Origin of the sequence: Deinococcus deserti VCD115 (assembly GCF_000020685.1) — a bacterium.
GTDB classification, from domain to species: domain Bacteria; phylum Deinococcota; class Deinococci; order Deinococcales; family Deinococcaceae; genus Deinococcus; species Deinococcus deserti.
Map to the genome: position 1 here is coordinate 2,399,483 of NC_012526.1, position 90,518 is coordinate 2,490,000.

Here is a 90,518-nt window from a genome sequence, read left to right on the forward strand (position 1 = left end):
TGGTGGTCCCGACCTCGGGACGGGCCAGGGCCTGCGTGGCCAGCACAGCTTCGGCGGCAGCAGTAATGGCGCTGGCTCCCAGTTCGGGTTTGTTGCCTGCATGGCTGGCCACCCCGTGAAAGCGGAGTGTGAATGTGCCGGTGCCCTTGCGGCCCGTTTTCAGGTTGTGACTGTCAGCTACCGGCGGCTCGACCACCAGCACGACGCGGGCGTTCTCGGCGGCCGCCTCAATATGGGCGCGGCTGCTGGGACTGCCGATTTCCTCGTCGGGCGTCAGCAGTACCGTGACCCCGCCCACCGGCCACTGGCCGTTCATGGACCGCAGCACGTGGAACAGCCCGACGATTCCGGCCTTCATGTCGTAGGTTCCGGGGCCGTAGACCCGGTCATCCTCCTGGCGCCAGGGCATCTGCTCCAGGGTGCCGTGCGGCCAGACCGTATCGGCATGGGTCAGGACAAGCACGCCTCCACCTGCGTCACTGTCCCCGAAAGTAAACCTGCGGGTGCCGCCGGGCAGGGCGTGGGTCTCGGCACCCAGGGCGCGGGCCCAGTCTTCCACCACGTCCATCACCCGGGCCACAGCAACCGGATCACTGGATGGGGATTCGATGCTGACAAGGGTCTTCAGGTCGGCCAGCATGGCCTGCAGGTCAGGAAACATGGCCCGATGCTACCCCTTTGGCCGCAGTTGCCACAGACAGCAGGGCACCTCCTTCCACGAAGAGAGGAGGCGCCCTTGGATGGCAAAAGGCAGATTCAGGCCAGCATGGCCACCTGGCGGGCGTCGGCCTTCACCACTGCGCGGCCTTTCAGGTACAGGTCATTCAGGGCCTGCGGGCCAAAAATACGGGCCAGCCGGGTACTGGTTAGTTCAATAGTGCTGGTGCCGACTTTAAGTCGAACAATGTCCAGGGTGCCTGGTACCCACGTGCATGCAAGTTCCTGCATGAGATCTCCTCCAGGGATGTCGATCAGCCCGGACGCAGGGTCTCGGGGAACAAGGTCGAAAAGGCGAACACGCCGGATTTCCGGTGTCTTCAGCATAAAAGTGCGCCCATCAGAAAACGTGCGAAATCCCCTCAAGTCGTCTTCAGGAATCGATCATGAGCGTCCCGCAGGACCGAACTGCTGGCCCTGTTCCAGACAGCGGCGTGTGCTTGACTGTGGCATGACGTCACGACAGCCAGAGTCGGAAAGCGCCGCCACCCCGGAAAGCCTGCTCGATCTTGCCTTTCCCAGTGATCCGCAGATCTCCCCTGATGGCACCCGGGTGGCTTTCGTGCTGTCCCGGGTAGAGGAAGAAGACGTCCACAAGCCCGAGGCTGACTGGGCCCGCCCACGCTACAAATCCCAGATCTGGCTTTCCTCGGGTGAACAGGCCCAGGCCTTCACCCAGGGCGAGGCGCGTGACGCGGCGCCACGCTGGTCACCCGACGGCGCCACACTGGCCTTTGTGCGCGACAGCAACGGACGCAAGGGTCAGCTGCACCTGCTGCCGCTGAACGGGGGCGAGGCGCGGCGGGTGACCGACTTCCGGCAGCCGGTTCAGGACGTGCAGTGGAGCCCGGACGGACGCTTCATCTCGTTTCTGAGCACCGGCGACGACGAGGACAAACGCGACGAGCGCGGCGAGGCCCGCGTCATCACCCGCCCCCGCTACCGCTTCAACGGCCGTGACTGGCTGCCGGAACGGGCCGCCCGTCTGTGGCTGTACGACGTGGCACAGGACGATCTGACCGAGTGGCATGCGCCCGCCGTGGAAATCACCAGCGTGGCGTGGTTGCCGGGCAGCGACGGCGTGCTGTTCGTCTCCAGCGTGGATGAGTTCAGCGCCACGCAGTGGCAGAGTGAGGTCTACCGCCTGCCGCTGTCCGGCGAAGCGGCCCAGATCACGCACTGGAACGCCAGCATCTCGACCGTGATTCCACATCCGGACGGTGAGCGCTTCGCGCTGGTCGGCCGCCCTGAAGGTCAGGGCAACACCCAGCATGCTCACCTTTATCTGCTTCATCCGAATGGAGAATTCACGCGTCTGGATGAAGGGCATGATCATCCGGTCGGCAACCTGGTGGGCGGAGACTGCCACGTGGGTGCGCTGCCGGACCGCCCGGTGTGGCTGGACGCCAGCACCATTCTGTTCTCCAGTACCGTGCGCGGCAGCTGTGGGCTGTTTACCGCCACGCTTGGTGGGCAGGTTCAGGCCCACACGCACGACCCCGAGGCTGTCATTCCCGCCTTTACCGCACGTGGCGGCGGCGTGGCCGTGATCCGCGAAACTGCCACCCGCTTCCCGGAAGTAGAGCTGAGCGGTCAGCTGGTGACGGACCTGAACGCCCGGCTTGCCTTCCCGGCACGCGCCCCGCAGCGTGTGACCTTCCAGACCGACCTGGGCGAGGGCGAAGGCTGGGTGCTGCTGCCCGACGGCCACGCGCCGGCGCCAGCCCTGCTGAGCATTCACGGCGGCCCACACACCGATTACGGCCACGCGTTCACCCACGAGTTCCAGTTGCTGGCGGCGCGCGGATACGGCGTGTGCTACAGCAACCCGCGCGGCTCGGTGGGCTACGGACAGGCCTGGGTGGATGACATTCACGGCCGCTGGGGCACCGTGGACATGGCTGACCTGCTGGCCTTCTTCGACCGTTGCCTGGAAGCCCATCCTGTGCTTGACGCCAGCCGCACCGCTGTCATGGGCGGCAGCTACGGCGGCTTCATGACCAACTGGATCACGGCGCACACCGACCGCTTCCAGGCCGCTGTGACCGACCGCAGCATCTGTAACCTGATCAGCTTCGGCGGCACCTCGGACATCGGTCTGCGCTTCTGGGATGACGAGCTGGGCCTCAACTTTCACCGCCGCGCCGACGTGCCGAAACTGTGGGACATGAGCCCGCTGCAGTACGTGGAAAATGTCCGCACCCCCACCCTGATCGTCCACAGCGTGCTGGACCACCGCTGTCCTATCGAGCAGGCCGAGCAGTGGTACGCCGCACTGACGCTGCACGGCGTGCCCACCCGCTTCGTGCGCTTTCCGGGCGAGGATCATGAACTGAGCCGCTCGGGCCGCCCGGACCGGCGCCTGACCCGTCTGCACGAGTACCTGAACTGGCTTGACCGCTGGCTGGGCAAGGCGCCGGACGCAGCCGCAAGTCCTGAAGTTACCGCCGCGACAGCATAACCGCGCCCGCCAGCGCTATGCCAACGCCCAGCCACTGTGCTGGGCGTAACCGTTCGCGCAACAAAGCCACCGCCAGCAGCGTGGTCAGGGCCGGATACAGGCTGGTCAACAGGCCAGCCAGAGCCAGTCCGCCTCCCTGCGCCGAGAGCAGATAAAACAGATTGCCCAAGGTGTCACCAGGCGCCGAGGCCAGCGTCAACCCTGGCGCCTGCGGACGCAGACCAACCAGGCGCATGGCCAGCGGTACCACCACCAGGGAGCTGGCCACGCGAGCAGCGACCAGAGTCCACAGGACCCCGGGAGCCTGGGCCTGTCCAAGCAGCACAAAGAACAGCCCGAACCCCAGCCCGGCCAGCAGTCCCAGGGCCGGGCCCTGGGCTCCCTGAGCACCCCGTCCTGGCGTCAGGCTCAGCAGGCTGCACCCCAGCAGGGCCGCACCAGCTCCGGCCCAACCCAGTACTCCCAATCTTTCGCCAGCCAGCAAGCCGAACGCTACCGGGACAAGGGCCGACAGCGCGCCGGCACCGACCGACACGGTTCCCATCGGCCCCAGCGCCAGCGCCCGGTAAAAGGCCAGGACGGCGCCCAGACCTACAACACCGGCTGCAGTGCCCCACCACAGGTCAGAAGCAGGCGGAACCGGCTGGTCAAGCAACACAGCCAGAAAGGCCAGAGCCAGAACGCTCAGTGGATGGGTAAGAGCCACCACCCGCAGGGCTGGATCACGCCGGCTGGCCAGGCCAGACAGGAAGTCACCCACACCATAGGCACCTGCAGACATCAGGCCCCACAGCGCAGGATTCAGGACCGCTCCCTGTCAGACATGAGCCGGAGTGTAGCAACACCGGCGTGAAGACAAAAAAGCCGGGCGCATGGCCCGGCCTTCAGACAGATGTGAGGTTATTCCTCGTCGGTGCGCTTGTTGCCCCAGCCACGGTCAGCACGGGCGCGGGGACGGAAGCCGCCGTCGCCTGCACCGGCGTCGGTGTCGCGGGGACGGAACTCGCGGTCCTGGAAGCCGCCGCTTTGAGGAGCGGGACGGTCGCCACGATCATCACGGGGACGGAAGCCACCACGGTCGCCGCCGCCGCTGCGATCCTGGAAGCCGCCGCGGTCTTCGCGGGGACGGAAGCCACCGCCACCCTGACGGTCGCCGCCACCAAAGCCACGGTCGCCGCCGCCACGGTAGCCGCCACGGTCACCGCCGCCACTGCGGTCCTGGAAGCCGCCACGGTCTTCACGGGGACGGAAACCGCCGCCGCCCTGACGGTCGCCGCCACCAAAGCCACGGTCGCCGCCGCGGTCTTCGCGGGGACGGAAGCCGCCGCCACCCTGACGGTCACCGCCACTGAAGCCACGGTCGCCGCCGCCACGGTAGCCGCCACGGTCACCGCCGCCACTGCGGTCCTGGAAGCCGCCGCGGTCTTCACGGGGACGGAAGCCGCCGCCGCCCTGACGGTCGCCACCACTGGGGCCCCGGTCGCCACCCGAGCTGCGGTCGCCGCCACGGAAGCCGCCGCCCTGCCCCTGGGCTTCACGCATTTCGCGCATTTCACGGCGCAGGCCGCGGATTTCCTTGCCCTGGGCTTCAAGCATTTCTTTCATCTCGCTCAGCAGGGCGAGCAGATCATCGGCATCAATGAACTCGTCTTCGAGTTCTTCGCCGTCGTCTTCAGCGCCCACTGCGGCGCTGGCATCAGTCCCGGCCTCAGTGTCGGCTTCCTCAGCGTCAAGCACAGGATCCTCGTCGGGTTCACCCTGCAGCTGAGGAATAATGTCGCGCAGCTCTTCGGGCGTCTGCTCCGTCTGGGCGCGTTGTTCATGGTTGTCGGTCATGGTGCTCTCCTTTTCCGCGCATGGCGCGGGCGTACCCCGGAGTCTACCACCGACCTCATGAATCCGGCGGTCACGGATGGCTCATGGCATCCTCAGCGCCGGAACCAGGACACGAGCAGCCGCCGGGCAATGAACCACACCACCACACCAAGTACGGCGCCCAGCACGAGCCCCAGCAGCGCATGAAGAGACGCTCCAAGCCACAGCGCCACAAAGGTAAACACGCCCACCGCTGTGGCGATCAGCGTGGCAAGTCGGCGGGCATTGTCATCAGGGGTCCAGGAATCCAGATCCATAATGCCAGCCTTGCATGTTCAGGACCACGCATTTGGCCCTGTAGGTCACGGCACAGCAGTGGGCGTTCCTGGCCTGCCTGGGTGCTAGGCCGGCTGGCTTAGTGACCAGCGCCCTATTGGCCTGCTACCGTACATGCACACCAACGAAGGAGGTGCTGCGTATGACCGAAATCATCAACGTCCGTCTGACCGTGACCGCAAGAGGCTTCGAGAACGGCTCCAACAAGGAGAATGATTTTGCACCAGTCGCAGCGCCCACCTTCGGGCCTGATCCGAGTTTCACACCAGCACCCTGACCGGGGGATCTCTTGAGTGCCCGCTGGCTCGATGACGAGCAGTGGGACGGGGGCGGGCAGCGCCTCCGCCGCAAGAGGCACAAACCGCAGGGACGCCGCCGCCTGGCTGACCTGACCGCCCAGCCCAGCGCAGATCAGGGCGACGACATCATCCGCCGCCTGGTGCATCTGGGGCACCTGACGGAAGTGGTGGCCGAGCTCAAAAGCGGCAAGGAAGCCACCGCCTACGTTGCGCGGGGCCCCAGCGGCACCCTGCTGCTCAAGATCTACCGCGACCTCCAGGCACGCAGTTTCAAAGACGACAGCGTCTACCGCGAGGGTCAGGTGATCCTGGACCGGCGCGCTGCCAAGGCCATGCAGCAGCGGACCCGCCGTGGCCTGGACATGCTGCAGTCAGGCTGGGTTCTGGCCGAGTACGCCCATCTGTGGACCCTGTGGCATGCCGGGCTGAATGTTCCTGAACCGCTGGCCGGTCCCTTTCCGGTTGATTACGCCGAGACCGTCCCAGCTGTGCTGATGCGCCTGATCGGCACCGAGGACCACGTGGCCCCGCGCCTGAGCGACGTCAGGCTGAGCCCTGCGCAGGCGCAGTCAGCCTGGGCACAGGCCCTGAGCGGCATGGCCGACCTGCTGCGGCTGGGTTACGTGCACGGCGATTACAGCACCTACAACCTTCTCTGGTGGGAGGACACCGTGACCATCATCGATTTTCCGCAACTTGCCACCCGGCAGAACCCGAACTTCCAGGCGCTGCTGCGCCGCGACGCCGAAAGTCTGGCGACCAGCTTCCTCAAGCACGGCCTGCAGATCAGTGGTGATCAGACCCTGCGTGACGTGCAGCGCCGCGCCCTGGGCCCCGCACCCACTCCGCGGGTCACGCTGCCATGAACTGCCCGCACACCCACCGTTAGAGTGCGGAATGCTGCGCGCCCTGGAAACCTGCCTGTACGCCGACGACCTTGCCCTGGCCGAGCCCTTCTATACGGAGGTGCTCGGCCTTACGCTGCACAGCAAAGTTGCCGGGCGGCACCTCTTCTACCAGCTTGAGGGCAGCATGCTGCTGATTTTCAGTCCAGCAGGCCTTGCACAAACCAACGGTGTGCCGTCCCATTCCGGAAAAGCCGGGGGGCATGCCTGCCTGGCGATCGCCCGGGACCAGACCGACGGCTGGGAGGCCCGCCTGATATCGCACGGCCTTGAAGTCACCCGCTATGCGTGGGGAGACAGGGGCGAGAGCCTGTACTTTCATGATCCGGCCGGCAATGTGCTGGAACTGGCGCCGCCGAGCATTTGGGGAATACTGGACGCATGAGCCGCCCTCTGAAATTCTTCCTGGCGCTGCTGCCGTTCTTGCTTGTTTCCAGCGCTGCCCAGCGTCACAAGCCTCACCGCCAGACGGAGACCGGCAATGCGCACTAGGCCGCCGCGCTCCATGCTCTACGTGCCGGGCGATAAACCCCGCGCTATCGAAAAAGCGCTGACGCTGGGGGCCGACGCCGTGATCCTGGACCTAGAAGACGCCGTGGCGCCCGAAAAAAAGACCGAAGCCAGGTATAACGTCCGTGAAGCGCTGCGGGCCGACTGGGCCTGCCCGGTCCTGGTGCGGGTCAACGGCCACGGCTCCGAGTGGGAACACGACGACCGGGAGATGGCGCTCTATTCGGGCGTGGATGGACTGGTTCTTCCAAAAGTGGAGGACGCGCGGCAGCTTCATGCCCTGCAGGTGCACGTTCCCCTGTGGGCCATGATCGAGACACCCTGCGGGGTTCTTGCGGCACCCGAGATTGCCGCGGTGCCGGGTGTGGCCGGGTTGCTGGCCGGAGCCAATGACCTGGCCCGTGCGCTGCGCACCCGTATGCATCCGGACCGGCTGCCACTGCTGCACGCGCTGTCGGCCGTCGTGCTGGCCGCACGCGCCTGTGGGAAAGTGCCGGTAGACGCGGTCTACAACGATGTCCGGGACCTCCAGGGGTTTGAGCGGGAGTGCCTCCAGGGCCGCGCCCTGGGCTTTGCCGGCAAGACTGTGATTCACCCGGGACAGGTGGCGGCCGCCAACGAGGCTTACGGCGTGTCGGAGGCGGAAGCCCAGAGCGCCAGGGGTCTTCTGGCCGCGTGGTCGGCGGCGCGGGCCGAGGGGCGCAGCGTAGCCACCTATCAGGGCGCGCTGGTTGAGCAGATGCACGCCGATGACGCCCAGGAGCAGCTTGACCTCTGGGAAGCCTCGCGCGGCACCAGCTCTTCCGGCGACCCACTTGCTTAATTGCAGCAAAGAGGTTTATCCTGCTTAAGCAATGGCCCTGACTGACCGTGAGCAGGAACTCCTGAAGCTGATCCAGGCGTCTCCGCTGTCTACTCCCGAGGATCTGGCCCGCCAGCTGGGCACCTCCCGGGCAGCCGTGAACGTGCACGTCAGCAGTCTGGTCCGCAAAGGAGCCCTGCTCGGACGCGGCTACATCCTGCCTGACGCCCAGGAGGCTCCGCGCATCGTGGTGGTGGGCGGCGCCAACATGGACCTGAAAGCGCGCACGTCGCAGTCGTGTGTCCTGGCCACCAGCAACCCCGGGATGACCACCCAGACTCCCGGCGGAGTGGCCCGCAACGTTGCAGAAAACCTGGGCCGCCTGAGGGTTCCCGTCAGCCTCGTCTCGGCGGTGGGCCGCGATGTCCTGGGTGACGCCCTGCTGCGCGAAACTGAGGCCGCAGGCGTAGAGGTGCGCGGCGTCCTCCGGGTGCCTGACGAACCTACCGGCACCTATACCGCTGTGCTCGACGAGACCGGCGAACTTGTGGTGGCGGTGGCCGCCATGGGAGTCATGGACCGCCTCTCCCCTGCCGCCCTGCGTGAGCGGCGTGGTCTGCTGCGCGGCGCCTCCTGGATCGTCGCGGACGGCAACCTCCGGCAGGACACCCTGCTGCTGCTGCTGGAGTTGAGTGCAGAGGCCGGCGTGCAGGTGGCCTTCGAGCCCGTCAGCGTTCCCAAGGCGGCTCAGCTTCGCCCCGCCCTGAAGGCCAGGCGGGCTCCGGCCCTGATCACACCGAATGTCGCGGAACTGGCTGCCCTGCTGGAACGCACCGTCCCCGATACGCCCGGAGACCTGCGCACCGCCGCACTGGAATTGCACGACCAGGGTGTGGACCTGATCTGGATCCGCCGGGGTGCCCTGGGCAGTCTGGTGTCTACCCCTGACGGGGCCCAAACCTTGCCAGCCCTGCCTGCGGCCCTGCGTGACGTGACCGGCGCAGGAGACGCCATGCTGGCGGCGTTCCTGGCCGCGCTGGTTGCAGGCCTCTCCCCCACCGAGGCGGCCCGGCATGGGCATGCCGCTGCTGCCCTGACCATCGAAAGCCCCTTCACGGTCGTGCCGGACCTCAGCCCCGAAACGCTGCGGGCCCGGCTGACTTCTGCCTGAGCCCACCTTCTCCCCCGAAAGGACACCCTGACCATGACCCATGCTCCCCTCAGCCCTGACCTCGCCGCCCTGATGGACCTTCACCCTGATGTTGCCGCCGCCCTGCAAGCCAGACAGCCGGTGGTCGCCCTGGAAAGCACCATCATCAGCCATGGCATGCCCTTCCCGCAGAACGTGGACATGGCCCGCGGCGTCGAAGACGTGGTGCGGGAGCATGGCGCCACCCCTGCCACCATCGCGGTGCTGGGGGGGCGGCTGAAGGTAGGACTCACACCAGAGGAACTGCACCTGCTGGCCACGGACAGCAGCGTGCAGAAAATCAGCACCCGTGACCTGCCAGTGACAGTTGCCCTGGGCGGACACGGCGCCACGACGGTCGCCTCGACCATGCGAATCGCGGCGCTGGCAGGCATCCGGGTCTTTGCCACTGGCGGCACAGGCGGCGTTCACCGCGGCGCCGGGCAGACCATGGACATCAGTGCTGACCTGCTGGAACTGGCCCGTACCGATGTCTGCGTGGTCAGCGCCGGTGTCAAGAGCATCCTGGATATAGGGCTGACGTTGGAGGTCCTGGAAACGCAGGGAGTCCCGGCCATTACGCTGGGGAGCGAGGAATTCCCGGCCTTCTACTCCCGGTCCAGCGGCTTCAGATCACCCCTGACCGTGCGGAACGAAGCCCAGGTGGCCCGCGTGCTGAAGGCCAAATGGACCATGGGCCTGTCTGGCGGCGTTCTTCTGGCCAACCCGGTCCCCAAGGAAAGTGAGATTCCGGCAGCCGAGATCACGCCGCATATCGAGCAGGCTCTGGCAGACATGGACGCGTTGGGGCTGACTGGCAAAGACACCACGCCGTACCTGCTGGGCCGCATCGTGGAAATTACAGGGGGCCGGAGCCTGGAGACCAATATCGCCCTGGTGCGGCATAACGCGGCAGTGGCGGCGCGGGTCGCGGCTGAATACGCCCTGCTGTAAGGGACCCTGAGCAGGCAAAGCGGCTGGGTCTGAGGCGACAATCTCCAGACCCGGCGCTGCTTACTCCCATTTCGGAGACAGACAACCTCCTGAGGAGTACAGGCTCAGAGAGCAGGTCTTCTCCTCCGTAGCGTTCCAGCCACCTTGCTGGGCAGGTTGACGCCGCCGTACTGGATAGCCTCAGGCTCGGAGGTGGTCCTATGCCTTTCTTGTCTTGCTGGCGCAGGAATAGCTGCGCTCAGGCCCTCAACCCCGCATCAAAAAGTGCTCAATAATCGCGTGATGGTCCTCGAAAAACAGTTCGGGGGTGCTCATGGCGTCACTCAGGGAAAGCCACAGGGGCTCGGTGGCGTCGCTTCCTCTGCTCAGGCGGGGCAGCTGGCCAATGCCCAGGTCGAAGTAAAAGGCGTGTGTCACCGTGCGGCCTCGCTGGCTGCGGTCCGGGTAGTCGAACACTGCCTGTGACTTCAGGGCAGCAGAGAGATGCGTGCCTTCACCCACTCCGGTTTCCTCATGGACGTTGCGAACGCAGCATTCCAGCAGTGTCTCTTTCTGTTCCAGGAACCCACCTGGCATGGCCAGCCGGCCACGACCAGGCATCCCACCGCGGCGCACCAGCAGAACGTGTCCGCTCCGGGTAACGACCGCGTCCGTGGTCACGAACACCGGCGGAAAGGGAGCGTCCTTCCAGGCGGCCCGGTAGTCACGCAGATAGTCGTACTCGGCGCGCAGTTCGGCGTATTCGGAGGTCTGGCGGAACTGAACGAGGAAGGCGTGCACAGCCGGGGGCACCATGCCCGGCACGTCTTCTACCCGGTCTTCAAAGTAAGCCCGGCGGACGTCCGTGGCACTCAGGGCACTCACCACGTGCGTAGGAATGAATTCCCAGGCCGGAAAGGAACGCAGGTAGTAACTGCTTTCATCTTTCAGGTGACCGATCAGGGCCACATCCGTGCTGCCCCGGGTATGAGCCTGGACTCCGGCCTGTACCTCGGACAACCACAGGCTCTCGTTATAAAAGTAGTCACGCACATGCACGAACAGCACCCGGCTCCTTGGGACGCCGGCCTCCAGCAGCATGGCCGTGATCAGGTCCTGGCGTTCCTCGGCTGTGAAGGGATTTTTCGTGTTGCGCGCCGCACGTGCAGAACCGACAACAACAATAAGTTTCTGAACGCTCTGCAGCGCTTCGAGCATCACCAGCAGATGCGCCTGATGCGGCGGTTCGAACCGGCCGATATACACGCCGAAGGTGCGCTTGCGCCGGGAACCGCTGGACAAGGGGGCAGCCATGATCCTCACGATGGTGCAGTTTTACCCTGAAGATCATGAGGACTTCCCCTGCCTCAGCCCCGCGCTACCTCGAGGTTACATGAAATTGCTGGCGCGACAGACCGGGTAATGTGGTTAACATGAGAAGAACGCTGCTCCTGGGCGCCACATTGGGCCTGACCTGTCTCCCGCACGCCGTGGCAGGAGGCGCGGGGGGCAATCCAGCCGGTCGCCCTCTGCTGGCAGCGACTCCCGGTGCCGTGGCGGCCAGCCTGCAACGCGCTGGGTACCGCGTAATTCTGAACCCGGAGAAACCTGGCCGTGACCCTGGCATGACCGTGATGGCAGGTCCACGCGAACTGGATCTGTGGCTGAGCGGCTGCGTTCAGGGTGTATGCCTGCGGGTCACGGCCAGCGCCTCCTGGGACTATCACAAGCGCCTGGGTGCCCTGAACCCGGGATTGGTCAACAGCTGGAACAGCAACTATTACACCCAGGCATACATCTACCGCAATCGCTACTTCCTGGACTCCAGCCAGATGCTGCGCGGGGGCTTTACCGACACCGCCCTGCAGACCTGGATGAGCGAGTATCTGGCTGATCTGCAGGAATTTGAACAGCAGCTGCCCTGATCGAGCAGGCAGGCCCACTGCGTAAAGAGAAGGCGAACGCAACATGGAAATGCTGTGTGAGCGTCGGACGCACACTAAAGGATCATGGCAGACCTCAAGCAGACGGGAAAAAGAGTGGCGCACGGGGTTGAAGCGGGCATGCATAAGGCTGGGACCGAGGTCAGCGACGCGACGCACAAGGCAGCTCCCGGTCTGGAGGCCCTGGCCCGCTTCGGCTACGCCAGCAAGGGTCTGGTATACGGCATGGTGGGCATGCTGGCCCTGAGCGTCGCCCTGGGCCGCGGAGGCGCCACCACCGATTCGCAGGGCGCACTGATCCGTTTGCAGGACCTGCCGGGCGGGACAATTCTGATGTGGCTGCTTGTGCTGGGCCTGATCGGCTACGCGCTATGGCAGATGGTTCGTGCTTTTCTGGACCCCGAGCGGCAGGGCAAGGAAGCCAAGGGCATCGTCAAGCGAATTGGCTACTTTCTCAGCGGCCTGGTAAATCTGGGTCTGGCCTTGTTTGCCGCACGTCTAGCCATGCGGGGCAGCGCCTCACGCAACCAGCAGAGTGAGGCGCAGGCCGCTGGCGACGTCCTGGCGCTTCCTGGTGGACAGCTGTTGCTTGGGCTGGCAGGCCTGGTGCTCCTGGCAGTTGCGGGCAACCAGTTGTACAGTGCGGCCGGTGCAAAGTTTATGAAGCGCATGAAATTCAGTGGCTCGGCCGGGCACGGCGAGAAGCTCAAGCGAATCGGGCAAATTGGCATCGGAGCCCGGGGAATCACCCTGGGGATCATCGGAGTCTTCCTGCTGGTAGCCGCGTGGCGGAACAAAGCAGGCATGGTTCCTGGGGTTTCCGAGGTCCTGACCTGGCTGAACCAGCAACCAGCCGGCAACTTCCTGCTGGGCGTGCTGGCCCTGGGCACCCTGTGTTATGGGGTGTGGTGTGGCGTGCAGGCCCTGTACCGCCGCATCCGCGTGGAGGGCAGCGCCGCATGACTGGATCTTCGGTCAAACGGCAGGTGGCGCTGATTGCCCACGACAAGAAAAAGCTCGAACTGGCCATGTTTGCCCTGACGCACCGCGAAACGCTGGCGAACTTTCATCTGGTCGCCACTGGAACCACCGGCAGCGTGCTGCAAAAGCAGACCGGCCTGCAGGTAGAACGGGTCCTGTCCGGTCCGCTGGGTGGCGATCAGCAGATCGGCGCGCGCCTCGCAGACGAAGCTGTGCTGGCCGTGTTCTTTTTCCGTGACCCGCTGACTGCCCAGCCGCATGAGCCGGATGTCTCAGCGCTGGTACGTCTGTGCGACGTGCATGACATTCCCCTGGCAACCAATCCGGCCAGTGCGGAAGCGCTGATGCTGTGGCTTAAAACCCAGAGCGGGATTGGCAGCTGAGCGCAGCAGTCAGGTATGGTTTTCTGTGGTCCGCTGACAGCTTCAGACCTTCAGCAGAACAGGCGAAGTGCGTTTTCAAGAGATACCGGACAGACGGGGTTAGACCGGTCTGGATTGAACCTGATGGATATGTCGAGTTCCTGAGCCGGTAGCTTATATTGAACTCATGCGCGTTCCGGTAACGCCCGCTCTGAGCTTTGGTCTGTTGACAGACGTGGGGCGTCAGAGACAGGGCGGCGTAAATCAGGACGCGGCGCTGGCTTTAGACCTGCCACAAGGCGGCCTGTACGCTGTGGCTGATGGCATGGGCGGACATGCCGCCGGAGAACTGGCCGCCAATCTCGCTCTGGACGCCCTGGCACAACACTATGCCGAGGAGCGCGGAACGCCCCCAACGCGCCTGGTTGCAGCGGTACAGGCGGCCAATCTGGCTGTCCTGCACCACGCGGTCGGGGAGTACATGGGGATGGGCACCACGCTGCTGGCCGCCGTGATTGACCGGGGCGCCCTGCTGATTGCGCACGTGGGGGACTCGCGGGCGTATCTGCTGCGCGAAGGCACCCTGCACCGCCTCACTGAGGACCACTCCTGGGTGGCCGAACAGGTTCGTCTGGGACTGCTGACCGAGGAAGAGGCCCGCACCCATCAGTGGCGCAGTGTGGTCAGCAATGCCCTGGGCGGCGAAGAACGCGTTCGCCTGGAAATGTTTGGTGTACCGTTGCACGCCGGAGACCGTCTGCTGCTGTGCAGTGACGGCCTGAGCGGCGTGGTCAGCGAAGAGAATCTGATCATGCTGCTCAGTAGCGGTACCCCGCAGGACACGGTGCGGCAGCTGGTCAATGCGGCCAATGACGCCGGAGGACCGGACAACATCACAGCGCTGATCGTGGATGTGCTGCGCGAATCCCGTCTTCCCAATTACGAACTGCCCCCGCCGCGCACCGACGGGCCCGTCTACGCCGATATCCTGCTCAGTACCCATCGGGGCAACAGCCTGGTGACCTATGTGCTGCTGATGCTGGCCTATTTTACGCTGCTGAGTGTGATTCTGATCCCGGAGCACCGGTCACTGCTCGGGATCCTGGGGAGCGTGGTCATGCTTCTGATCATGGTTGGGCAACGTGTCACGCTGACGCGCCAGGCACAACGTTACCTTGAGCGTCCCCGCGCTGCCCTGAGCCGCGTCACCGGGCGGCGCGCATCTGATGTGAAATCCCACCGGTAGGAGACGTTCAGCAATCCGGCCTGTGGTTCACCTCGCTCCGGCGGGGGCATTCTGCATCTCTCTGGCTCCCGTCAGCCGGGCACAAGGAGCATGTCGGGACGGCTGCCCAGTCACGGAATGCAGGGGCCAGCAGCAGAACCGCTACAGTGCATTCATGAAAGACATTGTGCAGACGGACAGTGCGCCGGCCGCTATTGGTCCCTACAGCCAGGCAGTCAGCTTCGGCAATCTGGTCATTACCAGCGGGCAGATTCCCCTGACCCCCGCCGGGGATCTGGTTGCAGGCGGCATCACCGAGCAGACCGAACAGGTGATCGCCAACCTGAAAGCGGTGCTGGCGGCGGCCGGTACCGATCTGGCGCGGGTAGTCAAGACCACCGTGTTCCTGGCCGACATGAACGAGTTCGCAGCCATGAACGCGGTCTATGAGAAGCACTTTCCTGCTCCGTACCCAGCCCGCAGCACCGTTCAGGTGGCCCGGCTCCCACGTGACGTGCGAGTAGAGATCGAGGTCATAGCCGAGCGGCACTAAGCAGCCTGAATACTCCGGGGAATAACCCCGATTCCGGAGTGTTGCCCCCACCCCTGCAACGGGGCTGGGGGCGCTTTGTGTCATGGCTCTTGGCACGTGGTGGCCGGACGTGACATTGTGCAAAGCGTGTTTGTCCTGCCCATACGATTCGAGCGGAGTCCGCGCCTGCACCCGATGCTGAGCGAGGTCCCGCATGCGGTCGGGACAAAAGTGGTCGTGCAGGGCAAGCGCGGCCCGGAAGTTGCGACGGTACGCGGCGAGCCGGGCGAGCGCAAGGCCCAGGAGCGCTACGGCATGGTGCTGCGCGCTGCCACCCCTGAGGACCTGGCCCGGTGGGAAGACCTGCACCGTCAGGGCGAGGACCTGAAGTGGCTGCTGCGGGCCCGGGCGCGTGAGCGCTCATTGCCTGTGAAACTCGTTGCCGTGGAATTCACCCTCGACGAGAGCCTGGTGACCGTAAGTTATAGCGCCGACGAGCGTATTGAGCTGACCAGCCTGATCGGTGAAGTGCGGGCACATACCCGGGCACGCGTGAACTTCGCCGCCGTGGGTCCGCGTGAACAGGCTCAGATGATCGGGACGCTGGGGGCGTGCGGCCGCGAGAACTGCTCGAGCAACCACCTGCAGGACTTTGCACCGGTCAGCATCCGCATGGCGCGCGACCAGCAGTTGCCCCTGAACCCGGAAAAGCTCTCCGGACCCTGTGGACGGCTGCTGTGCTGCCTGCAGTTCGAGCACACCCAGTACCTGGAGCTGCTCAAGGACCTGCCGCGCAAGAACGCCAAGGTTTGTCACGAGGGCTCCGGGGCCTGCGGCAAGGTCACCAAACTGCATCCGCTGAGCGGCACAGTGGACGTGCATACCGATCAGGGCACGCTTCTGGGGGTGCCGGCCGCTGACCTGCGCCGCGCAACAGAGGAAGCTCGCATTCCATCCGAGAAGGGTGCCCGCCCGCCTCGCCGGGATCCCGGTACAGGCGCCAGCTGACCCGGCGCCATCTGCGGGCCGCTTCAGGCGCCTGGCCTCTAGACTCGGGGGCGATGACTCAACTTGAAGCAGTCGAACGCAAGCTGCAGGTGAGCGACACGCAGGGGCGTTGGGAGACCTACGCGCCCCGGTTTGTGGCTTTGCAGGAACAGAATCTCACAGCGGCCGCCGTGCCCGACTGGCTGGCGCGCTGGAGTGCCCTGAGCGCTGAATTGAACGACGTTGGCAGCAAGCTCTCGGTCCATGCGGATCTGCACACGGACGACGCGGCTGCGCAGATCCGCTACCAGGAATTCCTGGCGCAGGTGATGCCCTCGGCCCAGCGGGCGGGCCACGCCCTGATCCAGAAGCTGCTGTCGGTGCCGGACTACACGCCTCCAGCGGACTTTGCGCTCAACTACCGGCGGTTCCGTGACGCCGCAGCCCTGTTCCGCGAGGCGAACGTGGACCTGGGTGTGGTCCACGAGGCGCAGAAAAACCGCCATTCGGTACTGACGGGCAACCAGAAGGTCATGCTGGGAGGCCAGGAGCTGACCATTCCCCAGGCCAGGCAGCGCCTCGACAGCCCTGAACGCCGTGAACGCGAGGAAGCCTGGCACGCGCTGGCTGACAGCAACCTGAAGGTCGCCGTTGACCTTGACGCCGTGATGCTGGACCTGATCGCCACCCGGCGGCAGCTGGCGCGCAACGCTGACGAGACCAATTACCGGGACTTCCGCTGGAAGGAGCTCGACCGGGTGGACTACACCCCCGCCGACTGCCGGGCCTTTCATGAAGCGGTGCGCGACGAGGTGGTGCCCCTGACCACCGAGCTCATGGGCGCCATTGCCACCCAACTTGGTCTGGACCGCATCCGGCCCTGGGACTACAACCGCAACAACCTGCTCGACCCCCAAGGCCGCGAGAGCCTCAAGCCCTTCAAGACGGGCGTAGAGCTGGAAGAGCTGGCGCAGCGTGCCTTTGCAGGCCTGGATCAGGACCTCGCCGCACGTTTCCAGCAGATGCGCGAGACCGGGCTGCTGGACCTCGAATCCCGTCCCGGCAAGATGACCCACGCCTACTGTCAGTACTTCCCGACCACCAATGAGCCTTTCGTGCTGATGAACGTAGTGGGCACCGCCGAGGACGTGCGCGTGCTGTTTCATGAGGTCGGCCACGCCTTCCACGGCTTTTACAGCGGGGACGCGCAGCCTCTGGTGTGGAACCGCTGGAGCCCCATCGAGTTCGTGGAGATTCCCAGCATGGCCATGGAATTCCTGACCCTGGACCATCTGGGCCACGCGCTGAGCGGTGACGAACTGGCCCGCTACCGCGAGAAGCTGCTTCAGGGTGTGGTGGGCTTTCTGCCCTGGGCAGCTCAGATGGACGCCTTCCAGCACTGGCTGTACGCCGAGGCGCCAGAGAAGCTGACCGTGGCGGACCTGGACCATAAATGGCTGGAACTGGACCGGACCTTTCATCCCTTTGTCGAGTGGGAAGGCCTGAACGAAGGCATCCGGGCCAAGGGGTGGCAGTACTACCACATCTTCCAGGCACCTTTTTATTACATCGAATACGCCATGTGCTACCTCGCGGCGGTCGGCATCTGGCGCGAGGCCAGAAGTGACGCGGCCAGTGCGCTGGCACGCTATAAGGCCAGCCTGCGCCTGGGCAGCACCTCGCCGGTCCCGGAACTGTACCGGGCAACAGGCGTGGAGTTCCGCTTCGACCGCGACTATATCCGCGGGCTGATGGCATTTTTGAAAGAGCAGTTGCAGGCCTGACCACGGCTTCCCAACGTCACCGGGACACAAAACACCGCCCCTGGGTTTCCAGGGGCGGTGTTGCTGGCTCTTTGGAGCTCAGTAACGGTAGTTGGTGGTTTCGGTGACCTGAACAGTGAGGGTGCGGTTGGCGCCACGGGTCACGGTGACGGTCACGGTGCTGGCACCCTTGGACAGCGTGCTGACGTAGCCGGTGGTGGTGGTGCGGGTGCCCTGCACGGTGTAGCCCTCATTGCGCAGCTCAGTGACTTTCTGGTCCAGTGCGCTGCGGGCGGGGTCCTGCAGCTGGGTTCCGGTGATGGCGCCCAGCAGGCCGCCGACCAGGTCAAGGAAGGCGTTGCCGGTCGTGGCAGGAGCCTGAACCACGGCCTGAGGGGCTGGTGCAAGGTCCACGTTCAGGTTGGTGATGGTGCCCTGGCGGATGGTCACGGTGGTGGCGAAGTCGCTATAGCCGGGCGCCTGGATCCGCACAGGGTAGGTGCCGGCGCGCAGGTTGCTGTAGGTGACGTTGCTGCCGCCCAGACGCTGACCATTGAGGATCACCGTGGCGTTGACGTTGGTGCCGACAAACAGGCTACCGGTGGTTACGGGGTTCTGGGCCACCACCTGGTAGAACGCGGTGTCACTGACCCAGCTGTTCTGGGGCAGGGGGTTAACCACGATGCTCAGGGCCTGGGCCAGCCCGGCCTGTCCTTTGGCGTTCACGGTCGCGAACTGGTCCTGAGTGGTCTTGAAGCTGCTGATCTGGTCCAGGTTCAGCGGCGTCAGGCTGGCCAGGGCAAGCACCTTGTTCTGGCCCACGGGGCCACCGACGTCAAAGGTGAAGCTGTCGCCCGGGGCCGGGAAGGAACGCGTCGTGCCCGCCTTGACGAAGTTGTCGCCGCCCAGACGGTTGGGCAGGACCTGATCCACTTCGCCGCTGGGATCCACGTTGAAGAGGTAGACGTAGGCGTCGCGGTTGACGGTGGCACTCAGGGTGATCTTCTCGCCGATGCGGTAGGCGGGGTTCTGGTTGCCGCTGGCATCCTTGTCCACACGCACGCTGACGCTCAGGTCGGGCTGGGTGGGGTTGACGATGATGCTCTGGGCACTGATGCGTCCCTGAGCAGAAGCGGTACCGAGGGTGGTGGCCGTGGTCAGAGCCATAAGCGCAGTCAGGGTCTTTTTATTCATGCCGCGATTCTTGCGTGGAGGTATGACCCCTGACTGATGAATCCTGAAAATGCCTTCAGACTCCGCGTGGTCTCAAGAAAGCATAAAAAGCAGCTTTCGCCTGAGCCGGACGGCCAGGGGCAGCCTGCGCCATTGTGCCGATGCTCCCAGGTAGAGGCAGGAGCACACTGGTTCTATGACGACGTCCTTTGCTCCCCTGACCCACAATGTGGTGGCATTTATGCCAGACAGCGCCACGCCAGAGCAGCGCCTTGCCGTAGGTCTTCTTCTGGCTGAAAGTTATGCGTATGCCTACCCCGAGGACCCGGCCCTGCTGCCCGAGAAGGAAGCACTGAGCCTCACGCACCTGAGTCCTGATGAGAAAGCCGAGCATTTCGTAATCTGGGATCAGGAGCGGGCCCTGGGCTGGGGCATGCTGAGCTACGACCAGAAACAGAATCTGCACGCGGCCCATGCCCGATTGGTCGTCCATCCCGACGCCCGCCGCCAGGGGATGGGACGCTCCCTGGGGCACGCCCTTGAAGACGCTGCCCGGCGTGCAGGCCGGACGCTGATTACCTTCGGCACCACCAGCCGTGCTCCGGCGGGGGAAGCCTATGCCCGCACGCTGAACGCCGAACCTGCCCTGCCTATGCGCCAGAGCCGGCTGGACCTTACCGCGCTGAATCCGGCGCTGGTGGATCAGTGGCTGATCCGCCCTGAGGGTGATCCCTACCGCCTGCACACCTGGACCGTCATTCCCGACGAGTTCCTGGACCGCGCCGCCGACATGATGATGGTCATGAATACTGCGCCACGTGGCGACCTGGAAGTTGACGACTGGACCATCACTCCGGACATGATCCGTGCCTGGGACGCCATGATTGCCGAAGCTGGTGAGACGCGTTTCATGATGGCCGTGGAAGACACCCGTACCGGCCAGCTTGACGGCTACACCGAGGTGTTCTGGATGCCCGAACGGGCCTCGCTGGTCTACCAGGGCGCTACAGCCGTGCGTCCCGGTGCACGCGGGCTGGGGCTGGGCAAATGGCTCAAGGCAGCCATGCTACGCCACGTACAGCGCGAGTGCCCCGGAGCCCGATGGGTGCGGACCAACAATGCCAACGTGAACGAGGCCATGCTGGGCATCAACGTGGCGCTGGGCTTCGAGCCGTGGGCCAGCTTCACCGAGTGGCAACTCAAGCTCGCCTGAAAGGCCCCGCGCAGGGCTTATGCTCGGCGCATGACTGACCACCAGCCACATGCCCAGCCCCTGGACCCCCAGTACCCGATCGGTCCTCTGCCACAGCTGCCCGGCGACGCACGCGTCCCCGCCACCCTGGAGCAGATGGCCGTCAAGGCGAGGGCCGCGGTGGGGGCGTGGCGGGAGCTGCTGGAAAACCGCAGTGAAGCTGAACTGGCCCGGACCTACCGCCCTGGAGGCTGGACCCTGTATCAGCTGGCCCACCACACCGCCGACGCGCATCTGCATGGGCTGCACCGCCTGCGCATGGGCCTGACCATCCCGGACTACATGATCCAGCCGTTCGATCAGGATGCGGCCGTGACCCTGCCGGACTACACGCTGCCTGTCGAGGACGCCGTGGCGCTGATGGAGGTCATCAATACGCGCTGGGTTGCGCTGCTCCAGGGTGTGGACCCGGCGGCCCTGAGCCGTCAGGTGATGCACCCGAGCGAGGGACCACACGACCTGTGGCAGCTGATCAACAAGCACGACTGGCATCTGCGCCATCACCTGGCCCAGGCTCACCTGACACTGGAGCAGGACAACTCACCCAGGGACGCGTCCCATACCGGGATGAGTTAAGTCACGGCAGAAAACGGGCCTCCCGGGAAGACCAGTTCCCAGGCGGCCCGTCACAGCCTTTTCGCTGAGGTTCGGAGACAGCCTGCGCGCCGGGGGAACCCTTACCGGCGCGCGGGCCACGTGCCTACTGCTTGTTTTTAGCGGTATTGCACAGGGGCAGATATTTCGGCTGCCAGGCGCGGTCCCGGATGTTCGCCTCGATCTGCTCGTCGGTCAGGTTGCGCATGCGGCGGTCGGCACACACCCCGTCCGTGATCGCCTGCCGCGCCACTCGCGCGGCGATCTTGATGCTGATCTCGCGCAGGTCACCGATTGGCGGGTATACGCGCCCCTGCTCGGTAGGAGTGACCTCCACCAGAGTGTAGGCAGCGGCCATCACCATGTTGTCGGTGATTTCCCGCGCTCTCGTCGCCACCGCCCCGAAGCCCAGCCCCGGGAAGATAAAAGCGTTGTTGCCCTGGCCGATGGGATAGGCCTGCTGGCCATACTGAATATCGGCAAAGGGGCTGCCTGTGGCCACGATGGCCTGTCCGTCGGTCCACTCGATCAGGTCCGAGGGCTGCGCTTCTACATGACTGCTGGGATTGCTCAGCGGAAACACGATGGGGCGCGGGGTATGGGTCAGCATGGCTTCGATGCTCTCGCGCCGGAACAACCCCGGGACTCCGGTAAAGCCCAGCAGCGCCGTGGCCCGGCTGTTCACGATGACCTCGTGCAGGGTGGGCGCCTCTCCAGCGTAGGTCCAGCCGCTCAGGTCCTCGGGGCGGCGCACGAAGCTCATCTGCTGCGGCTCCAGGTCCGGCTGGCCTTCCATCAGCAGGCCGTAGCGGTCCACCACGAACACGCGCGCGCCGGCTTCCTCGAAGGTCAGTCCCTCGTGTATCAGGCCCTGACGGATGGCCATGGCCACGCCGATGCCCGCCGCTCCAGCGCCCACGATGACAAAGCTCTGTGCGGTCAGCTCTTCACCCTTGATGCGGCAGGCACTGAGCAGGCCCGACAGGGCCATAGCGCCGGTGCCCTGGATGTCATCGTTAAAGCTGGGCACGACCCGGCGGTAACGCTCCAGCACCCGGAAGGCGGTGCCGCGGCTGAAGTCCTCCCACTGGATGATGGCCTTGGGGTAGCGGGCGTGCGCAGCTTCCACGAACCTGTCCAGGAACTCGTCGTACTCGGCCCCCGTCATGCGCCGCTGGTGCAGACCCAGGTACAGCGGGTCGTCGATCAGGTCCTGACGGTTGGTGCCCACGTCCAGTTCGACTGGCAGGGCCTTGTCTGGGCCCACGCCGCCGGCTGCCGTGTACAGGCTGAGCTTGCCGATGCTGATGGCCATGCCGCCGAAGCCCTGATCCCCGATACCCAGAATGGCGCTGGAATCGGTCGCGACAATCATCCGGACATCATTGACCGGGACGTTTTCCAGCATCTCCTCTACCCGGTCAATGTCCTGGGCGCTGACCGTAAAGCCGCGCGGGTAACGGTAGTTGCTGGAAAACTGCTTGACCGCCTCGCCCACCGTGGGGGTGTAGATGATGGGAAGCATTTCCTCGAGGTGGTCTTCCAGAACCGCGTAGAACAGCACCTCGTTGCGGTCCTGCAGGGCACGCAGGTATTCATGTTTTTCCAGGTCGGTGGCCTGACGCAGGTAACGCAGGTAGGTCCGCTGCTTCTGTTCCTCGAAGGTACTGATGTGCGGGGGAATCAGGCCCTCGAGCCCCAGCTCTATGCGTTCCTGGGAGGTAAAGGCGGTCGTCTTGTTCAGCAGCGGATTTTGCAGCAGGGCCAGGCCGTTGACGTAGACGTCGATGTAGCGCTGGCCATGCTCATCGCGTTTTACGTCGTAATAGCGGGAGACCGGAGGCGTGTGGGGCATAACCGTAACAGGATACCTGCCGGAGAGCGAACAGGGTTCAGCCGCACTACAGAAGCCCGGTGAACCGCACGTCTCCCTGTTCAGATAGTGAACAGAACCCTTAGCGCTGGTGTGCCGCCCAGCGCTCGCGCAGCCGGTCGAAGTTCGCGTCGATCTTTTCCTGCGGCAGCACCATCTGCGTGGTCGTGCCGGTGCCGATCTCATCCCCGAGCTCGTTGACAGCACGCATCGAGGCCAAAATGCGCCGACCGTCCATACGCTCAAAGGTCGCCGTGACCGTCACGGTCATTCCGGGCAGCGCCGAGGCGGTATGGGTGACGTCCACCTGCGTGCCGATACCGCCCTCACCATCTTCGAGAAACGGAAGGATGATCTTCCGGCCGGCTTCCTCGAAATGGCGGGCCATCCAGTACGTGGCATAGACCGGATGCAACCGGCCCAGTTCACCAAAGTCAACAGTCATGTCCTCGGTCACGTTTACAGTCAGCGTCTGCGTGAAGCCAGCGGGAATGGGGCGCATTCAGCCAGGGTAAATCATTCATTGCCGTATTCCCGGACGGCCTACGCTGAAGCCATGCGTCTTTCAGGTACTGCGGTTCTGCTGAGCCTTTCTCTACTTGGTACTATGCTGGCAACGAACCCTGCGGCCTCAGCCCTGAGCCTGTCAGGGAGCGCCCGTATTCCCGGACACGCCGCCGGTACCTTTGGCGGACCTGGCGAACTCGGCGGTCCAGTGGGCGGGTTGGCCTGGGCCCCGGATGGTACCGCCTATACCCTGGATGGCGCGCGCGTGCTGTACCGCTGGAATGTCCGGACCGGTCAGCCCCTGTCCCGGCAGGAAGTCCGGGCCCCCGCCACCCTGCCGGACGCGGCTCGTGGCCATGGCCCCCGCCTCAGGCTGGGCGGTTACAGAGCCGACGGCCGCCTGCGCGGACCCTTCATCCGCGCCGAGGGGTATAAGGGGGAGCAGCCCTACCAGACGGCCTTTACCCTGCTGGAAAACGGCAGGAGAATTCTGGGTGATGTCTGCCAGAGCTCGCGCATACAACCAGCGGGGTGCAGCGGGCGCCATGCGGCCCGAGTCGAACGGATGCAGGCGGGGAGGGCAGTCGTGCAGGCGGGCGACCGTCAGGGGCAGCCCACGCGCGTGACCCTTCCAGCTGGACAGGTGGTGGCCCTCGAACCGAGCCTCGACGGACAGTTTGTCGCTGTGCTCAGGCTCGTGCAGAACACCGCCGGCTACGACCCGAATGCACAACTCTGGCTGGACCTGATCGACCTGAAAGGTGCCCAGCCTGAGGTCCGCTCCAGGCAACTCCCGGGCCGGGCCCAGACAGCCGACAGCCTCCCTGAGGTTCACTGGGCCGGCAAAGGCCGGGTGCTGACAGCCACCTCGGAGCTGAACACGGAGACGGGCGGTTCTACACCCCACGCCCTGCGGCTCTGGGATCTGGGCAGCCCACAGCCGCTGTGGACCGTGAATGCTACGCAAAACCTGCACTCCGCCGTGCCGTCACCAGACGGCAGATTCTTCCTGACGGTGCGTGGAGGAAGCGTGCCGGAAGTGCACCGGGTCAGTGACGGCCGTTTTGTGCGGGCTTTGGGAGCCGCCGTGACCGCCTTCACGCCTCTGAAAGGGCAGCGGGCGCTGGTGGCGCTGGACACTGGCTCGGGTCAGAGTGAACTGCGCGTCCTGTCCCCTGAAGGACAGGGGAACCGGCTGGGCGGCGTCCGGGAGGGCGGCGTTGTTCAGCTCGCAGCGGACGCCAACGAACGTCACTTCGTGGCAGGCCGGCCCCGGTCGGTGGATCTGCTGGACAGGGCAGGACGCACCCTCCACCGCTGGGTGGTGAGCAGTGCCCCTGAAGAGCTGGCGTTCACAGCTGACCAGCGCGTGGTCTTTGCCCGTCTGATTGACCACAGCCCGGTTGGTCTGTGGAAGGGCATGGCCTGGAACGTCCGGACCGGCACGCCTCTCCCGCTTCCTGCAGCCACCCGGCCCCTGCGGGCTGACCTGTGGGTTCAGGAACAGCGACAGAACTCCGCCAGGGGCTTTCCTTTCGTGCGGCTGCGGGGCCTGACTCCAGCAGGAAAGGTTCTGTGGCAGGAGCCCTGGCGACAGGACTGGTCGGCTTGGTTTCAGCCCAGCCCTGACGGCCGGAGTCTCCTGCGAATGATCACGCGGCCCATTGCTGGCGCCAGCGAGCAGAGGGGGGCCGGCCTCTACCGTCTGGACCCCGGCAACGGCACGGCCTCTCCTGGCGTGACCTTACGTCCTGCTCTGACTGGACCCTACCGGGGCCTGAGACCGCTGGCGTTTGCGCCGGACCGCCGCCATGTCCTGCTGGGTGAGGGCGAAGGTGACGGCTGCGGCGCAGAGTTCCATGGCCTGCGGCTGGCTGACCTGCACACCCGCACTGAAGTCCGGCTGCCGGGTGGCCTGACATCTGGCCTGCGCCGGTCGACGGGCTGTGGTTACCCTGTGCCGTTTCCGGAAGCCGCATTCACCCCTGGCACGCACGGCGCCCTGGGCCTGCTGGTCAGGGATGGGAATTCCCTCAACTGGTGGTTAGGGAAGCCGCGTGATACGGCCCGTACACTGCCAAGATGACCACTGTTCCCACCCGTCCCGGCTCCAGGCCCCGCCAGCAGGCCATGCGCCCGGCCGACCTGTTCACGGTGATCAAGGAGTCCACGCAGGCATTCGGGCAGGACAAAGCTCCCCGGCTGGCTGCGGCGATTGCCTACTACGCCATGTTCAGTGTGGCACCGCTGCTGCTGTTCGCGGTGGCCATCGCCGGGCGGTTTCTGACCAACGAGGAAGTGGCCAACCAGCTGTTCGGGCCGACCGGCATGCTCGCGCGCGAACTCGGCGCAGACGCCGCAAACTTCCTGCGCTCCCTCATCCCGCAGGAGGACGCCCTTCACAAGGGCACCCTGATTGCCAGCATTGTTGGTTTTCTGACCCTGTTCATGGGGGCCACCGGCCTGTTCGTGCAGCTGCAAGACGCCCTGAACAGCATGTGGGGCGCAGACCCCGGGCCTCCCAAGGGCCTCATGCATATGGTCCGCACACGGGTGATCTCATTTCTGATGATCGTGCTGATCGGTCTGCTGCTGTTCGTGTTCCTGGGGCTCAACACCTACCTGTCCGCCATCGCCAATGACCTGGGCGCCAGATTCGGGGCTGGCACGATCCTGGTCCGCCTGCTGACCTTTGGCCTGTCAGCCCTGTTTCTGACGCCAGTCTTTGCCGCCATCTACAAGTTTCTGCCCAGTGTGAAGCTGGAGTGGCACGAAGTGCTGGTGGGCGGAGCAATCACTGCGGCGCTGTTCACCTTGGGTCAGATTGTCATCGGTCTTTATTTCGGGCGCGCCGCCCCCGGCAGCGCCTTCGGAGCGGCTGGTGCGCTGGTGGCGCTGCTGCTCTGGATCTATTACAGCGGCATGATCTTCTTTTTCGGCGCTGAGGTGACGTGGGTGTACTCGCAGAAGTACGGCTCACATGCGGGAGGCGCAGCCAACACAGCCAAAAAGATGGCCCTGGTTCAGAAAGGTGCGAAGATCGATCCGACGCCCAGCCCGGAAGAGCAGGCCTCCGCTGCCAACGCCGACCAGCCTGTCCGTGATTCACGGGGCCGGGTGGTCGCCGCCGGAGGGAAGGGCCGGGCCGCCGCCAACGTGCCAGGGACTACCCGCTGGCCCTTTGCCCGCCGCATCAAGCACCGGAAGCCAGCCAGGGCCAGGACCTCCGGTCTGCTGCCCAGCATGGTAGGTGCCCTCTGGAACGCTATGAGTGCTCTGCTGGCCATCCCTACGGTGCTGGTGCTGCGCCTGGTGGGTCTTGACGGCAAACCCAAAAAGTAACAAACGGGTTCAGTCTCGGGGAGCCGCATCATTGCGGCTCCCCATTTTTTGGTTCTGGGTTGGTATCGGGTGTGGGAAGTCGACATGGCATCGCGGCAATGTGTTTTCCCTATCAGAACTGTAGGCCCTGTCTTGGGAGCTCCGGGTTCCTCTTCAACCTCCGAGGAGCAGGCTCTGGAACAGAGAGTTTCAGATGCGAAATACATTCTTCTGGTCTCTCCGAGGGGAGGTCAGTAATGCCGCAACTCCGGCCAGGGCAGGATCTGCCTGCGAATCCTGCAGATCAGATGGATGCCGCATACCTGGAGTTTTTACATCCGGCCTGGGTTAGCTTTCCAGAATCACCGGATACGCCAGCGTGCCTTCGTAGATTGCGCGGCCCACGATGGCGCCCTCGATCCGTTCTTCCTGCAAGAGGCGAACGTCATCCATGTTGGCCACGCCGCCGCCCACAATCAGGGTGTTGATCCACAGCTGCCGGACCTGACGCATCAGCTCGCGGTTCAGGCCCTTCAGGGTGCCGTCCCGGGTGACATCGGTGAAGATCAGGAGTTCCAGGCCAGCGTCGGCCAGCCCCGGTGTCAGTTCGGCCACGTTGACTCCACTGCCCTGAGCCCAGCCGTGCGTGGCGACTTCCAGGCCGCGAGCGTCCAGGCTGACCACCACACGTTCCGGGCCATGCGCGGCGATCAGGTCAGCCACCAGCTGCGGATTCCTGACCGCTGCAGTGCCGATCACCACGCGGTGGACTCCCGCACGCAGCAGGTCCTCGGCTGCCTCCCGGTCACGGATACCCCCGCCGACCTCGACCGGAACCCCAAGCTCGCTGGTAATTTGGCGAATCACTTCACGGTTCTCGCCACGGCCGGTGGCAGCGTCCAGATCCACCAGGTGCACCAGCCCGGCGCCGCGCTCCACCCAGTGCCGGGCGGCGTCAAGTGGAGAGTCGAAGTACACGGTCTCACGTTCGGGGTCACCCTCATACAGGCGCACGGCACGGCCGGACTGGATGTCCACGCAGGGAATGATCAGGGGGGCAGGGGGTACAGGAGCACTCATGCGCCGAGCATACCGGGCGGCCAACAGGTAGACCTCCCGCCCGGGGTAGACTGGGTTCATCGTGCGAGTCGGGATTGTCACCGCCACCTACCTGCCGTCCCGCAATGGCGTGGCGACCAGCACGGCGCTGTTCGCCCGGGGCCTGCGGGAACGCGGGCACGAGGTCCGCATTTTCGCGCCCCGCCACCCGCAGATGCCCCCACACGAGGAGGGCGTCTACCGCCTGAACAGTTCCTTTGCCGGAGCGCGCGCCCTGGGTGCCCCGGCCGACTACCCGGTCATGCTGGCTCCTGGACCACTGCTCACGTCGCGGCTCCCGCTGCGTGACCTTGACGTGCTGCATACCATGCACCCGTTTCTGGCCGGGCAGCTGGCGCGGACCTGGTCCCGGCTGAGTGGCGCGCCGGTGGTGTACACGGCGCACACCCAGTATGAGCAGTACCTGCACTACGCCCCGGTCCCCAAGCGGGTCAGCCGGGCAGTGGTGCGCCCCCATGTGGCCGCATTTGCCCGGCGGGTCGACGCCGTACTGGCGCCAGGCCGGGCCATGGTCGACATGCTGCGCGAATATGGCTATGGCGGGCACGTCGAACTGTTTCCCAACCCGGTGGACCTGGGAGCCTTCCGCGCCGCCCAGGGGCATGCTTTCCGAGCAGAATTCCACGTGGCGCCTGACGCGCCCCTGGTGATGTACCTGGGACGGCTGGCGCCCGAGAAGAACCTGAACACCATGCTGCGCGCCTTCGATCAGGCCCGGGCCAGTCGCCCGGAACTGCGTCTGCTGGTTGTGGGCGATGGCCCCAGCCGCGCGACAGCGCAGCTCACGGCACCGGAGGGCGTGACGTTTACCGGGCCGGTGCCCTACTCACGGGTTCCCGAAGCGCTGGCTGCCGCCGACGTGTTCCTGACTGCCAGCACCAGTGAGGTTCTACCGATGAGCATGATCGAGGCGCTGGCTGCCGGGGCGCCGCTGGTGGCCGCCCGCAGCCCCGCAGCCCTGGACCTGATCCAGGAAGGCGTCAACGGCACCGTACGCGACGCCACGCACAGTGACCTGGCCTCGGGCCTGCTACAGGCCCTGAGTCCCGAAGTGCTTCCGGTCTGGCAGACCCAGGCCCGCCACAGCGCCGCGCAGTATGACCTGCAGTCCCGTGCTGCCGACCTTGAAGCCGTGTACGAACGGGTCAGAGCCCGACCGATGCACCGAAACCCGGTGTCTTAAGCAGCCGCAAGAGACTTCGTTTCTTAGATGCCTGCAAACGACGAGCCCCCGCGGGACTTTGCTTTCTGAGAGCAAGGTCACGGTCGGGACGCAGAGCTGACAGCCAGTTCGCTGATGTCTGCAACCGGCTCTGCCCCGCAAGCTGAAACATTCACCATTGCAGCAGCTCTGCTTGCATCTCAGCATGAACATGGAAAAGCGAACTCCCCAGTCCTTTCAGACTGGGGAGTTCCCTGTGGTGCCGAGGATGGGATTTGAACCCACACACCTCGCGGCGCTAGTCCCTGAAACTAGTGCGTCTACCAATTCCGCCACCTCGGCACACTTTGGTAATTCCGCCCGCGCACGGGCGCGTTTCAGGCTCGCTTACTTTACTGGGGGGGACCGGAACTGTCAAGCGCGGGGGCTCGAGACTTCAGAGTCATGAAGGGCCTGCCCTCGATTTCCAGCAGCAGGAATGCGGCACTACAGTGAAAGGCGTCTTCTGCCCAGGGGGCCCAACCCACGATCAGTGAATTCTGGACCCGGCGGAAGAGTGTCGTGCGGTGGGAACGTGTAGTTCTGAAAGTCGTCTACGTGGTAGGGGTTCGTGACCTGGAACGTTCTTCGGGACAAGCTGATCTGGAAGCACAATGTTGACAGCCTGTCCTCAGAGTGACTGCGCTTCCGCGCCGGTCCTGATCGCATTCAACCTGCTGTTACCGAGAAGCAGCGCACCCGCGACGTATCCAGAATCACGCTGCCGACGATGAGCGGGAAAAGCACCGTCAACCAACGGACAGGTCGCAGTGTAATGGTGGCCAAAAACGCAGCCACAATCACACTGTTCACCGCACCGGGAAAACGCACCTGCACAGGTCTGGCGTCCCCGCCCTATCCCGAAGGCGGGGACATCTACCGTTGCTGGTAGAGCAGGGTCTTGTAGGGCCTGTACTCATGAAAAGAAGCGGGGTATCCCAGCAGCCCAAACAGGTCGGCTCGCTCCTCCTGCACTCAGCTTGACGTGGGCTGCGGCTTCAGATGATGTTCCAGAAAGGCCCAGATATCGGCGGCCTCCTCGATGACCAGCCGGGTGGGCTTCCCCGCCCCGTGGCCGGCGCGCGTCTGGATGCGCAGCAGGGCGGGAGCCGCTCCCGTCTGACAGCGCTGAAGCTGCGCACCGAACTTGAAGGAGTGTGCCGGCACCACGCGGTCGTCGTGATCGCCAGTGGTAATCAGGGTGGCGGGATAGGAAGCAGCACGCAGGTTGTGCAGCGGCGAGTAGGCCAGCAGGGTTCCGAGCATATCCGGATCGTCGCTGCGGCCGTAATCACTCGCCCAGGCCCAGCCGATGGTGAACAGGTGATAGCGCAGCATGTCCAGCACACCGACCTGTGGCACGACAGCAGCGAACAGGTCCGGACGCTGTGTCATGCAGGCGCCCACCAGCAGGCCGCCGTTACTGCCGCCCTGAATGCCCAGATGGGCCGGACTGGTGACCCCGGTGGAAATCAGGTGCTCGGCACAGGCGATAAAGTCGTCGAAAACATTCTGCTTCTCGCCCAGGGTCCCGGCCTGATGCCAGTCCTCCCCGTATTCGCCGCCCCCACGGAGGTTGGCCTGCACATACACGCCGCCGCGTTCCAGCCAGGCCAGCCGTGATGGGTTGAAAGCTGGCGTCAGGCTGATCCCGAAGCCTCCATAGCCGTACAGCAGCGTGGGATTGCCACCCTCGCGCTTCAGGCCACGGCGCGCCACGATAAACATGGGCACGCGCGTTCCGTCCCGGCTGACGGCAAATTCCTGACTGACCTCGAAGTCCGAGGCGTCAAACACAGGCGCCGTGTCCGAAAGAGACTCAAGCTGCCCGTCCGGCAGGATCAGGCGGTAGGGGGTGGCGGGGCTCAGGAACGATGTGAAGGCCAGGAACACTTCCGGATCGTCGGGCAGGGCATTGAGATTGACAATCGTGCCCAGCCCGGGAAGCGGCAGCTCGCGGTGGGCCTCTCCAGTTCGGGCATGCAGGGTCAGGCGGTGGCTGGCGTCGTGAAGGGCCACCGTCAGAAGGCCGCCGGGCACCAGCGCAGTGAAGTCCTCCTGCAGGGCGTCCGGGCCCTCTGGAATGATCTCGCGCTGCTCACCGGTCCCGACATGCCAGGTCAGAATCCGTCCGCGTGGGGCGTCGGCAGTGGTCTGCACGTACAACAGCGGACCATCGTTGCCGACCAGACGGTAGGAGGCGTGGAAGTCACTGACAAGTTCGGTGAATGGCTCGTCCGAGTGTAGTGGCCGCACCCACAGCAGATTTCTGGGATCGGTGCCCTTCCAGACATGCACCACCAGAAAGTGGCCGTCATGCGTGACTTCAGCACGGAAGCCCCAGTCAGGCTCGTCCGGGCGCTCGATCACCACCATGTCCTCCGCCTGGGCGGCCCCCAGTTTGTGCAGCATCAGGCGCTGATGCCGGTTCGTGCCGGTCAGCGCGCCACCGTCCTGCGGGGCGTCATAGGCGGCGTAGTAGAAGCCGCTGCCGTCGGGCAGCCAGGACGCCCCGCTGAACTTGCTCCACTCCAGCCGGTCGGGCAGGTCCTCGCCGCTGGCGACGTCCCGCACCTGCCACGTGATCCAGTCACTGCCTCCACTCTGTGTGCCGTAGGCCAGCACCCGGCCGTCACGGCTGACCGAGGCGCTGCTCAGGGCGACTGTGCCGTCACTGCTCAGGGCGTTGGGGTCCAGCAGGGTTCGCCATGGACCTGTGGCGCTGGCGGAGACCTCCAGAACCGGTTGGTTAAGCAGACCTGGGTTGAACTGGCGGAAGTAGGACTCTCCCCTTTTCCAGGGAGCGCTCTCACGTGGGTAGTTCCACAGCGCGGTCAGGCGGTCACGGTAAGCCCCACGGGCGGGCAGGGTATCCAGGAACGCTGCCGTCATGCGGTTCTGTTCTGAAACCCAGGCCCTTGTTTCGGGGCTGTCCGGGTCTTCGAGCCAGCGGTAGGGATCGGGCACCTGCACGGCCTCGCCGGCCGCGTTCTGGTAGACATCCACCTGATCGTCCCTGCGGGACTCCGGATAAGTTGTGATCACGTCCCGCATGCTGCCACAGGCCGCGGCTCAGGAGCGCACGCGCGGGCCGTCAGCTCATCCTTACTGCAGCAGTTCACGGGTGCGGGCCAGGACCTGGGTGGCCAGAGCTTCACCGCGCGCCCCGTAGAAATCTCGCTGTTCCTCCAGAGCCCGGCGCTGCTCCTCATCCAGGTGCCGCAGATTGATGTCCAGGGTCAGCAGGCTGGCGTGCAGGCTACCCAGCAGCAGGCCAGCGCCGGCGCCCACGTCACTCTGCACCTCAGGGTGGGTCTGCTCCAGCACTCCTCCGGCCAGGGTCAACCCCTCGACAGCCACCTGTGCCACACGCAGTGGAACATCCCGCGCCTGCTGGCCGGCGCGGTCCAGGGCTGCGCGCCGGGCCTGCTTGTCCTCGTCCGTGTCCCTGGGCAGCCGGCTGGCATCCACATACGCCCGGAACACCTGGACGTCCCGGTCGGCCAGCGTGCGCAGTTCGGCCTGGAGCCCCAGCAGGCTCTCCAGCGGCTCACGCAGGGCGCTGGCCTGCTCGGGCTGCTTGCGCCGGGTAATATTCAGGGCCATACATACCAGCCCCACCCCGAAGGCCCCACTCAGTGCAGCCACCGATCCGCCGCCCGGTGTGGGCTGGTGACTGGTGGTAGCCTCAAGCAGGTCCTGTGCTGTGCGGTTCCAGAGGGTCATACCGGCACTCTACCGGGCATTGGCCGGACTCATTGCGCGGCTGAGTGTGCTGAGGCCAGACCAGAAAGCCACCAGGTCAGGAAGGCCGGGAATCTTGCAGCCCAGGCGGCCTCATCGTGCCAGTGGCCCTCAGCGATGGTGACCTGCACCTGGGCCACCCGCGGCTGCAGCCCTGCGCCCAGCTCGTGGGTCAGGTGGACCACCTCGGCCGCCTCGGCCACGGTATGGGCCTCGTGGTCTCCCATATCCAGCCACACGCGCATGTGCGGCGCGGCGCGGCCCTCCATCCAGCGCAGCAGGGCAAAATCATCCGGCCAGATCGCCGGGCTGAACACCCCCAGCGTGCCGAAGACGTCCGGACGCCGCAGGCCACCGTACAGCGTGACCAGCCCCCCAAAGGAGGACCCGGCCAGGGCGCGGCACTCCGGGGGTACCGGGCCGAACGCGTCCTCCAGGGCCGGCAGCAGCCCAGTCTCGATCCAGTCGAGGTATTCGTCAGCTCCAGGCTTGAATTCGTTGAGTCTGAAGGCAAACGGCACGTAGCGGCGGCTGCGCTCGGCATTGACGCTCAGGGCCGCGATCAGGCAGGGATATCCAGCCTCAGCACGGGCCTGCGCCGCGTCTGCAGCCCTCCAGCTCTGCCCTGAGAAACTGGGAACCTCGTCAAATACATTCTGTCCGTCATGCATGACCAGCAGGGGCAGATCACGGCCATCATGGCCTTCCGGCCACCACAGGCGCACGGTCTGCTCACCCCAGGGCGCCGTCAGATTCCACTCCATGCGCGGCGGTCTGGACTGACTGGGCCTGCCCTTGCCCTCGCGGTCGTCCTGCCAACCTTCCAGGTTCAGGGTCACCACACCTCCCTGTTCCTGCACAGTCACAGTGTGCGCCGGGGCCCTCCCGCCCCAGGCGTCCCCTTCTTCCAGAATGTGGCCATCAGGAAGCTGCAGACGAACCTTGACGCTCAGCAGCGTCCCCGCAGCAAGCTCTGCGTCCAGCATTGCGCCCTCGCCGCTCTGGTCGAAGGTCCAGCCCTCAGGATTGCTGATCCAGCCGCGGTGTTCGCCGGTCAGGAACAGGGTACCCGGCGGCGTGCCGGGAGGCAGGGCCGGAATCAGAAACCGCAGGTGAGCCATGGCCCGATTCAAGCATGCAAAGAAAAAAAGGGGTGAGACCCGCAGGCCCCACCCCTTCTTCACCCTGAGTTGTCAGCTGATCAGGCCGAGCTTGCGGATCTCGTCGCGCTCTTCTTCGAGTTCGCGGGCGGTGGCGTCCATCTTGCCGCGGCTGAACTCGCTGATTTCCAGGCCCTGCACGATCTGGTACTTGCCGTCCTTGACGGTCACCGGGAAGCCGTAGATCAGGCCCTCGGGCACGCCGTAGCTGCCGTCGCTGGGAATGCCCATGCTGACCCACTCGCCTTCAGAAGTGCCCAGTGCCCAGTCGCGCATGTGGTCGATGGCTGCGCTGGCCGCACTGGCCGCGCTGCTGGCCCCGCGCGCCTCGATGATGGCGGCGCCGCGCTTGGCCACGGTGGGGATGTACTCCTGCTCGTACCAGGTGCGGTCGACCAGGTCCAGGGCTGGCCGGCCACCCACGGTCGCCTGACTGAGGTCGGGGTACTGGGTCGAGGAGTGATTGCCCCAGATGGTGATGTTCTTGATGGCGCTGACCGGCTGACCGGTCTTCTCGGCCAGCTGCGAGATGGCGCGGTTGTGGTCCAGGCGCACCATGGCGGTGAACTGCCTGGGGTCCAGGTCGGGGGCGTTCTGCTGCGCGATCAGGGCGTTGGTGTTGGCGGGGTTGCCCACGACCAGCACCTTGACGTCACGGCTGGCCACCTGATTCAGCGCCTGACCCTGGGGTTTGAAGATGCCGCCGTTGGCCCCCAGCAGGTCGCCGCGCTCCATGCCTGCCTTGCGGGGCATGGCGCCCACCAGCAGGGCGTAGTCGGCGTCCTTGAAGGCCACCAGGGGATCGTCGCTGGTCACCACGTCGGCCAGCAGCGGGTACGCACCGTCGCGAAGTTCCATCACGACGCCCTGCAGCGCCTTGAGCGCTGGGGTAATTTCCAGCAACTGCAGAATCACGGGCTGATCCTTGCCCAGCATGTCGCCGGCAGCAATGCGGAACAGCAGGCTGTAACCAATCTGACCGGCCGCACCAGTCACGGCCACACGAACGGGTTGCTTATTCGTCATGGGTATCCCTCCTGAGGATGCCATCTGTGTAATGGCTGTTCGCCTCACAATACTGCCCCTGCCTCCCAGCCGGCCGAGAGTTCCTGTCGGGGGAACAGGGGTGTCAGATCGGCGCGTCCGTCATGAAGTTCGGCGCGCGCTTCTCGCGCAGGCTCGACAGTCCTTCACGCACGTCGGGGCCGGTAAAGCCCAGGAATTCCAGGGCCAGGCTGGCGTCGAAGGTGGGACCCATGGCGCGCAGCCAGTTGTTCAGGGCGTATTTGGTCCAGCGCACGGCAGTGGGGCTTCCGGCAGCCAGCGTGCGGGCCACCTTCCAGGCCCGGTCGAGCAGCTGATCGTCCTCGACACAGAGGCTGACCAGCCCGATACGCTCGGCTTCCTCACCGCTGACCGGTTCACCGGTCATCAGGTGGTACTTGGCCTTGTTCAGGCCACACAGCAGCGGCCAGATGATTGCAGCGTGATCGCCAGCCGCCACGCCCAGACGCACATGGCCGTCCAGGATACGGGCCGTTTTTGCGGCCACGCTGACGTCGGAAAGCAGCGCCACCGCCAGTCCGGCACCCACGCAGGGCCCATGAATGGCGCTGACAATGGGTTTACCGCAGTTGATCACGTTGTAGACCAGGTCACGCGCCTCACGCCAGACACGGGCCAGCGCGGTGAAGTCCTGGCTCATCTCCTCGATCAGCTCGAAATCTCCACCAGAGGAAAAGCCGCGGCCCTCACCGCGGATCAGGACACAACGCACGCCCTGTGCCGCGTCGATGTCCCGCCAGATGTACGTCAGGGCGCGGTGTGCCTCGGCATTCACCGAGTTCAGGGTGCGCTCGTTGCGGATGACGATCTCCAGAATGCCGTCCTCGTGCAGCTCAAGGCTGAGGCCAGGGTAGCGGTCGGGAGACAGAAGTTCGGTGGCGTTCATAGTCTGAGGCTAACCTCCTTGTCCTGCACAGGTATTCACGTCGGTTTTAGGCGCGTCGCCAGCCGAGGGTGCGGCCAGTAGCAGACTGGCCGACAGGATTCAAAGGCCCGAGATGAATCTGACCCGTTCATGACCTTACATGGGGACCCATGCTTCTGACTCGCCTATAGTTTGCAGGTGCACGCTACCTCCAAGGCCAGACCAACTTCTGCCTTCTGGATCCGGCCCTGGCTGGCAGTCTTGCCAGTCCTTTATGTCATCTCCCCACTGGCCTTGCTGGCCCTGCCTCAGCTCAAACGCCTTCCTCGAATAATATGGTGGGTCTTAGGATTTTACGCAGTGAGCCAGCAAATCCCCGCACTTTTCGCCCCTGAGCCTCTGCTCGCCAGTGTTCTTGCGCTCGCCCGCACCCTGCTGATGTTCGGTCTAATAGGAGTCGGTGGCTCGCTAGGACAGGTGGCGGATCTGAGGCGGCTGGGCTGGGGTTTGCTGATCGTGTACGCGACCGCGCTGGCCTACAGTCTGCTGGGCAGCACAGACATCCTGATCAGCCGTCTGAACCATCCTTACATGACCCCAATCACCTTGGGGCTGACAGGCGCCTTCGGAGTATGGCTGACATTATTCGCACCAGGAAAACTAGTCTGGAGGGTCCCGCTCGGTGTGCTGGCGCTCAGCGTGCTGTTGCTTTCCGGAAGCCGCGGACCGCTGGCCGCCGCTTTGCTAGGAGCCGTGGCCGGGTTCATGATCCGGCAAGGGCGGCGGGTAGCGGCGGGAGTCGCAGCCGGGGTGGCACTGCTTGCAGGCAGCTTTTACCTGGGGCAACGTCTGGAGGTGAGCGCCATCACCCGGCTGGGCAGCGCAGATACCACCGGGCGCGACGTCATCTGGTTCAATACCTTGAGCGTGATCCGCAGCGAGCCCTGGAGCGGGGTGGGCAGCTACCGACTTGGCACCCGCTTGGCTTCCCCTGGCGGGAACTGCGAGCTCTTTGCGTCAGCGAGCGGCGAGGTGCAAGCCTGCCCCAACTGGGTCACTTCGCTCGGCAACCCCTGGCTGATCGCACACAACATTTCCTTACAACAGTTGGCCGAAACCGGTCCGCTGGGCCTCCTAGGCCTGTTCGTGCTCCTGGTCACTGTAGCAGCCGCCACACTCCAGAGGCGGGACCCACTAGCCGTCGCAGTGATCTCTGGGCTGCTGGTAGCCACAGCCAACGACAACACCCTGCTTGTGCCCAGCCCCTTCTTTGCAGAAGTGTTCTGGGTGGTGGCAGGGATGCAGTTGGTGCGTCTTCAGGGTGTGGGTTGGGGAACTGGAGTTCTGCCGGCAATGCTGCTGCTCCTGCTGTCTTTTCCCCTGCTGGTGTCTGCCCTTCCTGCGACTGCCCCACCCGTTACAAGGCTGACGCTACTCAATGCCCTAACCAACATTAAGCGATCAAGCGATTACACAGCGTTTGTTCAGTTCGGCGCGCCTCCAGGAAGATACCGCGCTGTCTTGCGAAGCTGCCTAGCAAGCTGCTCGACTATTTCCACAGCGGTCTTCAGCGTTGTGGACGAGACGTCCCCGGTGCTTCACTTGAGTGGCAATCTATACCCTGTGGCACGCCAGCGTCTGGAATTGTTGCTTTATCCTGGAAAGGCAGGTGCGCGCAGTCTGCCTATCGCAAAGCACACCTGGACTGTGCAGGTACAGCCTTGAATGGGTGGAAGGCCTTGACGGTGCTGCTGGCTCCGTCGTTAGCAGTGAGTATCTTTTTGTTCGGTTTGGCTCAGCGTCCCCAGCAGACGGCATCTCTTCAACTTGCTCTGCCTAACTTGAGCTGTACCCAACCGCCCAAATTCCGCGTCGGCTACCAGCGGGAAAGCAACGGCCTCCAGCCGCGGGACGGTGGGTTTTCGTTCCAGGGTCTCTCGTGGCTGGAGACGGACCTCTGTACCCCCGGTACCCTGATTCTGACCGCCGCTGGCGAGGTGGCCGGTGGAGAAGCCCCTATCCTCGACGTCGCGCTGAACTCCAAGATGCTGACCCGCGAGTCTTTTGACCGGCAACGCACTGTGAGGTTACGGGTGCCCGAAGCGGGCCGCCTGACCCTGGGTTACTTCAACGATTATTACCGCTCGGATGCCCGCGTTGCCACGCTGGAAAACTTCAGTATGAAAGGGGACACATGTCGTACTTTGCAGGCGGTTGATGTGCCCCCGGAAACCGGCGGCGACTGGTCGCCTAGTACAGCGACCGCCACGCTTGTTGCGGCTGTTCCCATGACTGTGATCCCCTGCGGTTCAGGTGAACTCACGCTGCGTGTTGTGGGCCGGGCTGGTGGCAAGGTCTTTCCAGTGCTCAAATTTCAGCAGGGAGGCCGCACACTCCTACAAATCCCGACCCGTGAGACCCGAAAGGCCGTATTGCTGAAAGTCACGCCGGAACCGTTGACAGTCACACTGATCAATCCATATTTCAAGCAGCTAGCAGACCGGAATCTGCATATCAGACGACTGGAATTCCGCCCAGAGTCGCCCAGTTTGCCCTGAGCGCTTGCCAACGGTCGGTATTCAAAGACACATCGGCGGGCAACGGTACCGTCACGTCTGCACGACGTCCCTCACGTACCGCAGGATTACGACGCCGGGCCAGATCAAACACGCTCTTACGCTCAGTTACGATATGCAGCACTGAATCAGGAATCTCCAGAGCGTGTAGCACAGCTTCCGCCACCAGCGGAGCGATAATATCCACGTAATCCTGGCCGGTATATACGTCGCTGAACGCTACTGGATACTGGAACTCTCGAGGTCGGAAGCTGGTTCGCACGATCAGATGTTGGCCGGCCGTACGGGCAGCCTCCTCAGCCACCAGCTTAGTCAGGGCGTAATAGTTGACGGGGGGACCGGGGATATCCGTCTCACGATAATCACCCTGCGCGCCGCTGAATACGTAGTCGGTGCTGATCTGCACAAGCTTCGCCCCGACCTCATTGGCTGCCTGGGCCATATGCCGGGTGCCTTCCACATTCACCCGCCAGCAGGTCTCCCGGTCCTCTTCGGCACCGCCAACGTTGGTGTAGGCCGCCGCGTGGACAATCACTTCAGGGCGTTTGCACCACACCATTTCCAGCACCTGAGCAGAATTGGTTACATCAAGTTCCCGGCTGGATGGCGCGACGATATTCGGCAAAAGTGCCTGCAGCTCAGTACCCAGGCGGCCTCCCCCACCAGTCAGCAGGATGCGTGGAGCAGTCACTGCACCCTCCCGAACTTGTTCTCAGGAATTAAACGGTTCAGCATCTGGCGAATCGCCATATAATCCCCCTGCTCGGCGTAGTTTTGCAGCGCCCGAACGTCACGCCCGATAGTATGCGGATTAACCAGTCCCAACTGCGCGCTGTAAATCTCACTGTGGGTGGTCGCGCCCACGCCCTCACCGCTGGTCAGCAGTTCCTCATAGAGCTTCTCACCGGGGCGAATACCGCTGTACACGACATCCACGTTACGGGCGCCGCTGAGGCGAATCACGTCATGTGCCAGGTCCGAGATCTTGACCGGATCGCCCATATTCAGCACGTAAACTTTGCCGTTCTCGGCCAGCCCCCCTGCCTGAAGCACGAGCCGCGCCGCTTCCGGTATGGTCATAAAGTAGCGCACCATTTCCGGGTGCGTCACGGTGATAGGACCGCCCGCACGAATCTGAGCCATAAAGGTTGGCACCACACTGCCCCGGCTGCCCAACACGTTGCCGAAGCGCACCGACACGAAAGCTTGGCCCTCGCGGGCGCGGGCGGCTCCAGCAGATACCACCATCTCGGCGACGCGCTTGGAGGCGCCCATGATGCTGGTCGGGTTGACTGCCTTGTCGGTTGATACATTGACAAGGCGTCCCACCCCAAACTCCAGACACAGTTCCACCACGTTCTGAGTCCCAATGACGTTGTTGAGAATGGCTTCAGAGGGTGTTTCTTCCATCAATGGCACGTGCTTATGGGCCGCTGCATGAAATATGACTTCAGGGCGATAGCGCTCAAACACGGCGCGCAGTCGGGCCTCATCACGGACGTCGCCGATCAGGCCCACCTGGTCGATATCCGGCCAGTTGCGAATCAACTCCTGCTGAATCCCAAAGATGCTGTTCTCGCCCCGCCCGAACAGCAGGATCTTGGCGGGGGTAAAGCTGACCAGTTGCCGCACAAGCTCGGAACCAATGCTGCCCCCTGCGCCGGTGACCAGCACCACCCGGCCACGCAGGTATCCTGCGATCTCGTTAGTATTGAGTTGCACAGGTGGACGTCGAAGAAGGTCTTCTAGGTTTACATCTCGAATTTGCTGAAGGTTAACGTCTCCTGACAAAATCTCAAAGACACCAGGAATGATGCGATACCGCAACTCCGCGTCGCGCGCGAGGTCGACCACGTGACGCACAAAGTCTCCGGTTGCCGAAGGCACGGCGATCAGGATCTCCTGCGCTTCCTCACGCTTGGCGACATCAACGAGGTCGTCTACTCGCCCAAACACCGGCAGCCCCAACAACCGTTTACGTATCTTGCCCGGTTCGTCATCCAGAAAGCCGATGGCATCCAGGCCCGCTTCAGGGTGGCGCTGCATCTCACGGGCGATTAGGGTCCCTGCCTCCCCAGCACCAACGATCAGGACCCGCTGGCGCTGAGGGGAGGACCGAAGCCGAGCTCGCTCATTGGTCAGTCGAGCGACCAACCGAACTCCACCCATCATCAAAAAGCCTAGCAGGCCAGCCAACACCGGCACACTGCGCGGCAGTTGCAGCCAGGTCTGAAACACGAAGCCGAGCGCGAACATCACCAGTGTGGCGAGCGCGACCGCCCGAGCCAGCAAGTTAAGGTCTAGCACGCCGACTCGCTGCCAGGTCTGCCGGTGCAGGCCGTAGCGGGCCTCAAGCGCCGCCATCACAAGAACGCTGAGCAGCAGATAACTCCAGACATTAACTGGAATTCCCGCAGTAATCAGGCCCGGCTTGCGAAATGCATAGGCGAGTACTCCCGACGATCCCCAGAGGACAAGGTCTAGCAGGAATTTGGAGACGGTCAGATTCATCAATATCTCATCTCCTACCAGTTAGCAAAAATGATCCAGCTTATCGCGTTGTGTAAAGGGACCTATATCAAAGTACGCTGTGACACCGCACCCAATATCTTAATACGCTCCATGCGCCTTAAAAACTCGACGTACAGTATATATCAACAGAATCAGGTCGGTTAAGAGCCCTTGGTGTCGCAGATAGAGGATATCTTGGCGAATCTTCTCAGCGTCAGATAGATCATCACGCCCGGTGATCTGCGCCAGACCAGTGATACCTGGACGCAGCCTGTGAACACCTGCACTTTCTCTGCCGCGTAATACGACACTTTGCGTTAGAAGAGCTGGGCGTGGCCCCACCAAGCTCATTTCGCCTCGCAGGACGTTAAGCAATTGGGGCAGCTCGTCAAGACTGGTCCGCCGCAGCATCGGCCCTAGGCGCGTGTAAGGACTGAGGCCTAAGCGGCGCATTTCTTCAGTCGAGACATTCGGAGTGTTGCGTTTCATGGTACGGAACTTGTAAATCGTGAAAGGTCGATGCCAACGCCCGGCGCGTTGCTGCCGGAAAATCACCGGACCGGGGTCATCCACGAAGATAGCCAGTGCGACCAGCACCATAATAGGCGACAGTACAACGAGGCCCAGCGCTGCAAGTACTTGATCCCCAGCGAGCTTGAACGGTTCGTAAAAGATTGCACGGATCTGGAGGTTCTGAGACTTCACAATAGACCCACTTGGCGCAGTCGCGCGACTTCCTGCGCAATACCAACGGTAAAGGGCCGGGGCGCGTACCCCAGCTCACGCTGCGAGGCGCTGATATCAAAAGCCTTGTCCTCCTGGAGACGAATCACCTGCTCCCGCTTAACCGGAAATTGCGGTATCCGCTCTAGCACCCCGGCCAGGGCGGCCACCGGGCCCTCTGGGATAAAGAGCATCGCTCCACGGCGTCCAACCGCCTGGAATGCCTCGTCAACGATCTGACGGTAAGGCAGGGGCCGCGGTCCAGCCAGATTGAATTCGCCCCGTGCGTCCCTCACGACCGCCTGAGCGATACCTTCTGCCAGATCGTCCACGTGCACCGGCTGCATTAAGGCGCGCCCGCTGCCGAAAACTGGGTACACCGGCACACGGGCGATGAACCGCAGCAGCTTGTGCATGTTGTGATCACGCTCGTTCCCGTAGATCATGCTGGGCCGTAGTAGTGTAACCTTCAGCGGACTACGCCGCATCTCGTCTTCGATTTCGCGGTAGAGCGCTGAGTACGAATGGTGCTTCGAGAACACGCCAGTCGTCGTGACGCAAAAAGCCCGGGTGATCCCTACTCCTGCCAGGGCAGGAAGCATTGAGCGGGCATGACGCAGATTGGCTGTCTCAAGCAGTACATCCGTGGGGCGCACTACATTCAGATAGGTCGCTGGAGTGTCCAGATCGCAGACGTGCCAGAGCACCCCTAAATCCGCCAGTGCCGCCGTATCGCTGCTAGCACGGACCAGCGCCATAATGGGCCGTTCAGGTTCAAGCTCTCGTAAGCGGTGCAGCGTCGCCAAGCCGGTATTGCCTGTCGCCCCAGTCATGAGCAATCTGAAAATCGGCGAGCCAACAGTCATAGCTCACTCGTTACATCAAGCTTCATAATTTTTAACATTTCACTATTGACAAGGTGAACGTCATATTTTAAGCGGGCTTTTAATAGACTTGCTTCTGCCATCTCCTGTAAGGGCGCAGCCAACGAAGTAAAACTTTCCATAGCCTCAGCAAGCGCCTGAGCATCACCTATAGGCACTAGCAAGCCATTGACGCCTGGCTCCACCGTCTCACGACAACCTGGCGCATCCGTTGTGATAACCGGTCGCCCAGTTGCGAGGGCCTCCAAGGTGCTCCGAGGCGTGCCCTCGCGATATGAAGGCAGAACAAAAACATGACTTTCGGCGAGCGCATCGCGAACATCTTGAAGTTCTCCAAGATATTGAATGTTGCCATCATCTACAAGCGTCTTCAACTCACTTGCCGATAAGGCAGATGGATTGTCATCCAGGGGTCCAGCGAGTTGAACCTTCACATTTATACCTTTCATTTTTAGAAGTGAAGCGGCCTGAACATACTCTCGTACACCTTTTTCTTTAATAAGGCGCGCAATCATCAAGAACTTAATAGGTGGACTTGCTGGGAGAGCACTGGCTTGATAGTGGTTCAAGTCGACACCACTCCCAGCCACCAGCGCCGTCTGTGCTATGGACACCATCTTGCGTTTCAGGAAAAGCTCACGGTCATCAGGGTTCTGAAATATCACCTTTTTTACCCCTGAAAAGGCAATTCGGTAGAGAACACTAGCAACTATTGCCATTGTCCGCTGCTTGTACGAATTTCCAGTAAACACATGTCCCAATCCAGTGACAAGAGCATAGATATTATCTACTCCAGCCCAACGGGCAGCCAACGCGCCGTAAATGTTCGGCTTAATGGCTGTAGTTAAGACATGCGTTGCTTTAGCATCTCGCAATAAATGATAAAGCTCTATGATTGTCCTGAGATCGCGACTTGGATTTAGGCCAGTGCGGTCCATAGAAAAGCTTTGATAGTCAACACCTATTTCGAGGAGTTGCATCCGTATTTCAGGATACTGACCAGGGGCCAATACTGTGACACGGCAACCTCCTGCTCTTATGGCCTTCAAGAGTGGAGCCCTAAAATTTATCAGCCAAGGAGCGTAGTGCGCTATCAAGACAACGTGAGGCCGACATGTAAACGGCGTCATACTCTAAAGTAGCCCCGGTACCATTCCACAAACCGTCCCACCCCGTCCTCGATACTCGTAGCCGGCTTAAATCCCACGTCTCGCACCAGATCGTCCACATTGGCGTAGGTAGCAGGAACGTCACCGTCCTGGAGAGGCAACATGTTCTTTTCGGCCTTTTTGCCCAGTTTTTCCTCAAGCACCTCAATCAGGTGTAGGAGCTGCACCGGATTATTGTTGCCGATGTTGTACAGGCGGTAGGGCGCGCTGCTGGTCCCTGGATCGGGCTGTGCACCATTCCACTGAGAGTTTTGCGTGGCGACCTGGTCGGTGACACGGACGACCCCCTCCACTATGTCATCGACATAGGTAAAATCGCGCTGCATCTGGCCATGATTGAAAACGTTGATCGGCTGGCCTTGCAAGATGGCGCGTGTAAACAGAAACATTGCCATATCTGGGCGGCCCCAGGGCCCATACACCGTGAAAAAACGCAGGCCGGTAGTGGGCAGGCCGTACAGATGACTGTAGGTGTGCGCCATCAGTTCGTTGGCCTTTTTGGTGGCGGCATACAGACTGAGCGGGTGATCCACATTGTCATGGACACTGAACGGCATGCTGGTATTCATGCCATACACGCTGCTGCTACTGGCATAGGCGAGGTGTTGCACGCCGTGATGTCGGCAGCCTTCTAGAATGTTCATGAACCCGACGATGTTCGCGTCGATATAGGCATGCGGATTTTCAAGGCTATAGCGGACCCCCGCCTGCGCGGCAAGGTTCACGACACGCTCTGGTCGGTGCTCTCGGAAAAGCCGATCAACAGCGGAACGGTCTTCCAGATTGCCCTCAATCAGGGTGAAGCCTGGTTTGACTGTTAGGCGCGCGGCCCGGTCGCGTTTGAGCTGTGGATCGTAATAAGGGTTGAAGTTGTCAAAACCAATGACCTCGTCGCCCCTCTCTAGAAAGCGGTGGCTGAGGGTTGAACCTATAAATCCGGCGGCGCCGGTAACGAGGACTTTCATGCTCAGAGACTCCAATAGCGGCCCGGCAGGTCGCTTTCCGAGAGGGCAGATTTTACGTCGACCAGCAAGCCCGTTCCGTTCACCATTCCGGTGAGCCGGGAGCGCGACATGTTCAGATAAGCTTGGTGAGGCACAGCCAAAATTAGGCCGTCCAGCTCTTGAAAGGCCTCCAGGTCACTCAGGGACAGGTTGTACTCGTGCATGGCCTCTGCTTGCTCCGCGTGTGGATCATGAATCAATGGCTCAATCCCGAATTGACGCAGTTCTGCAATGATATCCGGCACACGACTGTTGCGGAGATCAGGAACGTTTTCCTTGAAGGTCAACCCCAGCACCCCGACCCGCGCACCTTTGACCGGTCGGTCGGCGGCAATGAGCAGCTTCACCAGTTTCTGCGCTACAAAAGCGCCCATGCCGTCATTCACGCGGCGACCAGCCAGAATGACCTGCGGGTAGTATCCCACCTCCTGCGCCTTCTGGGTCAGGTAATAGGGGTCCACACCGATACAGTGCCCTCCCACCAGCCCGGGGCGGAACGGCAGGAAGTTCCACTTGGTCCCCGCTGCTTCCAACACGTCCAGAGTGCGGATGCCCAGTCGGTCGAAAATCAGTGCCAGTTCATTCATCAGCGCGATATTCAGATCACGCTGGGTATTCTCGATGACCTTAGCGGCCTCCGCGACCCGGATGCTGGGCGCGCGGTGAATTCCCGCTTCCACTACTGCCTCGTAGACGGCGGCCACCCGGTTCATGGTCTCGGAATCCTGACCAGACACGACCTTCGTGATCTTTTCCAGCGTATGCACCTTGTCGCCGGGGTTGATGCGCTCGGGACTGTAGCCCAACTTGAAATCCTCGTACTGCCGCAGACCCGAGACCCGTGCCAGCACCGGACCACACACTTCCTCAGTTACGCCGGGATACACCGTGGACTCGTAGACCACCACGTCTCCCGTTTTCAGGTACTGGCCGATCATCTCGCTGGCCCGGATCAGCGGCGTCAGGTCTGGGGTGTTGTGCGCGTCAATCGGTGTGGGCACTGTCACGATGAACAGGGTGCGGTCGGCCAAGTGCCCCGCCTCGTTGCTGCACCGCAGACGTGAAGAACGCAGCCGCCCATCATCGATTTCCCCTGTACGGTCGTGCCCCTGGCCCAACTCTGCGACACGGGCAGCGTTGATATCGAAACCCAGCACATCCCCGAATTTCTCGGCCAGAGCCACAGCGAGGGGGAGGCCCACGTATCCCAGGCCCAGCACGGCGATCTTCTCTTTACTCACGGCTTTTCTCCTCTTGCAACCATAACTCCAGCACCAGCAACGCGTACACGATGTATGCCCAGTTGCGGTCGGTCATCACTTCGCGGCGCAGCAATGCGTCGATAAAGGCTCCATCCACATAACCCCGGACCAGAGCCTCGGCGCCGCCCAGCGTATCCAGCAGGATAGGCCGCAGTTCTCCCTGCAACCACCTCACCAGCGGAATTTCAAAGCCCCGCTTGGCTCCACCGATCACCTCATCAGGGAGGCGGCTGCGGTAAGCGTCACGCAGCACGGCCTTGGGTGTTCCCCCCCGCACGCGGTAGGCGTCGGGAAGCCGCCAGGCGAACTCCGCCACCCGGTGGTCCAGCAAAGGGGAGCGACCTTCGAGAGAGTGAGCCATTGTGGCTATGTCCATCTTGACCAGCAGATCACTTAGCAGATTGATGCGGGCATCAGTGGCCAGTTGCCCATCGAGCGCCCCCAGTTCCGGGCGCTGAATCGCAGCGATTCGCTCCTCGGTTGGCAGCACCGGTCCTCCACGCCAGACCCGCTGTTTGTCTCCCTCGCGGAGCATATCGGTCGTCCAGGCGAGATAACGCTCGGCAGGTGACAGGGCCAAGCCTCGCGTAAAGCGTGCGGCGAACCCCAACGGGCTGCGCCGTGCCCCTGCGAATGGCGCCAGACCTGCCGCAAGTGTGCGCGCCACGCCCTTGGGCACAACATCCAGCGCCGCACTGCGGACCGCTGCCACGTACCGGCGGTAGCCAGCGAATACCTCATCACCACCGTCTCCATTAAGCACCACAGTTACGTGCTGCCGAGCCAATCTCGAGATTCCCAGACTGGGAATGGCACTGGAATCGCTGTAGGGCTGGTCGTATGCACGCACCATTTCCTGCAATCCCTCCAGCGGGCTTACCTCCAGTTTCAGGATGGTGTTTTTTACGCCGAGGTGAGCTGCTGTGCGCTGCGCGACAGGAGATTCGTCGAAGCCCTCGCCGGTCGCGACTGTGAAGGTCTGCAGCGTGCTGCCCAACTGCTGCGCCGCCTCGTACGCGATCACGCTGCTGTCAACCCCGCCCGATAGGAATACACCCAGCGGGACATCCGAGCGCAGACGAAGGCGCGTGGCCTCCCCAATTTCGGCCCGCGTACGTTCCTTAGCTTCATCGTAGCTCAGCGTCAGCTTTGGATGAAATTCCGGTTGCCAGTAGGCCTGAATCTCCAGGTGCTCTTCCCGAAAACGCATCCAACTTCCTGGCGGCAGGGCGTAGACACCCAGGTAAACCGTACTGGGCTGCGGCACCACGCCCAGCGACAGATAGTCATAGATGGCCTGGTCGTTGATCTGCCACCGCTCGCCTGCCGCGCGCGCCAGGGGCCGAAGCGCCTTGAGTTCTGAGGCGTACAGAAGACCGCCTGAGGCAGGCCGCGTGTAGTACAGCGGCTTCTTGCCGAAGCGGTCGCGGGCCAGAAAGAGGCTGCCATCGCGGGTGTCGTGGATGGAGAAGGCGAACATGCCGCGCAGGTCCTCCAGCATGCGCTCGCCCTTCTCCTCGTACAGGTGAACCAAGACTTCCGTGTCCGAGTCAGTGGCAAAGGTATGCCCACGCGATTTGAGTCCTGCCATCAACTCTCGGTAGTTGTAGATTTCCCCGTTGAATACAACGGCCACCGTCTCGTCCTCATTATAGATCGGCTGGTCTCCACCCTCCAGATCGATAATTGCCAAGCGCCGCATTCCCATGCACACTTGGCTCTGAAAATAGGTGCCCTGACCATCCGGGCCACGATGGGAGATGGCATCTAGTGACCTGTGTAGAGCTGTCTGAGGGGCATTCAGATGGGCTCCGACTGCACCACTAATTCCGCACATGTATCCTGCTTTCCGCCGCATCACGCAGCACGCGCTCCATCACATCCACCTGCGAGGAGAGACTGAACCGATCCTCAATTACCCGTCGGGCAGCCAAGCCGAGTGAACGCCCCAGGTCTGTGCGCGTTAGCAGATCGGCCAGGTACTGCTCGAACTCAGCTGCGTTCTTCGCCAGAAATCCTGTGTCTCCGTGCCGAATCACTTCGCTATTGGCTCCTATCTCCGACCCTACACTTGGGATTCCCACCGCACCGTATTCAATCAGCTTAAAAGCGCATTTGCCACGCACATACTCATCATCCAGGAGAGGCATGACGCCTATACAGAACTTCTGTAGCTCTTGAATCTCAGTCTCCAGACTCCAGGGGACAAAAATGGCTCCAGCCGCTTCAGTTCTTTCACGCACATCTGGACTGGCAATCACGCGGAACTCGGCCCCAAACTTGCGACACACCTCTACCAACCCTCTTAGGAACGGCAGGAGATAACGAGCAAATGTTGTCGATGTTCCAATCCAGCCCACCACTGCTTTAGTTTTCGGACCCTGCTGTGGTCGTACTGTGTATTTGTCTGTATCTACAACTGTTGGAACTACTGTGACTCGCGTCTGTGGCGAGATTCGCTGCACGTAGTCCGCCAAGTAAGCGTTGCCGACCGTTGCCCCGACGCTGCCACGCAGCAGGTTTTGAATGGGATACTGGGTAAACACGGCATCGTCCATGTCAAAGACAAAAGGTACACCCGACCTAAGGAACTTTCTGTCAAAGAATTTGTGCGCTGCTGGCGCTGTCTGACGATGTACGTAGATTAGATCGTAGCGCCCACGGGCTGTTTGAGCTTCGCGTAAGCGCTCCATAGTCGCCAATGCCACGCGTGCAAGGGCGAGTGGATGCTGAGGTGCCCCATTCATGCGAAGCTCAAAAGCTCGCGGTGTCAGGAAAGGCCGAATGTCCAATTCGATCCCTCGTGCTTGCAGCGGCTCCTGGAAAGCATACATGCGATAGCGGGCGCTAGGACCGAGGAGTGGATAGGGAGAGAGGGTAAGGACTCGGAGGCTCACGGGCGCATTCTCCTGGTCAGGATACTGGGCAGTGCACGGTAGAGCAGCCCAAAACCTTCACGCAGTTCGGGCAGTTCTCCCTTCCGGCCAGATAGCAGCAGGAAGGCAGCTCGCGACAAGGGTTCCAGTAAAAGCGTGTTGGCAAAATTGAGCAGGTTCTCGCCTGGCCCGTAATACTTCCGCCCGTACAGTAAACGACTTTGCAAAGAATAGAAGAGTCGTCGTCCCTTGATCTGTGAGGTCGTACCTTCCCCCTCGTGGAATGCCTGGACCCCACTCAGGTAGACACTCCTTAAACCCAACAGGTGCGCACGGTAAGCATAATCAACCTCCTCAAAGTACACAAAGAACCGCTCGTCGAATCCCCCCAGTCGCTCAAACAGTTCACGCCGGGTCAAAAAAAACGCTCCAATTACCTGATCAACCTCTTGGGTCTGGTCGTGCGCCCACTCCCTCATAGTATGACCCAGACGTGGTAAGAGCCGATCCAGGCCCAGATTTTGGGCCAGGAACATACTGGCTCTTGGGAAGCGCGCGCAACTGCGAGTTACCTGACCTTGCTCATCAAGTAGTTGGATGCCCACAATTCCTGTTGTAGCCTGTGCTGCATCTTCCATGAAGTCGACCACTCCCTGAAGCGCGCGCGCGCTGACCTGGGTGTCCGGATTCAGGAACAGAAGATAGGGCGCTGTCGCACGTCTTGCTCCAAGGTTGCAACCGCCTGCAAAGCCAAGATTGGTCGGCGAGCGAACAAGTTGCACCGCCTGACCTTCTTTAAGGATGATTTCGACTGACCCGTCCGTGGAAGCGTTATCCACTAAAATGAGTTCAATTTCCCAAGGGAGCCCCTGACGAGTCTCGATTAAGCTCGTAAGAAGCGCGGGGAGCATTTTTTGCCCATTCCAGTTTACTACTACTACAGAAATCATATTCCTATGCCCTCCACTGTCCTCACCAAACAATTCCTACTGGAACTACTTCCGATGGCAACAAAAGCTTTGTCCTAGCTCAAATGAAAATACTTGCTATGCGCGCGATACATCAGTTGCCGAAGAAGCTTTTGATGAGGATCTAAAAATGGTTAGGGAAAATAAAGATGAGAAGAAGGCATACTGAATCCAAGTAGACATCAAACTAAAATATCCATCTGTAAAGGGCTGAGTGAGGAGTGGAAATGAAAGAATAGCCAACCAGAACAACGCTACCGCTCCTCCTGTACGGCGAAAAGCGATAAATAACGTGGCATGTAGGATACCAAAAAGAAATTGAAATATAAATATACCCAGCCAACCGAAGTCTTTTAAATATGTCAAGTATATTGTATAAACGTTCGTCGGTTGAGGTATGTTTGTGAAGGCTTGAACCAGCGGAACTACAGTTGCATCAAATCCTAATGCACGACCTAAAGCGTGAATAGTTCTAAATGTGTTTACTCCTCCCTCATCGGTAACTAAAGTCGGCAACTGTACCGAGAGAGCAAGTATACCGCTGAGAAGGTATAGGGATATTGAAGAGAATAGGTCAGGGAAACTTTCTAGCAAGGAAGCGTTCTGATCAACCCCCTTCCCAAGTACACTAGCTCCTATGTAAAATATAGAGAGAAACATCAGGAGACCTAATAATACGAGGCGTAAACGAAGCCGTTTACTAGTCATAGCGTAAATAATACCCATTTCTATAATGAAGAATAGTATGATGCCCCGTCCAGTAGAAAATACAGACATAACTAAGGCACTGGCAACCGCCAGGAACAAGATGGGTAGAACCCTCTTATCTCGGTTGGCACGATAATAAATTAAACAGAATCCCGATAGCGTATTCAATATCGGTAGCGCATAAGAGGTTAAGCGCATTAGTGGAGGAACCTCGCCCCGCACACTGGTTAGGTATCTCAGATTTAAAGCTAAATCTTGTGTTGGTCCAGTTTGCGCGAACTGTGTAGCCGTCTGGATATACACCGCTGCACCAGCGATAGCGAGCAAGGTAAGGAAAAAGGCAAGCACTAGCCTTACGTCTGATAAATGCCGCATTCTCAGAAGTACTGTTTTCCTTGAGCCCAAAGACCTTCCTCCCAAACTGCTCAGTGTTAGGAAGCTCCCCGCCGAAAAGCCCAGCACACCTAGGAAAATTATAAGCATTACAGATTCGCTTAGCGAAACATATCTGTGGCGCTCAACCACATAGACAACTAAAGTGACGAGCCAAACTATGATCTGCAACACTGCTGGGTATCGCACGTCCCGGGAAAAAAAGAAGTTAAGCAGCAACAGAGTTGTTAAGGCGGCAATAAGTGTAGTTAATTCAAGCATTTGCCACCTCTAACCTGAGTAGGTATCGCAAATTTCGTAGAACCAACAGCATGAGCACGCCACTAATAACGACTTCTGCAGCTGAGATACCGAACGTGTAGAGCGGTAGATTCGTACGACCGGCCATAAATAGCACCCAACCCAGCGAAATCAGGGCATTCACTACCAGCAGGGCATTCGCGATTGCATCCCGCCGGGCAGGAAACACCCAGAAATTAAACAGGACCGTGTTGAACCCGATGAAAGGCATCAGCCAGACTGTGACTGCCATGATATCGGCCGCCGCTGCGTACTTTTCTCCAACAAGAAAAGCCACGGCAGGCTCTCGAAGTAGATACAGGACCACAGAACCAATCAGAAGAGCAGCAAAGACCTTAATGGCAGACAAAAAAATGCGCCGCACTCCCTGAGGCGTAGCATATGAGCCTGAAGTTACAATCCGGGGGTATAACGCCTGACAAAACGGCACTGTTAAGGTCGGCATGACCTTCGCCATACGGTCAGCAGTTAGAATTAGAGCGCTGCTTAGCGGAGGGACAACAGCAGCAAGGATCAGGGCTAGGGCAGAAGTATAGGAACTCCCAAGCAGCCTGAAGATGAACACTGCGAATCCCTCTCTGAGGTCATGCCCCACCTCTCTGAGTGGCACACCATGCCAGAGTTCAATGCCCAAGTCGCTGACGAGGCGACGGGTTAGCAGAGCCCAAGTTATGGCGACCCCACCCAACTGTATCCAAAGGACTGGCTCAGGACGAGCAAAACTTAGGGCAATAATGACCATTCCCAGACCTGCCAGCCCTTTGAAGGTCATATCGACACTGGCAGCCACGCGGGCCTGTTGTCGCCCCTGAAAGTACCAAGTCGGCAGGCTGCCTTGAAATAGACCAAACGCCACTCCACTTAGTATCAGCGATGCATTGAGAGGTCTATGGTTCCATCCCAGGGCAAAAGCCAGCCCGCAAAGGAATAGACAAGCACTTGCCAACAGCCCTTTACTGACATACACCAGTCGTACGATTTTTAGCATATCCACAGGCAAGGATGTAGCAGCTATCCGTCGTGTCGCGGTAATATTGTGACCATACTCGACGACGGTTGCTACAGCTATAGCTAGAGCCTGCGCTGCCAGTAAGCCCGCCCAACTGTCAGGAGTAAGAGCCCGTGCCAGCACGGGAAAGGTCAGCAGAGGAATAAGGAAGTTGCCTACCTGCAACCCATACAGAGCCAGAAAGTCCCAGGCCAGCGGCCCAATACGGCTTAGCATTCAATTTAGCCCCGATCTGTTTCCCACAACTCATCCCCGAACACATTCCAAGCAATACGTCCTTCATTAGGATCATCTAAATCGAACTGAGCGTCCATGCTGTAGAGCAGGGTAGCGCCCTCCTCCGATGCTTGGTATCCGTGAGCCACACCACTGGGAATATGCACCATCGTCGGTTGCTCGCCGCTCAGCACCAACTTGCGGCGCACGCCCAGGGTCGAACTGCCTGCTCGGCAATCTACCAACCATACCATCAACTGTCCTTGAATCACACACCAGATCTCGTTCTGCACAGTCTTGACGTGAATGTGAAAAGCATTAACACGGCCTGGTGCAGCCCATGACACGCTGATCTGTCGGGGAGACAAGGGGCCGGGAAGGCCTTGTATACCTTGTTCGTTTATACGCAGGTACTCCATGAATGCACCATTTTCGCTTCGATTTTTTCGAAGGGGCTGAATCCAGACCCCCTCAATTTGCGGGGCCGGGGGGTAGCTCTCGAACGTAAGAACGGCAGCATATTCAGGCGCGAGTTCGACCTTCACAGGACACGGCCCCTTTCATGGCTAAGCTTGAGGAGGTACTGACCGTAACGGTTTTTGGCCAATTTATTAGCCTGCTCACGTAGGTCATCAGTGCTTATCCAACTATTACGCCAGGCGATCTCCTCAGGAGAAGCGACCTTTATGCCCTGACGGTGCTCGATGGTTTGGATAAATGAACTGGCCTCCAACATGCTCTCGTGTGTACCAGTATCCAGCCAAGCAAAACCCCGACGCATGATCTGGACATCAAGCAGCCCTTCTCGCAAATAAGTGGTGTTCACGTCGGTGATTTCCAGTTCGCCGCGTTGGGAAGGCCGCAGACTACGGACGATGTCAACCACCTGACGGTCGTAGTAATACAAACCAGTGACCGCAAAGTCAGATCTAGGCTGCGCAGGTTTTTCCTCAATGGAAAGCACCCGGCCCAGGTTGTCGAAATCCACCACACCGTAGCGCTCAGGGTCGCTAACCTGATAAGCAAATACGCTGGCACCTTGGGCTCTGGCGTCAGCAGCTTGCATCAGATCCGAGAGGTCATTCCCGTAAAATATGTTATCACCCAGAATCAGGGCGCTGTCGTGACTTGCCACGAAGTCCTCGCCGATCAAAAAGGCCTGTGCTAGTCCTTCTGGTTTAGGCTGCACGGCGTACTCCAGCCGCAGGCCCCATTGCGAACCGTCACCCAACAACTGCCGGAACCGTGGCGTATCCTCGGGGGTCGAGATCACCAGAATATCGCGTATTCCACCCAGCATCAAAGTGGTGAGCGGATAGTAGATCATCGGCTTATCGTAGATAGGCAGGAGTTGCTTGGAGACCGCTAGCGTGGCCGGATACAGCCGGGTTCCGCTGCCCCCTGCAAGGATGATACCCCGGCGCGTGCTGGATGGTGCCTGTGAAATGGTCATGCTTTCCGGGTCCCAGCCAAGCGCTCAGCGTACTGCCGGTCATAATATTCGCGGAATTCGCCGTTGCGAATCGGTTCCCACCAAGCGCGGTTCTGAGCGTACCAACGCGTAGCTTCAGTCACTGCCTGCCAGGGATCGTATTTCGGCTCCCAGCTCAGTGCCCGCAGCTTGTCCACATTCATTGAGTAACGGCGATCGTGGCCGGGGCGGTCAGTGACGTGCTGGATCAGACTGCGGTCCTGGCCCAGCGTCTCAAGTACGATATTCACCATTTCCAGGTTGGTCATCTCACGACCTGTCCCAACGTTGTAAACCTGACCAATCTCGCCGCGCAGCAACACGGTTTCAATCCCGGTGCAGTGGTCGTACACGTGGGCATAGTCGCGCATCTGTAGGCCGTCTCCATATACCGGCAGAGCTTCGCCCAGGACCGCATTAGTGGCAAACAGAGGGACAACCTTTTCAGGATATTGGAAGGGCCCGACGTTGTTCGCCCCGCGTGTGATCGTCACCGGCAGGCTATAGGTAATGTAGTACGCCTGGACGAGCTGGTCTGCTGCTGCTTTACTCGCTGCGTAGGGGCTGCGCGGTGCGAGTGGATCGGTCTCGACGCTTTGATGCCCGTCGGGTATATGGCCATAAACCTCGTCCGTGCTGATGTGATGCATCCGGATTCCGAGCTCGCGGGCGACTTCCAGTAGGACATGGGTCCCGCGCACGTTGGTATCAGTAAAGATAAGCGGCCCCAGGATACTCTGGTCAACATGAGTCTCGGCAGCGAAATTGACGATCAAGTCGATCTGATTTTCACAGCAAGCCCGTCTGGCCGCATCCATGTCAGCAATATCGGCCTGCACCAGTGACAACCTTGGGCTGTCCCACAAATCATGTAAATTCTCCCGGCGGCCCGCATAAGTGAGTTTGTCGTAAACCACGATACGGTCACGGGGATGGCTTTCCAACCAATAGCGTACGAAATTGCTGCCAATAAAGCCGCAGCCGCCTGTTATTAACAGATTCATGCTTTCACTCCTCCACGAGGCGCGTAGGAGTACGAGTACCCATAGCTATTGCCCTCGCGCGCATCCGACTTGTTAATGACGAAGCCCAAGATATTCAGCCCAGCACGCTCGGCACGGCGAAGTGCGCTGCGAACCGAGTGCACATTGGTTCGGCCATACTCAGTCACCATCAGCACAGCGTCGGCATGAATCCCCACTACCAGGCCGTCAGCGAGTGCAAGAAGAGGAGCGCTGTCGATCAGAACGATGTCGTAGTGCTGACGCCACAAGCTCAGGGCACCTGCGATGTCAGCCTGGTTAAATACACCCAAGCTGTCTTGCAAGCCGGGACCAGCGGGTAACATGTCTACGTTGTCCTCGACCCGAATAACCTGGACATTGTGTGGATCCGTGAGCGCTTCCCGGGTTGTCCTGACACCGCCCTGACCCGTCAGCTGGTGCCAGTGACCACCCTCATCGTATTTTTTCCATACCACTGCCTGAGTGCCGCGCCGCAGATCTGCGTCAATGATCAATACGCGCTGCCCACTGGAGGCAAAACCGTCGGCAAGCGTAGCGGTCAAGCTGCTCTTGCCTTCTCCGGGCGCGGTGCTTGTCACCATCACAACTGGGTGCGGTTTGCTCACCAGGACTGCCATCAGGTTGACTCGCAAAAATCCAATTGCTTCGTAAAGTCCAGCCTGTCGCGCCGCCCGTACGATGCCGGAAAAGACGATGTCGCGCTGGCGCAAGCGCGGAATCACAGCCAGAGTCGGCACGTTGAGCGCCAAAAGGTCATCTTCACTGCGTATGGTCCGATCCAGGACGGTGACCAGTGCGACGACCCCGGTGGCAAGCAGCAACCCTAACAGCCCAGACAACACCGCGTTTCGCATTGGCTTGGGCGCGATGGGTCTCAAAGGTTCAACCGCAGCGGACAGAGAGCTAAGTACGCCTGCCACCGAGTCCTCCAGTAACTGAACCTGCGTCAAATTGCCTTGGACACTGGCCCGGCGAGTAATTAGGGTTTGCCGTTCCAGAGAGGAAAGACCTGATGTAGCTAACTGCTGATCGACCTGGGCGAGCTGAGCCTGAAAGCCAGCCTGAGCACGCCGGACGTTTTCCAGAGCTCGATTGCGGTCCCAAGAAAGAAGAGTCGCGCTCGCTAGATTTGCCAATCGCTGAGCCGCAGCTGTTGTGCGCGCGCGCGCGCGCACTGTGTAGATTCCGTTACCAGTGAGGTCCAGACGGGAGGTCAAAGTAACGGTCCGCAAACGCTGTTCTCTCAGTTCTTTCCTCAGATTTTCACTGAGACGTTGACGCTCTCCCCGAGCAATTTTTTCATCCTTACTAATTGCTTGAATTAATGGCCCAATGACTTGGGTACTTTGTAAGGCCTGAGCCACAGCCCCCTCAGGCAGTGGCGGAGCCTTGACTAAGGCCGTGCTCAAGGTACTTTCCTGTCCCTGGCTATTAGAAGCAATCAGGCTGGCGCTGGCTTCGTAAATAGGCGGCTGCGCACGAGACCACAGAAACGCCGCCAGTGCCAAGAGTGCTCCTGTTCCCAGAATCCAGACCAAATGGCGTTTTAGTCCTTGCCATACAACAGACAGATCAATCTCCTGTGATCCTGCTCTTTCTGTCATAGCCGAGCTACTCCCCTAATAGATAGGGCTGAACGTTCATTTTCAGCGGCAGGCAGCCAGCGAGAGAATATTGCCACCCTGCTGCATTGAGAAATACTCATCCGCGTCACTATAACTTACCTCGAATAGGGGTTGTTCGTATGGCTATCAGGTGATGAAAATACAGAATTTCAGGTTATGCGCCAGGACGCCCAGCGCGACCTTAAGCCGCAGGCTGAGATATGTTTTGACCTGTCCCCAGCGCAGTCCAGCTCCAATCAGCACGGAGAACGCGGACTCCACACACTTTCTGGCCTGACCCATACTCTTGTTTCCAGCGTGTATCGAGCTGTCTGGCGTTGACTTTCGGTGGCGTCAGGCAGGTCTGGACTGATAGCTCTTATGTCCAATCTGCTTTGGCCTTCCATAAGAGGGCCAATCTTTGTTCATTCCGTACAACACGGTGAAATCGTGCTGGCTTGCCGGACGAATCTCGTATTTTGCAACCTTGCCATTCAGGGTGCACCAAGCATGCAGCTTGAAGCCGTAGACCGGCCCAGCGGTGCTGAATCCATGTCGGGCGCCACGGAGTTTGCAGCGTGGAGCGCGCTTGAACGTCGAGACGGGCAGAGGCTGCGAATCGACTGCGATGAAGTCCAGTTCCTGGACTTCAGTGGCCAGCTGCTCGACGATGGGGGTCAACCGGGCGAACCGGACTCGGGCCTGGGACTCAGAGGGGAAGTCTGGGAAATGATTGAGTTTGAGAAAGCGCCACCAGCAGCTGAAACAGCACCTTGTGCAGCTTCTAAAGTAGTTCGACTGCCAGCAGATCGGCATAAGACATCTTCTCGTGGGAATGGATGAGCTTCGGCGGAATGTGCCGCTGAATCCAGCGGCTCAGCAGGGTGACGGCAACACACAGCCGCAGTAAAGTAAGATCGGGACGGTTCATAAACACCGTCCATTGCGCATTTTTTGTCGCTCGGGTCAACCCCTGTTCGCGGTATCTTACTGCAGATAGGGTTCAATCCGGTCGCGAACAATTGCCACCTGAGTCGAGAGACAGAATTACTGATACCATTCGCCTTTCAGCTATGGCGCCAACCCAGCGCGCCCACGAGTGCAGCAAGCAACAGATTGGCCACCAGCAGCGGCACGGTCGCTTCCCATCCTCCAGCTTCAAAGGCGTAACCAGCGACCACACTCGCCGCGGCCCCTCCGCCGTAGTACGACAGGTGATACAGGCCACCGGCTAGGCTGCGTGCACTGCTGACGCTGCGCTGCACCGCCGCGAGCGCCGCTGACTGTGCCAGGAAAACTCCGCAGGCTGCCGCGGCTACGCCGGCAATCACCAGTGGCAGCGGGGTGCTGTAGGTCAGCAGCAGGCCTGCAATGCTGGACCCCATGGCGGCCAGCAGCGCGGTCCGGGGTCCTCTGGAAGCCAGGAACGGCCCGGCCACCGGTGTGATAATCACACCAAGCAGATACACCGCGAAGACCGAGCCGGTCTGGGCGGTGGTCAGCTGGTACGGGGCCTCGGACAGACGCAGGGTGAGCGTGTTGAAGGTGCCCACCAGCATGAAGAGAATCAAGAACCCCACAGCGCAGGTGGCCAGCAGCGGTGGATTCCGCAGATGGTCGCGCATTCCCACGAGGACGGCCGCAGGATTACGTCTGGGCTCGAACGTCTTCTCGGGTGGGAGGGCCTTGCGCGCTACTCCCCAGCCGGCTGCGCACGCGACCGCCAGCAGCCAGAAGGCCACCCGCCAGTCGCCCTGTTCTGCCACCAGCCCCGACAGAAAGCGTCCCAGAAACCCACCCAGTACAGTTCCGGTCACGTAGGCCGTCAGGGCACGGGCGCGTCCGGCCGGCGAGACTTCCTCGGCGATATAGGCGTTGAGGGCCACCATAACGCCGGGAATCAGCAGGCCCTGCGCAAAGCGTGCGGCGTTCAGGACTTCCAGTGTGGGTGCAGCAGCAGCCAGCAGGGCCGGCAGGACCAGCAGCGCATACGCCCACAGCACAGTCTGACGGCGGCCCCAGGCGTCCGCCAGCACCCCGGTCAGTGGTGAGGCGAGCGCCATGGCCAGCATGGTGGCACCGACCACCGTGCCCACCTGTGCCGGACCCACCCCGAATTCGCGCGACAGGAGGGGCAGCAGGCTCTGCGGGGCGTAAACGTTCAGGAAAACGAGTGTGCCCAGCGCAGCGAAGATCAACGGGTGAGCGTCCTTACCCCGGTTTCGCGTCACAGGTGAGGTGTCATGGGAGACCCACCAGACCGTCAGGTCCTACCAGGGCGACGGCCACACCCAAGGCCGAAGCGCACGCGGGGTCCTGCAGCCCTGGCGGCCCGGCCAGAAGGAGTGTGGGGCGGGCCTCCAGAGCCACACTACCGGTCATATCAAGTCGTTCCAGGACCGCCTCAAAAGTCCAGTCCTGGGCCCAGAGGCGCTTGACGGCATGCAGCGCAGCAGTTCCTGGCGGCGTCACACGCGCCGTCTGGGTGTGCTGGATGCCGGGCCTGCGGGCATGCAGTTCGCCATTGGCCAGCCCGGCGTTGCCCAGCGCGCGGTAAAAGACCTGTACAGCGTCATCCACCAGAAAACTGGTGCGGATCAGGTTCTGCGCCTGATCGGTCAGCGGCTCAAGCAGGTCCTCGTCAATCCGGGCAGGGTTGACCGGCCGGAAGAGCCGGGCCAGTTGCTCCGGAAGGTTGGCGTAGCGGTAATAGGCCTCTTCAAAACCAGCAGGAATCAGCATGCCAGGGACCCCATGCGCCGCGAGTCGATGGGTCTCTGCGCCAACCTCATGAACAGGGTGCTGGGCGGCCTCCTCGATGGTCAGCATGCCTGTAGGCTAAAGCACGAGTGCTGGTGTCGTGATGGGCCTTTGATTCATCCATCAAAGAACAGATGGGCAGGGGCCAGCTTCAGTGTGTCAGCACGTTCTATGCCCAGGGCATCTGATGTCTGTAGGGCACGAACAGGCGCTCATAATCGACCATAACAAGCAAAGAATGCAGAAGGACTTCTCTGCAAAGCAGCGTGAGTCAAGAATTTCTTCCCAACGCCTTGGATCATGACGAGCAGTCAGGCCCGGGCTCTCCGGCTGCGGATCAACCGCACCGCGAACAGGACCATGACCACCAGGGCTGCAATCAACGGTGGTGTATGGTCTTTCTTCACTCCCCACCAGAAATGCAGCACACCCAGACCGGCGGCGACATACACGAGTTGATGCAGCCGCTGCCAGCGCTGAAACCCCAGCCTGCGCACTGCTCCCCGGCCACTGGTCAGTGCCAGCGGCAGCATGAGGACCAGCGCGGCGAAGCCCACAGTGACGAAGGGGCGTTCCAGCACGTCTTCAAGAACCACTGCCGGTGTAAATCCGTGGTCCAGCAGATACAACAGGAAATGCAGTACGGCATAGAAAAAGGTCAGCAGCCCCAGCGCTTTGCGAATCCGGGCCGGCCATGTCCAGCCGGTCAGGGTCCGCAGCGGAGTACAGGCCAGCGACAGAATCAGCAGGACCAGGGCAAGCAGCCCAGTCTGAAGGATCGCCCTCTGGATCGGGTTGGCTCCGAGCGCACCCATCTGCGCGTCAAGCACCAGCACAGCCGCAGGCACCAGACCTCCCATCACCACGCCGGGCCCGAGCCACGGTAATGGACGGGAAGGTCGGCGCGTCACACGGCTCTTATTGGATTTGTGCGGTTCCTGCGGCACAGGCGACACCCTGCCCCTCAGAAGAAGCGGCGCAGGTCCATGCCTTTGTACAGTGACGCGACCTCTTCCGCGTAACCGTTGAAGGGCAGGGTCGGCCGACGGCGCAGTTCGCCGATCCGGCGCTCGGTTGCCTGACTCCAGCGGGGGTGCGGCACCTTCGGGTTGACGTTGGCGTAAAAGCCGTACTCGTCCGGTGCGGCCAGTGCCCAGGTGGTGCGTGGCTGCTTCTGGGTCAGCGTGATGCGGACCACCGACTTGATGTTCTTGAACCCGTATTTCCAGGGCACGACGAGCCGCAGCGGGGCGCCGTTCTGGTTGGGCAGGGCGCGTCCGTGGAGTCCGACCGCCATGAATGTCAGGGGGTGCAGGGCTTCGTCCAGCCGCAGGCCTTCAACGTAGGGCCAGTCGAGCACGTCGCCCCGCTGCCCCGGGAACTGTTTGGGGTCATGCAGCGACGTGAACTGCACGTACTTTGCTTTGCTGTTCGGCTCTATCCGCCTCAGCAGGGCCCCGAGGGGAAAACCGAGCCAGGGCATCACCATGGACCAGCCCTCGACGCAGCGCATGCGGTAAATCCGGTCTTCCAGGGGAAACCAGGATTGAAGGGTATCGATGTCCACCCGCACTGGCTTGCGCACCTCGCCGTCGATCAGCACCGTCCAGGGGCGCGTTCTCAGGCTTCCAGCCAGCCTGGCCGGGTCATCCTTGCCTGTGCCGAACTCGTAGAAATTGTTGTAGGTGGTTGCCTGCGCATACGGCGTGATCGGCTCGGAAGTGTCGTAGGGCCCCAGGGGGCGCCGGGCCTGAGCCATCAGTTCGCCGGGAGCCGCTTGCGCTGCGGCACCGGGACGCCGGGTCAGCAGTTCCAGCCCACCGCCAAGAGCCGCTACTGTCCCGGTGAACAGCGCCGCATTCTTCAGGAATTCGCGTCGCGGAGGGACCTGGGTCTCAGGGGTGGTGTCCTCAGGATCAGCAGGAAGCTGGGGGTCAGGCGGAGTGCTGGTCATAGGTTCATTCTCCTTGGATCATCACGGGCGCCAGGATAAAAGCAGCCCGGAACCGATCTCGCCTGGACAGTCTGGACCGTTTCTCTTATCAGGTATATGCACGACAAGACTTTTCGGATCGACCGGCGAGGTTTCTCAAGGTCCTGTGGGTCAGTTCGTGAGACGGCATAAGGCGCAGCATCGTGTGTCAGGCGGGGCACTGTCCTTTTCCGTCACTGTGCTGGAAGTTGTGTCCCAGAGACATCGGGCCGCTTGCGCCCGACTTTCCAGCGGCCGGGAAGCACTGCTCAGGCAGCATTTCCGGTTGAGCAGCATAGGCTTGATACTGCGTTCATGAGCATTCCGGTTGCCGAGACCGCTTCCCTTTCTCTGGACAAGCTGCTGACCCTGGATCCGCGCCTCCCAGGGGTCTGGGCCTGGGTTCAGCAGCACATGACCCCGGATGCTGCTCACGATGAGGGTCACCTGCACCGGGTGGCCCTCTGGACCCGGCGCTGCGCCCCTCAGGAACCCGTGGTGCTGGCAGTTGCAGCGGCCCTGACCCATGATGTGGTCAACCTGCCCAAGAACCACCCGCAGCGTGCGCAGGCCAGCACCCTGGCGGCTCAGGCGGTACAGCAGGTTCTGCCGGACCTGGGGTTCACGCCAGCGCAGGCGCATGAAGTGGCACTGGCCGTCCGGGATCACAGCTTCTCGCGTGGCGCTGTCCCCGCAACTCCTCTGGGCGCGGCCCTGCAGGACGCGGACCGTCTGGACGCCCTGGGTGCGCTGGGGGTCATGCGGGTCGCCGCGGTGGGCGGCCACCTGGGTCGGGCGATCTTCGATGCAGCAGATCCCTGGTGTCAGCAGCGCGAGCCCGATGACCAGGCCTTCACGGTGGACCATTTCTTTACCAAGCTGCTGCGGCTGTCCGCCAGCTTTCAGACGGTCCCAGGGCGCGCCGAAGCACAGCGGCGCACAGCCGTGATGCACGCCTTCCTGACCCAGCTGGGAGAGGAGATCGGCGTACCTTATCCCGAGCCCTGAACTTCCAGATGGGCACCGTCACCCAGGGTATGAATGGTCCAGTGGCCCGAATGGCGCCGCACCATGCTGAGACTGGTGTGCCCTACGCGATGCGCAAACGGGACCGGATAACCGGGCTGCGGAAGCAGTGGCCAGCCGAACAGGTCACACAGCAGCGCCCGGATCGCGACGGAATGCGTAAAGGCAATAACGCTGGCCTGGTCCAGATCCTCTGCCCAGTCGCGCATCCGGGCCGCCACTTCAGCCAGGCTCTCTCCACCGGGCGGCGCCACGCGCCAGGGGTCAGACTGCCACTCCTGGAATGCCGGGTGCACGGTCATTTCGTCGACGGTCAGCCCCTCGAAAACGCCGAAATGGATCTCGCGCAGCCGGGGATCAAGCGTGATGCCCTGGCCAGGCAGAGCCAGTTGCGCGGTCTGAACCGCGCGTTGCAGGTCACTGGAGTCCACCTGATCAAAGACCTGATTGCGGAGCCGCCGCGCGAGGCGGCGAGACTGGCGTTCACCTCGGTCCCCCAGGGGATTGTCGGTAACGCCCTGCCAGCGGCCCCCCTCGTTCCACTCGGTCGCGCCGTGACGGACCAGGGTGAGTTGCAGGTCTGTCATGGCCGGGTGTCCACGCCAGGAAGGTCCGCGTCCACCACCGGAATCAGCGCCGGCACTGCACGCGGGCGGCCCTGTTCATCCAGGGCCACGAAGACAAAAAACCCGGTGGTCGCCAGTTCCTGCTCGCCCGAAGCAATATGCTCGCGGTAGACGTCTACCTGAATGGTCATGCTGGTGCGCCCCACCCTCACCACCCGGGCGTCAAGGGCCACGGCGTCCCCCACGCGGATCGGCACATGAAAGTCCACTCCGTCCATCCGGGCAGTCACTACGTTGCCGCTGGCATGTCTCACGGCCGCCACGCTGGCGGCCTTGTCCATCAATGACAGCACCCAGCCCCCGAAGGCCGTGCCGTGATAGTTGGTGTCTTTGGGAAAGACCAGTTCCAGCATGCGTGCGCGACTGCGCGGCGCTTTTCCACTTCCTGCTTCCATAGTGTTCCCCCTCTTCTCTCTCAGCAGCCTCTTTCAGGATCAGATGATCCAGGCCCACGGCCACCTGCCTCAGCGTCGCCTTATACACATCGGCACGGCCGTGAGTGTACAGATGCAAGGGACGGCGCAGGTCACCAGGTCCAGCACCATTCGCTGCAGGCGTCGCCATGAAATGCCTGCAGCACCTTTGAATCATCTGGCAGCTGTACAGCTCCGCCGGTAGAGCCTGCTCTCTGGGGGCGGAAGGCCATGAACTTGGTGCGTTGCACACCCCGCCCACCATAATCAGGCGCTTCATGAATCACGGATACGCACATCGGCTCCGGAAATGAACAACACCTTCTCCTTCGTGGCGTCTGGATCGGTGACTTCCATGATCCCAGACGGAAGTTCAGTGGAACCGTCGATACCTCGTCTCATCAGCACGTCGTTGCTGGCGAGGCTGTGCACGTCAGATTTACAGTTGGAAAGGGTCTGATGGCCCAGACCGGTGAGCATGGCTCCTCTGTCCTGACTTCGGAGAACCAGGCGGCAGACAACACTCCTGTTCCCCTGATGAACTTTACCTGCCAGGACACCTCCGGATCAGGACGACATGGAAATGACGACACGCGCGAAGCTCTCTGGCGTGCGGTGGCGTGTCCTGTAGGCCGACTGGAACACCTGGGCACCTCATATATTGCGGCCAGGGTATGACCGGAGAATATATTTGTGGCTCATAGGCCTACCCGGCATGCTTGACCAGATCCGGTTCAGGCAGCGTACCGGGCAGCTTCCAACAGCTGGGCCAGATTCACACGCGGCTGTCCCTTCCTGATACACAACGCCAAATGAAGAACACAGCCGCGCAGGGTCGTCTCTCCGAGTACCGGGTCCTCGCCTGTGACCAGCTTCCTCTATCAGAGCAACAACGTGAGAAGCTTCTGCGCCCTACCACAAAACCCGCTGCCAGTTTTTCGTAATGTATGACCCTCTAGATTGACGTTCAGTCATGCACGACCGCGCATATCCACCACCGGGCCCTGCCCTTTCACGGCTGCAGAGTTCGGCTCCGCGCCGGGCAGATGTGCTGTTATCCGCTTTGGTGGGCGCAGCGGTGCTGCACAGCCTGGCTTTGCTCCTGGCCCACTATGGAGTCACGTGGCCTGAGGGAACGCTCGATCTGGCGTACCTGAGTGTCGTTGGCCTCGGATTGGCCCTGAGTGTGCGGGCGTGGCGGACCAGTGGGCCGGGTGCCCGTCCGGCGCTGTGGGCCTTGAGTATGGCCTTGACGCTTTACGCCGCTGGTGACCTGCTCTGGACCTGGCTGAGCCTGTTTACGCAGCAGCCACTCTTTCCTTCAGTTGCCGACATTTTTTATCTGGCACAGTACCTGCCGCTTGTGCTGGCCCTGCTGCGGCTTTCTCATCTCTCGCTGCGGCGCCTCTCTGCCGCCCGACTGGTGCTGGACTCGGCCATCGTGACGGTGGTCGTGGGCCTGTTTGCCTGGCAGGCCGGCCTGGCTACGGTGGCTGATGACCCGGCCCAGAGCCTGCCCGGGCGCATCATCAGCCTGGCTTATCCTCTGGCCTCCCTGGCTGTTCTGGGCGTCCTGGTGCTGGTCGCTTCAGGCGCCAGACGCGTGCAGGTGCATGTTGCCGTGTTTGCCACCGGCCTGAGCCTGATTGTGGTGGGTGATCTGGGCTATGCCCTGCTGGAAGCCAACGGAGCCTACAGCAGCGCCCATCCTATCGATGCTCTGTGGGCATGGGCGCTGGTGCTGCTGGCCCTCGGAGGACAGCTGGCCGCGCACCACTACAACCGGTACCCCCGCGAAGCCGGGAAGCAGCACCCTGGCCCCAGACGCCTGATTGTCTGGCTTCCTTACGGCGCTGTACTTTCCCTGGCCGTGTTTCTTCCGCAGCTGTACCTCGGCGCCTCCGTGATGGAGCGTGGGATCGCGTTCGGGGTGTTCACGGTGCTGATTCTGGTGACGCTGCGTCAGGGGGTCGCGCTGGCCGATAACCGGCGGCTGAATGCAGAGCTGCGCCGTGCTCATGTCCAGCTGGCGCATGATGCCCGGCATGACGCGCTCACGGGCCTGCTCAACCGGTCCGGCCTCGTTGAATACCTGCGGCAGGCCCTGAGTCCGGAGACTCCAGCACCTTTTGCCGTACTGTTTGTGGATCTGGACCGCATGAAACGCGTCAACGACGCTCACGGGCACCAGACCGGTGATCAGATGCTGCGTGAGATGTCACGCCGGCTGCTGACGGTGGCCCCCGCCGGATCCGTGGTCGCCCGGGTAGGGGGCGACGAGTTTGTGCTGGTGGTTCCTGAACAGCAGCGTGCGAGTGTGGCCCTGCTGGCTGCGCAGGTCGTTGCGGTGATCTCTGAGCCGGCGGCGCTGCAGAGCGGAACGACGCATCTCACGGCCAGCGTGGGCGTGGCCCTGTTTCCTGGGGACGGCCAACATCCCGATGAACTGGTCAGGGCCGCTGATATGGCCATGGACGGCGCGAAAGTCGAAGGCCGCAACAACTGGAGCTTTTACGATGAAGGTGCCCTGCAAGCCGCGCAGCACGACACGCAGCTGGAAGCTCTGCTGCGCCGCGCCCTTGCTGAAGATGAGCTGGAACTGCACTATCAGCCCCTGGTGGACCTGCGCTCGGGAGCCACTCTGGGCTTCGAGGCACTGCTGCGCTGGCGAGACACCGTTCAGTCTCCGGTGTCTCCGCCAGAGATCATCCGGGTGGCCGAGGAACGTGGCCTGATCGTTCCGCTGGGGATCTGGGGCCTGCGGCAGGCGGTGGCCCAGGCCAGTCAGTGGCGGGCGCGTGGGAAGCAGTGGTTTGTCACCGTGAATATCTCGGCTCTACACTTTGCTCATGGGGACTTTCTGTCTCATGTGCGTGCGGCCCTGGACGAACACGATCTGCCTGGCGAAGCGCTGATTCTCGAACTGACCGAAAGTGCGCTGCTTGAGGACCTCGACAGTTCAATGCCCGACCTGAATATTCTGACCTCCTGGGGAGTCAGAATCGCGCTGGATGACTTCGGTACCGGCTACTCCAGCCTCAGCTACCTGCGCAGCCTGCCGGTGCATCTGGTCAAGATCGACAAGGCGTTTGTCTTCTCCCTGCAGCAAGATGGGCACGCCTTTGTCAAGGCCATTACGGTGCTGGCTCACGGCCTGAATCTCCTTGTGGTGGCCGAAGGGATCGAGGAGGCCTGGCAGCTTGAAGGCATAGGTGCGCTGGGCGTGGATCTCGGTCAGGGCTTCCTGCTGGGTCAGCCGCTGCCTGCGTCGCTTGCCGGAGAGGTCCTGGGGACCTCAGGTTTCCTCCGGGGAAATGAACCGACCAGCGGAATTCAGGGCTAAAAAACACCTACCCCTCGGTCCTCCGAGAACATCTCAGCGGTACGGGACAGGAGCAGACAAGGTGGCAACAGGTCTGGAGATGAGGCTCACCGGCAGCACTCGTAGGTAGACGGGGGAGCAGCTGCGCAACGATCCCACGGGTGCAAGCGCGTCACAGGGGGCCTGGGTTCGTCATCGATTTTCATCATGACCGAGTGTTGGTGTTTGCTGGACCCACGCAGGTTGTCCGGAACTTCCAGCGCGAGATACCAGCCGGGCCAGCCGTACCTTTTCAGGATTTCGCTGGGGGCCAGCTGATGCCCAGTCTTCTCTGGGCCGCAGAGCCGAGGTACCCATTGACCGCCCGGAACCTGATATGTCTGTCCTGGCAACAGCAGGAGAGTGAAGCTGTGCCTGCCAAACGGTATTCAGACGGTGATCCCTGAAGCGCCCGACATTCAGGCGCCGCCACACAGGCCCTGTTCTCTGGCTCTCTGACGTGTCACTGTCGCAGCTTCCATATCCCGAAAATGCATGCCCACAATAAAGACCAGAGTCCGAACCAGGAAGGCTCAAGAGAGACTGGTCCGGCCCCGCCACTGTCAGATGCTCCGGAAAATCAATACACATAGTTTCTGCCCGGCATGCCGGGCAGAAACTCAACTCGGGCAAAGTTACTTGGAGGGGACCTTGATGCCGCCGCTGATGATCAGGCCCTTGACCTTCTCGACCTTCTCGCGCACGGCGGGGATGATCAGCTTGTCGTTGTACGCGTCCATAGCGTATTCCACGCCTTCGTTCTCCAGGCTGAAATTGATGTCGCCGGGGCGCCACGGCTCGCCTTTGACCATCGAACGAATCACGCTGTACACCGCGTTGTCCACACGCTTGACCATGCTGGTCAGGCCGTGGTTCAGGGTCGCGGGTTTGCCGTCGGTGTCGCCCAGGTAGTTCTGGTTGCTGTCCACGCCGATGAAGAACATTGGACGCGTGTTGCCAGCGCAGGCCTTCTGGTACGCCACGCTCTTGTTCACCTTCGCAAAGGTGTTGTTGCTGAAACTTACGCCGGCCGGCAGTTCCTCGGCCCTGATGCACTGGGTGCGGGTCACGAAATTGATCACACCGCGTCCACTGCCGCCCGCCGCGGCGAAAATCACGTCCGCGCCCTTGTTCTTCATACCGCCGGCCAGCGCAACGGCGCCAGGGATGTTGTTGAAGGCCGCTGGCGTGCTGCCCAGGTAACGGGCGATGACCTGGCACTTGGGGCAGGCCAGTTTCACGCCCGCCGCAAAGCCGGCCTCGAACTTGTGGATCAGGGGGATGTCCATGCCGCCCACGAAGCCGACCACGCCGGTACTGCTGCTCAGGCCGGCCAGATAGCCCACCAGGAAGCTGCCCTCGTGCTCACGGAAGCGCAGGCCCATGGTGTTGTTGCCGGTGGGCAGGGCGTCGACGGCGGCGTAGCGCAGGTTCGAATTGGTCTTGGCCGCGCGGTCGATGCTCTCGAGGCTGTTGAAACCGATGCCGATAATCAGGTCCTTGCGCTGGGTGCTGAACTGCTGGATACCGCGCCCCACGTCACCTGCGGTGGTGGGCTCAAAGACCTCGACCTTGATGCCCAGATCCTTCTGGGCGCGCAGCACGCCCTGATAGGCACTCTGGTTGAATGAGCGGTCGTTTTTGCCTCCTGCATCGAGCACGACCCCGATGGCGGGTTCGGACTGGGCGTGGCTGACGCCACTGACCAGCGAAAGTAAGGAAAGAGCAGACAGATAGGAAAATTTCACGGCTCGTAAGCTACCCGCGCGCCCAGGCTCATTGCCACGAAAATTTCACACCGGCCCCCCCATCCCGGGTACCCCCACTGGGGGCCTGCACGTCTGCTCGAACCTGACAGGCGCAGCTTTTTCAGCCATAGACCTGCCTGATGCCAGGGCTGGTTTCCGGACGGCTTTCATACAGAGGTTCATACGATTGGAATTTGAGCATTTGACACCTCTGCGTGGGCATGACAGCATGCCCTCACATCACATTTGTACTCAGGCCAGCGAGGCCTCTGCGGCTGCGTCGTTGTCGCATTTCCGGGGCTTACGTTTGGGAGGTTTTTATGAAGAAGCGCACCCTTATATCGTTGTCCCTTCTCCCGTTCCTGGCTGGTTCCGCGCTGGCAGACAAAGTCGTCAGCATTGGCTTCAGCGGTCCACTTTCCGGTGGCGCCGCGTTTTACGGCAAGGACACCCAGAGCGGCGTTGAAATGGCCATTGAGGAGCTGAACCGCAAAGGTATCCGCGTCAAAGGCGAGAAGGTCACCTTCAAGCTGGTCTCCCTGGATGACCGCTACCTGCCCAATGAAACGGCCACCAACGTCAAACGCATGACCAGCCAGGACATCGGCGTGATCTTCGTTCCGCATTCCGGCGGCATCCTGACCGTACAGCCCATGACCAGCCGTGACAACTTCCTGCTGGTGGCTTATTCCTCCGAGCCGAAGATCCTGGAAGCCAAAAACCCCATGACCTTCATGCTGCCGCCCCGTTACGACAACTACCTGCAGCCGTTCACTGCCACCCAGATGAAAGCTTATGGCAAGAAGCTGGGCCTGATCGGCACCACCAGCGCCTACGGCAAACAGTGGACCGAAGCCATTACCGCCGAGTGGAAGAAGCAGGGCGGCACGGTCGGCGCCAACAACGGAGTGGACTACAACACCACCGTGGACTACAGCGCCGCCGTCACCAAGGCACTGGCCGAAAAGCCCGACGTGCTGTTCGTCGGCGGTCCCAGCCAGCCCACCGCACTGGTGATCAAGGCTGCGCGCGAGCAGGGCTTCAAGGGCGGGTTCATCGTGATGGACCAGGCCAAGTTCGAGCAGATGGACACCATGATTCCTGCTGCCTACCTCAGTGGCAGCGTAGGCGTGCTGCCCACCAAGGAATTCCCAGGCACCAACATCTTTATCAGCCAGTACCAGAAGGTCTACAAGAAGATTCCCACCAGTGAAGCCGGCCTGAACTACATGGGTATGCACGTGATTGCCAAGGCGATGGAACTCGCCGGCAGCACCGATCCCAAGGCAATCCGCGCCAAGCTGGACGACGCTGCCAAGGCACTCCCCCTGAGTAAGACCGTCTACAAGCTTCATGGCGTAACGGAAAACGGACACGTGGACGCCGAGTTCATCATCGCCAGCGTGAAAAACGGCAAGTACACCAAGCTGCGCGTACCGAAAGTCTTCAAGTAAGTTCATCCTGCCGCGCCCCGGCTGAAAGCGGGGCGCGGTTTTCTGCATCTGCTTTGACCTCTGAGGGAGGAAGTCCGACTTGACGACATTTCTGCAACAACTCTTCAACGCTCTGGCGCTGGGCGGCGTGTACGCCCTGGTGGCCCTGGGCCTCACACTGGTCTACGGCGTGATGCGGGTCCCGAACTTCGCGCACGGCGGCCTGTACATGCTGGGCGCATACCTGACCTTTGCGGGACTGACCCTGCTGAAAATCAGCTACGTGCCGGCGCTGCTGCTCTCGGCAGTCGTGGTGGCCCTGCTGGCCGCCCTGATGGAACGGGTCATCTTCTATCCGCTGCGCAACGCTCCGCACGTACACCCTATGATCGCGGCGCTGGGCGTGCTGTTCTTCCTGGAGGCGCTGATTGCGCACCCGGCGGTGTTCGGCCCGGATTTCAAGCAGATCGCCGAGCCTGTTCCGGGGATCGCGACCATCGCCGGCGTGGTGATCACCTGGCAGCGCCTGATCGTGATTGCCGCGAGCGTGGCAGCCATGCTGGGCCTGAACTTTTTCCTGAAGCGCACCCTGACCGGCGCGACCATCGAAGCGATGGCGCAAAACCGTGAGGGGGCGCGGCTGGTGGGCATCAACACCGACCGGGTGGGGATGCTGACCTTTGCCATTTCGGGCGCCCTGGCGGCCATTGCGGCCTCGCTGATCGCGCCAATCAACTCGGTGACCCCCAGCATGGGAGAGGTCATGAACCTCAAGGTCTTCGCCATCATCATTCTGGGCGGCATGGGCAGCGTGCCCGGCGCCATCGTCGGGGCGTTTCTGCTGGCGTTCTCGGAAGTATTCGGGGGCTTTTACATCAACCTTGACTTTGCAGACGTGATTGGCTTTGCCATGCTGGTGCTGGTGCTGGCCATCAAGCCGCAGGGACTGTTCCGGAGAAGCACATGACCGCGCTCCGCACCGGGCCGTGGGGCTGGGCCGCGCTGTTCGTGGCGATGGCGCTGTTTCCGCTGCTGCGGCCCTCGGGCTATCTGCTGGACATCGGCGTGAACGTCATGATCTACGCCATGCTGGCCTACGGCATGAATATCCTGCTGGGCTATACCGGGCAGCTGCCTCTGGCGCACGCCGGGTTTTTCGGCATCGGGGCCTACACGGTGGGCATCCTGACGCTCAAGGCCGGCTGGAACTTCTGGCTGGCGTGGCCGCTCGCGGTGGTGCTGTGTGCCGTTCTGGGCTGGCTGTTGGGTCTGGTGGCCTTCCGCACCAAAGGGGACGCCTTTGCGATTCTGACGCTGGCAGTCGGCGTGATCATCATGCTGGTAATCAACAAGTGGGACAGCCTGACCGGCGGCAACGAGGGCCTGAACGGCATCAACCCGCCGCCCGGCCTGGAGGGCTTGGCCCAGGGACTGGGAATGAAGCTCTCGGGCGGCTTCTATTACCTGGCGCTGGTGGCACTGGCGCTGACCGTGCTGCTGGTGGCCCGCACCCGTGCCAGTGTGTTCGGCCGTTCGCTGATCGCCATCCGCGGTGGTGAGGATCTCGCTCGCAGCGCGGGAATTGACGTATTCCAGCACAAACTGCGGGCCATGATGCTGTCGACCGCCATCGCAGGCTTCGCAGGCGGGCTGTACGCCGTATATGTGGGCTTCCTGGGCGCCGCTGCGACGGGCCCGGTCATGACCTTCACCGTGCTGCTGTACCTGCTGGTGGGCGGGCTGGGTACCCTGGCCGGGCCACTGCTCGGACCAGCACTGATGTATACCCTGACCCAGAACCTCAAGGGCCTGCAGGACTACCAGTATCTGGTGTTCGGACCGCTGCTGGTGCTGCTGGTGATGTTCGCGCCGCACGGTATTGCTGGTGGCTGGGAACGGCTGATGGCGCGTCGGCGTGCCGCCAGGCCTCCCACACCCTCCCCTACTCCGGAAAAGGCGGTGGATCATGCCTGAGAGCCTCCTGGAAGTGCAGGACCTGGGCATCCGCTTCGGTGGCCTGCACGCGGTGCGCGACGTCACGACGCATATTCCGGCCGGACAGATCACCGCGATCATCGGCCCGAACGGTGCAGGAAAAAGTACCTTTTTCAACCTGATCAGCGGCTTCTACCAGCCGACCTCCGGCAGCATCCGCTTCGACGGCGAGGACATTACCCGCCTGAAAACCCACGAGGTGGTTTCACGCGGCATTGCCCGGACCTTCCAGACCACCACCATCTACAAGGAACTCAGTGTCCTCGAGGGCGTCATGATCGGCCACCGGGTGCGCACCCGCGCCGGTCTGTTCGACGCGCTGCTGTACACCGCCCGTGAACGCCGGGACCAGGCCGCAAGTCACGCCGGCGCCATGCGGGCCCTGGAGCGGGTGGGGCTCGCGGCGCAGGCGCACCTGCCGGCCGGGGCGCTGACCCAGGAAGGACAGAAGCGGGTCGGGATCGCCATGGCCCTGGCCAGTGATCCCAAACTGCTGCTGCTGGACGAACCCGCCGCGGGCATGAACCCCGAGGAGACTGTCAACCTGATGGCCCTGATCCGCGAGCTGGTCAGAGGTGGGCTGACGGTCGCCCTGGTGGAGCACAAGATGAGCCTGGTCATGGGACTGGCCGACGGCATCGTGGTGCTGCACCATGGGCAGAAGATTGCTCAGGGCACCCCGCAGGAAGTCAGCCGCGATCCAGCGGTGATTGAGGCCTACCTGGGCGGGCACGCCCACGGCGGCCAGATGGGCAACACCGGCAAGGTGCCGGCAGCCGCAGAGGGAGCCAGCCATGCTTGAGGTGCGGGATCTGTGCGTCAAATACGGGCATTTTACCGCCCTGCAGGACATCAACCTCAGCGTGCAGACCGGCGAGATCGTGGTGCTGCTGGGCGCCAACGGCGCCGGCAAAAGCACGCTGTTCCGGACCCTGTCGGGCCTGCAGCGCCCTTCGTCGGGCAGCGCGACCTGGAACGGCACGCCGCTGACCGGGGGGCGTCCGGAGTTCAACGTGGCGCATGGCGTCGCCCAGTGCCCCGAGGGCCGACTGCTGTTTCCGGACCTCAGCGTGGAAAAGAACCTGCGCCTGGGGGCCTTTGTGCACCGCAGCGATCCTGCCGGTACCGCACGGGAGCTCGAGCGCGTATATGAACTGTTTCCGGCGCTGGTCGAAAAACGCAGCGCACCGGCCGGCAGCCTGTCGGGGGGCCAGCAGCAGATGGTGGCCATTGCCCGTTCGCTGATGGCCCGTCCGCAGCTGCTGCTGCTGGACGAACCCAGCCTCGGCCTCGCCCCGCTGGTGGTCGAGCAGGTCTTCGAGGCGGTGCAGCGGGTCAATGCCGCGGGCGTCAGCGTGCTGCTGGCCGAGCAGAACGCGTTTGCGGCGCTGGGCATCGCTCACCGCGGATATGTGCTCGAAGGCGGGCGGGTAACCCTGCAGGGTGCCCAGCACGACCTGATGACCGACGACCGCGTGCGCAGCGCCTACCTGGGCGTGTAGCGCCCCAGAGATCCTGACGCGGCGTGTGGGTGGTAGCCCACACGCCGCTCGTCTGTTGCCCACGTATCACCACTACACTGCAGGGAGTCGCCCTGCCCTGCCGGGGCCGAACTCCGGACGAGAGCACCGCCGTACCCGGTCACGACAAGACGGCGCACGGAGGTTGCTATGGCATGGACATTGCTGGTGCTGGCCGGTCTGCTGGAAGTGGGCTGGGCGGTTGGTCTGAAGTACACGCAGGGCTTTACCCGGCCGCTGCCCACCCTGCTGACGGTACTGAGCATGATCGCCAGCCTGGGGCTGCTGGGGCTGGCTGCCCGCACCCTGCCAATTGGAACGGCGTACGGCGTATGGGTGGGCATCGGCGCGGTGGGCGCTGCGGTGCTGGGCGTAGTGCTGTTCGGCGAGGCCATGACGCCTGCTCGGCTGCTGTTCCTGACGTTGATGGTGGTGGCCATTCTCGGGCTGAAGGTCACCAGCGGTCACTGAACGGCAAAAGGCAAGGAGCCGGAACCCGACGGGCCCCGGCTCCTTATCACCGTGTCTCTCAGGCAGGACGCAGGCTGTCGAGTTCGCGGCCTTCGCCCCGTTCCTCGGAATGCACGTCGGGCTCGATGGTCGGCAGATCCTCACCGTTCAGGGCGCGGGTCAGCCGGTCGACGTCTACCGCCCGTTCACTCTTGGCAATCACCAGCGCCGCCACCGCGTTGCCGATGAAGTTGGTCAGGGCGCGCGCCTCGCTCATGAAACGGTCAATCCCCAGGATCAGCGCCAGGCCCGCGACCGGCACATCGCCCACGGCGCTCAGGGTAGCGGCCAGGGTGATAAAGCCGCTGCCCGTCACGCCTGCCGCACCCTTGCTGGTCAGCAGCAGCACGCCCAGCAGGCCGAGCTGCTGGCCTAGGCTCAGTTCAGTGTTGGTGGCCTGTGCGATGAACATCGCGGCCATGGTCAGGTAGATACTGGTGCCGTCCAGGTTGAACGAGTAGCCGCTGGGAACAACCAGGCCCACGACGCTTTTCTCGGCGCCCGCATGCTCGAGCTTGACCATCAGGCGCGGCAGCGCCGACTCGCTGGAGCTGGTGCCCAGGACCAGCAGCAGTTCTTCTTTGATATAGCGGATCAGCTTCAGGATGCTGAAGCCGGACATGCGGGCGATCAGGCCCAGCACACCGAAGATAAACAGCGCGCAGGTGGCGTAGAAGGTGATCATCAGGTATCCCAGCTGCGCCAGACTGCCTACCCCGTACTTGCCGATGGTAAAGGCCATCGCTCCGAACGCGCCGATGGGTGCCAGACGCATCACGAAGCCCAGAATCACGAAGATGACCTGGTTCACCGTGTCGATGCCCTTCAGAATGGTGTCGCCGACCTTGCCCAGGCGCAGCAGAGCGAAGCCGAACAACACGGCCACCAGCAGCACCTGAAGCAGATCACCCTGGGTAAAGGCGCTGATCAGCGTGTCGGGAATGATGTGCAGGATGAAGTCCGCGACCGTCTGCTCGCCGGCAGCGTCGGTGTACTTGCTGATGCCGCTGGTGTCCAGGCTGGCCGGATCGATGTTCATGCCACGGCCCGGGCCCAGGATGTTGACAATGACCAGCCCGATCACCAGGGCGAAGGTGGTGACCAGCTCGAAGTACAGCAGTGCCTTGCCGCCCACCCGGCCGACTTTTTTGGTGTCGCGCATGTGGGCGATCCCACTGACGACCGTGGCGAAGATGATCGGCGCGATGATCATCTTGATCAGCTTGATAAAGCCGTCGCCCAGAGGTTTGAGGCTCTCTCCCAGGCTGGGAAACAGAAACCCGGTCAGGATGCCAAGCGCAATGGCGATCAGCACCTGCACGTACAGACTGCGGAAAATCTTAGGCATACAGGAGGCCTCCTGGGGCCACCGCCCGGGAACACGGGGCGGGAAGAGATTGGCATAGACCTGCCCGGCTGGCAGGGAAGAATGCGGTTGAGCTTGGCAGGCGCCAGTGTGCCTGCGCGGCGCCGCGCAGGAAGTGAAACCTGATGGCTTCAGGACCGGGAGACCCGAAAAACACCGGCCTGCACGAATACGGCCGGTGTCTTCTCAGGGGCGGGATTCGTGCAGGCCGTGAACGCAATTCCCTTTCCCAGGTCCCGGGCATGGCAGACTGCGAGGCACTGTGTCGCTTCGTCCGGCGTCTTCCCGCCCGGTTCGGCTGAGTGTGCCCGAACTGGCACGCGAGGTTGCGCTGCCGTACACGCCGCGGCTGCTGCGCGTTCAGGCCCGGGTGTTTCTGATCACGCTGGGGGCCTTTTTGCTGCTGGCCCTGCCCCTGGCTCTGCTGGCCAGTCTGGTGCTGCGCGGCGGCCTGCACCAGACCTTCGCCGACCGGGCGCTGCGCGAGTCGCAGCTGATGGCCACCCTGCCTCCGGTGAGGGCGGCGCTCAGCGGCGACACGGCCTCGCGCGAGCAGCTCAATGCGCTGGTCAACCGCTACCGGCTGGTGCTGGGCGCCGACTACATCGTGATCACGGACCGCTTGACCAACCGCCTGACGCATCCCAACCCGGACCAGATCGGCCAGCGCATGGTGGGCGGTGACTTTCAGGCCTTCCTGCGCGGCCGGAGCCTGACCGAGACCGTGGAGGGCACGCTGGGGCCTTCGGTGCGGGCCAAGGTGCCGGTGCTGGGTGAGGGCGACCGGGTGCTGGGGCTGGCCAGCGTGGGCTTCCTGCTGCCCCGTGTGGAAGATGTGTTCTGGAACGTGGTGCGCGCCGCGCTGCCCTGGTATCTGGCGGCACTGGGGCTCGCGCTGCTGCTGGCCAACCTGCTGGCGCGCCGGGTGCGGGCCACGCTGCTGGACCTGGAACCCGAGCAGGTAGCAGGCGGGCTGCTGCACTTCCGCACGGTGCTCAACACTCTGCAAGACGGCGTGCTGGTGGTGCGGGGCGGGCAGATCTACGTTATGAACCCGCAGGCCCGGGCGATGCTGGGCGCCTCGAACCGTCTGCCGGTGCCTCTCAGGGATCTGTTGCCTGACCTGCCTGCGCAGGAGGACCATGCTCCTCACACCCTGGATGTGCGTGGGCAACCGGTGCTGGTGGATGTGCACACGGCTGAGGATGGAGCGCAGGTGGTCACCCTGCGCGATCTGGCGCGGGTGCAGGCGCTGGCCGATGAGCTCACCCAGTCACGCCGGTACGCCGAGCTGCTGCGCGCGCAGACGCACGAATTCACCAACCGGCTGCACATGCTGGCCGGGCTGCTGCACCTGGGCGAAACGCAGGAGGCCCTGCAGCTTATTCACGCGCAGGCGGCGCGCCACACCGCCCATGCCGAGGCGGTCAGGCGGCTGGGTCATGTACGGCTCGCCGCGCTGCTGCTGGGCAAGTTCGACCGGGCTGCTGAACTGGGGGTGGAGCTGACTATCGATCCGCTCTCGGACCTGCCGGACACGCTGGCGCCAGGCGTGCTGGACACTCTGGAGCTGGCCGCCGGCAACCTGATCGAAAACGCCTGTGAAGCCGCCAGTGGACTCCCGGACGCCCAGGTGCGGGTGCTGATCGCAGCAGACCCGGAAGGTCTGGTTCTGGAAGTGCGCGACACGGGAAGCGGTGTGCCACCCGCCTTCCTGACGTCCCTGACGCATAGAGGAGTCAGCAGCAAAGGCAATGGGCGGGGCGTGGGACTGGCATTGGTGCAGGCACGGGCGACCGCGCTTGGGGGAACGCTGACGCATGACCGCCTTGCCGACCCCACCGGGCGGCAGTGGACCCGCTTTACCCTGGACCTACCCACCGGAGACACCCCATGACCCGTGCTCCCATTCGTACCCTGATTGTCGAGGACGATCCGCAGATTGCCGATCTGCACCGCCGTCTGCTGGAGCGCGCAGGAGGCTTCGAGGTACTGGGCAGCGCCGAGACCCTGCGCATTGCAAGGGCCATGAGCCGCACCCTGCGCCCGGATCTGCTGCTGCTGGACGTGCACCTGCCGGATGGACGCGGCCTTGACCTGCTGCGTGAGCTGCGGCTCGAAGGCGCCCAGGTGGACGCGGTGCTGGTGACGGCGGCCAGTGACGCTTCCAGCGTACAAAGTGCCCTGCTGCACGGTGCCGCCGACTATCTGGTCAAACCGGCCACACCCGAACGCTTCGCGCTGGCCCTGGAGCGGGTGCGTGAACGTGCCGCGCTGTGGGCACAGAGAGATGTGCGTCAGGGGCATCTGGACGCCCTGTTCACGCCACTGGCGGACGACGCCTCAGGCCTGGACGCCGAAACCCTGCGCCGGGTCCGTGCGGCCCTGCGTGACGGCGCCGCCCATACCGCCCAGGAAGTGGGTCAGGCCCTGGGTTTAAGCCGCGTCACCGCCTGGCGCTACCTGGAATACCTGACGGCCCAGGGTGAGGTCAGTGCCGCAGCGGACGCGCGCAGTGTGGGCCGCCCGGCCAAACGCTACCGCCGCGCCTAGCTCAGGTGTCTCCGTGTCGGGAACGCCGCACCTTCCCCTTTCAGAGGCAGTGCTACGCTGCAAGGCGGTATGGATTCTTTCGACGTTCTGGTGATTGGGGGCGGCCCAGCGGGTTACGTGGCCGCCATTCGCGCGGCGCAACTGGGCTTCAGCACAGCGTGCGTGGACGCCTTCGAACGGGACGGCAAGGCCTCTCTGGGCGGCACCTGCCTGAACGTAGGCTGCATTCCCAGCAAGGCGATGCTGGACTCCTCTGAAAAGTTTGAGATGATCACCCACGAGGCGGCCGAGCACGGTATTGACGTGCAGGGCGCCAGCGTGGACGTCGCGCGGATGCTTTCGCGCAAGGCCGGCGTGGTGGACAAGCTCACCGGCGGCATTGCCTACCTGTTCAAGAAGAACAAGGTCAAGAGCTTCTTCGGCCTGGGTCGTCTGGTCCGTCAGGACGGCGACGGCTGGGTCGTGGACGCCGCCGGGACCGAGGTTCGGGCCAAACATGTGATCGTGGCGACCGGCAGTAATCCCCGGGCCCTGCCACTGGCGCCGTTCGGCGGCCACATCGTGGAGAACAGCGGCGCGCTGGCCTTCGAACAGGTGCCCGGCAAGCTCGGTGTGATTGGTGCAGGGGTCATTGGTCTGGAACTGGGCAGCGTGTGGCGCCGCCTGGGGGCGCAGGTCACGGTGCTCGAAGCCCTGCCTGGATTCCTGATGGCCGCTGACGACGCCATAGCCAAAGAAGCACTCAAGCAGTTTCAGAAGCAGGGCCTGGAATTCCACTTCGGCGTCAGCATCACCGAAGTGACCCAGGACAATGCGGGCGTGACCGTGACCTACCAGGAAAACGGCAACGCGGTGACCGCGCAGTTCGACAAGCTGATCGTCTCTATCGGGCGCGTGCCGAACACCCAGGGCCTGGGTGCCGACACGGTGGGCCTGGAGCTCGACGAGCGCGGCTTCGTGAAGGTGGACAGTCACTACCGCACCAACCTGCCGGGCATCTATGCCATCGGCGATGTCATCGGCGGCGCCATGCTGGCCCACAAGGCCGAGGAAGAGGGCGTGGCGCTGGCCGAGATGATCGCCGGTCAGGCCGGGCACGTCAACTACGACGTGATCCCCTGGGTGATCTACACCAGCCCCGAGATCGCCTGGGCTGGCCTGACCGAGAAGGGCGCCAAGGAAAAGGGGTTGCAGGTCAAGACGGGCCAGTTCCCCTTCAGCGCCAACGGCCGGGCCCTGGGCCACGGCGACACGCGCGGATTCGTCAAGGTGGTGGCCGATGCCCAGACCGACAAGCTGATCGGCATCCACATGGTTGGTGGCGGCGTGTCCGAGCTGATCGGCGAAGTCGTGGCCATCATGGAGTTCGGCGGCAGCAGCGAGGATCTGGCGCGCACCGTTCACGCGCACCCCACCCTCAGCGAGGCGGTCAAGGAAGCAGCGCTCGCAGCTGACAAACGCGCACTGCACATGTAATTTCGGGCTTCATCCAGGGTGGGAGGCTCAGGCCTCCCACCCTTTTTTCATAGCCTCTTGACGAAAGGCGCCTCTGGCCTGTATCTTTCTGTGCGTGCCGGAAACGGCGCCCCTTGAAAGGCAGTTCAGGAAGCGCGCAAGCGATTTCAACAGCTGAAGTGGTGTGGCCCCATCGTCTAACGGTTAGGACACTACCCTTTCAAGGTAGCGATACGGGTTCGAATCCCGTTGGGGTCACCACTGAAAGCCTCCGCCTCGGCGGAGGTTTTTCTTTTGGCTCTCTTGGGGCTCTGGGGGAAGTATGGTGCCGGTCGCCCTGTCGTTCCGCCGGACTGGGCCTATCATGGCTGCATGACCGATTCGCCCCGTATTCACCTGGGTTCGCTGCTGCGCTCCTCCGAGGACGCGCACGCCGAAGGCGAACTGACCGAGCTGACCTACGAGCAGGGCGGCGTCGAACAGACCCTGTCCTTTGCCCAACCTGCCTACTTCGAAGTTGATATCAATCACCTGGGCGGCCAGGAAATGTATCTGCAGGGCACCTTCGAGCCCACGCTGGTCATGGAATGTGCCCGCTGCCTGCGCGAGGTTCATGTGCCGCTGGACCTCAAGCTGGGGACCCTGATGCGCTACGACCCCTCTGCTGAGGTTCCGCATCTGGAAGAAGCTGAGACCGGCGAGGAAATGCTGATGTTTGGCGACCCCAACCTGGATCTCAGCGCCTACCTGGCCGAAACCACCCTGCTGGCTGCGCCGCTCAGCGTGCTGCACGCGCCGGAATGCAAGGGCCTGTGTCAGGTGTGCGGTCACGACCTCAATGAGGGTCCCTGCGAGCACATGGCCCAGGTACCGGTCGAGGAAATTGACGATGAACTGGGCGTCCCCGAAGGCACCGTGCATGCCAAGCAGAACCCCTTCACGGCGCTGCAGGGCCTGAAACTGCCTGAGGACTGAGCTTGAGCTCCGCAGTTCCTGACCCGGCAGAAGCCAGGGCCCCGGAGCTGACCCACTTCAGCGCTGGCCTGCCGCGCATGGTGGACGTCAGTGACAAGGTACCCACGGCCCGCACGGCCACTGCGGAGGCCTGGGTCCGACTTCCCCCTGAAGCGCGCGCCGCGCTTGAAGCCGGGACCAATGCGAAGGGTGACCCGCTGATTGTGGCGCGTCTGGCAGGACTGGCAGCCAGCAAGCGAACCGCAGACCTGATTACCCTGTGTCATCCGCTTCCGGTCACCGGGGCAGACGTCCGGGTCACGCTGGAGCCTGCGGGGGTACGCATCGAGGCCACGGTCAAGACCACCGGGCCTACCGGCGTGGAAATGGAGGCGCTGACTGCTGTAGCCGTCGCGGCGCTGAACGTCTACGACATGCTGAAGGCAGCCAGCAAAGCTCTGGAAATTACAGGCATACGGCTGCTGACCAAAACCGGGGGCAAAAGCGGAGATTACGCGGCCGCTCCTGCGCCTCTTCAACCTGACGTACACTCCGTAGATCTCTGAGCCGAAGCAACCTAGACAAATGTCGGGAACCCGCGTGGGCCGTTTAACGTAGAGAGGACATATGGGCGGGAGTCGGCACAATTCAGAGCATGACCACTCCACCCCGGGGTGGTTGGAGTGGCTGCATCTGGAAGCAGATGGGGCGCTGGCTCCCGAAACCGAAGCAGCCCTGGCGGCCCTTCCTGATCAGGCGGAAGTGCAGCGGCAACGGGAAAGGCTGGCTCGGGCAGCCCAGGTGCTGAGGACGCTGGACACCCCGGCGCTGCCCCACAGCGTGGCGCTCCCGGCTGCGCAGGAAGTGGCCTGGAGTGCCCGTCTGCAGATGCTGCCTGTGCCGGAACAGCCGGTGTCAGTGGCAGCGCAGGTGCAGGCAGACATCAGGATCGCGCGGCAGCTGCGTGAGGCCAGTGTGCCTGTTCTGCCAGCCAGTCTGGCGGCAGAGGTGGCGCAGACCATACGGTTTGCCCAGCAGCTCAGCCCCCCGGCGCTGCCACAGCCCACATTGCCCCACAGTGTTGCCGCGAGTGTCGTAGCTGAGGTGACTGGAGCCCGGCAGCTGAGTCTGGCCCCGCCTCCCCTGCCCCGTTCAGTGGCGGCCAGTGTGATGGCCCGCATGAGGTCTTCAGAGATCCCGTACGCGGCACCTGTCCCCCCTGAGCAGATTCCCAGGCAGGTTCCTGTACACATCCTGCCCTCTTTAAGGCGGCACAACCCGGCTCCTCTGATACTGGTTCTGGCGCTGCTGCTGGGCCTGACCCTGCTGGCCGTCACAACTGCCTGGCCCAATCTGGCCGCTGGCATGCTGGTTCTCCGGACGTTACTGGCTCAGGTCTCCCCTGTGGCAGGTGTGGGACTGGGGTTACTGCTGCTGACCAGCCTGCTGGTGACCTGGCGTCCCACGCCCGCACTGCGGCAGGTGGGGGCTGGAGCCTTTGCGCTCTCGGCAGTGCTGACCCTTCCGGCGCTGTACCAGGTGGTGGGCCAGGGCGATATCCGCTTCGGGCAGGACATCACCGTGCAGGGCCCGGTAAAGGGAAACGTGATCGTCGTGGGTGGTGACGTCCACCTTCACGAAGATGCCCGGGTACAGGGCGAGGTCGTGACTCTGCTGGGAGACGTGCAGCGTTCGCCTGGCGCCCAGGTCAGCGGACGCGTCAATGCCCTGCTGGGCCATGCGCCCGGCGACCTGGAAGCTCTGGAAACGCAGCCTCCAGCTGGCATCAGTCTGGCCACCGCTGCGGCATTTCGTCCGGTACTGGGCTGGCTGGGTGCGGCGGCCTGGCCCCAGGTCTTTGTCACGCTGACTGGGGGAGCCCTGTTGCTGCTGTTTGTGGCCGGCGCTGCACCTGGGCTGGCGCAGCGCCAACGTCACGCTCCCATGCGCACGCTGGCCCTGGGTGTTCTGGTGCTGGCCGCCCTGATCGGTCCAGCGCTGGCGCTTGCCCTGGCAGGCCTGCTGGGTCCGTCGCTGCTGGGAGCTGCACTGGCTGTCCTGATTATTGCCCTGGGCCTGAGCGTCAGCGCTTACGATGTGGGCCGGGCCCTGGCCACCCGTGCCCGCCTGCCGGTGCCGGACGCTGTCGGGGCACTGCTGGGTCTGAGTGCTGTGGCGGCCAGCCTGAGCTTGCCCCCACTGGCCTTTGGCCTGGCCCTGATTGGTGGAGCCTGGGGTGCCGGAACCCTGGTCCTGGCACGAGAGCATCTGCAACGGCCCTGACAGTGCTGCACAGACAGCCTGTCCCTGCTCCAGGCAGTCTTCAACACACAGACTTGTTCTACTGAAGCTATACTGCGCTTCCTCTAAAGCCTCCACAATTGAACATCCAATAAAGAAGGCCGGACCACTTACACGGTCCGGCTTCATGTTGAGAATCCTCAGCTGAGGATGCGTTTCAGATGCAGGTAGATCTCGTACCAGTCCTGTTTGTCGCGGGGACGCTTGCCACGCAGTTCGATGCGGGACAGGGTGCGAACCCAGTCAGGCGTGATCTGTGGCCCCAAGGTGGGGTCAGCAATCAGGTCAGACAGACCTTTGGGCAGAGCACCTTCGGTGGAGGCACCGTAGAACTCGACGCCTTCAAGCAGGTCGTGGACCGTGATGTTGTACGCACCAGCCAGTGTCTGGAGGGTCTCCAGACTAGGGTTGGTCCGTCCGCGCTCGAGGTCGCTGAGGTAAGGAACGCTGATCTGGGCCACCTCGGCAACATCCTTGAGCCGCAGCCCCCGTTCGCTGCGCAGTTCACGGAGTCGTTCGTGCAGTTTCATGTATTCACCTCCTGGGCTGCGGCATGGCCTCGTATCCGTGCCGGTCCCGGCCTTTGAGCGACCGGGACTGTGCGCTGACCGGGCGGGCCGCCTGGGGGAGCGTTTGCCTGTAGGCAGAATCGGGCACCCTTGGTTGGAGTGTAACACCGCTTCCCGGTACGGTCAATACAGAATAGAGAGGAGTTCTTCTTGCCCACCACGAGACGATCTGCTATGATCGTAATCAAGAAGGCTTTTACCCCCTTAAGACCGACTATTCATGCTTTGCCTCGCTGTCTGCTGTCGGACAGGAAGGAGTACCTCATGCGTGCCCTGGATACCATTGCCGAAAGTATTCGTATTGGTTTTGTTCACCCCACCACTGTTATGAACACCCTGATCCAGGTTGAGAACGAGGGCGGTCTGGGCGCAGTACGCCGCATTGAGCGGCAGCTTCATCTGGGCACCAACGCCCTGCGCCACCGCGATCATCCCAACACGGCTCTGGCACAGACCTGGCTGAGTGCGGCCCGGGCATACCTGATTACGCAGGCCGAACGCCGCCAGGCTGTCTGATTTCTGGGGGACCCATGCTCACACCGATGCCGCCGTCGCCGCGTCCCGAGCCTCCCCTACTTCCCCCAGCTCCTCCTGGATCAGGTTCCAAGTTAGGCCCTCGTCCCACCACACCTCGACCTCCGATCGTTCAACTCCCCTGAATCTGATCAGAGCAAGGCCCAGCACATAGATTGCTGGGCCTTGCTTCGTGCTTTCTATACGGGCCAAGTGGCTGCTTCCGCATAAAGGCTTAGAGCTGTTGAAACATAGGGCTGCCTGATCTTTTCAACGCCGCGCTGCCTCAGCTCAGGTTGTAGATCTCCTCGTATTTGCGGTGCAGGTAGGCGACATAGGGATCGGCGCTCAAGGCCCGGCCGGTGGCCTTCAGGGTCAGCTCCTCGGGCGTCAGGCTGCGGCCGTGCTGGTGGACGTTCTCGGCCAGCCAGGACAGCAGGGGGCCGTACTCGGCCTGCTGCACACCAGCAGCCACGACTATGTCCTGTTGCGCAGCTTCCAGGAGTTGAACACTCAGCAGATTGCCCAGCGTATACGTCGGGAAATAGCCGATCAGCCCGGCGGACCAGTGCACGTCCTGCAAAACCCCCTCGGCGTCGTTGCGCGGCGTCAGTCCCAGGTATTCGTTCATCCGCGCATTCCAGGCCTCCGGCAGGTCAGACACCTGCAGTGAGCCTTCCAGCAGGGCCAGTTCCAGTTCGAAGCGGAGCATGACATGAAAGTTATAGGTCACCTCATCGGCCTCCACACGGATCATGCTCGGATTGACACGGTTCACGGCGCGGTACAGCGTCTCTGCATCGAGTCCGGCTGTGACCTCAGGTGCCGCCTGTGCCAGCTGCGGGAAGTAACGGTTCCAGAAGGGCCGGCTGCGCCCCAGCAGATTCTCGAACATCCGCGACTGGCTCTCGTGCACGCCGAGGCTCGCTCCCCGGGACACAGGGGTCCGCTCCCAGCGTTCTGAAACACCCCGTTCGTACATGGCGTGTCCAGCCTCGTGCCAGGTGCCGAACAAACATGCAGGCCAGTACGGCTCCACCCGCGTGGTGATGCGCAGGTCGCTGCGGCTGAAATTGGTCTGGAACGGGTGGGCGCTCTCATCCTGACGTGCGAAGTGAGGCTGCAGCCCAAAAGCTTCTCCAGCCACGCGCCAGGCAAAAGCCTTCTGGGCCTCTGCCGGGAAGGGGCGCTCCAGCACGCTGTAATCGGTTGCGTCACCAGCGTCTACGATGCGGCGCACCAGAGGCAGGGTGCGGTCACGCAGGTCGGCAAAGACCGCTCTGACCTGTGAGGCCCTCATCCCAGGCTCGTAGGCATCCATCAGCGCGTCGTAGGGATGCTCCTCAAACCCCAGCAGGTCCGCCTGACGCCGCGCGAGGTCCATCATCTTGGTCAGATGCGGCGCGAAGGTCGCAAAACTACTGTGCCTGCGGGCCTCGACCCAGGCATGGTGGGCTTCGTTGCGGCTGCGGGTCAGTTCTTCCACGAATGCTGTGGGAAGTTTTGTGGCTCGTTCGTAGTCGCGCCGGGCGACGCGTACGAGAGCCTGCTCCACCTCATCCTGCGCCTGCACGCCTTCGAGCAGCACACCTGTCTGGGCGTCAGTGAAGATGTCGTGCGCAAGACCAGCCAGGGTAGCCATCTGTATGCCACGAACCCGCGCAGCTTCATGCGGCATATGTGTTTCCTGATCCCAGGACATCAGACCTTCCGCCGCACGCAGATCACTGACCTGCCCAAGGCGCCTTTTCAGCTGTTCCATGCTCATGAATCCCAGCGTAGCGTGCCCACCTGAGCCTAGGCCATTTGTCCAGAAACCGGCACACAGACCGGCGCAGCAACCGGGCGCCACGCTACCTCTGGCGTACCAGCTTCAGGTCAGGCCAGCTTCGGGTGCCAGGGCACATACCGCTTTCTCTCGCCACGACTTCAGCTCTCGCCAGGATCGACCAGGGGGCCTGAAATTCAGCCGCTACTGCCAGCGTTCTCGCTCTTCGGACACGGTTCCCAGGAGGAGCGGCCGGACCTCTCCAATCAGGTACAAACTGCCGCACACCAGCGCCAGTGGTGCCCCCAGAGCCCTCAAGGCGGCGATTGCCTGCTCAGGAGACTCTGTCAGGGTGACCTGATGACCGGGAAACAGAGGCGCCAGAGCCGCCGGATCCGCTGACCGCGGGCTGAGCCTGGCCCGGGTCAGGACCACCTGCGAAGCCACAGGTTCCAGCGCCGCCGCCACCCCGGAAAGGTCCTTGTCTGCTGCCGCACCGAAGACCAGCGGGAGCTTCCCGACACCCAGATCACGTAGCGCCCGAACAACAGCCTCGGCGCCAGCGGGATTGTGGGCGCCGTCCAGCAGGACCCTTCCTTCTCCAACTGTCAGGACTTCCATCCGGCCTGGCCACTGGGTGGTCTGTGCCCCTCGAGAGATGGCTTCAGGAGACACCCCAAGCCGGTAAGCCGCCGCCGCCGCCAGAGCCGCGTTCTGTGCGCCGTGCGCTCCCAACAGTGGCGTCCGGAAGGTCAGCTCCACCCCAGCAGGCAACCTGACCACGACCTGCTCTCCGTCCCATCCGAGTGACTGGCGCCGCACACGGTTTTCAAGGCTCCAGAGGTCTGCACCCTCCGCTTCCAGCATTGGCCAGACGTCCGGTGCTGCGCCCGTGACTGCTGGGCGCCCTGGGCGCAGAATTCCGGCCTTTTCCGCGGCGATCAATTCCACGGTGTTGCCCAGTACCTCTGTATGGTCCAGCGCAACGTTGGTGATCACGCTCAGCACTGGATCAAGAGCATTTGTCGCGTCCAGGCGGCCTCCCAGGCCCACTTCCATCACCGCGTCCTGCACTCCAGCCTCTGCGAAGACCAGACATCCCAAAGCTGTCACAATCTCAAAGAACGAGGCCTCAATGGCCTCTGCATGTGGCCGCACCTGATGTAAGGAACGCAACACCACGTCGTCCGGCAGCAGCTCGCCACCGACCACGAAACGCTCAGCAAATCTGGTCAGATGGGGGCTGGTAAAGAGCCCGACCCGGCGGCCTTGTGCCCTGAGCATGCTTGCAAGAGAAGCCGCAGTACTGCCCTTGCCATTGGTGCCTCCAACCAGAACCACCCGGAACGCGCGCTGTGGTTCACCCAGGCGCGTAAGCAGCGAGTGCACCCGGGTCAGCCCTGGATGCATTCCGAACCGCTGCCGGGAAAACAACCACTCTAAATCTGCCTCCAGCCTCACGCACGCAGCATAGCCTCTCAGCGACATTGCAGACGGTTCGACCAAAGCCACAAAATGAGGAGGCTTTTGGCCTCCCCTTTCGTAGCTTCCGGCTCCAGTTCAGGTCCCTGAGGCGAAGTAAGCTTCCAGCGCTGGAACAATCTGCTTCTTGCGGCTGATCCTGTCTCCCAGATCGGCCACGCCGTCAACCGTTTCAACCCCAAAGGCTTCCTGAACCACTCTGTGTTCGGTGGCACTCAGGATAAACGTACGGTTGGTCTCGTTCAGAATGTCCACCACACTCAACAGAACGCCATTGAGCCCCCCCTCTGCACGCGCCTCATCCATAGCCTGCAGCAGTTCAGCCTTGCGGCCGAAAACGTACGCTGGGTTAGTGGTTTCAATGACACCGATGCCCCAGCGCTGTGCCGGGTCACCGAAGGGAAAGACCTTGTAGTCCATTTTGAGAAGCTGAGCGGCCGGTGTATCCCCAAGGTCGCTCTTGGCCGCGAACATTGCCAGTGCATACGCTTCGACGTCTTCAATCCCCGCAATGGGTGCCAGGAACTCCACAGCCATGCGGTCATCAGGGGTGGTTGTCGGGCTGCGGAAGTGCAGGGTGTCGCTCAGAATGGCGCTGAGCATCAGCTTCGCGTCCTGCGGCTCTACCGCCAGGTTTGCCTCCCGGAACAGTTTCAACAGGATAGTTGACGTGCAGCCAACCGGCTCGAAGCGCAGGAAAGGTGGATCAGACGTGACCAGATCGCCCAGCTTGTGATGATCCACAACGCGCGTTACGGCCAGCTCAGCCAGGTTAGCGGCCGACTGCGCACTCTCATTGTGGTCAACCAGAGCAACCTGCGTGCCAGCCTTCAACTCAGGCAAAAGGTCCGGGGCTTCCAGGCCCAGTTCACGGAGCACGTAAGAGGTTTCAAAGTTCAGTTCCCCCAGACGATATGCCTGGGCTTCCACCCCCTGCCGGGAGAGCAGGCTGGCATACACCATGGCCGACGCAATGGCGTCCGTATCAGGATTCCGATGACCAAACACAGCAATCATTGCGCAATATTAGCGGCTTCTTCTGCGTTGAGGCGGCAGCCAACGTCAGACAAAGAAAAGAGCCCCCGCACCTGGCGGGAGCTCTTGGAGAAAGAGGGTTTAGAAGCGGAAGCTGTAGCCGACCTTGAAGCCCTGAGCAACGCTCTGCTGGTTGGTCAGCAGGTTGGTGTAGCGGAACACACCGTAGTTGGCAGAGAGGCCCTGGTAGGCAACCTGACCGTAAACGCCGTCCATCTTGGCAGAGTCATTAGTAGCAACTCGGGCGCCGTAGATGTGATCAACCGACGCATTGAAGGCATCGTTCGAGGTACCAGCGGTGACCTGGTTGGCCGCAACGCCGAAGCCCTGGTAGTAGGAGTAGCCGACCTTGGCCGATACGCCAGTTGCGAGCACGTTGTTCAGGCTGATGCCCACCTGGCCCAGCAGTTCGGTGCTGGTGCCGTTGGCCTGCACTCCAGTTGCCGTCCCATTGTTGGTGATGCGGTTGGCAACGTTGAAGTAGATGCTGGGCTCGAAAGGCACACCGGTCAGGGTGGGGGAGGCAATCTTCACACCGTACTTGATGGTGTTGAAGTTGTTGGCGGTGGTATCGCGGTCCGTCACGAGGTTGTAACGGAACAGCGGGTTGATGGTGAAGCCACCAATGTTGCCACTGTAGTCGCCGAAGGCGTAGAAGCGGTTGGTGTTGCCCACGTAGAAGTAGGCGTCACCGACGGTGAAGTTCAGGTTCCGGACCAGGGCGTTGGCAGCCGTGCCGCTGTGGCTGACCTGTGCACCGAAGCTGCTGGTCATGGAGAGAGGCACGTTGGAAATGCCCATACCAGCGCCGTTCGTGTTGATGTTCTGGTTGGAGGAGCTGAAGTTGGTCGAGCCGTCAGCAGCCACACCGTTCACCGTCAGGTTGTTGTAGAACCCGACGAGTTCCAGAGCACCCAGCTTGGCACCGGCCTTGACACCGAAGCCGGTTACACGGTTAGCACCGAAAAAGTCAGTGCGGCTGTCCACGTAGGCGCCCAGGGCCACAGGGCCCACGTCGGTACCCAGGGCTGCACCATAGCCGACCTGGCCAACACGGTTGCCAGCGTTGTCAAGAGCGGTGTAGGGCATGGTGTTGGCGGTCTGCATTCCAGCGTTGAAGCCGGCAGCGGTGCCGTCGCCAACAACTGCGAACTCAGGGTTAATTGCACGGACGTTGGCACCGAACTTGATGCCGGCCAGATCAACGCGGCCCTCAACGTAGCCAGCGCCGTCAGCCTGCGTACGAGGGTCGCGGAAGTTGCCCAGCGCAATGCTGTTTGCAGCAGTGCTAGGTACGCTGACGACGCCTTCGCCGACCAGAGCCAGCGGGCCAAACTTCACGTTGAAGTCAGTGCCCAGGGCGCTGCGGAAGCCGTCAACCTGCGCGTAGGATACGCCGAAGCTGCCTACACCGGTAGGGTTGTAGGCGGCGCGCACACCGTAGTAGTTGGCAGCAGCGGTGTTAGGCTGACCGGTCATCTGGGGTGCGTTGGTGTTCCCTGCAACGATGGTCAGGCTGGGGTTACCGGGCAGGGTAGTGGCAATGTTGGCCACGAAGCCGCGACGGTTGCCAGAAGCGTTGCTGTTGTTGAACAGGTAGTTCTGGAACTTGAAGTTGCTCTGGTAGGCGCTGTAACGCACGTCGAACTTCTGGCCACCGAAGGTACCATTGGCGCTCGCGTCGTTCACAACCACGCCCACAGCTCCACCAAGGATGTTGGCGGCGTTCGTGGTACCGAAGTTGATTTCAGCGCTGTTGACGATGAAGGAGCCGTTGGCCGTGGTCAGGTTGCTGGCACGGATGCCAAAACCAAGACCAGTGCTCGTGTAGTTGGTGGTCGTGTCAGTGGTGGTAACGTCACCATCTGCGAAGCCACCATTGCTGGAGGACAGGGGGGTGTTGGCCGTCAGGCGGTCAACGTCGAAGTTGGTTCCACCGGCAGTCAGACCAATGCGGCCGTAGTTGGGGGTGATGCTCCCAACGACGGTGAAGCGGGGCAGGCGCTCCAGGGCGGTGACGCGGGTGTCGATGCCGGTCACGCGGGTGCTCAGGTTGTCAAAGTCGGTGCGGGTGACGAAGTCAGCCTGGGCAGCTTCAACGGCGCTGACGCGGTCCTGCAGGTCCAGGATGTCCTGGTTAAGCAGCACGGTCAGGTCGTTCAGGGCAGCAATGCTGCTGGCGTTGTCGTCGACGTCGGCGCGCAGGGCGTCGAACTCGTCGGCGCGGGCGGTCAGCTCGTCGATCTGAGCCTGGATGTTGGCCAGGGCTTCGGGATCACCGTTCTCGCCGGCGAGGTCTTCAACGCGCTGCTCGAGACGGGCGAAGTCGTCCTTGCTGACAGCGTTCTCTTCCAGGTCGGTGACGCGCACGCCCAGGGCGGCGAGGTCAGCGGCGAGTTCCTGGATAGCGTTCTGCAGCGAGGTCACGGTCTCTGCGTCGAGGCTGTTGGTCACAGTGCCCTGGCGCATCTGATCGAGCAGGCGGGCGATGATGACGGCCGCTTCGTAGCGGGTCAGGTTCTGCGTACCGCGGTAGGTGCCATCGGGGTAGCCGAGGATAATGCCACGGCTGACCAGTTTTTCGATAGCGTCCTTAGACCAGTGGCCGGCGGGCACGTCGGTCAGGGCAGGCACCTGGGGTGCGCTGGCCGGCGCGGTGGTCTGCGCGGAGGCCATGCTGCCGAACGTCAGTGCGGCGGTGAGCAGGATCAGGCTTTTCTTCATATGGAACCCCCAAGAGGTGTCGCGCGAAAAGGAGCGTTGTCGGCTCTGAGGGTAACGCTGGGGCGAGTTGCCGAGTTTCCTCTCCCGGGGTAGTCCGCCGT

81 protein-coding genes, 2 tRNA genes, 1 pseudogene and 1 riboswitch (1 of these 85 cut by a window edge) are annotated in these 90,518 nt (G+C 62.4%); of the genes and pseudogenes, 37 read left to right on the forward strand and 47 right to left on the reverse strand.

Annotated features, from left to right (window positions below; all coding sequences use genetic code 11):
* Together DEIDE_RS11435 and DEIDE_RS11440 are read right to left on the reverse strand one after the other, a co-directional pair.
* Window positions 1–661, reverse strand: partial view of a M20 family metallopeptidase gene (locus DEIDE_RS11435; RefSeq protein WP_012694120.1) — the 5' portion only. Its footprint begins 434 nt before the window's first position; the window shows 661 of its 1,095 coding nt (coding positions 1–661); the start codon lies at window positions 659–661; its stop codon lies off the left edge, out of view.
* A 95-nt stretch (window positions 662–756) separates the two neighbouring features.
* Window positions 757–948 carry a hypothetical protein gene (locus tag DEIDE_RS11440; protein ID WP_012694121.1) on the reverse strand — a complete coding sequence of 64 codons (192 nt, stop codon included), beginning with the start codon at window positions 946–948 and terminating at the stop codon, window positions 757–759.
* A gap of 220 nt (window positions 949–1,168) precedes the next feature.
* Between DEIDE_RS11440 and DEIDE_RS11445 the strand changes: the two genes are divergently transcribed.
* The gene (locus DEIDE_RS11445; protein WP_012694122.1) at window positions 1,169–3,178 is read left to right on the forward strand and encodes a S9 family peptidase; all 2,010 of its coding nucleotides are present in this window, start codon (window positions 1,169–1,171) and stop codon (window positions 3,176–3,178) included.
* Here DEIDE_RS11445 and DEIDE_RS11450 read toward each other — a convergent pair.
* From DEIDE_RS11450 to DEIDE_RS11465, 3 genes are all read right to left on the reverse strand, one after another.
* Window positions 3,159–3,983: an EamA family transporter gene (locus DEIDE_RS11450; RefSeq protein WP_162485607.1), complete on the reverse strand. Its 825-nt coding sequence runs from the start codon at window positions 3,981–3,983 to the stop codon at window positions 3,159–3,161. The two genes, DEIDE_RS11445 and DEIDE_RS11450, sit on opposite strands and share 20 nt — an antisense overlap.
* Before the next feature lie 95 nt (window positions 3,984–4,078).
* The gene (locus tag DEIDE_RS18050; RefSeq protein ID WP_012694124.1) at window positions 4,079–5,014 is read right to left on the reverse strand and encodes a hypothetical protein; all 936 of its coding nucleotides are present in this window, start codon (window positions 5,012–5,014) and stop codon (window positions 4,079–4,081) included.
* 92 nt (window positions 5,015–5,106) lie between these two features.
* Window positions 5,107–5,310, reverse strand: coding sequence for a hypothetical protein (locus DEIDE_RS11465; RefSeq protein ID WP_041227246.1), 204 nt, complete (start codon window positions 5,308–5,310; stop codon window positions 5,107–5,109).
* 161 nt (window positions 5,311–5,471) lie between these two features.
* Here DEIDE_RS11465 and DEIDE_RS19755 point away from each other — a divergent pair, with 161 nt between their 5' ends.
* The 6 genes from DEIDE_RS19755 to DEIDE_RS11490 all read left to right on the forward strand — a co-directional run bounded on the left by DEIDE_RS19755 (window position 5,472) and on the right by DEIDE_RS11490 (window position 9,988).
* Window positions 5,472–5,606 (forward strand): hypothetical protein, encoded by a 135-nt coding sequence (locus DEIDE_RS19755; protein WP_275040564.1) that lies wholly within the window; start codon window positions 5,472–5,474, stop codon window positions 5,604–5,606.
* A 12-nt stretch (window positions 5,607–5,618) separates the two neighbouring features.
* Entirely contained in the window at window positions 5,619–6,494 is an 876-nt protein-coding gene (locus DEIDE_RS11470; protein WP_012694125.1) for an RIO1 family regulatory kinase/ATPase domain-containing protein, read from the forward strand.
* Between the two features lie 31 nt (window positions 6,495–6,525).
* A complete protein-coding gene (locus DEIDE_RS11475) occupies window positions 6,526–6,918 on the forward strand; it encodes a VOC family protein (RefSeq protein WP_012694126.1) in 393 nt (130 codons plus the stop codon).
* Between the two features lie 96 nt (window positions 6,919–7,014).
* A complete protein-coding gene (locus tag DEIDE_RS11480) occupies window positions 7,015–7,866 on the forward strand; it encodes an HpcH/HpaI aldolase/citrate lyase family protein (RefSeq protein WP_012694127.1) in 852 nt (283 codons plus the stop codon).
* Window positions 7,867–7,897: 31 nt separating this feature from the next.
* Complete coding sequence (locus DEIDE_RS11485; protein WP_012694128.1) at window positions 7,898–9,016, forward strand: PfkB family carbohydrate kinase; 1,119 nt, start codon at window positions 7,898–7,900, stop codon at window positions 9,014–9,016.
* 33 nt (window positions 9,017–9,049) lie between these two features.
* Window positions 9,050–9,988, forward strand: a complete 939-nt coding sequence (locus DEIDE_RS11490; protein WP_012694129.1) for a pseudouridine-5'-phosphate glycosidase — start codon at window positions 9,050–9,052, stop codon at window positions 9,986–9,988.
* Between the two features lie 246 nt (window positions 9,989–10,234).
* Here DEIDE_RS11490 and DEIDE_RS11495 read toward each other — a convergent pair whose 3' ends face one another.
* Window positions 10,235–11,281, reverse strand: a complete 1,047-nt coding sequence (locus DEIDE_RS11495; protein ID WP_012694130.1) for a bifunctional nicotinamide-nucleotide adenylyltransferase/Nudix hydroxylase — start codon at window positions 11,279–11,281, stop codon at window positions 10,235–10,237.
* A 119-nt stretch (window positions 11,282–11,400) separates the two neighbouring features.
* Between DEIDE_RS11495 and DEIDE_RS11500 the strand changes: the two genes are divergently transcribed.
* The 7 genes from DEIDE_RS11500 (at window position 11,401) to DEIDE_RS11530 (ending at window position 17,781) form a co-directional block, all read left to right on the forward strand.
* Window positions 11,401–11,892, forward strand: coding sequence for a type III secretion system chaperone family protein (locus tag DEIDE_RS11500; RefSeq protein ID WP_041227604.1), 492 nt, complete (start codon window positions 11,401–11,403; stop codon window positions 11,890–11,892).
* 84 nt (window positions 11,893–11,976) lie between these two features.
* Window positions 11,977–12,873, forward strand: a complete 897-nt coding sequence (locus DEIDE_RS11505; protein ID WP_242402913.1) for a DUF1206 domain-containing protein — start codon at window positions 11,977–11,979, stop codon at window positions 12,871–12,873.
* Complete coding sequence (locus DEIDE_RS11510; RefSeq protein WP_012694133.1) at window positions 12,870–13,274, forward strand: methylglyoxal synthase; 405 nt, start codon at window positions 12,870–12,872, stop codon at window positions 13,272–13,274. The genes DEIDE_RS11505 and DEIDE_RS11510 overlap by 4 nt, the downstream gene beginning before the upstream one ends.
* A 166-nt stretch (window positions 13,275–13,440) precedes the next feature.
* On the forward strand, window positions 13,441–14,499 hold the full coding sequence (locus DEIDE_RS11515; RefSeq protein WP_041227247.1) for a PP2C family protein-serine/threonine phosphatase: 1,059 nt from the start codon (window positions 13,441–13,443) through the stop codon (window positions 14,497–14,499).
* A gap of 154 nt (window positions 14,500–14,653) precedes the next feature.
* Window positions 14,654–15,031, forward strand: coding sequence for a RidA family protein (locus DEIDE_RS11520; protein WP_012694135.1), 378 nt, complete (start codon window positions 14,654–14,656; stop codon window positions 15,029–15,031).
* 174 nt (window positions 15,032–15,205) lie between these two features.
* A complete protein-coding gene (locus DEIDE_RS11525; protein ID WP_049760473.1) occupies window positions 15,206–16,018 on the forward strand; it encodes a PSP1 domain-containing protein in 813 nt (270 codons plus the stop codon).
* A gap of 53 nt (window positions 16,019–16,071) precedes the next feature.
* Window positions 16,072–17,781 (forward strand): M3 family oligoendopeptidase, encoded by a 1,710-nt coding sequence (locus DEIDE_RS11530; RefSeq protein ID WP_012694137.1) that lies wholly within the window; start codon window positions 16,072–16,074, stop codon window positions 17,779–17,781.
* Between the two features lie 78 nt (window positions 17,782–17,859).
* Here DEIDE_RS11530 and DEIDE_RS11535 read toward each other — a convergent pair whose 3' ends face one another.
* Window positions 17,860–18,954 carry a DUF4384 domain-containing protein gene (locus tag DEIDE_RS11535; RefSeq protein WP_012694138.1) on the reverse strand — a complete coding sequence of 365 codons (1,095 nt, stop codon included), beginning with the start codon at window positions 18,952–18,954 and terminating at the stop codon, window positions 17,860–17,862.
* 175 nt (window positions 18,955–19,129) lie between these two features.
* On the opposite strand from DEIDE_RS11535, the gene DEIDE_RS11540 reads away from it, so the two are divergent.
* Together DEIDE_RS11540 and DEIDE_RS11545 are read left to right on the forward strand one after the other, a co-directional pair.
* Window positions 19,130–20,146: a GNAT family N-acetyltransferase gene (locus DEIDE_RS11540; RefSeq protein ID WP_012694139.1), complete on the forward strand. Its 1,017-nt coding sequence runs from the start codon at window positions 19,130–19,132 to the stop codon at window positions 20,144–20,146.
* Between the two features lie 30 nt (window positions 20,147–20,176).
* Window positions 20,177–20,761: a DinB family protein gene (locus DEIDE_RS11545; RefSeq protein WP_012694140.1), complete on the forward strand. Its 585-nt coding sequence runs from the start codon at window positions 20,177–20,179 to the stop codon at window positions 20,759–20,761.
* A 124-nt stretch (window positions 20,762–20,885) separates the two neighbouring features.
* On the opposite strand, the gene DEIDE_RS11550 is transcribed toward DEIDE_RS11545, so the two are convergent.
* Together DEIDE_RS11550 and DEIDE_RS11555 are read right to left on the reverse strand one after the other, a co-directional pair.
* The gene (locus DEIDE_RS11550) at window positions 20,886–22,634 is read right to left on the reverse strand and encodes an NAD-dependent malic enzyme (protein WP_012694141.1); all 1,749 of its coding nucleotides are present in this window, start codon (window positions 22,632–22,634) and stop codon (window positions 20,886–20,888) included.
* A gap of 100 nt (window positions 22,635–22,734) precedes the next feature.
* Window positions 22,735–23,154, reverse strand: a complete 420-nt coding sequence (locus DEIDE_RS11555; protein ID WP_012694142.1) for a thioesterase family protein — start codon at window positions 23,152–23,154, stop codon at window positions 22,735–22,737.
* Window positions 23,155–23,259: 105 nt separating this feature from the next.
* Between DEIDE_RS11555 and DEIDE_RS11560 the strand changes: the two genes are divergently transcribed.
* Both DEIDE_RS11560 and DEIDE_RS11565 read left to right on the forward strand, forming a co-directional pair.
* Entirely contained in the window at window positions 23,260–25,245 is a 1,986-nt protein-coding gene (locus DEIDE_RS11560; protein ID WP_041227248.1) for a WD40 repeat domain-containing protein, read from the forward strand.
* On the forward strand, window positions 25,242–26,501 hold the full coding sequence (locus DEIDE_RS11565) for a YihY/virulence factor BrkB family protein (RefSeq protein ID WP_242402914.1): 1,260 nt from the start codon (window positions 25,242–25,244) through the stop codon (window positions 26,499–26,501). Before DEIDE_RS11560 ends, DEIDE_RS11565 begins: the two co-directional genes overlap by 4 nt.
* Before the next feature lie 327 nt (window positions 26,502–26,828).
* Here the strand turns inward: DEIDE_RS11565 and hisA are convergent, their stop codons facing one another.
* Entirely contained in the window at window positions 26,829–27,560 is a 732-nt protein-coding gene (gene hisA / locus DEIDE_RS11570; RefSeq protein ID WP_041227607.1) for a 1-(5-phosphoribosyl)-5-[(5-phosphoribosylamino)methylideneamino]imidazole-4-carboxamide isomerase, read from the reverse strand.
* 61 nt (window positions 27,561–27,621) lie between these two features.
* Here hisA and DEIDE_RS11575 point away from each other — a divergent pair, with 61 nt between their 5' ends.
* Window positions 27,622–28,782 (forward strand): glycosyltransferase family 4 protein, encoded by a 1,161-nt coding sequence (locus tag DEIDE_RS11575; RefSeq protein WP_012694146.1) that lies wholly within the window; start codon window positions 27,622–27,624, stop codon window positions 28,780–28,782.
* A gap of 236 nt (window positions 28,783–29,018) precedes the next feature.
* Here DEIDE_RS11575 and DEIDE_RS11580 read toward each other — a convergent pair.
* The 6 genes from DEIDE_RS11580 to DEIDE_RS11605 form a co-directional block, all read right to left on the reverse strand.
* Window positions 29,019–29,103 (reverse strand) — tRNA-Leu (locus tag DEIDE_RS11580).
* 672 nt (window positions 29,104–29,775) lie between these two features.
* On the reverse strand, window positions 29,776–31,845 hold the full coding sequence (locus DEIDE_RS11585; RefSeq protein WP_012694147.1) for a prolyl oligopeptidase family serine peptidase: 2,070 nt from the start codon (window positions 31,843–31,845) through the stop codon (window positions 29,776–29,778).
* A 60-nt stretch (window positions 31,846–31,905) separates the two neighbouring features.
* Window positions 31,906–32,526, reverse strand: a complete 621-nt coding sequence (locus DEIDE_RS11590) for a cyclodeaminase/cyclohydrolase family protein (RefSeq protein ID WP_012694148.1) — start codon at window positions 32,524–32,526, stop codon at window positions 31,906–31,908.
* Between the two features lie 29 nt (window positions 32,527–32,555).
* Window positions 32,556–33,665: an alpha/beta hydrolase gene (locus DEIDE_RS11595; protein WP_012694149.1), complete on the reverse strand. Its 1,110-nt coding sequence runs from the start codon at window positions 33,663–33,665 to the stop codon at window positions 32,556–32,558.
* Between the two features lie 72 nt (window positions 33,666–33,737).
* Complete coding sequence (locus DEIDE_RS11600) at window positions 33,738–34,730, reverse strand: malate dehydrogenase (RefSeq protein ID WP_012694150.1); 993 nt, start codon at window positions 34,728–34,730, stop codon at window positions 33,738–33,740.
* A 103-nt stretch (window positions 34,731–34,833) separates the two neighbouring features.
* Window positions 34,834–35,655, reverse strand: coding sequence for an enoyl-CoA hydratase/isomerase family protein (locus DEIDE_RS11605; RefSeq protein ID WP_012694151.1), 822 nt, complete (start codon window positions 35,653–35,655; stop codon window positions 34,834–34,836).
* Between the two features lie 339 nt (window positions 35,656–35,994).
* Here DEIDE_RS11605 and DEIDE_RS11610 point away from each other — a divergent pair, with 339 nt between their 5' ends.
* Together DEIDE_RS11610 and DEIDE_RS11615 are read left to right on the forward strand one after the other, a co-directional pair.
* Window positions 35,995–37,359 (forward strand): O-antigen ligase family protein, encoded by a 1,365-nt coding sequence (locus DEIDE_RS11610; protein ID WP_049760474.1) that lies wholly within the window; start codon window positions 35,995–35,997, stop codon window positions 37,357–37,359.
* Window positions 37,360–37,475: 116 nt separating this feature from the next.
* Window positions 37,476–38,192 carry a hypothetical protein gene (locus DEIDE_RS11615; protein ID WP_041227249.1) on the forward strand — a complete coding sequence of 239 codons (717 nt, stop codon included), beginning with the start codon at window positions 37,476–37,478 and terminating at the stop codon, window positions 38,190–38,192.
* Here the strand turns inward: DEIDE_RS11615 and DEIDE_RS11620 are convergent.
* The 21 genes and pseudogenes from DEIDE_RS11620 to msrP form a co-directional block, all read right to left on the reverse strand.
* On the reverse strand, window positions 38,149–38,901 hold the full coding sequence (locus DEIDE_RS11620; protein WP_012694154.1) for an SDR family oxidoreductase: 753 nt from the start codon (window positions 38,899–38,901) through the stop codon (window positions 38,149–38,151). The two genes, DEIDE_RS11615 and DEIDE_RS11620, sit on opposite strands and share 44 nt — an antisense overlap.
* On the reverse strand, window positions 38,898–40,721 hold the full coding sequence (locus DEIDE_RS11625; protein WP_041227250.1) for a polysaccharide biosynthesis protein: 1,824 nt from the start codon (window positions 40,719–40,721) through the stop codon (window positions 38,898–38,900). The genes DEIDE_RS11620 and DEIDE_RS11625 overlap by 4 nt, the downstream gene beginning before the upstream one ends.
* A gap of 99 nt (window positions 40,722–40,820) precedes the next feature.
* Window positions 40,821–41,426, reverse strand: coding sequence for a sugar transferase (locus tag DEIDE_RS11630; protein ID WP_012694156.1), 606 nt, complete (start codon window positions 41,424–41,426; stop codon window positions 40,821–40,823).
* On the reverse strand, window positions 41,423–42,277 hold the full coding sequence (locus DEIDE_RS11635) for an NAD-dependent epimerase/dehydratase family protein (RefSeq protein WP_162485459.1): 855 nt from the start codon (window positions 42,275–42,277) through the stop codon (window positions 41,423–41,425). Before DEIDE_RS11635 ends, DEIDE_RS11630 begins: the two co-directional genes overlap by 4 nt.
* Window positions 42,278–42,306: 29 nt before the next feature.
* Window positions 42,307–43,458 (reverse strand): glycosyltransferase family 4 protein, encoded by a 1,152-nt coding sequence (locus tag DEIDE_RS18500; protein ID WP_012694158.1) that lies wholly within the window; start codon window positions 43,456–43,458, stop codon window positions 42,307–42,309.
* Window positions 43,455–44,462: an NAD-dependent epimerase gene (locus DEIDE_RS11645; protein WP_041227251.1), complete on the reverse strand. Its 1,008-nt coding sequence runs from the start codon at window positions 44,460–44,462 to the stop codon at window positions 43,455–43,457. The genes DEIDE_RS18500 and DEIDE_RS11645 overlap by 4 nt, the downstream gene beginning before the upstream one ends.
* A gap of 2 nt (window positions 44,463–44,464) precedes the next feature.
* Window positions 44,465–45,742, reverse strand: a complete 1,278-nt coding sequence (locus tag DEIDE_RS11650; RefSeq protein ID WP_012694160.1) for a nucleotide sugar dehydrogenase — start codon at window positions 45,740–45,742, stop codon at window positions 44,465–44,467.
* Window positions 45,735–47,621: an asparagine synthase (glutamine-hydrolyzing) gene (gene asnB, locus DEIDE_RS11655; RefSeq protein ID WP_012694161.1), complete on the reverse strand. Its 1,887-nt coding sequence runs from the start codon at window positions 47,619–47,621 to the stop codon at window positions 45,735–45,737. The genes DEIDE_RS11650 and asnB overlap by 8 nt, the downstream gene beginning before the upstream one ends.
* Window positions 47,587–48,321 carry a glycosyltransferase gene (locus DEIDE_RS11660; RefSeq protein WP_162485461.1) on the reverse strand — a complete coding sequence of 245 codons (735 nt, stop codon included), beginning with the start codon at window positions 48,319–48,321 and terminating at the stop codon, window positions 47,587–47,589. The genes asnB and DEIDE_RS11660 overlap by 35 nt, the downstream gene beginning before the upstream one ends.
* 335 nt (window positions 48,322–48,656) lie before the next feature.
* A complete protein-coding gene (locus tag DEIDE_RS11665) occupies window positions 48,657–49,589 on the reverse strand; it encodes a glycosyltransferase family 2 protein (protein ID WP_012694163.1) in 933 nt (310 codons plus the stop codon).
* Between the two features lie 96 nt (window positions 49,590–49,685).
* A complete protein-coding gene (locus DEIDE_RS18505; protein WP_012694164.1) occupies window positions 49,686–50,969 on the reverse strand; it encodes an O-antigen polymerase in 1,284 nt (427 codons plus the stop codon).
* Window positions 50,962–52,233, reverse strand: a complete 1,272-nt coding sequence (locus DEIDE_RS11670; RefSeq protein ID WP_012694165.1) for an oligosaccharide flippase family protein — start codon at window positions 52,231–52,233, stop codon at window positions 50,962–50,964. Before DEIDE_RS11670 ends, DEIDE_RS18505 begins: the two co-directional genes overlap by 8 nt.
* A gap of 5 nt (window positions 52,234–52,238) precedes the next feature.
* Window positions 52,239–52,778, reverse strand: a complete 540-nt coding sequence (locus tag DEIDE_RS11675; protein ID WP_012694166.1) for a dTDP-4-dehydrorhamnose 3,5-epimerase family protein — start codon at window positions 52,776–52,778, stop codon at window positions 52,239–52,241.
* On the reverse strand, window positions 52,775–53,686 hold the full coding sequence (rfbA, locus tag DEIDE_RS11680; protein WP_012694167.1) for a glucose-1-phosphate thymidylyltransferase RfbA: 912 nt from the start codon (window positions 53,684–53,686) through the stop codon (window positions 52,775–52,777). The genes DEIDE_RS11675 and rfbA overlap by 4 nt, the downstream gene beginning before the upstream one ends.
* A complete protein-coding gene (rfbB, locus tag DEIDE_RS11685; protein ID WP_012694168.1) occupies window positions 53,683–54,708 on the reverse strand; it encodes a dTDP-glucose 4,6-dehydratase in 1,026 nt (341 codons plus the stop codon). The genes rfbA and rfbB overlap by 4 nt, the downstream gene beginning before the upstream one ends.
* Window positions 54,705–56,333 carry a polysaccharide biosynthesis tyrosine autokinase gene (locus tag DEIDE_RS11690; protein WP_012694169.1) on the reverse strand — a complete coding sequence of 543 codons (1,629 nt, stop codon included), beginning with the start codon at window positions 56,331–56,333 and terminating at the stop codon, window positions 54,705–54,707. Before DEIDE_RS11690 ends, rfbB begins: the two co-directional genes overlap by 4 nt.
* Window positions 56,334–56,480: 147 nt before the next feature.
* A pseudogene (locus tag DEIDE_RS11695) lies at window positions 56,481–57,264 on the reverse strand (transposase).
* Between the two features lie 136 nt (window positions 57,265–57,400).
* Entirely contained in the window at window positions 57,401–58,564 is a 1,164-nt protein-coding gene (locus DEIDE_RS11705) for an MFS transporter (RefSeq protein ID WP_041227252.1), read from the reverse strand.
* A 10-nt stretch (window positions 58,565–58,574) separates the two neighbouring features.
* Window positions 58,575–59,162 carry a hypothetical protein gene (locus DEIDE_RS11710; protein WP_012694173.1) on the reverse strand — a complete coding sequence of 196 codons (588 nt, stop codon included), beginning with the start codon at window positions 59,160–59,162 and terminating at the stop codon, window positions 58,575–58,577.
* Between the two features lie 242 nt (window positions 59,163–59,404).
* Window positions 59,405–59,953: a protein-methionine-sulfoxide reductase heme-binding subunit MsrQ gene (locus tag DEIDE_RS11715; protein WP_049760477.1), complete on the reverse strand. Its 549-nt coding sequence runs from the start codon at window positions 59,951–59,953 to the stop codon at window positions 59,405–59,407.
* Window positions 59,954–60,057: 104 nt separating this feature from the next.
* Window positions 60,058–61,047: a protein-methionine-sulfoxide reductase catalytic subunit MsrP gene (gene msrP / locus DEIDE_RS11720; protein ID WP_012694175.1), complete on the reverse strand. Its 990-nt coding sequence runs from the start codon at window positions 61,045–61,047 to the stop codon at window positions 60,058–60,060.
* A 333-nt stretch (window positions 61,048–61,380) separates the two neighbouring features.
* Between msrP and DEIDE_RS11725 the strand changes: the two genes are divergently transcribed.
* Window positions 61,381–62,073: an HD domain-containing protein gene (locus tag DEIDE_RS11725; protein WP_012694176.1), complete on the forward strand. Its 693-nt coding sequence runs from the start codon at window positions 61,381–61,383 to the stop codon at window positions 62,071–62,073.
* Here DEIDE_RS11725 and DEIDE_RS11730 read toward each other — a convergent pair.
* The 3 genes from DEIDE_RS11730 to DEIDE_RS11740 all read right to left on the reverse strand — a co-directional run bounded on the left by DEIDE_RS11730 (window position 62,058) and on the right by DEIDE_RS11740 (window position 63,610).
* Window positions 62,058–62,678 carry a histidine phosphatase family protein gene (locus DEIDE_RS11730; RefSeq protein ID WP_012694177.1) on the reverse strand — a complete coding sequence of 207 codons (621 nt, stop codon included), beginning with the start codon at window positions 62,676–62,678 and terminating at the stop codon, window positions 62,058–62,060. The genes DEIDE_RS11725 and DEIDE_RS11730 overlap by 16 nt on opposite strands.
* The gene (locus tag DEIDE_RS11735; protein ID WP_012694178.1) at window positions 62,675–63,112 is read right to left on the reverse strand and encodes an acyl-CoA thioesterase; all 438 of its coding nucleotides are present in this window, start codon (window positions 63,110–63,112) and stop codon (window positions 62,675–62,677) included. The genes DEIDE_RS11730 and DEIDE_RS11735 overlap by 4 nt, the downstream gene beginning before the upstream one ends.
* 294 nt (window positions 63,113–63,406) lie before the next feature.
* On the reverse strand, window positions 63,407–63,610 hold the full coding sequence (locus DEIDE_RS11740; RefSeq protein WP_041227253.1) for a hypothetical protein: 204 nt from the start codon (window positions 63,608–63,610) through the stop codon (window positions 63,407–63,409).
* A 568-nt stretch (window positions 63,611–64,178) separates the two neighbouring features.
* Here DEIDE_RS11740 and DEIDE_RS18060 point away from each other — a divergent pair.
* Window positions 64,179–66,473: a putative bifunctional diguanylate cyclase/phosphodiesterase gene (locus DEIDE_RS18060; RefSeq protein ID WP_162485462.1), complete on the forward strand. Its 2,295-nt coding sequence runs from the start codon at window positions 64,179–64,181 to the stop codon at window positions 66,471–66,473.
* Between the two features lie 653 nt (window positions 66,474–67,126).
* On the opposite strand, the gene DEIDE_RS11750 is transcribed toward DEIDE_RS18060, so the two are convergent.
* The gene (locus DEIDE_RS11750; protein WP_012694181.1) at window positions 67,127–68,239 is read right to left on the reverse strand and encodes a BMP family lipoprotein; all 1,113 of its coding nucleotides are present in this window, start codon (window positions 68,237–68,239) and stop codon (window positions 67,127–67,129) included.
* Window positions 68,240–68,559: 320 nt separating this feature from the next.
* On the opposite strand from DEIDE_RS11750, the gene DEIDE_RS11755 reads away from it, so the two are divergent.
* From DEIDE_RS11755 to sugE, 6 genes are all read left to right on the forward strand, one after another.
* Window positions 68,560–69,693: an ABC transporter substrate-binding protein gene (locus DEIDE_RS11755; RefSeq protein WP_012694182.1), complete on the forward strand. Its 1,134-nt coding sequence runs from the start codon at window positions 68,560–68,562 to the stop codon at window positions 69,691–69,693.
* A gap of 79 nt (window positions 69,694–69,772) precedes the next feature.
* Window positions 69,773–70,639 carry a branched-chain amino acid ABC transporter permease gene (locus tag DEIDE_RS11760; RefSeq protein WP_012694183.1) on the forward strand — a complete coding sequence of 289 codons (867 nt, stop codon included), beginning with the start codon at window positions 69,773–69,775 and terminating at the stop codon, window positions 70,637–70,639.
* Window positions 70,636–71,646 carry a branched-chain amino acid ABC transporter permease gene (locus DEIDE_RS11765; protein WP_012694184.1) on the forward strand — a complete coding sequence of 337 codons (1,011 nt, stop codon included), beginning with the start codon at window positions 70,636–70,638 and terminating at the stop codon, window positions 71,644–71,646. The genes DEIDE_RS11760 and DEIDE_RS11765 overlap by 4 nt, the downstream gene beginning before the upstream one ends.
* Window positions 71,639–72,469, forward strand: coding sequence for an ABC transporter ATP-binding protein (locus tag DEIDE_RS11770; protein ID WP_012694185.1), 831 nt, complete (start codon window positions 71,639–71,641; stop codon window positions 72,467–72,469). The genes DEIDE_RS11765 and DEIDE_RS11770 overlap by 8 nt, the downstream gene beginning before the upstream one ends.
* Window positions 72,462–73,169, forward strand: a complete 708-nt coding sequence (locus DEIDE_RS11775) for an ABC transporter ATP-binding protein (protein WP_012694186.1) — start codon at window positions 72,462–72,464, stop codon at window positions 73,167–73,169. Before DEIDE_RS11770 ends, DEIDE_RS11775 begins: the two co-directional genes overlap by 8 nt.
* A gap of 89 nt (window positions 73,170–73,258) precedes the next feature.
* A riboswitch (guanidine-III (ykkC-III) riboswitch) is annotated at window positions 73,259–73,328 on the forward strand.
* 9 nt (window positions 73,329–73,337) lie between these two features.
* Window positions 73,338–73,658, forward strand: coding sequence for a quaternary ammonium compound efflux SMR transporter SugE (gene sugE, locus DEIDE_RS11780; protein ID WP_012694187.1), 321 nt, complete (start codon window positions 73,338–73,340; stop codon window positions 73,656–73,658).
* A 58-nt stretch (window positions 73,659–73,716) separates the two neighbouring features.
* Here sugE and DEIDE_RS11785 read toward each other — a convergent pair whose 3' ends face one another.
* Complete coding sequence (locus DEIDE_RS11785) at window positions 73,717–75,045, reverse strand: dicarboxylate/amino acid:cation symporter (protein WP_012694188.1); 1,329 nt, start codon at window positions 75,043–75,045, stop codon at window positions 73,717–73,719.
* Between the two features lie 280 nt (window positions 75,046–75,325).
* Here DEIDE_RS11785 and DEIDE_RS11790 point away from each other — a divergent pair, with 280 nt between their 5' ends.
* The 7 genes from DEIDE_RS11790 to DEIDE_RS11820 all read left to right on the forward strand — a co-directional run bounded on the left by DEIDE_RS11790 (window position 75,326) and on the right by DEIDE_RS11820 (window position 82,308).
* A complete protein-coding gene (locus tag DEIDE_RS11790) occupies window positions 75,326–76,960 on the forward strand; it encodes an ATP-binding protein (protein ID WP_012694189.1) in 1,635 nt (544 codons plus the stop codon).
* Window positions 76,957–77,616, forward strand: coding sequence for a response regulator (locus DEIDE_RS11795; protein WP_012694190.1), 660 nt, complete (start codon window positions 76,957–76,959; stop codon window positions 77,614–77,616). Before DEIDE_RS11790 ends, DEIDE_RS11795 begins: the two co-directional genes overlap by 4 nt.
* A 69-nt stretch (window positions 77,617–77,685) precedes the next feature.
* Window positions 77,686–79,092: a dihydrolipoyl dehydrogenase gene (gene lpdA, locus DEIDE_RS11800; protein WP_012694191.1), complete on the forward strand. Its 1,407-nt coding sequence runs from the start codon at window positions 77,686–77,688 to the stop codon at window positions 79,090–79,092.
* A gap of 165 nt (window positions 79,093–79,257) precedes the next feature.
* Window positions 79,258–79,332, forward strand: a tRNA-Glu gene (locus DEIDE_RS11805).
* Between the two features lie 111 nt (window positions 79,333–79,443).
* Window positions 79,444–80,046: a DUF177 domain-containing protein gene (locus tag DEIDE_RS11810; RefSeq protein ID WP_012694192.1), complete on the forward strand. Its 603-nt coding sequence runs from the start codon at window positions 79,444–79,446 to the stop codon at window positions 80,044–80,046.
* 2 nt (window positions 80,047–80,048) lie between these two features.
* A complete protein-coding gene (gene moaC / locus DEIDE_RS11815) occupies window positions 80,049–80,591 on the forward strand; it encodes a cyclic pyranopterin monophosphate synthase MoaC (protein ID WP_012694193.1) in 543 nt (180 codons plus the stop codon).
* A gap of 112 nt (window positions 80,592–80,703) precedes the next feature.
* Complete coding sequence (locus DEIDE_RS11820; RefSeq protein WP_041227255.1) at window positions 80,704–82,308, forward strand: polymer-forming cytoskeletal protein; 1,605 nt, start codon at window positions 80,704–80,706, stop codon at window positions 82,306–82,308.
* Window positions 82,309–82,466: 158 nt separating this feature from the next.
* Here the strand turns inward: DEIDE_RS11820 and DEIDE_RS11825 are convergent, their stop codons facing one another.
* Window positions 82,467–82,856, reverse strand: coding sequence for a helix-turn-helix domain-containing protein (locus DEIDE_RS11825; protein ID WP_012694195.1), 390 nt, complete (start codon window positions 82,854–82,856; stop codon window positions 82,467–82,469).
* A gap of 303 nt (window positions 82,857–83,159) precedes the next feature.
* On the opposite strand from DEIDE_RS11825, the gene DEIDE_RS11830 reads away from it, so the two are divergent.
* The gene (locus DEIDE_RS11830; RefSeq protein ID WP_012694196.1) at window positions 83,160–83,411 is read left to right on the forward strand and encodes a hypothetical protein; all 252 of its coding nucleotides are present in this window, start codon (window positions 83,160–83,162) and stop codon (window positions 83,409–83,411) included.
* 283 nt (window positions 83,412–83,694) lie between these two features.
* Here the strand turns inward: DEIDE_RS11830 and DEIDE_RS11835 are convergent, their stop codons facing one another.
* The 4 genes from DEIDE_RS11835 to DEIDE_RS11850 form a co-directional block, all read right to left on the reverse strand.
* The gene (locus DEIDE_RS11835) at window positions 83,695–85,176 is read right to left on the reverse strand and encodes a carboxypeptidase M32 (protein WP_012694197.1); all 1,482 of its coding nucleotides are present in this window, start codon (window positions 85,174–85,176) and stop codon (window positions 83,695–83,697) included.
* Between the two features lie 204 nt (window positions 85,177–85,380).
* Window positions 85,381–86,664, reverse strand: coding sequence for a bifunctional folylpolyglutamate synthase/dihydrofolate synthase (locus DEIDE_RS11840; RefSeq protein ID WP_049760478.1), 1,284 nt, complete (start codon window positions 86,662–86,664; stop codon window positions 85,381–85,383).
* 72 nt (window positions 86,665–86,736) lie between these two features.
* A complete protein-coding gene (locus DEIDE_RS11845) occupies window positions 86,737–87,675 on the reverse strand; it encodes a manganese-dependent inorganic pyrophosphatase (RefSeq protein ID WP_012694199.1) in 939 nt (312 codons plus the stop codon).
* A gap of 99 nt (window positions 87,676–87,774) precedes the next feature.
* Window positions 87,775–90,417, reverse strand: coding sequence for an S-layer homology domain-containing protein (locus tag DEIDE_RS11850; protein ID WP_012694200.1), 2,643 nt, complete (start codon window positions 90,415–90,417; stop codon window positions 87,775–87,777).
* Window positions 90,418–90,518: the final 101 nt, after the last annotated feature.

Bases quoted from the DNA above. Each gene is read 5' to 3' on its own strand.
- DEIDE_RS11440 (WP_012694121.1), bottom strand. From the start codon at position 948: ATGCAGGAACTTGCATGCACGTGGGTACCAGGCACCCTGGACATTGTT.
- DEIDE_RS11445 (WP_012694122.1), top strand. From the start codon at position 1,169: ATGACGTCACGACAGCCAGAGTCGGAAAGCGCCGCCACCCCGGAAAGC.
- DEIDE_RS18050 (WP_012694124.1), bottom strand. From the start codon at position 5,014: ATGACCGACAACCATGAACAACGCGCCCAGACGGAGCAGACGCCCGAA.
- DEIDE_RS11465 (WP_041227246.1), bottom strand. From the start codon at position 5,310: ATGGATCTGGATTCCTGGACCCCTGATGACAATGCCCGCCGACTTGCC.
- DEIDE_RS19755 (WP_275040564.1), top strand. From the start codon at position 5,472: ATGACCGAAATCATCAACGTCCGTCTGACCGTGACCGCAAGAGGCTTC.
- DEIDE_RS11475 (WP_012694126.1), top strand. From the start codon at position 6,526: ATGCTGCGCGCCCTGGAAACCTGCCTGTACGCCGACGACCTTGCCCTG.
- DEIDE_RS11480 (WP_012694127.1), top strand. From the start codon at position 7,015: ATGCGCACTAGGCCGCCGCGCTCCATGCTCTACGTGCCGGGCGATAAA.
- DEIDE_RS11485 (WP_012694128.1), top strand. From the start codon at position 7,898: ATGGCCCTGACTGACCGTGAGCAGGAACTCCTGAAGCTGATCCAGGCG.
- DEIDE_RS11490 (WP_012694129.1), top strand. From the start codon at position 9,050: ATGACCCATGCTCCCCTCAGCCCTGACCTCGCCGCCCTGATGGACCTT.
- DEIDE_RS11495 (WP_012694130.1), bottom strand. From the start codon at position 11,281: ATGGCTGCCCCCTTGTCCAGCGGTTCCCGGCGCAAGCGCACCTTCGGC.
- DEIDE_RS11500 (WP_041227604.1), top strand. From the start codon at position 11,401: ATGAGAAGAACGCTGCTCCTGGGCGCCACATTGGGCCTGACCTGTCTC.
- DEIDE_RS11505 (WP_242402913.1), top strand. From the start codon at position 11,977: ATGGCAGACCTCAAGCAGACGGGAAAAAGAGTGGCGCACGGGGTTGAA.
- DEIDE_RS11510 (WP_012694133.1), top strand. From the start codon at position 12,870: ATGACTGGATCTTCGGTCAAACGGCAGGTGGCGCTGATTGCCCACGAC.
- DEIDE_RS11515 (WP_041227247.1), top strand. From the start codon at position 13,441: ATGCGCGTTCCGGTAACGCCCGCTCTGAGCTTTGGTCTGTTGACAGAC.
- DEIDE_RS11520 (WP_012694135.1), top strand. From the start codon at position 14,654: ATGAAAGACATTGTGCAGACGGACAGTGCGCCGGCCGCTATTGGTCCC.
- DEIDE_RS11525 (WP_049760473.1), top strand. From the start codon at position 15,206: ATGCTGAGCGAGGTCCCGCATGCGGTCGGGACAAAAGTGGTCGTGCAG.
- DEIDE_RS11530 (WP_012694137.1), top strand. From the start codon at position 16,072: ATGACTCAACTTGAAGCAGTCGAACGCAAGCTGCAGGTGAGCGACACG.
- DEIDE_RS11535 (WP_012694138.1), bottom strand. From the start codon at position 18,954: ATGAATAAAAAGACCCTGACTGCGCTTATGGCTCTGACCACGGCCACC.
- DEIDE_RS11540 (WP_012694139.1), top strand. From the start codon at position 19,130: ATGACGACGTCCTTTGCTCCCCTGACCCACAATGTGGTGGCATTTATG.
- DEIDE_RS11545 (WP_012694140.1), top strand. From the start codon at position 20,177: ATGACTGACCACCAGCCACATGCCCAGCCCCTGGACCCCCAGTACCCG.
- DEIDE_RS11550 (WP_012694141.1), bottom strand. From the start codon at position 22,634: ATGCCCCACACGCCTCCGGTCTCCCGCTATTACGACGTAAAACGCGAT.
- DEIDE_RS11555 (WP_012694142.1), bottom strand. From the start codon at position 23,154: ATGCGCCCCATTCCCGCTGGCTTCACGCAGACGCTGACTGTAAACGTG.
- DEIDE_RS11560 (WP_041227248.1), top strand. From the start codon at position 23,260: ATGCTGGCAACGAACCCTGCGGCCTCAGCCCTGAGCCTGTCAGGGAGC.
- DEIDE_RS11565 (WP_242402914.1), top strand. From the start codon at position 25,242: ATGACCACTGTTCCCACCCGTCCCGGCTCCAGGCCCCGCCAGCAGGCC.
- hisA (WP_041227607.1), bottom strand. From the start codon at position 27,560: ATGAGTGCTCCTGTACCCCCTGCCCCCCTGATCATTCCCTGCGTGGAC.
- DEIDE_RS11590 (WP_012694148.1), bottom strand. From the start codon at position 32,526: ATGACCCTCTGGAACCGCACAGCACAGGACCTGCTTGAGGCTACCACC.
- DEIDE_RS11595 (WP_012694149.1), bottom strand. From the start codon at position 33,665: ATGGCTCACCTGCGGTTTCTGATTCCGGCCCTGCCTCCCGGCACGCCG.
- DEIDE_RS11600 (WP_012694150.1), bottom strand. From the start codon at position 34,730: ATGACGAATAAGCAACCCGTTCGTGTGGCCGTGACTGGTGCGGCCGGT.
- DEIDE_RS11605 (WP_012694151.1), bottom strand. From the start codon at position 35,655: ATGAACGCCACCGAACTTCTGTCTCCCGACCGCTACCCTGGCCTCAGC.
- DEIDE_RS11625 (WP_041227250.1), bottom strand. From the start codon at position 40,721: ATGAATCTGACCGTCTCCAAATTCCTGCTAGACCTTGTCCTCTGGGGA.
- DEIDE_RS11635 (WP_162485459.1), bottom strand. From the start codon at position 42,277: ATGACTGGGGCGACAGGCAATACCGGCTTGGCGACGCTGCACCGCTTA.
- DEIDE_RS18500 (WP_012694158.1), bottom strand. From the start codon at position 43,458: ATGACGCCGTTTACATGTCGGCCTCACGTTGTCTTGATAGCGCACTAC.
- DEIDE_RS11645 (WP_041227251.1), bottom strand. From the start codon at position 44,462: ATGAAAGTCCTCGTTACCGGCGCCGCCGGATTTATAGGTTCAACCCTC.
- asnB (WP_012694161.1), bottom strand. From the start codon at position 47,621: ATGCGGCGGAAAGCAGGATACATGTGCGGAATTAGTGGTGCAGTCGGA.
- DEIDE_RS11660 (WP_162485461.1), bottom strand. From the start codon at position 48,321: ATGGACGATGCCGTGTTTACCCAGTATCCCATTCAAAACCTGCTGCGT.
- DEIDE_RS11665 (WP_012694163.1), bottom strand. From the start codon at position 49,589: ATGATTTCTGTAGTAGTAGTAAACTGGAATGGGCAAAAAATGCTCCCC.
- DEIDE_RS18505 (WP_012694164.1), bottom strand. From the start codon at position 50,969: ATGCTTGAATTAACTACACTTATTGCCGCCTTAACAACTCTGTTGCTG.
- DEIDE_RS11670 (WP_012694165.1), bottom strand. From the start codon at position 52,233: ATGCTAAGCCGTATTGGGCCGCTGGCCTGGGACTTTCTGGCTCTGTAT.
- rfbA (WP_012694167.1), bottom strand. From the start codon at position 53,686: ATGACCATTTCACAGGCACCATCCAGCACGCGCCGGGGTATCATCCTT.
- rfbB (WP_012694168.1), bottom strand. From the start codon at position 54,708: ATGAATCTGTTAATAACAGGCGGCTGCGGCTTTATTGGCAGCAATTTC.
- DEIDE_RS11690 (WP_012694169.1), bottom strand. From the start codon at position 56,333: ATGACAGAAAGAGCAGGATCACAGGAGATTGATCTGTCTGTTGTATGG.
- DEIDE_RS11710 (WP_012694173.1), bottom strand. From the start codon at position 59,162: ATGCTGACCATCGAGGAGGCCGCCCAGCACCCTGTTCATGAGGTTGGC.
- DEIDE_RS11715 (WP_049760477.1), bottom strand. From the start codon at position 59,953: ATGGGAGGTCTGGTGCCTGCGGCTGTGCTGGTGCTTGACGCGCAGATG.
- msrP (WP_012694175.1), bottom strand. From the start codon at position 61,047: ATGACCAGCACTCCGCCTGACCCCCAGCTTCCTGCTGATCCTGAGGAC.
- DEIDE_RS11725 (WP_012694176.1), top strand. From the start codon at position 61,381: ATGAGCATTCCGGTTGCCGAGACCGCTTCCCTTTCTCTGGACAAGCTG.
- DEIDE_RS11730 (WP_012694177.1), bottom strand. From the start codon at position 62,678: ATGACAGACCTGCAACTCACCCTGGTCCGTCACGGCGCGACCGAGTGG.
- DEIDE_RS11735 (WP_012694178.1), bottom strand. From the start codon at position 63,112: ATGGAAGCAGGAAGTGGAAAAGCGCCGCGCAGTCGCGCACGCATGCTG.
- DEIDE_RS11740 (WP_041227253.1), bottom strand. From the start codon at position 63,610: ATGCTCACCGGTCTGGGCCATCAGACCCTTTCCAACTGTAAATCTGAC.
- DEIDE_RS11755 (WP_012694182.1), top strand. From the start codon at position 68,560: ATGAAGAAGCGCACCCTTATATCGTTGTCCCTTCTCCCGTTCCTGGCT.
- DEIDE_RS11765 (WP_012694184.1), top strand. From the start codon at position 70,636: ATGACCGCGCTCCGCACCGGGCCGTGGGGCTGGGCCGCGCTGTTCGTG.
- DEIDE_RS11770 (WP_012694185.1), top strand. From the start codon at position 71,639: ATGCCTGAGAGCCTCCTGGAAGTGCAGGACCTGGGCATCCGCTTCGGT.
- DEIDE_RS11775 (WP_012694186.1), top strand. From the start codon at position 72,462: ATGCTTGAGGTGCGGGATCTGTGCGTCAAATACGGGCATTTTACCGCC.
- sugE (WP_012694187.1), top strand. From the start codon at position 73,338: ATGGCATGGACATTGCTGGTGCTGGCCGGTCTGCTGGAAGTGGGCTGG.
- DEIDE_RS11785 (WP_012694188.1), bottom strand. From the start codon at position 75,045: ATGCCTAAGATTTTCCGCAGTCTGTACGTGCAGGTGCTGATCGCCATT.
- DEIDE_RS11795 (WP_012694190.1), top strand. From the start codon at position 76,957: ATGACCCGTGCTCCCATTCGTACCCTGATTGTCGAGGACGATCCGCAG.
- lpdA (WP_012694191.1), top strand. From the start codon at position 77,686: ATGGATTCTTTCGACGTTCTGGTGATTGGGGGCGGCCCAGCGGGTTAC.
- DEIDE_RS11810 (WP_012694192.1), top strand. From the start codon at position 79,444: ATGACCGATTCGCCCCGTATTCACCTGGGTTCGCTGCTGCGCTCCTCC.
- DEIDE_RS11825 (WP_012694195.1), bottom strand. From the start codon at position 82,856: ATGAAACTGCACGAACGACTCCGTGAACTGCGCAGCGAACGGGGGCTG.
- DEIDE_RS11830 (WP_012694196.1), top strand. From the start codon at position 83,160: ATGCGTGCCCTGGATACCATTGCCGAAAGTATTCGTATTGGTTTTGTT.
- DEIDE_RS11835 (WP_012694197.1), bottom strand. From the start codon at position 85,176: ATGAGCATGGAACAGCTGAAAAGGCGCCTTGGGCAGGTCAGTGATCTG.
- DEIDE_RS11840 (WP_049760478.1), bottom strand. From the start codon at position 86,664: ATGTCGCTGAGAGGCTATGCTGCGTGCGTGAGGCTGGAGGCAGATTTA.
- DEIDE_RS11845 (WP_012694199.1), bottom strand. From the start codon at position 87,675: ATGATTGCTGTGTTTGGTCATCGGAATCCTGATACGGACGCCATTGCG.
- DEIDE_RS11850 (WP_012694200.1), bottom strand. From the start codon at position 90,417: ATGAAGAAAAGCCTGATCCTGCTCACCGCCGCACTGACGTTCGGCAGC.